Source organism: Streptomyces sp. ADMS, assembly GCF_033441795.1.
Taxonomy (GTDB): domain Bacteria; phylum Actinomycetota; class Actinomycetes; order Streptomycetales; family Streptomycetaceae; genus Streptomyces.
In genome coordinates this window covers 1-114,884 of sequence record NZ_JAVFVX010000006.1, presented here as the reverse complement: position 1 = coordinate 114,884, position 114,884 = coordinate 1, and the positions used below count along the sequence as shown (strand labels likewise).

General features: G+C 70.3%; 99 protein-coding genes, 1 tRNA gene and 2 pseudogenes. 69 read left to right on the top strand and 33 right to left on the bottom strand.

What is annotated here, in order from left to right; genetic code table 11:
* The 4 genes and pseudogenes from RB628_RS04565 to RB628_RS04550 form a co-directional block, all read right to left on the bottom strand.
* A pseudogene (locus tag RB628_RS04565) lies at nt 1–257 on the bottom strand (hypothetical protein); the annotation flags it as partial.
* Between the two features lie 67 nt (nt 258–324).
* A complete protein-coding gene (locus tag RB628_RS04560) occupies nt 325–1,620 on the bottom strand; it encodes a HAMP domain-containing sensor histidine kinase (protein WP_318318951.1) in 1,296 nt (431 codons plus the stop codon).
* Nucleotides 1,617–2,366, bottom strand: a complete 750-nt coding sequence (locus tag RB628_RS04555; protein ID WP_318318950.1) for a hypothetical protein — start codon at nt 2,364–2,366, stop codon at nt 1,617–1,619. The genes RB628_RS04560 and RB628_RS04555 overlap by 4 nt, the downstream gene beginning before the upstream one ends.
* A gap of 129 nt (nt 2,367–2,495) precedes the next feature.
* Entirely contained in the window at nt 2,496–3,002 is a 507-nt protein-coding gene (locus RB628_RS04550) for a dual specificity protein phosphatase family protein (RefSeq protein ID WP_318318994.1), read from the bottom strand.
* Nucleotides 3,003–3,126: 124 nt separating this feature from the next.
* Here RB628_RS04550 and RB628_RS04545 point away from each other — a divergent pair, with 124 nt between their 5' ends.
* Nucleotides 3,127–3,930 (top strand): nuclease-related domain-containing protein, encoded by an 804-nt coding sequence (locus RB628_RS04545; RefSeq protein ID WP_318318949.1) that lies wholly within the window; start codon nt 3,127–3,129, stop codon nt 3,928–3,930.
* A gap of 31 nt (nt 3,931–3,961) precedes the next feature.
* Here the strand turns inward: RB628_RS04545 and ligD are convergent, their stop codons facing one another.
* Nucleotides 3,962–4,825 carry a non-homologous end-joining DNA ligase gene (gene ligD / locus RB628_RS04540; protein WP_318318948.1) on the bottom strand — a complete coding sequence of 288 codons (864 nt, stop codon included), beginning with the start codon at nt 4,823–4,825 and terminating at the stop codon, nt 3,962–3,964.
* Nucleotides 4,826–4,880: 55 nt separating this feature from the next.
* Here ligD and RB628_RS04535 point away from each other — a divergent pair, with 55 nt between their 5' ends.
* Nucleotides 4,881–5,963, top strand: coding sequence for a Ku protein (locus RB628_RS04535; protein WP_318318947.1), 1,083 nt, complete (start codon nt 4,881–4,883; stop codon nt 5,961–5,963).
* Between the two features lie 146 nt (nt 5,964–6,109).
* On the opposite strand, the gene RB628_RS04530 is transcribed toward RB628_RS04535, so the two are convergent.
* Entirely contained in the window at nt 6,110–7,408 is a 1,299-nt protein-coding gene (locus tag RB628_RS04530; protein WP_318318946.1) for a beta-ketoacyl-[acyl-carrier-protein] synthase family protein, read from the bottom strand.
* Nucleotides 7,409–7,547: 139 nt separating this feature from the next.
* Nucleotides 7,548–7,859, bottom strand: a complete 312-nt coding sequence (locus RB628_RS04525; protein ID WP_318318945.1) for a hypothetical protein — start codon at nt 7,857–7,859, stop codon at nt 7,548–7,550.
* Nucleotides 7,860–8,206: 347 nt separating this feature from the next.
* On the opposite strand from RB628_RS04525, the gene RB628_RS04520 reads away from it, so the two are divergent.
* From RB628_RS04520 to RB628_RS04495, 6 genes are all read left to right on the top strand, one after another.
* The gene (locus RB628_RS04520; protein ID WP_318318944.1) at nt 8,207–15,196 is read left to right on the top strand and encodes an SDR family NAD(P)-dependent oxidoreductase; all 6,990 of its coding nucleotides are present in this window, start codon (nt 8,207–8,209) and stop codon (nt 15,194–15,196) included.
* A 65-nt stretch (nt 15,197–15,261) separates the two neighbouring features.
* Nucleotides 15,262–20,847, top strand: coding sequence for a polyketide synthase (locus tag RB628_RS04515; RefSeq protein ID WP_318318993.1), 5,586 nt, complete (start codon nt 15,262–15,264; stop codon nt 20,845–20,847).
* Nucleotides 20,844–21,167: an acyl carrier protein gene (locus RB628_RS04510; RefSeq protein WP_318318943.1), complete on the top strand. Its 324-nt coding sequence runs from the start codon at nt 20,844–20,846 to the stop codon at nt 21,165–21,167. Before RB628_RS04515 ends, RB628_RS04510 begins: the two co-directional genes overlap by 4 nt.
* A 2-nt stretch (nt 21,168–21,169) precedes the next feature.
* Nucleotides 21,170–21,997: an alpha/beta fold hydrolase gene (locus RB628_RS04505; protein WP_318318942.1), complete on the top strand. Its 828-nt coding sequence runs from the start codon at nt 21,170–21,172 to the stop codon at nt 21,995–21,997.
* Complete coding sequence (locus RB628_RS04500; protein WP_318318992.1) at nt 21,994–23,208, top strand: glycosyltransferase; 1,215 nt, start codon at nt 21,994–21,996, stop codon at nt 23,206–23,208. The genes RB628_RS04505 and RB628_RS04500 overlap by 4 nt, the downstream gene beginning before the upstream one ends.
* Nucleotides 23,205–24,308, top strand: a complete 1,104-nt coding sequence (locus RB628_RS04495; protein ID WP_318318941.1) for a class I SAM-dependent methyltransferase — start codon at nt 23,205–23,207, stop codon at nt 24,306–24,308. Before RB628_RS04500 ends, RB628_RS04495 begins: the two co-directional genes overlap by 4 nt.
* Before the next feature lie 161 nt (nt 24,309–24,469).
* On the opposite strand, the gene RB628_RS04490 is transcribed toward RB628_RS04495, so the two are convergent.
* Nucleotides 24,470–25,513: a lysylphosphatidylglycerol synthase transmembrane domain-containing protein gene (locus RB628_RS04490; RefSeq protein WP_318318940.1), complete on the bottom strand. Its 1,044-nt coding sequence runs from the start codon at nt 25,511–25,513 to the stop codon at nt 24,470–24,472.
* A 208-nt stretch (nt 25,514–25,721) separates the two neighbouring features.
* Nucleotides 25,722–26,522, bottom strand: coding sequence for a Mut7-C RNAse domain-containing protein (locus tag RB628_RS04485; protein WP_318318939.1), 801 nt, complete (start codon nt 26,520–26,522; stop codon nt 25,722–25,724).
* Between the two features lie 131 nt (nt 26,523–26,653).
* Here RB628_RS04485 and RB628_RS04480 point away from each other — a divergent pair, with 131 nt between their 5' ends.
* A complete protein-coding gene (locus RB628_RS04480; protein ID WP_318318938.1) occupies nt 26,654–28,204 on the top strand; it encodes a serine/threonine-protein kinase in 1,551 nt (516 codons plus the stop codon).
* A gap of 24 nt (nt 28,205–28,228) precedes the next feature.
* On the opposite strand, the gene RB628_RS04475 is transcribed toward RB628_RS04480, so the two are convergent.
* Genes RB628_RS04475 through RB628_RS04460 form a run of 4 tightly spaced genes read right to left on the bottom strand, consistent with a single transcriptional unit; the run spans nt 28,229 to nt 32,192 of the window.
* Nucleotides 28,229–29,002, bottom strand: coding sequence for a hypothetical protein (locus RB628_RS04475; RefSeq protein ID WP_318318937.1), 774 nt, complete (start codon nt 29,000–29,002; stop codon nt 28,229–28,231).
* Between the two features lie 45 nt (nt 29,003–29,047).
* On the bottom strand, nt 29,048–29,968 hold the full coding sequence (locus tag RB628_RS04470) for a carbohydrate ABC transporter permease (RefSeq protein ID WP_318318936.1): 921 nt from the start codon (nt 29,966–29,968) through the stop codon (nt 29,048–29,050).
* A complete protein-coding gene (locus tag RB628_RS04465; protein WP_318318935.1) occupies nt 29,968–30,852 on the bottom strand; it encodes a sugar ABC transporter permease in 885 nt (294 codons plus the stop codon). Before RB628_RS04465 ends, RB628_RS04470 begins: the two co-directional genes overlap by 1 nt.
* 11 nt (nt 30,853–30,863) lie before the next feature.
* The gene (locus RB628_RS04460; protein WP_318318934.1) at nt 30,864–32,192 is read right to left on the bottom strand and encodes an ABC transporter substrate-binding protein; all 1,329 of its coding nucleotides are present in this window, start codon (nt 32,190–32,192) and stop codon (nt 30,864–30,866) included.
* A gap of 407 nt (nt 32,193–32,599) precedes the next feature.
* Here RB628_RS04460 and RB628_RS04455 point away from each other — a divergent pair, with 407 nt between their 5' ends.
* Nucleotides 32,600–33,622, top strand: coding sequence for a hydroxyacid dehydrogenase (locus tag RB628_RS04455; RefSeq protein WP_318318933.1), 1,023 nt, complete (start codon nt 32,600–32,602; stop codon nt 33,620–33,622).
* Nucleotides 33,623–33,758: 136 nt separating this feature from the next.
* A complete protein-coding gene (locus tag RB628_RS04450) occupies nt 33,759–34,895 on the top strand; it encodes a LacI family DNA-binding transcriptional regulator (protein WP_318318932.1) in 1,137 nt (378 codons plus the stop codon).
* A 597-nt stretch (nt 34,896–35,492) separates the two neighbouring features.
* On the opposite strand, the gene RB628_RS04445 is transcribed toward RB628_RS04450, so the two are convergent.
* The gene (locus RB628_RS04445) at nt 35,493–37,100 is read right to left on the bottom strand and encodes an SDR family oxidoreductase (RefSeq protein WP_412180591.1); all 1,608 of its coding nucleotides are present in this window, start codon (nt 37,098–37,100) and stop codon (nt 35,493–35,495) included.
* A 128-nt stretch (nt 37,101–37,228) separates the two neighbouring features.
* Nucleotides 37,229–39,379 carry an MMPL family transporter gene (locus tag RB628_RS04440; protein WP_318318931.1) on the bottom strand — a complete coding sequence of 717 codons (2,151 nt, stop codon included), beginning with the start codon at nt 39,377–39,379 and terminating at the stop codon, nt 37,229–37,231.
* 74 nt (nt 39,380–39,453) lie between these two features.
* On the opposite strand from RB628_RS04440, the gene RB628_RS04435 reads away from it, so the two are divergent.
* Entirely contained in the window at nt 39,454–39,939 is a 486-nt protein-coding gene (locus RB628_RS04435) for a MarR family winged helix-turn-helix transcriptional regulator (protein WP_318318930.1), read from the top strand.
* Between the two features lie 480 nt (nt 39,940–40,419).
* Here the strand turns inward: RB628_RS04435 and RB628_RS04430 are convergent, their stop codons facing one another.
* The 4 genes from RB628_RS04430 to RB628_RS04415 form a co-directional block, all read right to left on the bottom strand.
* Entirely contained in the window at nt 40,420–40,833 is a 414-nt protein-coding gene (locus RB628_RS04430) for a PIN domain-containing protein (protein WP_318318929.1), read from the bottom strand.
* Nucleotides 40,830–41,093 carry a CopG family transcriptional regulator gene (locus RB628_RS04425; RefSeq protein WP_318318928.1) on the bottom strand — a complete coding sequence of 88 codons (264 nt, stop codon included), beginning with the start codon at nt 41,091–41,093 and terminating at the stop codon, nt 40,830–40,832. The genes RB628_RS04430 and RB628_RS04425 overlap by 4 nt, the downstream gene beginning before the upstream one ends.
* A gap of 208 nt (nt 41,094–41,301) precedes the next feature.
* On the bottom strand, nt 41,302–41,520 hold the full coding sequence (locus RB628_RS04420) for a hypothetical protein (RefSeq protein ID WP_318318927.1): 219 nt from the start codon (nt 41,518–41,520) through the stop codon (nt 41,302–41,304).
* A 1,225-nt stretch (nt 41,521–42,745) separates the two neighbouring features.
* Nucleotides 42,746–43,909 (bottom strand): hypothetical protein, encoded by a 1,164-nt coding sequence (locus RB628_RS04415; RefSeq protein ID WP_318318926.1) that lies wholly within the window; start codon nt 43,907–43,909, stop codon nt 42,746–42,748.
* Between the two features lie 492 nt (nt 43,910–44,401).
* On the opposite strand from RB628_RS04415, the gene RB628_RS04410 reads away from it, so the two are divergent.
* Nucleotides 44,402–44,839: a GntR family transcriptional regulator gene (locus RB628_RS04410; protein ID WP_318318925.1), complete on the top strand. Its 438-nt coding sequence runs from the start codon at nt 44,402–44,404 to the stop codon at nt 44,837–44,839.
* 29 nt (nt 44,840–44,868) lie between these two features.
* Nucleotides 44,869–45,432, top strand: coding sequence for an HD domain-containing protein (locus tag RB628_RS04405; protein ID WP_318318924.1), 564 nt, complete (start codon nt 44,869–44,871; stop codon nt 45,430–45,432).
* On the opposite strand, the gene RB628_RS04400 is transcribed toward RB628_RS04405, so the two are convergent.
* Together RB628_RS04400 and RB628_RS04395 are read right to left on the bottom strand one after the other, a co-directional pair.
* Nucleotides 45,425–45,898, bottom strand: a complete 474-nt coding sequence (locus tag RB628_RS04400; protein WP_318318923.1) for an NUDIX domain-containing protein — start codon at nt 45,896–45,898, stop codon at nt 45,425–45,427. The two genes, RB628_RS04405 and RB628_RS04400, sit on opposite strands and share 8 nt — an antisense overlap.
* Nucleotides 45,895–46,584, bottom strand: a complete 690-nt coding sequence (locus RB628_RS04395) for an XRE family transcriptional regulator (RefSeq protein ID WP_318318922.1) — start codon at nt 46,582–46,584, stop codon at nt 45,895–45,897. The genes RB628_RS04400 and RB628_RS04395 overlap by 4 nt, the downstream gene beginning before the upstream one ends.
* Before the next feature lie 367 nt (nt 46,585–46,951).
* Here RB628_RS04395 and RB628_RS04390 point away from each other — a divergent pair, with 367 nt between their 5' ends.
* The 19 genes from RB628_RS04390 (at nt 46,952) to RB628_RS04300 (ending at nt 60,214) form a co-directional block, all read left to right on the top strand.
* Complete coding sequence (locus RB628_RS04390; RefSeq protein WP_318318921.1) at nt 46,952–47,239, top strand: hypothetical protein; 288 nt, start codon at nt 46,952–46,954, stop codon at nt 47,237–47,239.
* A complete protein-coding gene (locus tag RB628_RS04385) occupies nt 47,236–47,382 on the top strand; it encodes a hypothetical protein (protein WP_318318920.1) in 147 nt (48 codons plus the stop codon). Before RB628_RS04390 ends, RB628_RS04385 begins: the two co-directional genes overlap by 4 nt.
* The gene (locus tag RB628_RS04380) at nt 47,379–47,708 is read left to right on the top strand and encodes a DUF6303 family protein (RefSeq protein ID WP_318318919.1); all 330 of its coding nucleotides are present in this window, start codon (nt 47,379–47,381) and stop codon (nt 47,706–47,708) included. The genes RB628_RS04385 and RB628_RS04380 overlap by 4 nt, the downstream gene beginning before the upstream one ends.
* Nucleotides 47,705–48,697, top strand: a complete 993-nt coding sequence (locus RB628_RS04375) for a DUF2637 domain-containing protein (RefSeq protein WP_318318918.1) — start codon at nt 47,705–47,707, stop codon at nt 48,695–48,697. The genes RB628_RS04380 and RB628_RS04375 overlap by 4 nt, the downstream gene beginning before the upstream one ends.
* Nucleotides 48,694–49,344: a GGDEF domain-containing protein gene (locus tag RB628_RS04370; RefSeq protein WP_318318917.1), complete on the top strand. Its 651-nt coding sequence runs from the start codon at nt 48,694–48,696 to the stop codon at nt 49,342–49,344. The genes RB628_RS04375 and RB628_RS04370 overlap by 4 nt, the downstream gene beginning before the upstream one ends.
* Nucleotides 49,341–50,042 (top strand): DNA methylase, encoded by a 702-nt coding sequence (locus RB628_RS04365; protein ID WP_318318916.1) that lies wholly within the window; start codon nt 49,341–49,343, stop codon nt 50,040–50,042. Before RB628_RS04370 ends, RB628_RS04365 begins: the two co-directional genes overlap by 4 nt.
* The gene (locus tag RB628_RS04360; RefSeq protein ID WP_318318915.1) at nt 50,039–50,467 is read left to right on the top strand and encodes an RRQRL motif-containing zinc-binding protein; all 429 of its coding nucleotides are present in this window, start codon (nt 50,039–50,041) and stop codon (nt 50,465–50,467) included. Before RB628_RS04365 ends, RB628_RS04360 begins: the two co-directional genes overlap by 4 nt.
* Entirely contained in the window at nt 50,439–50,756 is a 318-nt protein-coding gene (locus RB628_RS04355; RefSeq protein WP_318318914.1) for a hypothetical protein, read from the top strand. Before RB628_RS04360 ends, RB628_RS04355 begins: the two co-directional genes overlap by 29 nt.
* A 188-nt stretch (nt 50,757–50,944) precedes the next feature.
* On the top strand, nt 50,945–53,209 hold the full coding sequence (locus RB628_RS04350; RefSeq protein WP_318318913.1) for a cell division protein FtsK: 2,265 nt from the start codon (nt 50,945–50,947) through the stop codon (nt 53,207–53,209).
* A 140-nt stretch (nt 53,210–53,349) separates the two neighbouring features.
* Nucleotides 53,350–53,625, top strand: coding sequence for a hypothetical protein (locus tag RB628_RS04345; RefSeq protein ID WP_318318912.1), 276 nt, complete (start codon nt 53,350–53,352; stop codon nt 53,623–53,625).
* Nucleotides 53,622–53,816: a hypothetical protein gene (locus RB628_RS04340; protein WP_318318911.1), complete on the top strand. Its 195-nt coding sequence runs from the start codon at nt 53,622–53,624 to the stop codon at nt 53,814–53,816. The genes RB628_RS04345 and RB628_RS04340 overlap by 4 nt, the downstream gene beginning before the upstream one ends.
* A gap of 19 nt (nt 53,817–53,835) precedes the next feature.
* The gene (locus RB628_RS04335; protein ID WP_318318910.1) at nt 53,836–54,441 is read left to right on the top strand and encodes a hypothetical protein; all 606 of its coding nucleotides are present in this window, start codon (nt 53,836–53,838) and stop codon (nt 54,439–54,441) included.
* Nucleotides 54,442–54,445: 4 nt separating this feature from the next.
* Nucleotides 54,446–55,522 carry a phosphoadenosine phosphosulfate reductase family protein gene (locus tag RB628_RS04330; protein ID WP_318318909.1) on the top strand — a complete coding sequence of 359 codons (1,077 nt, stop codon included), beginning with the start codon at nt 54,446–54,448 and terminating at the stop codon, nt 55,520–55,522.
* A complete protein-coding gene (locus tag RB628_RS04325) occupies nt 55,519–55,863 on the top strand; it encodes a hypothetical protein (RefSeq protein WP_318318908.1) in 345 nt (114 codons plus the stop codon). The genes RB628_RS04330 and RB628_RS04325 overlap by 4 nt, the downstream gene beginning before the upstream one ends.
* A 19-nt stretch (nt 55,864–55,882) precedes the next feature.
* The gene (locus RB628_RS04320; protein WP_318318907.1) at nt 55,883–56,392 is read left to right on the top strand and encodes a hypothetical protein; all 510 of its coding nucleotides are present in this window, start codon (nt 55,883–55,885) and stop codon (nt 56,390–56,392) included.
* A gap of 90 nt (nt 56,393–56,482) precedes the next feature.
* Nucleotides 56,483–57,382: a bifunctional DNA primase/polymerase gene (locus RB628_RS04315; RefSeq protein ID WP_318318906.1), complete on the top strand. Its 900-nt coding sequence runs from the start codon at nt 56,483–56,485 to the stop codon at nt 57,380–57,382.
* Nucleotides 57,379–58,542, top strand: a complete 1,164-nt coding sequence (locus tag RB628_RS04310) for an AAA family ATPase (protein ID WP_318318905.1) — start codon at nt 57,379–57,381, stop codon at nt 58,540–58,542. The genes RB628_RS04315 and RB628_RS04310 overlap by 4 nt, the downstream gene beginning before the upstream one ends.
* Nucleotides 58,539–58,733 (top strand): helix-turn-helix transcriptional regulator, encoded by a 195-nt coding sequence (locus tag RB628_RS04305; protein WP_318318904.1) that lies wholly within the window; start codon nt 58,539–58,541, stop codon nt 58,731–58,733. Before RB628_RS04310 ends, RB628_RS04305 begins: the two co-directional genes overlap by 4 nt.
* 71 nt (nt 58,734–58,804) lie before the next feature.
* Nucleotides 58,805–60,214, top strand: coding sequence for a site-specific integrase (locus tag RB628_RS04300; protein WP_318318903.1), 1,410 nt, complete (start codon nt 58,805–58,807; stop codon nt 60,212–60,214).
* Nucleotides 60,215–60,356: 142 nt separating this feature from the next.
* On the opposite strand, the gene RB628_RS04295 is transcribed toward RB628_RS04300, so the two are convergent.
* Nucleotides 60,357–60,428, bottom strand: a tRNA-Arg gene (locus RB628_RS04295).
* Nucleotides 60,429–60,591: 163 nt separating this feature from the next.
* Here RB628_RS04295 and RB628_RS04290 point away from each other — a divergent pair.
* The 26 genes from RB628_RS04290 to RB628_RS04165 all read left to right on the top strand — a co-directional run bounded on the left by RB628_RS04290 (nt 60,592) and on the right by RB628_RS04165 (nt 88,702).
* On the top strand, nt 60,592–61,062 hold the full coding sequence (locus tag RB628_RS04290) for a response regulator (RefSeq protein WP_318318902.1): 471 nt from the start codon (nt 60,592–60,594) through the stop codon (nt 61,060–61,062).
* A 108-nt stretch (nt 61,063–61,170) separates the two neighbouring features.
* Complete coding sequence (gene nrtL / locus RB628_RS04285) at nt 61,171–62,190, top strand: ArgS-related anticodon-binding protein NrtL (RefSeq protein WP_318318901.1); 1,020 nt, start codon at nt 61,171–61,173, stop codon at nt 62,188–62,190.
* Between the two features lie 35 nt (nt 62,191–62,225).
* Nucleotides 62,226–63,617: a diaminopimelate decarboxylase gene (lysA, locus tag RB628_RS04280; protein WP_318318900.1), complete on the top strand. Its 1,392-nt coding sequence runs from the start codon at nt 62,226–62,228 to the stop codon at nt 63,615–63,617.
* A gap of 145 nt (nt 63,618–63,762) precedes the next feature.
* Nucleotides 63,763–65,055, top strand: coding sequence for a homoserine dehydrogenase (locus tag RB628_RS04275; protein WP_318318899.1), 1,293 nt, complete (start codon nt 63,763–63,765; stop codon nt 65,053–65,055).
* A gap of 6 nt (nt 65,056–65,061) precedes the next feature.
* The gene (thrC, locus tag RB628_RS04270) at nt 65,062–66,120 is read left to right on the top strand and encodes a threonine synthase (RefSeq protein WP_318318898.1); all 1,059 of its coding nucleotides are present in this window, start codon (nt 65,062–65,064) and stop codon (nt 66,118–66,120) included.
* A gap of 290 nt (nt 66,121–66,410) precedes the next feature.
* Nucleotides 66,411–67,340, top strand: a complete 930-nt coding sequence (thrB, locus tag RB628_RS04265; RefSeq protein ID WP_318318897.1) for a homoserine kinase — start codon at nt 66,411–66,413, stop codon at nt 67,338–67,340.
* A 478-nt stretch (nt 67,341–67,818) separates the two neighbouring features.
* On the top strand, nt 67,819–69,945 hold the full coding sequence (gene rho / locus RB628_RS04260; RefSeq protein WP_318318896.1) for a transcription termination factor Rho: 2,127 nt from the start codon (nt 67,819–67,821) through the stop codon (nt 69,943–69,945).
* 145 nt (nt 69,946–70,090) lie between these two features.
* A complete protein-coding gene (locus RB628_RS04255; RefSeq protein ID WP_318318895.1) occupies nt 70,091–71,890 on the top strand; it encodes a trypsin-like serine protease in 1,800 nt (599 codons plus the stop codon).
* 219 nt (nt 71,891–72,109) lie between these two features.
* Entirely contained in the window at nt 72,110–73,207 is a 1,098-nt protein-coding gene (locus RB628_RS04250) for an LCP family protein (RefSeq protein ID WP_318318894.1), read from the top strand.
* Between the two features lie 246 nt (nt 73,208–73,453).
* Nucleotides 73,454–73,678, top strand: a complete 225-nt coding sequence (gene rpmE / locus RB628_RS04245) for a 50S ribosomal protein L31 (protein ID WP_006381676.1) — start codon at nt 73,454–73,456, stop codon at nt 73,676–73,678.
* Between the two features lie 102 nt (nt 73,679–73,780).
* Nucleotides 73,781–74,857 (top strand): peptide chain release factor 1, encoded by a 1,077-nt coding sequence (gene prfA / locus RB628_RS04240; RefSeq protein WP_318318893.1) that lies wholly within the window; start codon nt 73,781–73,783, stop codon nt 74,855–74,857.
* Between the two features lie 76 nt (nt 74,858–74,933).
* Complete coding sequence (gene prmC, locus RB628_RS04235; protein WP_318318990.1) at nt 74,934–75,773, top strand: peptide chain release factor N(5)-glutamine methyltransferase; 840 nt, start codon at nt 74,934–74,936, stop codon at nt 75,771–75,773.
* A gap of 53 nt (nt 75,774–75,826) precedes the next feature.
* A complete protein-coding gene (locus RB628_RS04230) occupies nt 75,827–76,474 on the top strand; it encodes an L-threonylcarbamoyladenylate synthase (protein WP_318318892.1) in 648 nt (215 codons plus the stop codon).
* Nucleotides 76,471–77,151 carry a protein-tyrosine-phosphatase gene (locus RB628_RS04225; protein WP_318318891.1) on the top strand — a complete coding sequence of 227 codons (681 nt, stop codon included), beginning with the start codon at nt 76,471–76,473 and terminating at the stop codon, nt 77,149–77,151. Before RB628_RS04230 ends, RB628_RS04225 begins: the two co-directional genes overlap by 4 nt.
* A gap of 84 nt (nt 77,152–77,235) precedes the next feature.
* Nucleotides 77,236–78,495, top strand: coding sequence for a serine hydroxymethyltransferase (gene glyA / locus RB628_RS04220; protein WP_318318890.1), 1,260 nt, complete (start codon nt 77,236–77,238; stop codon nt 78,493–78,495).
* Nucleotides 78,496–78,621: 126 nt separating this feature from the next.
* Entirely contained in the window at nt 78,622–79,992 is a 1,371-nt protein-coding gene (locus tag RB628_RS04215) for an MraY family glycosyltransferase (protein ID WP_318318889.1), read from the top strand.
* 296 nt (nt 79,993–80,288) lie between these two features.
* Nucleotides 80,289–80,726 (top strand): hypothetical protein, encoded by a 438-nt coding sequence (locus tag RB628_RS04210; protein ID WP_318318888.1) that lies wholly within the window; start codon nt 80,289–80,291, stop codon nt 80,724–80,726.
* Nucleotides 80,727–80,951: 225 nt separating this feature from the next.
* The gene (atpB, locus tag RB628_RS04205; RefSeq protein WP_318318887.1) at nt 80,952–81,773 is read left to right on the top strand and encodes a F0F1 ATP synthase subunit A; all 822 of its coding nucleotides are present in this window, start codon (nt 80,952–80,954) and stop codon (nt 81,771–81,773) included.
* Nucleotides 81,774–81,845: 72 nt separating this feature from the next.
* Nucleotides 81,846–82,076: an ATP synthase F0 subunit C gene (atpE, locus tag RB628_RS04200; protein WP_230220402.1), complete on the top strand. Its 231-nt coding sequence runs from the start codon at nt 81,846–81,848 to the stop codon at nt 82,074–82,076.
* A gap of 44 nt (nt 82,077–82,120) precedes the next feature.
* Nucleotides 82,121–82,669, top strand: coding sequence for a F0F1 ATP synthase subunit B (locus RB628_RS04195; protein WP_318318886.1), 549 nt, complete (start codon nt 82,121–82,123; stop codon nt 82,667–82,669).
* Between the two features lie 2 nt (nt 82,670–82,671).
* Nucleotides 82,672–83,487, top strand: coding sequence for a F0F1 ATP synthase subunit delta (locus RB628_RS04190; RefSeq protein ID WP_318318989.1), 816 nt, complete (start codon nt 82,672–82,674; stop codon nt 83,485–83,487).
* Between the two features lie 166 nt (nt 83,488–83,653).
* The gene (atpA, locus tag RB628_RS04185) at nt 83,654–85,246 is read left to right on the top strand and encodes a F0F1 ATP synthase subunit alpha (RefSeq protein WP_318318885.1); all 1,593 of its coding nucleotides are present in this window, start codon (nt 83,654–83,656) and stop codon (nt 85,244–85,246) included.
* Between the two features lie 20 nt (nt 85,247–85,266).
* Nucleotides 85,267–86,184, top strand: coding sequence for a F0F1 ATP synthase subunit gamma (locus tag RB628_RS04180; protein WP_318318884.1), 918 nt, complete (start codon nt 85,267–85,269; stop codon nt 86,182–86,184).
* A complete protein-coding gene (gene atpD, locus RB628_RS04175; RefSeq protein ID WP_318318883.1) occupies nt 86,184–87,620 on the top strand; it encodes a F0F1 ATP synthase subunit beta in 1,437 nt (478 codons plus the stop codon). The genes RB628_RS04180 and atpD overlap by 1 nt, the downstream gene beginning before the upstream one ends.
* A gap of 129 nt (nt 87,621–87,749) precedes the next feature.
* Entirely contained in the window at nt 87,750–88,124 is a 375-nt protein-coding gene (locus RB628_RS04170; RefSeq protein ID WP_105970735.1) for a F0F1 ATP synthase subunit epsilon, read from the top strand.
* 131 nt (nt 88,125–88,255) lie between these two features.
* Nucleotides 88,256–88,702 carry a DUF2550 domain-containing protein gene (locus RB628_RS04165; protein WP_318318882.1) on the top strand — a complete coding sequence of 149 codons (447 nt, stop codon included), beginning with the start codon at nt 88,256–88,258 and terminating at the stop codon, nt 88,700–88,702.
* A 73-nt stretch (nt 88,703–88,775) separates the two neighbouring features.
* On the opposite strand, the gene RB628_RS04160 is transcribed toward RB628_RS04165, so the two are convergent.
* Both RB628_RS04160 and RB628_RS04155 read right to left on the bottom strand, forming a co-directional pair.
* Nucleotides 88,776–90,596: a glycoside hydrolase family 18 chitinase gene (locus RB628_RS04160; protein WP_318318881.1), complete on the bottom strand. Its 1,821-nt coding sequence runs from the start codon at nt 90,594–90,596 to the stop codon at nt 88,776–88,778.
* A 127-nt stretch (nt 90,597–90,723) separates the two neighbouring features.
* Entirely contained in the window at nt 90,724–91,461 is a 738-nt protein-coding gene (locus RB628_RS04155; protein WP_318318880.1) for a response regulator transcription factor, read from the bottom strand.
* Nucleotides 91,462–91,653: 192 nt separating this feature from the next.
* Between RB628_RS04155 and RB628_RS04150 the strand changes: the two are divergent.
* Nucleotides 91,654–92,202 (top strand): annotated as a pseudogene (locus tag RB628_RS04150) (hypothetical protein); the annotation flags it as partial.
* Here RB628_RS04150 and RB628_RS04145 read toward each other — a convergent pair.
* Nucleotides 92,200–92,772 (bottom strand): cob(I)yrinic acid a,c-diamide adenosyltransferase, encoded by a 573-nt coding sequence (locus RB628_RS04145; protein WP_318318879.1) that lies wholly within the window; start codon nt 92,770–92,772, stop codon nt 92,200–92,202. The pseudogene RB628_RS04150 and the gene RB628_RS04145 overlap by 3 nt on opposite strands.
* Nucleotides 92,773–93,403: 631 nt before the next feature.
* On the opposite strand from RB628_RS04145, the gene RB628_RS04140 reads away from it, so the two are divergent.
* The 3 genes from RB628_RS04140 to RB628_RS04130 all read left to right on the top strand — a co-directional run bounded on the left by RB628_RS04140 (nt 93,404) and on the right by RB628_RS04130 (nt 97,726).
* Nucleotides 93,404–94,252, top strand: a complete 849-nt coding sequence (locus tag RB628_RS04140; RefSeq protein WP_318318878.1) for a 3-hydroxyacyl-CoA dehydrogenase family protein — start codon at nt 93,404–93,406, stop codon at nt 94,250–94,252.
* A gap of 221 nt (nt 94,253–94,473) precedes the next feature.
* Nucleotides 94,474–94,797, top strand: a complete 324-nt coding sequence (locus tag RB628_RS04135) for an STAS domain-containing protein (RefSeq protein WP_318318877.1) — start codon at nt 94,474–94,476, stop codon at nt 94,795–94,797.
* 286 nt (nt 94,798–95,083) lie between these two features.
* Nucleotides 95,084–97,726: an ATP-binding protein gene (locus RB628_RS04130; RefSeq protein ID WP_318318988.1), complete on the top strand. Its 2,643-nt coding sequence runs from the start codon at nt 95,084–95,086 to the stop codon at nt 97,724–97,726.
* Nucleotides 97,727–97,801: 75 nt separating this feature from the next.
* Here RB628_RS04130 and nucS read toward each other — a convergent pair whose 3' ends face one another.
* Entirely contained in the window at nt 97,802–98,473 is a 672-nt protein-coding gene (gene nucS / locus RB628_RS04125; protein ID WP_318318876.1) for an endonuclease NucS, read from the bottom strand.
* A 298-nt stretch (nt 98,474–98,771) separates the two neighbouring features.
* Here nucS and RB628_RS04120 point away from each other — a divergent pair, with 298 nt between their 5' ends.
* On the top strand, nt 98,772–99,164 hold the full coding sequence (locus tag RB628_RS04120) for an SCO5389 family protein (RefSeq protein WP_105970747.1): 393 nt from the start codon (nt 98,772–98,774) through the stop codon (nt 99,162–99,164).
* Between the two features lie 94 nt (nt 99,165–99,258).
* Here the strand turns inward: RB628_RS04120 and RB628_RS04115 are convergent, their stop codons facing one another.
* Nucleotides 99,259–100,287: an LLM class flavin-dependent oxidoreductase gene (locus RB628_RS04115; RefSeq protein WP_318318875.1), complete on the bottom strand. Its 1,029-nt coding sequence runs from the start codon at nt 100,285–100,287 to the stop codon at nt 99,259–99,261.
* A gap of 311 nt (nt 100,288–100,598) precedes the next feature.
* Here RB628_RS04115 and RB628_RS04110 point away from each other — a divergent pair, with 311 nt between their 5' ends.
* On the top strand, nt 100,599–100,931 hold the full coding sequence (locus RB628_RS04110; RefSeq protein ID WP_318318874.1) for an ATP/GTP-binding protein: 333 nt from the start codon (nt 100,599–100,601) through the stop codon (nt 100,929–100,931).
* Nucleotides 100,932–100,983: 52 nt separating this feature from the next.
* Here RB628_RS04110 and RB628_RS04105 read toward each other — a convergent pair whose 3' ends face one another.
* From RB628_RS04105 to mce, 5 genes are all read right to left on the bottom strand, one after another.
* Nucleotides 100,984–101,841 carry an ABC transporter permease subunit gene (locus RB628_RS04105; RefSeq protein ID WP_318318873.1) on the bottom strand — a complete coding sequence of 286 codons (858 nt, stop codon included), beginning with the start codon at nt 101,839–101,841 and terminating at the stop codon, nt 100,984–100,986.
* Nucleotides 101,838–103,049 carry an ABC transporter ATP-binding protein gene (locus RB628_RS04100; protein WP_318318872.1) on the bottom strand — a complete coding sequence of 404 codons (1,212 nt, stop codon included), beginning with the start codon at nt 103,047–103,049 and terminating at the stop codon, nt 101,838–101,840. Before RB628_RS04100 ends, RB628_RS04105 begins: the two co-directional genes overlap by 4 nt.
* 425 nt (nt 103,050–103,474) lie before the next feature.
* A complete protein-coding gene (locus tag RB628_RS04095) occupies nt 103,475–104,413 on the bottom strand; it encodes a cellulose-binding protein (protein WP_318318871.1) in 939 nt (312 codons plus the stop codon).
* Nucleotides 104,414–104,607: 194 nt separating this feature from the next.
* Nucleotides 104,608–108,456, bottom strand: coding sequence for a polarized growth protein Scy (gene scy / locus RB628_RS04090; protein WP_318318870.1), 3,849 nt, complete (start codon nt 108,454–108,456; stop codon nt 104,608–104,610).
* Nucleotides 108,457–108,699: 243 nt separating this feature from the next.
* A complete protein-coding gene (mce, locus tag RB628_RS04085) occupies nt 108,700–109,140 on the bottom strand; it encodes a methylmalonyl-CoA epimerase (protein ID WP_318318869.1) in 441 nt (146 codons plus the stop codon).
* Nucleotides 109,141–109,288: 148 nt separating this feature from the next.
* Here mce and RB628_RS04080 point away from each other — a divergent pair, with 148 nt between their 5' ends.
* Both RB628_RS04080 and meaB read left to right on the top strand, forming a co-directional pair.
* Nucleotides 109,289–110,491: an acetyl-CoA C-acetyltransferase gene (locus RB628_RS04080; protein ID WP_318318868.1), complete on the top strand. Its 1,203-nt coding sequence runs from the start codon at nt 109,289–109,291 to the stop codon at nt 110,489–110,491.
* 56 nt (nt 110,492–110,547) lie between these two features.
* Complete coding sequence (gene meaB / locus RB628_RS04075; RefSeq protein ID WP_318318867.1) at nt 110,548–111,504, top strand: methylmalonyl Co-A mutase-associated GTPase MeaB; 957 nt, start codon at nt 110,548–110,550, stop codon at nt 111,502–111,504.
* A 402-nt stretch (nt 111,505–111,906) separates the two neighbouring features.
* Here the strand turns inward: meaB and RB628_RS04070 are convergent, their stop codons facing one another.
* On the bottom strand, nt 111,907–112,566 hold the full coding sequence (locus tag RB628_RS04070; protein WP_318318866.1) for a PepSY domain-containing protein: 660 nt from the start codon (nt 112,564–112,566) through the stop codon (nt 111,907–111,909).
* Nucleotides 112,567–112,699: 133 nt separating this feature from the next.
* On the opposite strand from RB628_RS04070, the gene RB628_RS04065 reads away from it, so the two are divergent.
* Both RB628_RS04065 and RB628_RS04060 read left to right on the top strand, forming a co-directional pair.
* The gene (locus RB628_RS04065) at nt 112,700–113,362 is read left to right on the top strand and encodes a response regulator transcription factor (RefSeq protein WP_318318865.1); all 663 of its coding nucleotides are present in this window, start codon (nt 112,700–112,702) and stop codon (nt 113,360–113,362) included.
* Entirely contained in the window at nt 113,359–114,771 is a 1,413-nt protein-coding gene (locus RB628_RS04060; protein WP_318318864.1) for a HAMP domain-containing sensor histidine kinase, read from the top strand. The genes RB628_RS04065 and RB628_RS04060 overlap by 4 nt, the downstream gene beginning before the upstream one ends.
* Nucleotides 114,772–114,884 lie beyond the last annotated feature (113 nt).

The window sequence follows — 114,884 nt, the reverse complement described above, 5'->3', positions numbered from 1 at the left end:
CCGTTCTGATGGCCCCCGTCGTTGTTGTCGTTGTTCCCCTGGTTCCAGTTGCCGCTGCTCTGATGGCCCCCGTCGTTGTTGTCGTTGTCGTTCTGGTTGTTCTGGTTGTTCTGCTGCTGGGTCCAGCTGTGGCCGCTGTTCTGCTGGCCCCCGTCGTCGTCGGCGGGACTCGCGAGTGCCGGGGTGACTGCGCCGACGGAGAGTGCGGTGGCGGCGGCGGTTATGACGAGGCGGGTCAGGGTGGTCCGCGGTGACATGTGGGCTCCTTTGTCCGGACAGAGCTGACTGATCGCCACATTAGGAGCGAATCATGTAAGGCGCCCGTCATGCTGGGCCGTTGGTGGCGAGCCCCCTTGATTCCGCCAGTGCGAGCGTCGCCAGGGCGCCGCCGCCCTCGCTCTCCGGCACGTTGGCGAAGGTCAGCCGGGCGCCCAGTACCTCCGCCTGGCCCAGCGCGATCGTCAGCCCGAGCCCGTGTCCGGTCGCCCCGCCCTCCGTACGGAACCGCTGCGGCCCGTGCTCCACCAGGTACTCCGGATAGCCGTCACCGTGGTCCCGCACGGTCACCACCGGACCGTCGACGGTCAGCGTCACGGGCGTACGGCCGTGCCGGTGGGCGTTGGCGACCAGGTTCCCGAGCACCCGTTCGAGCCGACGCCGGTCGGTGTCCACGCGGGCGTCACGGACGACGACGATCGCCGTGTCGGCCCCGGCGGTTCCCGACGCACGTACGATCCGTACGACCCGCTCGGCGAGGGCGCCGAGTGCCTCGGTGTCGACCTCCAGCCGCTCCTTGCCCGTGTCCAGCCGGGAGATCTCCAGCAGGTCCTCGGTGAGCGTGCGCAGCGCGGCGACCCGGTCTCTGACCAGCTCGGTCGGCCGCCCGGGCGGCAGCAGTTCGGCTGCCGCGTGCAGTCCGGTGAGCGGGGTGCGCAGTTCGTGGGCCACATCGGCGGTGAAGCGCTGCTCGCTGAGCAGTTTCCGCTGCAGCGAGGCGGCCATCGTGTCGAGGGCGGCGGCGACGGCGGCGACCTCGTCCGGCGGGCGGCTCGGGTCCTGCGTACGGGCGTCGCCGACGCGAGCGTCCAGGTCGCCGGCGCTGATCCGGCGGGCCACCTGGGCGGTCGCGTGCAGCCGGCGGGTCACCCGGGTCACCGCGAACGCGCCGACCAGCAGCGTCGCGCCGATGGCGAGGCCCGACGACCACAGGATGGCCCGGTCGAGGCCGTCGATCGTGCGGGCGCTCTGCGAGTAGTCGAGCGCCACGGCGAGGGCGTGCCCGCCGTCCGCCGGTCCGGCCGCCCACATCGTCGGCACCCCGTCGTGGTCGGTGACCATCGTGCCGCGGTCCCCGGCCCGCGCGAGCGCCCGCAGCGACTCGGGGAGACCCTCGGGATCGATACCGGTGTGGGGCCGCAGGGCGTCCCCCGCCTCGTACGCGGCCGTGGCCTCCACGAGCCCGGACAGGGCGCGGTCGCGGGCCTGGTCGACGGTCTGGTGGGTCACAGAGACATGCACGAGGACGCCGAGCAGTGCGGCGAGGGCGCAGCACATCACGGTGATGAACAGCGCGGCCTTGACGGCGAGGGTCCCTGCCCACCCGGGCAGCGCGACCCTCATCGGGCGCTCGCGGAGGAGGAGGCCGCAGGGGAGGAGGCGGCGGGGGAGGAGAGGGCGCGCTCGGGCTTGCCGGTACGGAGGAACTCGTCCCGGGTCAGCAGCATCGCCTTCTGGTCGGCGTCCCAGGTCCACTGGGCGCGGTACTCGTACCCCGGGATCTGCGACGGCGAGCGGATGATCACGGCCCGGCCGGCCAGCTCCACGGCGGTCACGGCGTCGTCGTTCGCCATGATCTGAACCAGCCTGTGCCGCTGGAAGGTGTACACGCGTACGGCCGTCTCGTTGCCCGGCAGCAGCCGGAAACCGAGGGTCATGTCGTCGCGGCCGTCGCCGGTGAGGTCGCGGTAGTAGGCCTTGAGGACGGGACAGGCGCCGGTACCGGCGCCGCCGTTCCGGCCGCAGGCCGCCATCCCGGTGGCCGTCCCGGTGTAGGGGGAGTTGTCAGCGGTGTACATGTCGGCGTGGGCGGCGATCTCCGCCCGTACGACGGCCACCGGGTCGACCTTGTGGATGTCGTCGCCGGGAACGGTGACGCCCTTCACGGTCTCGGTCTCGGCCTCGCCGTAGTCCCAGGCGGGGCTGGAGGCGGCGGGCAGGTCGGGCCAGAGCCGGGCGGGGCTGACTGCGGTGGCGGTCGGCCCGGCGCCGCGCAGCTCACCGGCGTCGCCGCAGGCGGAGGCGGCGGTGAGGAGGGCGAGCACGGTGAGGGCGGCGCGGGAGACGTGTGAGGCGCGGCTGGGGTTCACTGCACTCCTGCGTCCGGGCCGGGGCGGGTGGGGAGGGCGATGGTCGATCAGTCGCCTCGTGGACCACACCTTATTCGGAGAGATGTCGCATTTCCGGCCGGGTTGCTCCGCCCGCACCGGCGGTTCCGCCTACTCCGCCAGCTCCTCCAGCAGCCGGGCCGTGGGCAGACCCGTGCGCAGGTACTCCACGAACAACTGGTTGTGCAGGGCCCAGGGGGAGCGACGGGACCTGATGAGACGGATCGCCTCGTCGGTGCTGTGCCCGTCGTGGACGAGGGCGTGCGCGACGACCAGCCCCGAGCGGTTGTACCCGCTGTAGCAGCGCACGAGCACCTTGCGCCCGTCCTCCAGCGCGCTGCACACGGCCTCGGCGAGCCGGATCACACCGGCGAGCTGTGTCCCGTCGAGAGGGCCGTCCGGGATGGACCACACATGATGCTCGACGCCGGGATCGGGCCCGTACCCGGGCAGCTTGAGCAGGGTCATGACCAGGTCGAACTCATCGTGCACGACGGCGAATCCAAGCTCTCCCGGGCGCCTGGTGAACTCGTGTCCGCCCATCCAGAGCCCGGGCACGATCTCGCTCCACGGCTCGCCCGGAGCCGGTACGTCGGGCTGCTTCCCGCGGGTCCGCAACTGCGCCGCCTCCCCCACTCGGGCACCCGACTCCGGCCCCGACTCCCTACAAAGGTAGCCGGGTTCTTGCCCCCGCAGCACCCCGCCTGTTCCCATGGTCAGGCGGGGATTGGGGTGATGGTGGATGAGCGGACTGCGCGTCGTACCGGCCTGGCGCCAAGGCCACGACCGGCTGTACGTGTGCCTGACGGACGGGCGCAACATCGCCTGGTACGACCGTGAGTCGTCCCGGGTCAACCTGCTCAGCGAGGACTTCAGAGGGGACGTACTGGAGGCCCTGGGCCCGTTCCTGACGGGCCCGGTGACGGTGGGCCCGCCCCCGGTCCCGACCCCCGCGGAAATGGCCCGTCTCTCCCTCCACCCCGACGACGACCTGGCCCCCAACCGCCCCGGCGAGGCCCTCCAGATCGCCCTGGACCGCGATCCGGGCCCACCCCACCGTCTGCGCGCCGACCCCCGGCGGCGGGCGCTGTCGGCGGAACAGACGGTGGGTGAGGCGCTGGAGGAGCTGGAGGGCGCGGGCTGGCACACTCTGCACTCGATTCCGTTACCGGGGGGCGACCGGGTCCATCACCTGGTGATCGGCCCGGGCGGGCTGTTCGCGGTGCACACCCTGTACGCCCGTAAACAGCGGGTTCTGGTGGCCGACCCGATGGTGTCCCTGGGCCGCCGGGACCCCCGGCCACTGCTGCGCCGGGTGCGCGCGAACGCCGACCGGGCCTCGTACGCCCTGACGGCCGAGGTCCACCCGCTCCTGGCCCTGGCAGGTCCGGCCGACCTGAGGGTGACGGTTCCGCTGAGGGAGGTCAGGGTTCTCCAGGACACGGATCTGTCGGGGCTGGCGCGACTGGGGGGCGTACTGAAGCCGGCGGACGTGGAGGCGCTGCATGCGGTGGCCCGGGATCGGGGGACCTGGGGGCGGGTCTGAGGGTGACGCCGAGCTGACCTCTCCGTGCCGGTCAATTCCCCAGCAGGGGTGCCAGCAGATCACCGTACCTCTGGAGCCGGCGACCGATGTCCGGTGCCCTGAACGTGAGTTGGGCCGGGTTCGTGCAGTCGGCCACCTCCTCCCACGTCACCGGTGCCGACACCGTCGGCTCGTCGCGGGCCCTCAGGGTGTACGGCGTCGCCGTGGTCTTCCGGGCCGCGTTCTGGCTGTAGTCGACGAAGACCTTTCCCGGGCGCAGGCTGCGCTTCATGCGGTGGACGACCAGGTGGGGGAGGGCGCGTTCCGCCTCGACCGCCAGTTCCTTCGCGTATGCCGTGATCTCGCCCGAGGGGGTGCGGGCCGCCGGGGTTGCCAGGAGGTGCAGGCCCTTCGAGCCGGACGTCTTCGCGTACGTCTCCACCCCGTCCGCCGCCAGCCGCTCCCGTAGCCACAGTGCCACCTCGCAGCACTCGACGACCGTCGCCGGGGGGCCCGGGTCGAGGTCGAGGACCAGACGGTCCGCCTGGCCCGGGGCGTCGATCAGCCACTGCGGGGTGTGGAACTCCGTCACCAGGTTCGCCGCCCACATCAGCGATGCCAGGTCCTGGATCAGGACCATGCGTGCCGGGCCCTCCGAGCGCGGAACGTGCGCCGTCCTCACCCAGTCGGGCGTACCAGGTGGCACGTTCTTGGCGAAGAAGACCTGGCCGTCGGGGCCGTCCGGGTAGCGGAGGAAGGAGACCGGGCGGTCGTGGAGGTGGGGGAGCAGTGCGTCAGCCGCGGTCGCGTAGTAGTGCAGCAACTCGCCCTTGGTGAAGCCGGTCGCCGGGTGGATCACCTTCTCCAGGTTGGAGAGGGCCACCCTCCGCCCCTCCACCTCCGTGATCGGCGTCATACGATGAGAATCCCATGAAAATGGGGCAAAGCGACTCCGGAGGAAGGTTCCCCTCGTGAGATCCATATGGAACGGCGCCATCTCCTTCGGGCTGGTCAGCATCCCGATCAAGCTCGTGAACGCCACCGAGAGCCACTCGATCTCCTTCCGGCAGATCCACGTCGAGGACGGCGGGCGCATCCGGTATCGCAAGGTGTGCGAACTGGAGGACCGAGAGGTCCGGGGGGACGAGATCGGCAAGGCCTACGAGGGCGCCGACGGGGCGATGATCCCGATCACGGACGAGGATCTGGGGTCGCTGCCCCTGCCCACCGCCAAGACGATCGAGATCGTCGCCTTCGTGCCCGGCGACCGTATCGATCCGCTGCAGATGGACACGGCCTACTACCTTTCCGCGAACGGCGTCCCGGCCGCCAAGCCCTACACCCTGCTGCGCGAGGCGCTGAAGCGCAGCAAGAAGGTCGCCATCGCCAAGTTCGCGCTCCGGGGGCGGGAGCGGCTCGGCATGCTGCGCGTCGTCGATGACGTCATCGCCATGCACGGGCTGCTCTGGCCCGACGAGATCCGGGCAACGGACGGTGTCGCGCCGGATGCGGGCGTCACCGTGCGGGACCAGGAACTCGATCTCGCCGACGCCCTCATGGACACCCTCGGCGAGGTCGACCTCGCCGACCTCCACGACGACTACCGGGAAGCCGTCGAGGAACTCATCGCCGCGAAGGCCTCCGGCGAGGAGGCACCGCACGCCCCGGCTCCGAGCGGTGGCGGCAAGGTGCTCGATCTGATGGCCGCCCTGGAGAAGAGCGTCCGGGAGGCCAAGGAGTCGCGGGGCGAGGAGGTCTCGCAGTCCGGGGGAGCCGGGGGAGTCGCCGGGGAGGGGGAGGTCAAGCCCATGCGGGGGCGTCGTACCGCTTCGGCTTCGAAGGCGGCCCCCAGGGAGACCTCCCGGGCCGCGTCCAAGACGGCGTCCAAGAGCACACCCAAGGGTGAGGTCGGGAAGAAGTCGACCTCCACGGCGAAGAAGACTGCCGCCAAGAAGACCGCCGCCGCCAAGAAGTCGGCCGGCGCCGCCAAGAAGAGCACGGCCAAGACCACCACCGCGGCCAAGAAGACCGCCGCCCGCAAGCGTTCGGCCTGACCTTTCTCCGTGCCGGGCCCCGTCGCGGGATTCCCGTCGTCCGCCCGACGGGCGGGTCTCGCGGCGTCATGAGAGTCCCCCGCGAGAGGTTGTTCGAGCGTACGTGCCGGACGCCGCGAGGCAGGCGGGATTCTGGCCACAGGGTTTCAGGGCCCCTGCCCCGCGCGCCGCAACGCCAGTACCGCGTTGTGCCCGCCGAACCCGAACGAGTTGCTGAGGGCCAGATCGCCATGGCCGGGCAACGGGCGCGGGCCGCCCCTCACCACGTCCAGGCCGATCGCCTCGTCGTGGTCTGTCTGCGCGCAGCCGATCGTCGGCGGGATCGTGCCGTGGTGCAGGGTCAGGGCCGTGGCCACCGCCTCCACCCCGCCCGCGGCACCCTGAAGGTGGCCGAGGTGGCCCTTCAGGGCCGTGACGGGGACCGGGGTGGCGCCCAGTACCGCCCGCAGCGCGTTCGCCTCCGCCAGGTCGCCGTCGACCGTGGCCGTGGCGTGGGCGTTGACGTGGACCACGTCGGCCGGGCGGCCACCGGCGTCCCGCAGCGCGCGGTGGAGGGCCAGCGCCACTCCGGTGCCCGACGGATCCGGCGCCGCGATGTGGTGGGCGTCGGCCGACAGGCCCCAGCCGGCAGCCTCGCAGTAGACGCGGGCGCCCCTCGTCCGTGCGTGCTCCTCGGACTCCAGGAGCAGGAAACCGGCGCCCTCGCCGTTGACGAAACCGTCCCGGTCCCTGGCGAAGGGGCGGGACGGCAACTCCCCGGCGGGATGTGTCGACAGGGCGCGCATCGCGGCGAACGACGCCATGATCGCCGGGGTGACGACAGCCTCGGCGCCTCCAGCCAGGGCGACGTCGACATGGCCGTACCGTATGCGGTCGATCGCCTGGCCGATCGCCTCCGTGCCCGACGCGCAGGCGCTGGTCACCGTGCGGGCCTCGCCCGTGATGCGCAGGGCCAGGGAGATCTGGGACGCCGCCTGGGACGGCACCGTCATGGGGGTGGTGAGCGGCGACACCGCCCGGGCGCCCCTCTCGCGCAGTCTGCGGTCGCCGCCGACGAGGACCGACGCGTCGCCCAGGATCGTGCCCACCGACACCCCCACCCGGTCGGGCGACAGGCCGCTCGCCTCCGTCCCCGAACCGTCGAAGCCCGCGTCCCGCCATGCCTCCAGTGCCGCCAGTACGCCGAACTGCGCGGCCCGGTTCATCCGGCGGGCCTGGGGACGGGGAAGCAGGCCGGCCGGGTCCACGGGGACCGTGGCCGCTGTGCGCACCGGCAGGCCGGTGAACTCCTCGCCGGTCAACTCCCTTATCCCGCACCGGCCTTCGAGGAGGCCTCGCCAGAGTTCGGGGACTCCGACGCCGAGCGGGGTGACGGCGCCGAGGCCGGTGACGACGACCCGGCGGGGGGCGGTGGGGTGCTGGGGGGCGTCCGGCTCGGAGCACATGGTGGGGCTGCCTCCCGGAGTGCGGCGCGGGACGGTCGGCGCACCGCGACTCTGCCCATGTCAGGGGCAGTTCATGCCGGAAGTCGTTCACGCTTCAAGCGTGAACGGGCGTTCACTGCTTGCTTGTGGGCGACGCCGCTCAGTCGCGCGGCCACGGCCGCCCGTCCAGCCGTTCCACGTCACGATTGAGGCGGCTCAGGTGGACGGCGAAGTCCGCGACCTCCTCGGCCGTCCAGTCGACCATCACCTTGGACAGGCCCTCCAGGCTCCCCGCGCGGTCGGCGGCCGGGCCGGCGGAGACCGCCCCGGTCGCCGAAGCGGCCTCGGAGGCCGCCGCTCCCGAGGTGTCCGAGGCCAGGGCCTGACGGGCCCCCAGCCCTCGTAACGGGCCGATCTCCCCGCTTTCGCCGGGAGATTGGCCCGTTCTGTCGTGTCGTGCCTCTTGTTTCAAGAAGGGGACGTGGAATTTACAAGGTTTCCTTCGTCTGCTGGTCGTGTTTCCGAGGCGTGATGCGGAAGTGAATTCCACCGGGTGTCTGACGACTTCCTGACGTCAGGAAGCGTGTCATCGGGTCTGCGGTGACGTCGCAACTGATTGGAATTGGACGGTTTTTCGGGACTTGGGTGCCCGACCGGTACTGGCCGAATGGAATCGGCCGCACGCGGAATGTTCCACGCCATGTTGACTCGTGAGTAATGACGGCGCTAGCTTCCCGGTGGTTTCCCAGTGAGGTGAAGGCCTTCCGCGCCACTCAACCCCCCCCCACCGTGCAATTTCACCGAATATTTCGGAGAATCATGACGTCTGTCGTGCGCGCTGTTGACATGATCATTGGGGTCACTCCTTTCGGAGAGCCCGACGCCCGGCTCGCCGCCGCTGTCAGCCGGGCCGGTGGCCTGGGAGTACTCGACCTGGGCCTCGGCGACCGCAGCGCCAGAGACGCGCTGGCGCGAATACGCCGCCTCGCCGCCCCCGGCTTCCGCTACGGCGTACGGATCGGCCCCCACTGCCGACTCGTTCCGGCCGACCTCGCCGGCGACGGCGGCCCCGACACCGTGGTCCTCGCCCCCGATGTCTCCGACGCGTTCCCGCCGGTCGCCGAGGTGGCCGCCCGGCACCGCGTCCTCGTCGAGGTCACCGACCTGGACGAAGCCCTCGCGGCCGTCGGCGCCGGTGCGCACGGGCTGATCGCCCGGGGCAGCGACGGCGGCGGCCGGATCGGCGGGCTCAGCACCTTCGTCCTGCTGCAACGGCTCCTCGCCGACCCCGGCATCGACCTCCCTGTCTGGGCCCGCGGCGGCATCGGCCCCCGTACGGCGGCTGCCGCCGTCGCCGGGGGAGCGGCGGGCGTCGTGCTCGACAGCCAACTCGCGCTGCTCGCCGAGTCCTCGCTGCCCGAGGCGACGGCAGCGGCGCTCCGCTCGATGGACGGCTCGGAGACCGTCGTCGTGGCCGGTCACCGCGTACTGCACCGGCGCGGCCCCGATGCCCCGCCCGTCCCGGCGGGCGACCCGGCGGCACTCGCGGCGCTGCTCGGCGCCCAGGACCCGCGCACCCAACTCCTGCCCGTCGGTCAGGACGGCTTCCTCGCCGCCCGCTTCGCCGACCGCTGGGGCGACACCGGACGCACGGTCCGTGCCCTCACCGAAGCGGTGCGGGATGCCGTACGGGGCGACGAGCCCGTACGCGCGTTGCGCTCCGGTTCCCCGATGAGCCGATCCCTCGGCACCCAACTCCCCGTCGCCCAGGGGCCGATGACCCGCGTCAGTGACCAGGCGCGGTTCGCCGCGGCCGTCGCCGGGGGCGGCGCGCTGCCGTTCGTCGCGCTGGCCCTCGCCAGTGGCGAGCAGACCCGGACCATGCTGGCCCAGACCCGGGAAGCCGTTGGAGGCGACCGGCCCTGGGGTGTCGGCGTGCTCGGGTTCGCGCCCGAGGAGCTGCGAAACGCCCAGCTCGAAGCCGTACGGGAGCTGCGGCCCACGCACGCTGTCATCGCGGGCGGCCGGCCCGCTCAGGCCGAGGCGCTGGAACGGGCCGGGATCAGCACCTTTCTGCACGTGCCCTCGCCGGGGCTGCTGAAGCAGTTCCTGGAAGCCGGGGCACGCCGGTTCGTGTTCGAGGGGTCCGAGTGTGGCGGGCACGTCGGGCCGCGCGGCAGTTTTCCGCTCTGGGAGGCTCAACTCGCAGTCCTCGACGACTACTTGGACGGCGCCGGGGAGGGGGATGCCGAGCGGATCGAGGTGTTCTTCGCAGGCGGTGTCCACGACGAACGGTCGGCCGCGATGGTCGCCGCCCTCGCCGCTCCGCTGACCTCGCGCGGTGCGTCCGTCGGCGTGCTCATGGGCACCGCCTATCTGTTCACCGAGGAGGCCGTGGCCTGCGGAGCGGTCCAGCCGCTCTTCCAGCGGCAGGTCGTCGACGCGACCAGTACCGCGCTGCTGGAGACGGCACCCGGTCATGCCACCCGGTGCGTGCCCAGCCCGTTCAGCGACAACTACCGCGCGTTCGAGGCGGAGTTGCGGGCGAGCGGGGTACCCGAGCGGCAGATCTGGGAGCGGCTGGAACGGCTCAACGTCGGGCGGCTGCGTATCGCCAGCAAGGGCATCGAGAGGGACGCCGACGGTGAGCTGGCTGCCGTGGACGAGCAACGGCAGCTCTCCGAGGGCATGTTCATGGCCGGGGAAGTGGCCGTGCTGCGCTCGGCCACCACGACCATCGACGCGCTGCACCACTCCGTGGCCGACGGCGCCGCCGACTTCCTCACCGGCCGGGCGGCGGAACTGCGCGAACGGCTCGGGGTGCGGGCGGCGGAGGAGGACACCGGGGCTCCCGCGCCTCTCGATGTCGCCGTCGTGGGCATGGCCTGCATGTTCCCGGACGCACCCGACCTCGCCGCCTTCTGGGCGAACGTCCTCGGCGGTCACGACGCGGTGGGGGAGGTGCCGGCCGACCGCTGGGACCCGGCCGTGCACTATTCGGCAGAGGACGGGGACGGTGGCGTCACCCCGTCCAAGTGGGGCGGCTTCCTGCCCCGCATCCCCTTCGACCCGCTGTCGTACGGCATTCCGCCCACCTCGCTCGGCAGCATCGAGCCCGTCCAGCTGCTGGCGCTGGAAGCCGCCCGGCGGGCCCTGACGCACGCCGGATACGGAGAGCGGGGGCGGGAGTTCGACCGCTCGCGCACCTCGGTGGTGTTCGGCGCGGAGGCGGGCAGCGACCTGTCCAACGCGGGCACGCTCAGGGCCGTACTGCCCTCGTACTACGGCAGGGTGCCGGACGGACTCGCGGACCAGCTGCCCAGGCTCACCGAGGACTCCTTCCCCGGCATGCTCGCCAACGTCATCTCCGGCCGCATCGCCAACCGGCTCGACCTCGGCGGCACCAACTTCACGGTCGACGCCGCCTGTGCCTCGTCCCTGGCCGCCGTCGACGTGGCCTGCAAGGAGCTGGTGGGCGGGACCAGTGACGTCGTGCTGTGCGGCGGCGCCGATCTGCACAACGGCATCAACGACTACGTGCTCTTCTCCTCCGTGCACGCGCTGTCCCCGACCGGGCGCTCGCGCGCCTTCGACGGTTCGGCGGACGGGATCGCGCTGGGGGAGGGCGTCGCGTGTGTCGTGCTGAAGCGGCTGGCGGACGCGGAGCGCGACGGCGACCGGATCTACGGGGTCATCAAGGGAGTCGGCAGTTCCAGCGACGGGCGCTCGCTCGGACTGACGGCTCCCCGGCCCGAGGGGCAGCGGGCCGCGCTGCAACGGGCGTACCGCAACGCCGGGGTGTCGCCCGCCGAGGTCGGGCTCGTGGAGGCGCACGGCACCGGGACCGTGGTCGGCGACCGTACCGAACTCACCATCCTCAGCGAAGTGTTCAGTAAGGCCGGAGCCAAGTCGGGCGCCGTCGCCCTCGGTTCGGTCAAGTCGCAGATCGGGCACACCAAGTGCGCGGCCGGACTGGCCGGCCTCATCAAGACCGTGCTCGCCCTGCACACCGGCGTCAAACCGCCCACCCTGCACATCGACAGGCCCAACTCCGCCTGGGAGGAGGGCAGCAGCCCGTTCGTGTTCCACCGCCGGGCGCGGCCCTGGGCGGCTCCGGCGCGCGAACGCGTCGCTGGGGTCAGCGCGTTCGGCTTCGGCGGCACCAACTTCCATGTGGTCCTGGAGGCCCACGCCGACTCCGCCCCGCCCGTGCACGCGCTGGACGCCTGGCCGGCCGAGCTGTTCACCTTCCGGGCGGCCGATCCGGCGGGAGCCCGGCGGGCCGTCGAGGACGTGCTGAAAGCGGCGGAGGACGGGCAGTCCTCCTGGCGGCTGCGCGATCTCGCACTCGCCGCCTCGCGCCGCTCCGACGCCCGGCACGAGCCCGTGCAGGTGGCGGTCGTGGCGACGGACAGCGCCGGGCTGGTCGGCCAGTTGCGACGGGCGCTCGCGGGGGAGCACGACCCGCGCGCCGGCGTCCACCTCGCACAGGACCCGCAGGAGGCCCCGGGCCGGGTCGCCTTCCTCTTCCCCGGACAAGGCAGCCAGCGGACCGGGATGCTCGCCGAGGTGTTCGTCGCCCTGCCCGAACTCCAGTACTACCTGGAACTCGGCCGTGACCACGCCGACCTCCTCTACCCGCCCACCGCCTTCGACGACACCACCCGCGACCACCAGCACACAGCCCTCACCGACACCCGCGTCGCCCAGCCTGCCCTCGGTATCGCCGGCCTCGCCGCGCACGCCCTCCTCACCACGGCGGGCGTGCGCCCGGATATGGCCGCGGGGCACAGCTACGGCGAACTCGTCGCCCTCAGCGCGGCCGGCGTCCTCGACCCGGAGACCCTCCTCACGCTCAGCGCGGAGCGCGCGACCGCGATCCTCTCGGCCGCAGCCGAGGCAAGCGGTGACGACCCGGGCACCATGGCGGCGGTGTCGGCGGGCGCCGACGACGTCCTCGCCGCCCTGCGGACCGCCGACGCACCCGCCTCGGTCGTCGTCGCCAACCACAACTCTCCCCGGCAGACGGTGATTTCGGGACCGACGGAAGCGGTCGAGGAGGCCGTACGGCTGCTGCGCGCCGCCGGGCTCGGCGCGAAGCGCATCCCCGTCGCCTGCGCCTTCCACAGCCCGCTGGTCGCCGGGGCCGGGCAAAGGTTCGCGGCGGCGCTGGCCCAACAGCCGGTGCACGAACCCGAGTTCACGGTGTGGTCGAACCGTACGGCCGCCCCGTACGGCACCGGCGCCGACGCTGTGCGTGCCGAACTCGCCGCCCAGATCGGCGCCCCGGTCGGGTTCGTCGCCCAGATCGAGGCCATGTACGAGGCGGGCGCCCGGCTCTTCGTCGAGGCCGGGCCCGGTTCCGTACTGACCCGGCTGGTCGGCCAGATCCTCGGCGACCGCCCGCACCGCACCGTCGCCTGCGAGCCGCGTCCCGACAGCGGACTGCGCGGCTGGCTGGACGCGCTGGCCCAGCTGGCCGTCGCGGGGCTGCCGGTGCGCACCGGATGGCTGTTCCACGGGCGCGACGCCGTCGACGCGACCCGGACCAAGGCGCCCAAGCGGCCCGGCTGGACGGTGGACGGCCACCTGGTCCGGACCGCAGCGGGCGAACTCCTCCCCGGCGCCCTCGCACCGGCCAGACGCGTAGTGGAGACGACAGTGACCGCGAATCACCAGGACGGTGTCCAGGGGGCCGGTGGCGGGGACGCGCTGATCTCCGAGTTCCTGCGCACCAGCCGGGAGATGGTCGCCGCCCAACGGGACGTACTCCTCACGTACTTCGGAGCGGCGCCGGGGCAGTGGACACCCGGGCCGACGGCGGCGGAGCCCGTGCCGATGGCCCAGGTACAGCGGGCGATGCCGGCACCCGCGCCCTCGTATCCGCCCGCGCTCTACGCCGTGCCCGCCCCCCCTGCCGCCGTGGGGTTCACGGAGGCGGATGTGCTGGCGGTGGTGCTGGAGATCATCAGTGAGCGCACGGGGTATCCCGTGGACATGATCGAGCCGGATCTCGATCTGGAGGCCGATCTCAGTATCGACTCCATCAAGCGGGCCGAGATCGCCGGTGAGCTGGCGCAGCGGCTGGGGGTCGGGGGCGGTGGCGCGGACATCAGCTCGCTGGACGACGCCGAGCTGGAGGAGCTGGCCAAGGCCCGTACGGCGGCCTCGGTCACCGGATGGCTGGCGGCGCGGCTCGCCGGGCCGGCCGAAGCCGAGGAGCCGTTGGCCCCACCGCAGCCTCTCCGACCGGAGGCGGCCGACGTGTCCCGGGAGGTCACCGGTGAGGCGCCGAAGCGGTTCCGGTTGCGGCCGGTGCTGCTGGAGCAGCAGGACGGGTCCGGGAGCGAGACCGACGCAGGGGCTGTCGACCCCGCCGCCGTACTGGCCGGAAAGCGGTTCGCGCTCCTCGGCGACGACGACGGAGGTGCCGTGGCCCGTGAGGTCGTGGCGCGGCTCGCCGGACATGGGGCCGACGCGCTGGTCCTCGGCCCCGATCACCTGCTGACCGGGGCGGACGGACCGGTCGACGGGGTGCTGTTCCTCGATCCGCTGGCCTCGTCCAGGCCGCCGGTGCTGCCCGACGCGTTCCCCGTGCTCAAGACGGCCCTGGGGCTCGCCCCGCGCTGGCTGTTCGCCGTACGGGCGGCCGCGGAAGGCATTTTGGACGGGACCGGGCTGAGGTCGGCCGGGCTGCACGGGCTCTTCCGCACGGTCGCCCGGGAGTACCCGGAGACGGACGCGCGGATCATCGACCTCGACGGCGGTGACACGGCGGCCCCGGCCGCTGTCGCCGACGCCCTGCTGGCCGAGTTGCTCGCCTCCGACCGGACCCCGGTCGTCCTGCGAACATCCTCCGGACGCCATGGACTTGAGCTGGTCGAGACCCCGCTGGGCACGCTCGGCACCACCGGCGCCGGACCCGCCGGGGACGGTGCCGCCGAGGCCGCCGCCCTCGGACTGGACCGCGACAGCGTGGTGCTGCTGGTCGGCGGAGCGCGGGGCATCACCGCGAAGTTCGCCGCCGCGCTGGCGTCCGCCTCCCGCTGCCGGATCGAACTGCTCGGCCGGACACCCGCACCGGAGGGCCCGGAGGACGCGGTCACGGCGGCGGCCCGCACGTCGGCCGAACTGCGCGCCGCCCTCGCCGCCCGGGGCGGACGGACTCCGGCGCAGATCAACCGCGAGGCCGAACTCCTGCTCGCCCAGCGGGAGATCACCGCCACCCTCGACGAACTCAAGGCCCTCGGCAGCCCGGCCCGCTACCACTCCGTCGACTTCCGGGAGCAGGACGCGGCGCTCCAGGCCGTCAAGGAGATCCACGCCGAACACGGCCGGCTCGACGGTGTCGTCTACGCGGCCGGGGTGATCGAGGACCGGCTCATCGCCGAGAAGACCGCCGAGTCGTTCCAGCGCGTGTACGGGACGAAGACCAGTGGCGCCGAAACCCTGCTCACGGCGCTGGAGCAGCTCCCCAACAGCCCCGCCTTCGCCGTTCTGTTCGGCAGTATCTCCGCCGTCCTCGGCAACCGGGGCCAGGTCGACTACGCCGCCGCCAACGACGCCCTCCAGGCCCTCGGCGCCGCCTGGGCGGCCCGTACCGGGCAGCGGGCCCTGACCGTGCACTGGGGGCCGTGGGCGCCCACCGGTGGCCACACCGGCATGGTGACCCCCGAACTCGGGCGCGAGTACGCCCGGCGCGGGGTCAGGCTCATCGACCCCGAGGAGGGCACGGCCGCGCTGCTCCGTGAACTGGCCTGGGGCGAGGCGTCGGCAGGCGGCGTCGTCTACACCTCGTCGGGCTGGTAACCGACATGACGGATCGTCATATACGGTCGGCGGACAATACATCGACGCCCGTGGCCATCGTGGGCATGTCGGTGCTGCTGCCCGGCGCCGCCGACCTCGACACCTACTGGCGGAACCTGCTCGCCGGCACGGACGCCATCACCGACGTACCGGACGGGCGTTGGGACGCGGACGCCTACTACCGGCCGGACTCCGCCGGTGGCCGTGCCGTCGCCGACCAGGTGTACTGCCGGCGCGGTGGGTTCGTGGACGGGCTGGCGGAGGTGGAGGTCACCCGGTTCGGGATCATGCCGAACTCCGTCTCCGGCACCGAGCCCGACCAGCTCATCGCGCTCAACGTGGCCGCAGCCGCCCTCGCCGACGCGGGCGGCGACGACCACCTTCCGGACCGGCACCGGATCGGTGTGGTCCTGGGCCGAGGGGGCTACCTCACCCCCGGCCTCGTCAGGCTCGACCAGCGGGTCCGTACCGCCGGTCAACTCGTCCGGACCCTGGGGGAGTTGCTGCCGGACCTGGCCCCCGCCCAACTCGACCGCATCCGTACGGCGTTCACGGACCGCCTCGGTCCCGACAGCCCCGAGTCGGCGATCGGGCTCGTGCCCAACCTCGCCGCCTCCCGGGTCGCCAACCGGCTCGACCTGCGCGGCCCCGCGTACACCGTGGACGCGGCCTGCGCCTCCTCACTGGTGGCCGTGGACCAGGCGGTGGGTGAACTGGCCTCCGGACGCTGCGACCTGATGCTGGCCGGCGGGGTCCACCACTGCCACGACATCACCCTGTGGAGTGTCTTCTCGCAGCTCCGAGCCCTCTCGCCCAGCCAGCGCATCCGCCCCTTCCACCGGGGCGCCGACGGCATCCTGATCGGTGAGGGCACCGGCGTGGTGGTCCTCAAGCGGCTCGCGGACGCCGAGCGCGACGGTGACCGGATCTACGCCGTCATCCGGGGCACCGGTGTGGCCAGCGACGGCCGCGCCGCCGGGCTCGTCAACCCCGATCCCGGCGGCCAGGCCCACGCCGTACGCCAGGCCTGGCGGGCCGCCGGGATCGACCCCGCCCAGCCTGGTTCGCTCGGCCTCCTGGAGGCCCATGGCACGGCGACACCCGCCGGTGACGCGGCCGAACTGGCCACCCTGGCCGAGGTGTTCGGGCGCGCGGAGACCGACGGCAGCGGTACGGCGGTGATCGGCTCCGTGAAGTCGATGATCGGCCACACGATGCCGGCCGCCGGAGTGGCGGGCCTGGTCAAGGCCGCCCTCGCCGTCCACCACGGCATGCTCCTGCCCACCCTCCATTGCGACGACCCCAACCCGGCCCTCGCGGCCACCCGTTTCCGCCCGCTGGACAAGGCGGCGCCCTGGGAGACGACGGCCGAGCAGCCGGTGCGCCGGGCGGCGGTCAACGCGTTCGGGTTCGGCGGGATCAACGCGCACGTGGTGCTGGAGGAGGCACCGGGGGTGCGTACGAGGAAGACGGCATCCCCTGTGCCGTCGGCGACCGTCGTCGAGCCCGAGCGCGTTCTGCTGCTCGCCGCCGACACCCCCGGGGGCCTCGCCGCCCTCCTGGACGCGGACGACCCGGCCGTACTCGCCGCCGGTCTCGACGCCACCCGTACGCATCCGCAGGCCGGGCCCACCCGCCTCGGCATCGTCGACCCGACCGCGAAGCGCCTGACGCTGGCCCGCCGGACGGTCGCCAAGGGGCGGGCGTGGCACGGCCGTAGTGATGTGTGGTTCCGTCCGGAGCCGCTACGGGCGCACGTGGAGGGAGAGTTGGGAGGTCTCGCCTTCGTCTTCCCCGGCCTGGAAGGCGACTTCGACCCCCGCGTCGACGACATCGCCGCCCACTTCGGTCTGGCCGGCGTCCTGCCGCTTGGTGAACGGGCCGAGGTCGGGGACGTGGGCAGGCACGGGTTCGGGGTCGTCGGAGTCGGGCTGCTGCTCGACCGGGCGCTGCGCCGCACGGGCGTTGTCCCGGACGCGGTGGCCGGGCACAGTGTCGGCGAGTGGACCGCGATGGCGGCGGCCGGGCTGTACGACCGCGACGAGGTCGGCGCCTTCATGGCGGCCTTCGACCCCGACACGGTGACCGTGCCGGGGCTGGCGTTCGGGGCGCTCGGCGCGCCCGCGGAACGGGTGCTCACGGCACTCGCCGAGGAGGGCTGGGCGGACGCCGGAATCGTGCTCTCGCACGACAACGCGCCCGGCCAGTCGATGGTGTGCGGCCCGGATACGGCGGTCGCGGAGTTCGTACGGGTGTTCCGTGCCCGGGGCGTCCTCAGCCAGGTGCTGCCCTTCCGGTCGGGCTTCCACACACCGATGCTGGCGCCCTATCTGGCCCCCATCGAGGAGGCCGCGAGCCGCTTCCGGCTCCGGCCGCCGACGGTTCCGGTCTGGTCGGGGACGACTGCGGCGCCCTTCCCGGCGGGCGAATCGGCGGTGCGTGAACTGTTCGTACGTCATCTGCTGGAACCGGTGCGCTTCCGGCAGCTGATCGAGGCGATGTACACGGCCGGACACCGGACCTTCGTCCAGGCCGGCACCGGCCAGCTCGGCTCCCTCATCGGCGACACGCTGTCGGGTCGCGATCATCTGGTCGTCGCCGCCAACTCCCCGCACCGTGACGGTCTGGCGCAACTCCGTCGCGTGGCAACGGCGTTGTGGGTGACGGGGCGGCCGACGGCACCGGCGCTGCCGCGCGCCGCGACCGGCGGTGCGACCGGCGGTGCGACGAGTGCCGGCCACCTGGCCACTCGCGCCGCGAGTCGCTCCGCCCTCCGTGTCGCCGGTCCCTCCGACCGCCCCACGGAACCGGCCTGCACCGGAAGCCCCGTGCGGGGGGACCGCCCGCCCGTCCGCCTTGACCTGGGCGGCGCCCTGGTCTCCCTCGACGAACAGACGCTTGAGCGACTGCGGGCGGAACTGGGCGCCGCACGCCTTCCGGCCGCCAATCCGGCTCTGGCCCCCGGTGCGGGGGCGGGCGTTGTGCGGCCTCCGGCCGTCAATCCGGCTCTGGCTCCGGACGCGGGGCCGGGCGCCGCCGAGCCGCGGGCCGACGCCGGGTCTACGGCCGTTGCCCCGCCCGTGGCGATCCCCCCGGTGCCGGTCCTGGAGACGACACAACGAGTGCGTGCCGCCGGAGCGTTGGGTGCCTCGGAGCCGACGGCTGCTGCCGGGCTGCCGGTCGGCGCCGCCAAACTGACGTCGTCGCTGGACGCGCTCGCGGGCCGCTTCCCGGCTGCCGCCGAACTTGGCGCGCTGCTACGGGAGACGGCGGACACCGCAGCCGAGCTGATCGGCGCGGGCCACCGCCGTCCCGGTTCCGCCGCGGCCTACGCCGACGGCTCCACCTGGGGCCAGGACGGGCTTCCTGGGATTGCCGGGCCCACCCGGGTCGCCGGACCCGCCGGGCCTGCCGGTTCCGCCGGGCTTGGCGGGGGTGCCGGGCCTGCCGGTTCCGCCGGACCCGCTGGGCTTGCCGGGGGTGCCGGTTCCGCCGGGCCTGCCGGACTCGCCGGACCCGCTGGGCTTGGCGGGGGTGCCGGGCCTGCCGGGGTCGCCGGACCCTCCGGGCCTGCCGGGCCTGCTGGGGTCGCCGGACTCGCCGGACTCGCCGGGCCCGCTGGGCTTGCCGGAGGTGCCGGGGGTGCCGGGCCTGCCGGACTCGCCGGTTCCGCTGGGCTTGGCGGGGGTGCCGGGCCTGCCGGATTTGCTGGGTCCGCCGGGCCTGCCGGGCCTGCCGGGCCCCCCGGGGTCGCCGGGCCCCCCGGGGTCGCCGGGCCCTCCGGGGTCGCCGGACTCGCCGGGCCCGCCGGCGTTGCAGGTCTGGGAGTCCCCGCAGGTACCGCGCTCACGGGGGCCTTCCGGCCGGTTTCCGCCCTGCCCCCCGGGCTGTCCGCGCCGCCTCCCCCCACCCCGGCCATCGCACCCCACTCCACCCCGGGCCTCTCCACGCCCGCGCCCCTGTCGCCGAACCCGCGCCTCAGGTCCGCCACCCCCGCCGGACGACCGTTCCCGCCCACCGAGGCCGCCCAGCCTCCCTGGCGCACCACGGTCCATGTGTCCCCGGACGCCATGCCCTACCTCCTCGACCACTGCTTCTTCCCGCAGCGCCCCGGCTGGCCCGACGTGGCCGACCGGTGGCCGGTGGTCCCGGCGACGACGATCGTGCAGCACATGATGGAAGCGGCCCGGCGAGCGGCGGAGGAGACGCGACCAGGAACCCGCGCTGTCGCCGCAGCCGTCCACAACGCCCGTTTCGAGCAGTGGCTCACGGCCACCCCACCCCTCGACGTGGACGTATCCGTCACCCCCGTCCCAGCGGCCCCCACCCACCGTGCCGTCTCCTTCGGCCCCCGGGCCCGGGCCACCGTCGAACTCGCCCCCGCTCACCCGCACCCGGCAACCCACCCCGCCCCCTGGCCCGTCGCCTCCAGCACCGAACGTGCCCCCGACCACACCGCCGCCCAGCTCTACGCCGAGCGCTGGATGTTCCACGGCCCGGCGTTCCAGGGGGTCACCGAGCTCACCGCGATGGGCGAGGCGCACGTACGGGGAGTCATCACGACCCCGCCCGCGCCCGGCTCGCTCCTCGACAACGTCGGGCAGATCCTCGGGTACTGGATCATGGCGACGCGCACCGAGCGGACGGTCGTGTTCCCGGTCGGGATGCGGGAGATGCGGTTCTACGGGCCCCACCCCGAACCCGGCACCGACGTCGACTGCTTCGTACGGATCACCTCGCTCACCGACACCCTCCTCGAAGCCGACGTACAACTCACCGTCGACGGCCGGGTCTGGGCCGTGCTCACCGGCTGGCAGGACCGGCGTTTCGACAACGACCCGCAGACCAGGCCCGTCGAACGCTTCCCCGAGCGCAACACGCTCTCCGAGGCCCGCCCGGGCGGCTGGGTGCTCCTCCACGAACGCTGGCCCGACCTCGCCTCCCGCGACCTGATCATGCGTAACTCCCTTGGCGGGGAGGAGCGTTCGCAGTACGAGCGGCACGCGCCCCGCGGTCGCAGGCAGTGGCTGCTCGGCCGGATCGCGGCCAAGGACGCGGTACGGCGGTGGCTCTGGGACCGGGAGGGCGAGGGGGACGTGTTCCCGGCGGAGATCCGGGTGCACAACGAAGAGACCGGGCGGCCGTACGTCACCGGGCTGCACGGCCGGACCCTGCCCCCGCTGGACATCTCGCTCGCCCACCGGGCCGAGGCGGGCGTGGCGATCGTACGGCCGCACCGGCCCGGTTCCGCCCCCGGCACAGGGCCTGGTATCGACATCGAGGAGGTCGTCGAGCGGGACCCCTCGACCCTGGCCACCGCCCTCGGCCCGGGCGAACTCGCCCTCCTGCGTGCCCGGTCCGCCGCCTCCGGCGAGTCCGAGGCGCTCTGGTTCACCCGCTTCTGGGCCGCCAAGGAAGCGGTCGCCAAGGCGGAGGGCACCGGATTCGGCGGCCGGCCGAGGGACTTCGCGGTACGGGAGGTACTGGCCGTCGACAGACTGCTGCTCTCCGGACGGCTCGCCCCCGCCTACACCGTGCACTGCGAGCCCACCGGAAATCCCCCCGGATTGCCGGACAGGGAGTACGTCGTGGCCTGGACGATTGGCCCGGTCGAAGAAGCCGTAGCAGAAGAAGGAGAGTTGGAGCGATGAGTAGCCTCAACGGGCACACGGGCGGAACCGCTGGTGAGGAGGCGGTGCTCGCCGACATCGCGGGCATGCTCGCGACCCTCCTCGACGAGTACGGCCTCGACGACGTCGAGATCCGTATGGACACCACCTTCAACCGCGATCTGGAGCTGGAGAGCATCGACCTGGTGACCCTGGCCGGGCTGTTGGAGGAGAAGTACGGCAGCCGGGTCAACTTCGCCGAGTTCCTGGCCGGGATGGACTTCGACGAGATCATCGAACTCACCGTCGGGCGGCTCGTCGAGCATGTCGTCGCCAGTCTCAAAGCGGCCGAGGCGGGCTGACCATGGCGATCGTCGACCTCGGCGGCGGCCGCAGGCTGCACGCCCAGCGCATCGGCCCGCGCGGCGACCGGCCCGTCACCGCCACCGCCGTACTCGTGCACGGCCTGCTCACAGACAGCCTGGCCAGCTACTACTTCACCGTGGCACCGGCGTTCGCCGCCTCCGGCATCGACGTCGTCATGTACGACCTGCGCGGCCACGGCCGCTCCACCCGCCCCGCCACCGGCTACACCCTCGACGACAACATCGACGACCTGGAGGCCCTCCTCGACCGTCTGGAGGTGACCGGGCCGGTCCATCTCGTCGGCAACTCCTATGGCGGGACGGTCGCGTTCGGATACGCGGCCCGCCACCCCGAACGGGCCGCCAGCGTCTCCCTCATCGAGTCGGAACCGGCAACTGCTGCCTGGGCGGGCAAACTCGACGGCATCCTCGGCCGGGTCATGCACCAACTCGCCCACAACGAGGCCGACGCCATCGCCTGGATCACCGCCAACCGCGGCCAGAACACCGCCCGCCTCGCCAAGGGCGCGGCCCGGCTGGCCCGCGAGACCACCCTCGCCCAGGACATCCCGGCCAGCCGCGTACTGACCGAGGAGCAGATAGGTTCCGTACGCTGCCCGGTACTTGGTGTGTACGGAGGGGACTCCGACCTCGCCGAACTGGCGCCCTGGATGGAGTCCGTGCTGGCCGACTGCCGGACCGTCGTGGTGCCGGGACACGAACACTCCGTGCTCGTCGAGGCGTCGGGGACCGTGGGCGGGCACATCCTGTCGCTCATCCACGGCGCCGTCGTCCCTGCTCAGCCGGCGTGGGCGGCAGCGCGGTGAGCCGGTTCCTGTTCGTCGTGCCGCCGCTCGTCGGGCATATCAACCCGGCTGTCGGAGTCGCCGCCGAACTCGCCTCGCGTGGGCACGAGCCGGCCTGGGCGTGCGCCGATCCGGGACTGGTGCGCCGGCTCGCCGGAGACGGCGCCACCGTCTTCCCGTGCGCCGGGCCGGTCCCCGGCTCCGGTGACGGCGTACGGCCGCCGGACCTGCGGGGGCCCGAGGCGCTGAAGTTCCTCTGGGAGCGGTTCCTCGCCCCGCTCGCGGAGGAGATGGCCCCCGGAGTCGCCGCCGCCGTAGGGGAGTTCGGGCCGGACGTCGTCGTCGCCGACCAACAGGCCCTCGCCGGGGGCCTCGTCGCGGAGCGGTTGGGTCTGCCGTGGGCCACCTCGGCGACCACCTCCGCCGAGTTCACCGACGTACTGTCCGGCATGCCCAAGGTCGCGGAGTGGCTGGACGAGTTGCTCGCGGGCCTCCGGAACCGTGTCGGTGACAGGACGGGCAGCGCCGACCCACGGTTCTCGCCGCACCTCGTACTCGCGTTCAGCACACCGGAGTTCGTCGGCCCCGAAGCCCGGACGGGCGAGCAGATCCGGTATGTCGGCCCGTCCGTCGCCGACCGGCCGGCCCCGCCCGGTTTCCCCTGGGACTGGCTCGACCCCGCCCGCGCCACGGTCCTCGTCACCCTCGGCACCGCCAACTCCGACGTCGGCGCACGCTTTCTGACGGAGTGCCGGGCAGCGGTACGTGAGCGGGCGGACCGGACGCAGACGGTGATCGTCGACCCGGCGGGCGTACTCGACCGTGCCGGGGAGGGCGAGGGCAGGGGCGACGACAAGGGCGTACTGATCGTCCCCTCCGTCCCCCAGCTCCCACTCCTCCAACGGGTCGACGCGGTTGTCTGTCATGCCGGGCACAACACCGTGTGCGAGGCGCTCTGGCACGGGGTGCCGCTCGTCGTCGCGCCCATCCGGGACGACCAGCCCGTGGTCGCCGGGCAGGTCGTGGAGGCCGGGGCGGGCATCCGGGTGCGGTTCGGGCGGGTCACCGCGCCGAAACTGGGCGCCGCCGTCGACGCCGTACTGCACGAGCCCGGCTACCGCTTCGCGGCCGGCCGCATCCGTACCGCGTTCCGCGCCGCCGGGGGTGCCCCCGCGGCGGCCACCCATCTTGAGCAACTCGCCATCGGCACGCCAGCCAAGGAGACGGCATGAGTGACGACGAGCACGGGACCCACGAACCGGAAGTACGGGCCGCTCCGAGCCGTACCGAGCAGGTCACCGCCCTCCGGCCCACCTATCAGGCCGACCTGGCCTTCGGGCTCGACCGGTTCTTCGAGCCCCCGTGTACCAGTTGCCCCTGGTGCGGCTCGGCCCGGCTGGAGACCCGGCTGCGGACCACCGACCTGCTCCAGCACAAGCCCGGACGGTTCGTGCTCGACCGCTGCCAGGACTGCCGGCACACCTTCCAGAACCCCCGGCTCAGCCCCGCCGGGCTGGAGTTCTACTACCGCGACTTCTACGACGGACTCGGCGAGAAGCAACTCGGCAACACCTTCGCGGGCCGCACGAAAATGTACGAGCAGCGGGCCCGCGCCCTGCTCCCCTTCGACGACGCGCCGAAGACCTGGCTCGACGTCGGCACCGGCCACGGCCACTTCTGCGAGACCGCCCGGAGCGTCCACACCGGCACCACCTTCGACGGGCTCGACTTCACCGACGGCGCCGAACTCGCCGAGCGGGCAGGGCGCGTCGAGCACGGCTACCGGGGGAACTTCACCGAACTGGCGCCCGAACTGACCGCCCGCTACGACGTCGTCAGCATGTTCCACTACCTGGAGCACAGCACCGAGCCCCCGCTCGAACTGAAGGCCGCGCGACAGGCCATCCGCCCCGGCGGACACCTGGTGATCGAGGTCCCCGACCCCGACAGCCGTTACGCCCGGCTGCTCGGCCGCTGGTGGCTGCCCTGGCTCCAGCCCCAGCACCTGCACTTCGTCCCCGTCGACAACCTCAGGCAACGGCTCACCGACCTCGGTTTCACCGTCGTCCTGGAGCAGCACGCCGAGCCGCACGACCCCGTCGACCTGCTCGCCGCCGTCTGGCTGGCCCTCGACAACGCCGCTCCGCGCGACAACCTCCCGTGGCTCCCGCACCCTCCGAACGCCCTGCGCCGCACCCTGCGCGGAGCCCTGCTGCTGGCCGGCGTCCCGGCCCTGATCCTGGGTACCCTGCTGGACCGGTTCGCCGTCCGGCCGGTCTCCCACCGCCTGGGCGTCTCCAACGCGTACCGTCTGGTGGCCCGCCGGGACTGACCGTGTTCCTCCGGGGGCGGTAACACCAGTGGCTCCGCCGCGGGCCCCCGGACCTCCAGCGGAGAAGCAGGTCAGCGGGTATGCCCGGCGCGGACATCGCGAGGCAGACCCGAGCGACGCGACGCGCGTCACGACGCCCTGGTGTCACGCACCGGGGCGCGTCACAGCACCTTGGAGCGCACCAGCAGCGACAGCACGAGGGCGCCCGGCAGCAGCGGCAGCCAGACCGTCAGGACGCGGAAGCCGACGACGGTCGCGGTGGCCAGCGACAGCGGGGCGCCCATCGCGGCCAGGGTGAACACCAGGGCCGCGTCCACCGGGCCGATCCCGGCCGGCGCGGGTACGGCGCCGACAGCGGCGCTCGCGGCGAGGTAGGCGAAGAGCACGTCCGGCCAGGCGATCGGCAGCCCGAGCGAGGCTCCGACGCTGGCCAGCACCGCCGCCTGGCACAGCGAGAACCCCGCGGCGCCGCCCCAGAGCGCGACGACCCGGGCAGGCCGGTTGTGCAGCCGGCGGGCGTCGGTCAGGGCGGTGCGCACGCCGTCGAGCAGGGGGCGCCGCAGCGGCCGTACGAAGGCCAGAACCAGCGTCACGACGACCACCGTGCCGGCCACGCCCGCCGCGACGGGCAGCAGCGTTCCCTCGTCGGGGAGGAGGTCGGTGGCGCCCAGGGAGGTCGGGAAGGTGGCCAGTAGCGCAAGGATCAGCAGGAACTTCGCGACCGGTTTGACCAGCGAGTACAGGGCGAGGGAGGCGGTGGCCCGGGCCAGCGGGATGCCACGGCCGGTGAGGAAGCGCAGAGTGACGGCGTGGGCGCCGAGTCCGGCCGGAAGGACGTTGTTGGCGGCGCCGGCGGCGAACTGCGAGGCCAGCAGCAGCCCGGGCGGCAGCCGCTCCGGGATCGCCCCCTGCCGGGCGAAGGCGGCGGACACCCAGCACAGGAACGTGAACGCGGCCCCGATCGCCAGCCAGCCGGGGTCGGCGGTGGTGAGTCGTAGGGCTCCCTCGTGCAGGACCTGCCAGTTGTCGGCCGCCCACACCCCGATGAGCAGGAGCGGCAGCAGACACAGCACCCGGCGAGCGTGCCGGGCGCCGGGAAACCGGCGGGAGCGGGAGGCGGGTGAGGAACAGTCCAGGGTGCCCTGGGGAAGGAGCGGGACTGTCGGAGCGGGCGGGGCTATGGGGACTATCGGCAATGAGGACACAGCGCGCGTCGTCCTTCCGCGTGGCGCCCACGCGGAACGGGGCGAACGGGGGGAAATGAAGAGCGAAGCAAGCGGGACGGCAGAAGCGTTCCCAGTCCGCGTGACGGGGTGGTGTCCAGGAACCGAAGGGGTGAGGGCGGACGGGCGACACAAGTGATGCCTGAATCTTTTTTGACAGAGTCTCCCCCCGACACCACCCGTCGACGCCTCAATCGTGAGCCGGATCACATGGGTGGCCGCCTGGACGGGTGAAGCCAGGGCGCGATCCCGCCGACAGGCCGGCCGCCCCGCCGAACTCGCTCAGCGCCCCCTCGACGATCGCCTCCAGCCGCGCGTGGTGCGCGCCCCGCCAGTACAGGCGCTCGCAGGCCACGCACTGCGCGAAGACATCGTACGTACGCCGGGTCCCGTGCTCCAGCCGGTCGCCGACCGTCCGCTTGTCGGCCTGCTCCAGCCGTCCGTTGCAGGCGGTGCACCGGGTCCAGGGGGCGAGTTCGGGCGCGAACCGGTCCAGTACGTCCCGGAGTTGGTCGTCCGGACGGTCGCTGTAGACGTACGCGCCCGCCCACAGCTCGCGGCGCCGCAGCAGGCCCCGGTCCCGGGACAACAGCACCCGTTGCTCCGCCGCCGACAACGCGGCCAGCGCCGGGTCGCCGATGTCCTCGCTCTCGTACGCGGCGTCGACGCCCAGGAGCCGCAGCCGGCGGGCGAGCGTGCCCAGATGCACGTCGAGGAGAAAGCGCAGAGGTGCCCCGGGGACCGTCTGCGGTCTGACGACGGCGCCGACCTCCACCGTCTCGCCCGCGCCCGGCACATGGGACACCGGCACCTCCCGGCCGTCGACCAGCAGTCGCCCCGTCTCGGTGAGCGGCACGCCCAGCGACTCCACCACGTGCCCGAGCGATGACGACCCGTCGGTGACCACGGTCGTGGGCCCCGCACGCCGTTCGGACGGGACGAAGACCCGCAGCTCAGGGGCGACACTGATGACGATCTCCGGTCTGCTCACCCTGCCAGGATGTCACCGGCCCGGCCGGGAGCGCCCGGCGGTTTTCCCGTGCACTACTGTCGGCGCTCTCAACACCCCGGTCCGGTACCTGGATCGGGGCGGTCGGCCTCGGGGTGGGGGAGTACGGCAGCATGCGGTTCCAACGTACGGGTGTACCCGGTTACGAGGTCGTCGAGGTCCTCGGCCAGGGCGGGTTCGCCACCGTGTACCGGGCACGTCAACTGGCCGTGGGCCGCGAGGTCGCCCTCAAGATGGACAGCCGCGTACTGGCCACCGACCGCGACCGGCAGCGGTTCCTCCGCGAGGTCACGGCGGCCGGTCAGCTGTCGGGTCACCCGCACGTGGTGGCGGTGTACGACGCCGGGGTGCTCGACGACGGCCGCCCGTACATGGTCCTGGAGCTGTGCCCCGGTGGTTCGCTCGGCGACCGGCTCCACCGGCAGGGGCCGATTCCGGCCGCAGAGGCGCGGGACATCGGCGTACGCATCGCCGACGCGCTGGCCGCGGCCCACGCCGGCGGCGTACTGCACCGGGACATCAAGCCGGGCAACATCATGATCGACCGGTACGGAGACGTCGGCCTCGCCGACTTCGGACTGGCCGCGATGTCCCGCCCCGGCCAGGAACTCTCGGTCACCCGGGAGGCGTTGACGCCCGCGTTCGCCCCGCCGGAGGCGTTCCGGCTGGCCGAGCCCACCCCCGCCGGGGACGTGTACTCCCTCGCCGCCACGATCTACGCCCTTGTGCACGGCAGGCCCCCGCACTTCCCGGCGGAGGGCGGCCTCGGCATCGCGGAGGTCATCGTCCGGCACACCTGGCCCCTGCCGGACCTCCCCGGAGTGAATCCACGCTTCACCGAGGTCCTGCGCCGCGCCATGGCCCCGGACCCGGCCGACCGTCCGCCGAGCGCGGAGGCGTTCAGGGATGCGCTGGCCGCCGTGGACCTGGAGGAGGGACCGGGGGAGGGGGGTGGCCGGGGTGCTGCGGCGTCGCCTCCGGCGAGCGGCGGGCCCGTCGCCGTGCCCACCACCACCGTCCCGCCGTCCGCCGCGTCCGCACGCCGGAGGAAGGGGCGCCTGCGGGTGTCCGTCGCGGCCGTGGCCGTGGTCGTCGTCGGTACGGGCGGAACGGTGGCGTACCAGTACCTGCCGCCTTCGACTTCCGGGGCGCCCTCCGCCGGACCCTCCGCCTCCGCCTCCGCCTCCGTCTCTGCCTCCGGTGCGGGCGGTGCGGCCAAGGCCACGAGCGCCGGGTTCGGCGTACCGACGACGACCGAGAACTGCCCGGCGGCCGACGTCGCAGGCATCGACGGCCGCTGCACCACCACCGCCGAATGCTGGGGTGGCATGGTTGTCATCACCGGCATCGTCAGCGTGAACCAGGCCGACTGCGTGGTGGAACACCCATGGGAGACCTTCGCGATAGCCCCGCTGCCGTCCGACGGGATGACCAACAACCAGAAGGAACTGGCGAACCACCCCGACGTACGCGACCTCTGCTCCCCCGAGGTCCTGGCCGAGTCCAGACAGGGCGCCGCGCTCAAGATCGACCCCGCCGCCTGGACCATCGACGTGCTCCCGCCCTCCCAGTCCCAGTACGCCGACGGCCTGCGAGTCCTGCGCTGCGTGGCCACGGTCACCGGGCAACAGTCGACGGGGGTGTATTTCCGGCCACGGACGTGAGAATCGATCTCACTGTGACCCATGTCACAAAGGGGCTGTGGAGGGGTGCGGTGGAATCGCTTGAGGGAAGCGATCCCGTTGTCCGTCGCCTGGGACGCCATCGGTGGGCTGGTAGACGCCCATGAGCGGTTTCTGGCCGGTGCGCGGGTCGACTCGGACGTCCGGGACTCGGTGCTGGATTCCTGGAAGCGGTGCCGGTACGCAGGGGTCGAACCGGATCGGCTGCTGATCCCGTACGCCCCCGACCTGGCGCTCGACCACCGCTTCCGGCACGCTGTCGAGCCAGTGCTGAAGCGCCTCACCGCATCGCTCGCCGAGCTGAACACGACCGTCGCCCTCTGCGACGCGCAGGCCCGTATGGTCGAGCGCCACGGCGGCGACCGGACGCTGCGCGCCCGCCTCGACGGGGTCAACTTCGCCCCCGGATTCGACGTGTCCGAGCGAGCCGCGGGTACGAACGGTGTCGGCACCGCCCTCGCCGGGCGCATGCCCGTCCATGTCGCCGGCCGTGAGCACTTCGCCGACTGTCTGCAACCGTTCGCCTGCGCGGGCGCGCCCATCCGCAACCCCCTCAGCGGCCGTATCGAGGCCGTCCTCGACCTGACCTGTCTGCGCGACGACGGCGATCCCGCGATGATGCGGCTCGTGCGGGAAGCCGTCCGCGACATCGAGACGCGGCTGCTGGAGCAGGCCACGGAGCGGGAGCGGGCGCTCCTCACCGCGTACCGCCGGGCAGACCACGCCGCGCACGGCCCGTACGCGAACGACGGCGCCGTCGGCAGATGGCCGCCCCAGCACCCGCCCGAGCGTCGGGATGTCAGGTCAACGTGCCTTGGGACAAGGTCACTTGAGGGCACCCATGGTGACGCCGGTGCGCCAGTAGCGGCGCATCGCGACCATCATGACCGCCATCGGGATGATGGAGAGCAACGCGCCGGTCAGCACCAGGCTGGTGAGGTCGATGCCGGACTCCGCGCGCTTGCCGGACCAGTTGTACAGGCCCAGGTTGAGGGTCCAGTTCTCCTCGCCACGCAGGACGGTCAGCGGCAGGAAGAAGGCGTTCCAGGTGTTGACGAAGGCCAGCAGGAAGACGGTCGCGCCGCCCGTCGTCATCATCCGCAGCACGATGCTGAAGAAGATCCGCAGTTCGCCGGCGCCGTCGATGCGCGCCGCCTCCAGGAGTTCGAAGGGGATCGTCGCCTCGGTGTACACCTTGGCGAGGTACACGCTGAACGGGTTGATCAGGCAGGGGATCAGCATCGCCCACGGGGTGTCGACCAGCCCGATCTCCGAGAACAGCAGATACAGCGGAAGGGTGAGCAGCGCGATCGGGATGAGGAACGAGCCCACCACGGCCGCGAACACCGCACCGCGCCCGGGGAAGTCGAAGCGGGCGAGGCCGTAGCCGGTGGCGAGGGCGATCAGCGTGCCGCCGAGGGAGCCGACACCCGCGTACAGGAACGAGTTGGCCGTCCAGCGCAGGAAGATGCCGTCGTTGTAGGTGAACACCTGACGCAGGTTGTCCCACAGATGCCAGCCGGAGAACCACAGACCGTTGGACTGGTACAGCCCCGTACGGTCCTTGGTGGCGGCGATGATCAGCCAGTACACCGGGAACAGGCTGTACGCGCTGGCCAGCACCAGGCCGACCAGGACGAACCGCTGGCCGCCGCGCGAACGGGCCCTGGGATCAGGGCGGCCCAGACGGCGGGCGGCGGGCGACTGGGACCGTTTCGGGGACTCGGTGGTCGTCGTGGTGGCCATCAGTCGGTCTCCTTCGAGGTCAGCCGGTAGAAGAGGAAGGAGGCGACGCCCAGGATCAGGGCGAGCAGCACCGACAGGGCGGCGGCGTAGTGGTAGTTGCCTGCGTTGAACGCCTGGTTGTAGATGATCATGATGGGCGTGAAGCTGTCGTCGACCGTCTGCGGGGTGATGTTCCGGAACAGCGCCGGCTCGTTGAAGATCTGCAGCATCTGGATGATCGAGAGCATGCCGGTCAGCACCAACGCGCCCCGCACGAACGGGATCTTGATGCTCGTCGCGATGCGCCACTCGGTCGCGCCGTCCAGGCGCGCGGCCTCGAACAGCTCACGCGGCACACCCTGCAGCGCCGAGTAGATGATCACCATGTTGTAGCCGATGCCGTGCCAGGTCAGCAGGTTGCCGATGGACGGCCACAGCATCGACGGCGAGAAGAAGTTCCAGTCGAGGCCGAACAGGTCGCCGAGCGGGGTGAGCGGGCCGACGTCGGGGCTGTAGAGGTTGATCCAGACGACCGCGGCGACCACACCCGGGATCATGTACGGCACCAGCAGCATGATCCGGAACCGGCTGGCCGACCTGGCCGTGAGCGCGTCCAGGAACAGCGCGAGGACCAGGCTGATCAGCAGCATGACCGGGATCTGCACGAAGGCGAACAGCACCACCCGCAGCACAGAACCCATGAACTTCGGGTCCGTCAGGCCCTGTCGGTAGTTGTCGAGGCCGGAGAACTCGTCGGTGGTGCCGCCCAGGCCCAGTCCGGAGGACTGCGAGTGGTACAGCGACTGGTAGACGGCGTACCCGATCGGCAGCAGATAGAGGAAGACGAAGCCGAGCTGGAAGGGCACCGTGAAGGCGGCACCCTTCCAGCGCAGTGAGCGAATCATCGGGATGTGCCTCAGCCCTTGACGTTGATACCGCGGGACTTCAGGTCCTTGACCGTCCACTCCTGCATGTGGGCCAGGAGTTCGGTGACCGTCTGCTTCTTGCTGACCACCTGACCCCACTGGCTCTGCAGCTCGGAGAACATCGCGGTCCAGTCGGGACCGAAGGTCCAGTCGGTGGTCACGGTCGACAGACTGTCCTTCACGATCTGCTGGGCAGGCTGGTAGTTCGAGCCGAGCAGCTTCTCGGAGATCGCCTCGGGCACGAAGGAGTCGCTGTCGGCCAGCGCCGGCATCACACCGCTGCCGGTCTCCGGGCTCGCCATGGTCTTGACGGCACCGGTGTCGGTGGACATCCACAGCGCGGCCTCGGCGGCCTGCTCCGGGTGTTCGCACTGCTTCGACACCAGCGTCAGATTGCCGCTCTGGTTGGTCCCGGCCGGCGTCTTGGCGGCCTCACCCCTGTACGTCGGCCACGGCGCGAGCGCCCACTTGCCGAAGGACTCGGTGAAGTTCTGCACCATGCCGGACATCTGCCAGGTGGAGATCTGCCGCGTCGCGGTACCGCCCTTGTCGAAGTTGCGCTGCACGGCCGCGTAGTCGGCGAAGGACAGCTTCGAGTTGAGGTCGTTGTCGATGATGTCCTGGATCACCTTCGCGGCCCTGAGGGACCCGGAATCCTGGAAATCCACCTTCCAGGCGTCGCCGTCGATGGAGTACCAGTGGGCGCCCGCCTGCATGGCGAGCACCTCCAGGGTGCTGGGGTCCTCGCCGGCATAGTTGGTGATCTTGATGCCGTGCTTCTTGAGGACCCTGCCCGCCGCGATGAAGTCGTCCCAGGTCGCCGGGGCCTTGAGCCCGTACTTCTGGAAGATGTCGGTGCGGTAGATCGTGAACGCGGGCGCGGACGCCGTCGGCACCCCGTAGATCCTGCCCTGGACCTGGCCGACGGCCCACGAGCCCGGGTTGAACTCGTCCTTGCTCGACTCGACGTACTGCGTGATGTCGGCCAGCGCATCCTGCGCGACCCAGCTCGTCACGTACTCACCGGTGTTCTGCAGCAGACAGGGAGCGTTCTCGGCCTTGACGGCGTTGCTCAACTGTTTCTGCATCGTCAGCTGGTCGGTCACCTTCGTGTACTTCAGCCGTATGTCCTTGTGAGAGGCGTTGAACGCCTTGACGACCGCCTCCTGACCGTTCGCCCACCCCCAGAAGTCGAGGGTGACCGGACCGGAGGACCCCGAAGCGTCGTCGCCGGAGCCGGACCCGCCGCAGGCGGACACGGTGAGCGCGAGAGCGCAGACGACTCCGGCGAGGGCGGGGCGCCTGAATCTGACGGACATGAGCGTGCTCCTTAGGTATCACCAGGTATCGCCATGAGAGGTGTCGCCACGAGGAAGGGGAGAGGGCGATGGGCGGCCGCTTCACGGTGGGCGGGGAGATGTAACCGTTTGCCGTGCTGGACGGTAGGCCGCGTGTGGCCCGAGAAGCAAGAGGTCGTGAGATTCCTGTTTCGCGCATCTTGCTCCCGGGTTACGGTCTGGCGCCGATGACCTGGGATTTCTGCTTCCGTATCAGTTCAGGAAAGTGACGGTCGCGTGATCGCGCTTCCTACAGGGGCATTGACCGACCCCGAGAGCCCGTCCTAGCGTGGAATACGTTTACATACCTCTCTCGCGCGTTCCCGCACCGAAGACCTACCGAAGACCTACCGAAGACCTACCGAAGACCGCACCGAAGCAGGAGTCCCATGCCCTCCGCGCCCACATCCCGTCTGCCCGTCGCCCTGTTCGCGATGGACCCGGTGCACCTGCCCGAACTCTTCCCGCCCGCCCTCATGGAACGGCTGCGGGAACTGGCACGGATCGATCCCGCGCTGGTGGTCCAGGACTTCACCGACCCGGATGCCGCCGCCGCGCTGGCCGAGGCGGAGGTGCTGATCTCCGGCTGGGGCTGCCCGCACATCGACGCCGACGTCCTGGCCGCCGCACCCCGGCTGCACACCGTCCTGCATGCCGCGGGCAGCGTCCGCAGCCTCCTGGGCGACGCCGGCTGGGAGCGCGGGCTCACCGTCTCCAGCGCGGTGCGGGCCAACGCTCTCCCGGTCGCCGAGTACACCCTGGCCGCCGTCCTCCTCGCGGGCAAGGACGCGTTCGGGCTGCGCGAGCGTCTCCGCCGCGAGCGGGTCCATCCGGCCCCCCTCGACTACACCCGGGTCGGCAACCACGGCCGGCGGGTCGGCGTGATCGGGGCGTCGCGGGTGGGCCGCCGGGTACTGGAACTGCTGCGCCCGTTCGACCTGACGGCCACGCTGTACGACCCGTACGTGGACGCCGGCGAGGCGCGGTCGCTGGGGGCGGCCTCCCTCTCCCTGGAGGAACTGCTGCGCACCAGCGACATCGTCACCCTGCACGCCCCGGACATCCCGGAGACGTACCGCATGCTCGACCGTGAACGGCTGGCCCTGATCCCGGACGGCGGCGTACTGATCAACACGTCCCGGGGCGCCCTGGTGGACCACGACGCGCTCACCGCGGAACTCGTCTCCGGCCGTCTCGGCGCCGTCCTGGACGTCACGGAACCGGAACCCCTGCCCGCCGGTTCCCCCCTCTACGACCTGCCCAACGTCTTCCTCACCCCGCACATCGCCGGGTCGCTGGGCAACGAACTCGCGCGTCTGGGGCGGACGGTGGTGGACGAACTGGCACTGCTCAACGGGGGGCTGCCGCTTGCCCAGCGGGTGCGGCGCAGCGATCTGGCGAGGAGTGCGTAGGGGCGGGCGACGGGGCTTCGTCTGAATGTCGACCGAACGTCGAACTGAACGTCGGCGTGTAATCGTTTTCACCGAGAGGGGGGAAGTTGCTGCACAGTCGCCGGTCGGCGTACCGGCGATGCAGTAACGTCGGAACGTGACGGAGAACGGAACCGAAGCCCGGAAAACGGGCCCTCGCGCCACTTCGGGCAAGCGCAGACGGAACGGGTCCGACGGCGACCGCCCCAGCACGATCCGCGATGTCGCGGCCAAGGCGGGCGTCTCGGTGGCAACCGTTTCCAGGGCACTGGCCGGCAGCCACCCCGTCTCCGCCGCGACCCGGGCCCGCGTCATGGCGGCGGTCAAGTCGCTGCACTATGTGGTGAACGTCCACGCCAAGGCTCTGTCCGGCGGGGTCGCAGGCCCCGTGGCCCTCGTGATGGACCAGATCATCGGCCCGTCGTTCGCCGATGTGGCCGCCGGCGTCGAACAGGAGGCCGCGGCGCGGGGCCGACTGAGCCTCGTCTGCACCACCCACGGTGACCAGGACCGGGAGCACGATCTCGTCCAGCTGATGCGCGAACAGCACGCGGCGGCGGTCATCCTGGTCGGCGGCGCGGTACTGGACGACGCGTACCACGAACGCATGGCCGAATACGCCAGAGCGCTGGACGCCGTGGGCTCCCGGCTGGTCCTGTGCGGCCGCCCGCCCCTGCCGGGCGACCCGCCGGTGACGGTGGTGGAGTACGACAACCGGGGCGGCGCCTTCCAGGCCTGCGACCACCTGCTCACGGCGGGCCACCGCCGCATCCTCTTCCTGGGCGGCACCCCGGCGATGAGCACCGCGGAACAACGCCGGGCGGGCTACCTCCAGGCGCTGCGCGCACACGGCGTCCCGTACGCCGAGGAACTCGACGTCCCGGGTACGTACACCCGCGCCTCGGGCTACGACAGGATGCGGGACGCGTTGAAGGCGGGCCTCAACTTCACGGCGGTCTTCGCGGGCACCGACATGGTGGCCACGGGGGTACTGGCGGCACTACGGGAGTCGCGGCTGGACGTCCCCGGCGACATCTCGGTCATGGGGTTCGACGACGTGCCCTTCGCGGCGGATCTGTCGACGTCGCTCACTACGCTCCGGGTGCCTTACGAGGACCTGGGGCGCACCGCGGTTCGGCTGGCGCTGGACGGGGAGCGGCGCGCTGCGGGGGGCGACCACGTGATCCTGGGGACGCAGTTGGTGGTCCGGCAGTCGGTGGGGGCGCCTGGGGTGGGGCGGGGGCGGGGCAAGTGAACATGACGGGGGATCACCGGCACCGCTCTCACGGCGAGGCTCGGTGAAGCCACGGGCCGACGGGTCCTGGCGACCGTCGCCCTCGCCGAGGGCGCCACGGCGCCGGATCGGAACGTGTCCCTTGGCACGGGCCGGCGGCTCGGCCTGGCCGCGGCCCTGCTCGGCGACCCACCGGATCTCGTGCTCGACGAGCCGCTGGGCGGCGTTGACGCCAAGGGAATCCGGTGCTGCGTGAACCGCTGCGCAGATGGCCGTCGAGGCCGGGCCGTACTCGTCTCCAGCCAGCCGATGACCGAGATGTCCAACTGTCGCGGACCGTCTGATCGTCATCAGCCGCGGCCGGCTCCTCGCGGAGACCAGCACGTCGTGGGAGCAGGTCACGTTGTTCGCCCGCCCCGCCCCGCCCCGCCCCGCCCCGCCCCGCCCCGCCCCGCCCCGCGACGGCCGGCCGGCCGGCCACCACCGTGTCGGCCTCGTCCCCGACGCGCTCCGGACGGCCGAGGGACACGGCCGGCTCAGGCCCCCGCCGCCCGCACAGCGCATGCGGACCGCGGCAGCGGCCGCTCCCGACGCGGTGACGCGCCCTTGCGGGGGCGCCTACTGCCCGAATCCTCGTTCGCCTTGATGGCGTCGGACGCGGTCGACGAGCGACGCGGTCGCGCGCCCGCCGCTGTCCTTGGCGGCGGCCTTGGTGATGTTTCGGGCCATGCCGCCGAAGACGACCGCGTGGAAGGGTGAGACGGACCACCAGTACACGTGGCCCAGCAGACCGCGTGGGTGGAACAGGGCGCGCTGACGGTAACGGGTGCGGCCGTCGGCCTCTGTCTCCACGTACATCTCCAGCCAGGCGAGGCCGGGCAGTCGCATCTCGGCCCGCAACCGCAGCAGCCGTCCGGGCTCGATCTCCTCGACCCGCCAGAAGTCGAGCGAGTCGCCGACCCGCAGGCGCTCGGCGTCGCGGCGCCCGCGGCGCAGGCCGACACCCCCGACGAACCGGTCCAGCCGGCCCCGGACCGCCCAGGCCAGAGGGAAGGAGTACCAGCCGTTGTCGCCCCCGATGCCCTCGATCACCTTCCACAGGGCCTGTCGGGACGCGTCGACCGACAGGCACCGCTCGTCCTGGTAGAGGCTGCCGCCCGCCCAGTCCGGGTCGGTCGGCAGGGGGTCACTGGGCGCCCCCGGCAGGGCGGCGGACGACCAGCGGGTCGCGACCTGGGCCTCCCGTACTCTCCGCAGTGCCAGGACCAGCGCCTCGTCGAAAGGCAGTGGCCGGCCCGGAAGGTCGGGAACGAACCGGGCGATATCACGCTCGTGGCAGACGACCTCGTGGCGCAGCGACTCCGTGAGCGGCCGGGCCAGGGAGGCGGGTACGGGTGTGACGAGACCGACCCAGTGACTGGACAGCCGCGGGGTCAGGACCGGAACCGGCACGATGAGCCGCCGGTGCAGTCCCGCGACGTCGGCGTAACGGCGCATCATCTCCCGGTAGGTCAGGACGTCCGGCCCGCCGATGTCGAACGCCCGGTTGACGTCGTCCGGCATGGTCGCCGAGCCGACGAGGTAGCGCAGCACGTCCCGTACCCCGATGGGCTGGGTGCGGGTGTGCACCCAGCTCGGGGTGACCATCACCGGCAGCCGCTCGGTGAGGTACCGCAGCATCTCGAAGGAGGCCGATCCCGAGCCGATGACGACCGCTGCCCGCAGCACGGTGGCGGGTACCGGCGCGTCGAGGAAGATCCGCCCCACCTCGGCCCGGGAACGCAGGTGCGGGGACAGGGATTCCTCGGGTACGCCCCGCGGGGTGAGTCCGCCGAGATAGACGATCCGCCGTACGCCGGCGGCCCGCGCCTGCTCGGCGAAGACGTGCGCGGCGCGGCGGTCGGTGCCCTCGAACCCCGAGCCGGAGCCGAGGGCGTGCACCAGGTAGTACGCGACGTCGATGCCGCGCATGGCGACAGCGACCGACTCGGCGTCCGTGACGTCCCCGCGAACCCTCTCGACGTCGCCCGCCCAGGGGTGGTCACGGAGTTTGTCCGGGGAACGGGCCAGACACCGCACCCGGTGGCCCGCCTCCAGCAGCTCCGGCACCAGACGTCCGCCGATGTAACCGGACGCTCCCGTGACCAGGCAGCGCAGCTTCTCGGGCCCGTGGCCACCGTGTTCCTCCGCGGCGTCCGGCGCGTTCCGCTGTTCGTCCGTGCTCACGATCGTGCCTCCCGCGCTTGCTCCGACGCTGTTGCCTCGTCGTCCGATCATGGCCGCAACGGGACGACCGTGCCCGTCGCGGCGACGCGGCCCGGCGACGGGTCCGTACCGTCCGGTCGGGCCCGCCGTCACGCCGGGGGCTTCGGCCCGGTGCCGTGGCTGGTGGCGTCCCGCGCCAAAGACCCCGGCCACCACGCCCGCGGGCCGATGTCGATCACCAGGGCGGGCACCAGCAACGAGCGGACGACGAGAGTGTCGAGCAGGACTCCGAAGGCCACGATGAACGCGATCTGGACCAGGAAGGCGAGCGGGATCACCATCAGGGCCGCGAATGTCGCGGCGAGCACCACGCCGGCCGAGGTGATCACTCCGCCGGTCGTGGTCAGCCCGCGCAGCACGCCCCGCCGCGTGCCATGGGCGAGCGCCTCCTCCCGTACCCGGGACATCAGGAAGATGTTGTAGTCGACGCCGAGTGCCACCAGGAACACGAATCCGTACAGCGGCACCGACGCGTCCGTGCCGCTGAATCCGAGGAGGTGCTCGAAGACGAGCGCCGAGACCCCGAGCGTCGCCAGGAAGTTGAGCGCGACGGTGGTCACCAGCAGCAGCGGTACCAGCAGCGAGCGCAGCAGCATCATCAGGATCAGGAGGATGATGCCGAGCACGATCGGCACGATGACGGTACGGTCGCGGGCCGCGGTCTCCTGGGTGTCGTACTGCTGCGCCGTGTACCCGCCGACCAGCGCGTCGGCCCCGGACACGGCGCGCAGGTTCGCGCGCAGCCGCGCGACGGTCTCCTTGGCGGCGTCGCTGTCCGCCGTGGCTTCCAGGGTGGCGTCGATCCGGACACGGCCGTCGACGACGATCGGCGGCTCACCGGCATCCGGCCGTCCCGAGGCGGAGACCGTGACGACGGATGCCACCCCCTCGGTGCTCCTCGCCGCGGCTGTCACCTGAGCAGTTCGACCGGCGTCGGCGATGATGACCGCGGGGTTGCCGGATCCGCCGGGGAAGTGCTCACCGAGCGTCTCCTGGGCGGCGACCGAGGACGCGTCGCCCACGAAGATCTCGTCGAGCGGGACGCCCTTGGCGGACAGGGAAGGTGAGAAGGCCGCGAAGACGGCCAGGACGAGTGCGGTCACCACCCAGGTCCGACGCGGTCGCGCGTCCACGACGGCGGCGACGCGCCCCCACACACCGTGCCGGTCAGCCGATACGCCGGACGCGTCCGATGTATCTGACGCATCCGACGCATCCGACGACTGCGGCCGGGAAGGCCAGTAGGCGGTACGGCCCAGCAGGGCCAGCACGGCCGGCAGGAAGGTGAGTGCGGAGAGCACGGCGCACACGATGCCGATGGCGCCGACCGGGCCGAGGGCGCGGTTGTTCGTGAGGTCGCTGGCGAGCAGGGCCAGCAGCCCGAGCGCCACGGTGGCGGCGCTCGCCGTGATCGCCCCGAACGAGCGGCGTACCGCGACCACCGCGGCTGCGGCCCGGTCCCCGCGCACGGTGAGCTCCTCGCGGAACCGGGCGACCAGCAGGAGCGCGTAGTCGGTGGCGGCACCGATCACGAGGATGGACAGAATTCCCTGCACCTGACCGTCCACCCTGACCAAGTCCCGGTCCGCGAGCGCGTAGACGACGGCGCAGGCCAGTCCCAGCGCGAACACGGCCCCGAGGATGATCAGGAACGGCAGCAGGACGCTCCGGTAGACGAGCAGCAGAATCAGCAGCACCGCGCCGAGTGCCACGCCCAGCAACAGCCCGTCGATGCCCGCGAACGCGTCCGACAGATCGGCCTGACTCGCCGCCGGGCCCGCGATCTGCGCCGTGGCGCCCGGTACACCCCGGACCGCCTCACGCACCGCGTCGAGGACATCCGGCAGTTCCTCTCCGAGGGCGGACCTCAGCTGCACGACTGCCTGCAACGCCTGTCCGTCGTCGGAGAGGAGGGCGGGGGAGGGACGGCCGACCACTCCGGGCTCTCCGGCGAGTGCGCCGACGGCGCGGCTGGCGGCGGTCTGCTGGGCCTCGCTGACCCGGTTCCCGTTCGCCGTCCAGACCACGATGGCCGGCAGGGTCCCGGACTGGTCGAACGCCTCACGCGCCTTGAGTACCCGCGTCGACTCGGCGCTCTGCGGCAGAAACGCGGCCTGGTCGTTGGTGGCCACCTCACCCAGTTTCCCGGCGTACGGACCGAGAGTGCCGCCCACGCCCAGCCAGACGAGGAGCAGGACGAGCGGTACGAGCCACCGGGCCCGGCGCGGTGATGTTCCCATGGCCATCCTCAAGCAACAGAAAAGTGAGTCACTGATCAAGTATCTCAACGATTGAGAGAACATATACTGGGTATATGCCCGTCAACAACTCCTCGTCACCTCTTCCCGGAGACGACCCGACGGGGTTGCAGTCCTTCGCTGTGCTTCTGCGCACAATGAACGCGGAGTTCAACCGCATAGCCCACAAGTTCGCCCAGGCGCAGGGCCTGCACCTCACCGACGTACTGGCTCTGATCGCGATCCTGGACGCCGACGCCGACGACGGGCCCATGACACCCGGCCGACTGCGCGAGCGGCTCAGCCTCACGTCCGGCGCGGTGACCGCGTGCATCGACCGGCTGGAGAAGGCGGGCCATATCCAGCGCGTCCGGGCGGTCGATGACAGACGCGTGGTGCACCTTCACTACGCGGCGGCGGCCAGACGCGTCGCCGGCGACTACTTCCGGCCGCTGGCCCGAAGCACCGGAGCCGCGTGCGACCGCTTCACCGCCGACGAACTGGCGGTGGTCGTCCGCTTCCTCGCCGAGATGAACCAGGAACTCGCCCTCCTGAGCCGCTGAGCGCCCGCTCCCGCACCTGTTGCTCCGGAGTTGGCCGCAGCCTTCGGACACCTTCTGCAAGGCGCCCCCGGCAGGATGCGAACCTGCGCACACGGCTCCGGAGGCCGGACACTTCCCAGACGTTTTAGCAGGTCAGCGGCCCATCTGACTGATGGTCAGGCCCGCCGTCCCGCGTATGTCCCGCGAAAATGACATGCCCTGATTGGTCGCCTTGTTCCTAATCTCAGTCTGATGCTCGTCGGTCCCGCCGTGCGGGGAGGCCGCAACCTCCTCGGTAAGCGTAGGAGGTGTGTGGTGCGCCGTTTAATCGAGCAGGGAGATGTTCCGGAGCACGCGGGCAGGTCTCACAGCTTCTCGCCCTGATGGCTGGGGCGCGTGTGCTCATGCCGAGTTTCCGGCTTCCGGGGGCCGATGGCTCGAGGCCGGCCCGGGCTGCACGTAGGTGTGGGCCTCGTGTTTGATCGGGCAGGCGGTGTGCCCTCAGATCTTGATGACGGTTACGCGCCCGCGGCAGAGTGCAGTGAGGTCCTCGGGGTCAGAGGTGAGAACGGTGACGGGGCCGGGGGCGGACAGCGCCGTGGCGCTGAGCATGGCGTCGATGGCGTACTTGTGGCCGTGCAGGCCGGCGTCGGCGAGGAGGGCGGCGGCGTGACGGGCGATGGGCTCGGTGATCGGTTCGATGACGAGGTGGGACAGGGTCCATTCCAGGGCTGGGCGATTGATCCGTGGGTGAATCACTTCCACGAGGGTGGCTGCGGAAGTGATGACCCGTAGGTCGTCGGCGCGGGCGAGGGCGAGCCAGCCGGTGACCGTGCGGTCGCGTAGGACGGCCTTGGCCAGCCCTTCGCTGTCGAGGACCAGGGTGCCGCCGGGGGCGGCGGGGGAGGGGGTCACGCGGCGTTCGCCCCGCCTTCGGTCTGTTGCTCTCGGGCTTGGTGGAGTTGATCGCGCAGAGCCTGAATCTCTTCGTCGGTGATGGGGCCGTGTTCGGCCTCCGCGACCGTGATGAGTTCGTTGAGGTTGTCACGCTCGATCTGGCGGGCGACGGCTGCGGCGACGTAGGCGGACAGTCCGGAGGGGCCGCTGCGGGCCTTGGCGGCTTCGGCGATGTCGCGCGGCATGGTGATCGAGTACTTGCCGGTAGGCTCGCTCATGCTACCTATCCTACCTTGCATCCTCCCCTTGTCGAATGGGGCTGGTAGAGACAGTCGCCGCGGTGCTGGTCCGACGCGAGCTCGAATCTGGGGTTTGGGTGTACAGCGGTACTCCAGGGGCATCCGGAACTCTCGGACCGGCTGTGGGGAATGGTGACCGGGGAAGACCGCTGAGGGGCAGCCGGTCCCGGCCGCCCCTCCCGAGTCACTACGCGGTGCGTTTGAGGTGGGACAGTACGCCCATGCCTCCGCTGAAGGCCGCAGCGAAGGCGCTGCCACTCGCACCGAAAGTCGCGAGGGGGTTGCCATGGAAGGCCATCACCACGATGACCGCGACGAGAGAAACCACAACAGCACACAGACTGACGATCGCAACATCACGCCCGGGATGCGTGCAGGCGAGCTGGTGCGTCGAGTTGGCCGACACTCGGTACCTCCATTGACTTGTTCGCTATCTCCGCTGGATCTGGACGCACTTGACCTGGGTCAAGTGGTCACCAGCGGTACGCGGCGGGGCTTAGGTCGCCCCGGAACAGCCGTCCGGCTGTGTCCACGTATGAAGCGATGAAGTCAAGGAGCCTCCTGTGAGTAGTTGGCAGAACGACTCTAGCGATCCGTCAACTCCACTGCAATGGCCGGTCGTTCAACGCCTTGGGTGAGGGAAGGCGTCCGGCTCTGCCGCCAGGCCGGACAGATCCAACGCCAGCTCTCCGCCCTTCGAACACCAGCTACGCGCCCACGGTGATGACGAGCGGAGCGGCAACGGAGAAGCAGGCGTTCAGGCGGAATCGGAAACGACCCACCAGACCGTGTGCGCTTCAATGCGGCATCGGACACATTTAGGCAGGTCAGGTGAGGTCTTCGCGAGGCGCTGGGGGTGAAATGCCCGCTCCGTAGCGCGATCGCTGTGTTGGCGGTGCCTGGCGGTGAAGCTGGTCAATGAGCGCCCGATGAACGGCCTTTGACCTGCAGAAATGTGTCAGCAGGAGAAGCGGGATCCGGCGCAGGAGACGCTGTGCCGCTCGAAAAGAGGAACGGTCAAAAGACCGTGTGCGTTTTGACGTGAACGCAAAAACTCCCGACCTGTATTTCTGCAGGTCAGGAGCTTTTTCCGGAGTGCCCCCGGCAGGATTCGAACCTGCGCACACGGCTCCGGAGGGCACGCGCATGACGTGCTTGATTGTGGCTCTGACCTGCTATGGAGCCATATCAAGATCGCGTTCAGGCATGACCCACACGCTCCTCACGCGAAGGCTTGGCGCTGGGGCTCAGAAGTAGAGAGGGAGGCACCTCCGGTGCCTGCGAGCTCCCAGGGTCGGCTTCGCCGACGGGCTGTAACACCGGGGGTGTTACAGCTCATCGGTAGCCGGATAGTGTGGACCCGCCATGGTTGCGGTACTTCGTACTACACAGCCACAACTGATCATTGGCGGCCGTGACCTGCGGTCGCCTCTTGATCACCGCTCTGACCTGCTGCTGAGCTGTCGGCAGTTGTCGACGGTTGGTCAACAGTGAGCGCCCTGAGCACTGCACTCAGGAGATCGATCATTACGGATGGCGGTCTGCCCCTAAGGCGCTCGCTGCGCACTTCCGAGCCCTCGGGCTGGACTGACTGTTACAGACCACGGGGCCACAACCGGGGCTTGGCAGGCTTATCCTCCCAGCAACGAAACTAGGGCGCCCGTGATGCCACCTGAAATTGCTCCACCAGCCGTAGCAATAGAGATCAGGCGATTGTCCAAGCGGGATTCAATCTGTGTACTCATGCTTTCCAGGCGTGAAAGGTCGATTGACTCGATGATGGCCACATCGTCCGTGTAGTCCGTTTCGTATACAGGCATGCATGAATGCTCTGTGGCTGCATCTGAGAAGTCATTCTTGAGCTCCTTCCATTTTCGGAGCATTAGTTCAATTCCAGTCATGCAGACCCATGTCTGAGCGGATAGGGAGCGGACTTCGGATCGCCAGCCACGGTTTTTCCAGCGGGCGCCGATGCGATCTTTTATGGGCAAGGCTGACGCCTCTGCATGTGCAGCGTAGTGGGAAAGGAGGTGCGACGCTCTTCCCCAGGCCTCGGTCTCCAAGTCAATGATTCGACGACCCAAGTTCTTTTGGCGTGCAAAATAGAGCGATGGCCGCCCGAAAGCAAAGAATAGATCGATGAGTACATCTTCCGGTTGCTCGTTGGGGGGAGTGGCGATTTCAACCGTGGTTCGGTCGGAATCCAGCACTCGGGCCTCATCCAGCCCTTCTACTTGATTGACGATGAGGTCTGAGTGCATGAATACGTTGCTACAGGCCGGAGAGCATGCCTGGTTGAGCACCCCCAGACTCACTGTCTTGCAGACTTCCTCAAGTAGCTGCATGACGATTTGACCGCCAGATCGGGGCAGGTCCTTCTTTTTATGGCGCCATAGGATCATCACAACGACCCCGTCCCAGGCAACCCAGTACGTGTCTGTAGGAATGTCGTCGGCGTGATGATGCTGCGGTTGATTCTTGATTGGAATGACCATCTTGAAGATGATCGGTTGGTCAAGATGGACTGCGCGCAGGGCGTCGGACCCATGCATGATCTCGTCAGGGTCCGATTCCTTGGCGTCAGGGTATGCCGCCAAGTGTCTACAGAAGTCCATGTTCATTTTGGGACGTTTGACCCATTGAACTCTCGGATCTCCTTGAAGGGCATTGCACATATCCTCTTGGTACTTGCTGAATTCACGCTTATTCGAAGAGAGTAGAAAGATCGTCCCTATCCGGCAAAGAAATGTCGGCTTGCCTTCTGGGGAGTCCTGGGGAGCGTCAGGGTTCGCCATCGAACTTCCTACTCCTGAGTAGTGTTTGCTTGCAGCGTTGGGGAGATCATAGAGCGGACATCTACCCGTTGAGGGCGGGTTGGGGCAGGTTCGGGTGATGAGGTCGGCTCCACGGCTTTAGGCTGGAGCTGCTTTGGCGTGAGTGATCATGGCCCCGTAAGCTAACGGCGCGCCGGGTAGCCTGTGGACCTGTCCGTTAAAGCACGACGTTGGGGTCATGATCTTAGAGGCTCGCCCCAACGTGTCTGGCTAAAGCCGCGGAACCGGCCGCCTCAGCCGCAAAGGTTTTCCCGCCTTCGCTCGCATACGCACGCGGAGCAACGCGTACCCCCTTCTTACGGGCCACCGGACAGCCCGGACAGCTTCCCCTAAGCCTGTCCGGGTCGTTTTCCCAGTTCAATGGGGTAACCGGACAGCCGGACAGGTCGGACACTCCACCTCCACGGGCGTGCGTGGGAAGCTGGGAGGCGACGGTGTCCGAAGGAGGAATGCGTGCAGAGCCCCAGCCCACGCGGGACGTATCAGGTGATCTCTCAGGCGTTGCGCGAGCGGATCGCCGCCGGATCCTACCCGGACGGGTTGCCGTCCGAGGCTGACATCGGGCGCGAGTTCGGGGTAGCGCGTACGACGGTTCGCCGCGCCCTGCGTAGCCTCGAAGAGGCGGGGGACATTAAGACCGTGGCTGGTGTCGGCCGCAAGGTCGCTGGGGACACCGAGGCCGCGCCGTACGAACAGATCATGACGGACTTGTTGAAGCAGATCCGGAAGGGCGAGTTGCCTGCTGGCACGCGTCTTCCGAGCGAAGCGGCCCTCGTTGAGAAGTACGGGGTGTCTCGCGGCACGGTTCGCCGCGCCGTGCGTGAACTGGAGACTGCCGGCCACGTCGAAGCGCGGCACGGCGTTGGTCGGTTCGTCAGCTCCTCTTCCTGAACTCCCGATTGCCACGGAGGCAGTAGAAAATGCAACTGGCCAACTGGGCCCATGACCTTGCTGAGTCGTTGTTGGCTGAGGCCCTGCCGCAAAGGTGGGCCCACTCCCAGCGGGTCTACTCCCAGGCGCTGGCACTGGCGCCGGCGCTGGGTGAAGACGCCGAACTGTTGGCCGCCGCCGCCATCGCGCACGACATCGGGTATGCCCAAGTCGCCGTGGACACTGGACAGCACATGATCGACGGGGCCCGTTACCTGCGTGACGTCGTTGGGGCCGATCCGCGGTTGTGCAGCATCGTGGCCTTCCACACGTCCTCTTCGTGGGAGGCCACCGAACTTGGGTTGGCCGATGCGCTCGGCGAGTTTGAGCTCACTGACCCCGAGTTGGTGGACGCCATCACCTATTGCGACCTGACCAGTAGTCCGGTCGGGGATCTGGTGGACCCTGCTGAACGGCTCTCCGAGGTCTTGGAGCGGTACGGCCCGGAGCACGTCGTCTTCCGGGCGGTATCCGCGGCCCGGCCCGAACTCATGGCAAGGGTGGCCCGAGTGAGGCGGCGCCATGCTGAGTCGATGGTGGCGAAGCTCAGCTGATCACAGGGACCTCGGCGTCACGGAACCCCGCGTCAAGGCGTCGCCGTGTGGTTGGCGAGACATCGAGAGAGTCCAGCTCCTCTCTGGGAACCCACCGTACGGCGAAAGACTCCGAGCTGACCTCGATCTTGCCGCCGACTGGCCGGGCCCGGAAGCAGAGCGAGAATTCCTGACGCACCTCACCGTCTGCGAAGGCGATGATGTGTCCGGGGTCGGTGAAAATCCCGACCAGGCCGACCACTTCGACATGAATCCCCGTCTCCTCCCGAACTTCCCGGACGACCGTACCGGCGATGTTCTCCCCGACTTCCTGAACGCCCCCCGGCATACCCCAGCGGCCGTTGTCTGAACGCTGTTCCAGGAGTACGGCGCCCGCATCGTTCACGACGAACGCGGTCACCGCGGGCACGATGCTGTTGGCCTCCGGTGCGGCGGGGTCGTTGAAGTAGTCGGTGCGGTTGCTCATGAGGACCTTTCGATGGGGACAGCTTCGGACCACACCTTCTCGAAGCTCTGTTGGTATGTCGAAACCAACTCGGCTCCGGCGACACGCCGGAGGTGGAGTACCGGGGCCATGGGAGCGCTCACGCCGTACACCTGCGTGTTGACCAGCCACTCGTCATCGGAGCGGTAGAGGGAGTTGTGGAGAGTCGACCTGTGCATCCGGAACTCGATACCAGGGACCGAGTACAGCGGGCGATAGAGCTTCATGACCTCGCGCACCTTGTACGCGACGCCTTCGCCGATCTCCTCTTCTTCCCCGCGCCGCTGGATCTCTGGACTCGTGGGATCGCCTAGCAGAATCCGGGCCCGCACACCGGACGACGTCTTCTGTCGCAGTAGTTGGGGCCATCGTGGGTTCTCCGCCAGGAATACGCCGGCGTGGACGAGCACACCGATCTCCCGCGTCGCCCGGCCGAAAAGCTGCAACCAAAGTTCCGGTGGAACGTAGGAGCGGTGCGGGTACACCTTCAAGACCTCGGCGTCGGAGGCGTCCTGCCGCTGGCTGTCCGGGAGTCCGTTTGGCCAGAGGTACGTCTCGTCTTCGCGCAGGAACGCGGCGATGGTGAGGCGGTGCCGCCGGTAAGGCGCGCGCTCCTGTGTGATCCATCGCTCGACGGTCTTCGGGTCCACGCCCACGTGGGCCGCCATGGCGTCGACCGTGATGCCGTGCGTCAGCATCGCCGAGCGTAGGCGTTCGTTCGCCATTTCAACTCCGGGGGACGTCCAGGGACGTACTTGACTCCCCGAACGCTATCGAGGACGTCCCAAGTCGTCCAGCAGCGTGGTGACTTCGTCCCGCCTTGGCGCGGCAACCTTATGTCACGTCGCAGGGCACCCCGAAAGCAGCGAAGGACTTGACAGCCGCTACCGGGCGCGCCACTGTGAGGTACATGTTCAAGCGTGTATCGCATACCTGAACGGGACGGCTTCGGCTGTCCAGCCCGGTGGCGGGACTCCCCAGCAAAGGTCGCCCGCCGCCGCGGTTCTCCCTGTTCCTTCAACTCAGGAGAGCACTTTGCGTACCTACATCGGCCGCCAACAGGCCGTCTCCGCTGCGGACTTCATGGAACTGGCCCTGGGTACCCCGGTTGAGCTGTGGCTCGGGGTTGAGGGCGAGAGCGAGATGGAGCGCGCGGCCCGTCTGGACGCTGCGCGCGACATCCTCACCGAGAACCCGGAGCTTCCCGACAACCTGGTCCGCATCGCGGCCGGGGTTGTCGAGTCGAACCCGGAGCTGTTCGACGTCGTCCCTTTGGCCCGGTTCGCCGGCCGCCGCAACTCCCGGAAGGGAGCTGCGGCATGAGCGACGGGCTGAACTTCGACGACCGGATGTTCCTGGAGAGCCAGGCCGTCTACGAGCAGATCACGGCCGGTCAGGTGGCCGACGTGCAGGCGCAACTGATGAACGCGCAGCTGCGTGCATCGCAGGGTGGTGAGGAGAAGTGACCTCTCCCCGTGCTCTGAACGCTCTCATCGGTGTGCGCTGCTGCGGCACCACGGTCCCGGAGCGGATCGCCGGGCCCTGCTGGCAACTTTCCGTCGTGCAGGTGGGCCGCGTCGATGAGTGGCCTGTGTTCACGTGGCCCACGTCGGCGCCGGTCCCGACGACCGGGGAGCGGGCAAAAGCGCTGGCCTCGCTCGGCTTCTCGCTCGCCGAGGACGCCGAGTGGGAGTGGTGCGAGGACACCACTCCGGAGTACCACGCGCACCCGGTGCGCGTGGTGCTCATGGCCGCGGCCAGGATCCGGCCGCTGGACGGAGGTACGCGATGACCACCACCGAGACGGCACAGACCGCCGGACGTCCGGCGGTGCCGCCGCTGTCGAAGCCCGAGAAGATCCTGTTGGGCACGGTCGCGGTGCTTGCGGCCGGGGTCGGCGGGCTGGGGCTTGCGTCGTCGTTCGAGGCGGTGTCGACTGCGGGCGCCCGCTGGGGGTTCGCCTACCCGTGGATGCTGCCGGTCGGTATCGATGCGGCTATTCCGGTGTTCACCGCGGCGTTCTTGCTGCTGATCCGTACGGACATGCCGTTGGGCTGGGTGCGGTTCGTGCCGTGGGTGCTGACGGGGGTGACGTGCTGGCTGAACATCGCGGCCGGCCACTCGCTGTCCGCGAAACTCGCGCACGGCACGATGCCGCTGCTGTGGGTGGTGCTGTCCGAGGTGGCCGCGCACGTCTACGCGTCCCGGATCGGTGCCGTCACCGGACGGCGGATGGAGAAGATCCGGTTCTCACGGTGGCTGCTCGCCCCGCTGTCGACGTTTGGTCTGTGGCGGCGCATGACGCTGTGGGAGGTCACCTCCTACTCGGTGGCGCTGGGTCGTGAGCGGGAACGGCAGTTGGCCCGCGCGCAGCTGCGCGAGGAGCACGGCCGGCGCTGGCGCTCCAAGACACCCCGCCCCGAGCGGGTGCTGTTGAAGCTGGGTGAACTCGCGCCGCAGGGCGCGCCCGTACGGCCTGTACCCCCGGTGGACGCTCCCGAGCACCCGAAGGAGAAGGCGCCCAAGGCGCCGCGCAAGCGCGCTCCCCAGACGGCCAAGGGCAAGCCCGCCAAGGCGCCGCGGACGCCTGCGGAGCTGCTCGCCGAAGCCCGCACGGCTACGGCCGACTGGACGGACGACGCGGTCAACGCTGAAGCCATCCGCACCACACTGCACTGCTCAGCGGCCAACTCCCGTGTCCTGCGAGACCTGTTGCTCGCCGAGCGCGCCGACGGCCCGCACCTGCACCCCGTCAACACCGGCGAGGGGGCCGCGGCATGAACACCCTGACCACGATCCTGCCGTCCGTACTGCCGCTGGCCGCCGGGTGGGCACTGCACGTGCGCTGGCTGCACGCCCGGCTGAACACGGCACGCCGTGACCCGCTCACGGGGCTGCCCACCCGCGACACGTTCACCCGCCGGGCCACGGCCCTGCTCAAGGACCCGCGCGCGGTCGTCATGCTCGCCGACGTCGACCGCTTCAAGCACATCAACGACACGTTTGGGCATGCCGCCGGGGACGCGCTGTTGCAGGCGACCGCGGACCGGCTCGCCTACCACGTCGGCCGCACGGGGGTGGCCGGGCGGCTCGGGGGCGATGAGTTCGCCGCCGTCCTCATCGACGACCACGGCACCGCCGCCGATCTGCTCGCGGTGCTGCACGGGGTGCTCGCCCGGCCGGCCGATGGCCAGAACCCGGATGTGCACACCAGCGTCTCGCTCGGCTGGGTGCGTGCCTGCGACTTCCCCGCGGATGACCTGTCCGGTCTGCTGCGTAGGGCGGATGAGGCGATGTACGCGGCGAAGCAGGGCCGTGCCGGGATGCGTCGGGCGGGGCTGGGGCGGTTGTTCGCCACGGTCGCCGGGCGCCGCTCCGGCCGACGCGGCGCCCGCACCGGTGCGCCGGTTGTGGGGGTGGCGGCATGAGTCGGCCGCGTTTGTTGGATCTGTTCTCGTGCGCGGGCGGTGCGGCGATGGGCTACCACCGTGCAGGGTTCGCCGTGGACGGGGTGGACATCGCCGACCGGCCCCACTACCCCTTCCCCCAGCACCGGGGCGATGCCCTCGAACACCTCGCCGCGCTCATCACGTCCGGCGAGATCGAGCGGTACGGGTTCGCGCACGCCTCGCCGCCGTGGCAACGCGCTTGCGCCCTGACCGTCGGTACCAATGCCTCGCAGGGCTGGGGCGGTACGCACGTCGACCTGGTGGCCCGCACGCGTGCGCTGCTCGATGCCACGGGTCTGCCGTACGTCATCGAGCAGCCCAACGGCCGCGCACAGATCCGCAAGCACCTGACGTTGTGCGGGGAGATGTTCGGGCTCGGGGTCATCCGTCACCGCAACTTCGAGTTGGGCGGCTGGACGACCGAGCAGCCCGCGCACGTTCCGCACCGTGGGCGGGTGCGCGGTTACCGGCACGGCCGCTACTTCGACGGCCCCTACGTCGCCGCCTACGGCGCCGGGGGCGGCAAAGCCACGGTTGCCGAGATGCAGGCGGCGATGGGCATCACGTGGACCGACGTGCGCGAGGAACTGACCGAGGCCGTCCCTCCCGCCTACACCGAATGGATCGGCCGACGCTTCCTCGCCGCCGGCGAGCAGTCCGGGGCGGTGGCGGCATGACGTCCCTGACGTTCGCCAAGTGCTACGACCCGACCGGCACTCAGCACGGCGTGCCCACGTTCCCATGGCGTTTGGCCCCGGACGGCTATGCCACCCGCCGGCAATTGCGTGCCCGCGGACTGCGGCCGGGCGGTCAGCCCGTGGCGGCGCAGGTGCTGCGCCCGCGCTACCGGCGCGGTCCGCTGGTCGCCTACCTCTACCGCGTCGACCGCGCCAAGCCGGTACGGCCCATGACCCCCGGCAGACGAGCCGCGCTCGACAAGGCCAACCGGGCCCGCCGCACGTGCCCGCAGTGCCGCACGGACGCCGGATACGTCATCCCCACCTCGCTCGGCACCTGCGTGCCCTGCGCCTACCCCGACCCTGCCCCTGCGATTCCCCGAGGAGTACCTGACCATGGGCAAGCCCAACACCCGCCGCGTTGACCGCGAAATCCAGTTGGCCACCCGCAAGCTCAAAGCGGTCCGTGAACGCGAGCTGTGGCCGCTGACCGGTCCCGAACGCCGGGCGATCGTCCGTGCTCTGGCCGGCGGCTCGGTCCAGGTGGTGCGTGGACGCAGCACCACCCGCGCCGACCGGAAACTCGAAACGTCCTGGGGCCGCGCCGAGACCCGCATAGGCGCGGAGATCGCCGCGTTCGAGACGGAGCGGCAGCGGATCGTGAACGAGGCCGCCGCCGTCAAGGCGGCCAAGAAGTCGTCCGGTTGGTGGTGACGCCCCGCCCGGCCGGCGGCCCTGTCTGCACCGTCGCCCACGCCGCGTAGCCGCGGCACACCGCCCCGGCATCCATGCCGTGAGGGCGCCGGATCGAATCCGGCCCGGGGCACGCACGATCGGCCCGGCCGCTCACCTCCTACAGCGACGGCCGGGCCCACCTCCCGCAGATCCGGAAGGACCCTTAAGTGAACCAGCCCGACGACAACGAACTCTTCAACCGACTCGAACCCGAGATGAGCCCCGCCCCGTCCGCCGACTCCGGGGGCGACGTCGTCGACCTCGGCAAGGCGCGCACCGCCCGCGGCGAGTCGCCCGACTCGACCCCCGACCCGTCGCCCGACGGGTCGGGCGACTCCGCCCCGTCCAAGTCGGCCGACGGGTTGGCCGACCCGGAGCCGACCGAGTCGGGCGACTCTCCGTCGACTCTGGTGGACCAGAAGGTGCCGACTGTGTCGGGCCCTGGTGTCATCGACCGCATCAAGAACTCCAAGCGGCTGGACGTCTTCCCCGCGTGGTTGAAGTCGCGTGCGGAGTTCGAGGAAGCGCTCGGCTGGCTGGCCGGGCACGCCTGGCACACCGTTGCCTTCCACGCGGTCCGTGTGCCGTTCGTCTACCTGCCCAAGCTCGTCTGGCGCTCCCCGCGCGGCGCGCTCAACACCCTGAGCAGGGTGGGGCGTTGGGCCGTGGATGGCGAGGGCGAGGCGCTTCGCCAGTACACGGCAACGCACGAGCGGGTGGACGAATACCTGAAGCTGTCGCGGCAGCGCGACCGCCGGGTGCGACTGCGCGTCGTCGTCACCCTCCTCGTAGGCGTGTCCGCCCTGGTCGCGGGCCTGTTCCTGGTGTTCGGGGCGCAGCCGCTCACGCAGTTCATCGCCGCTGTGGTGGCGGTGCTCGGCTTCGGGTGGGCGGGGGCGCCAGCGGATGCGCCGCTCGCCACGCGGGCGGTCATCAAGACCGAGGTGCAGAAGCTGACCAGCGACATCGTGGTCAAGGCCATGGCGTCCATCGGCATCGGCCAGATCGCCTCAGCTGTGGCCAAGGGGCAGGACGGTATCCGGTTCGTCTCCCCGATCACCCGTGAGGGTCCGGGCTGGCGCGCGGACATCGACCTTCCCCTCGGGGTGACCGTCGCCGACGTGGCCGACCGGCGCGCCCGTCTCGCGTCCGGTCTGCGCCGCCCGCTGGGGTGCGTGTGGCCGGACGCCGACCCCAACGAGCACGAGGGACGGCTCGTGCTGTGGGTCGGTGACCGAGACCTGTCCAAGACCGGCATCGTGAAGTGGCCGCTGGCCAACGCCCGCCGGCACGACATCTTCAAGCGGATTCCGTTCGGGATCGACCCGCGCGGCCGGGCTCAGTCGGTGCCGATGATTCAGCACAACATTCTCATCGGTTCGCTGCCCGGCCAGGGCAAGACCGCTTCGGTGCGGGTGCTGTCCTGTGGTGCGGCCATGGATCCGTCGGTGGAACTGTGGCTGCACGAGAACAAGGGCACCGGTGACCTGGACGCGCTCGAAACAGTCAGTCACCGGTTCGTCTCCGGGATCGATGACGACTCGATCCGGTACGCGGCCGACTCCCTCAAGCTGCTGCGCGAGGAGGTCATGCGCCGCGCGGGTGTGATCAAGATGCTGCCGCGGGATCTGTGCCCGGACAAGCGCATCACCCGCGCGATTGCCGACAAGCGCTCGCTGAAGCTGTGGCCGTTGCTCGCCGTGTTCGACGAGTGCCAGAATCTGTTCGCGCACCCCAAGTACGGCAAGCAGGCTGGTGACGACGCTGAGTTCATCATCAAGCTCGGTCGCGCGCTGGGTGTGATGCTCGTGCTGGCCACGCAGCGCCCCGACAAGGACTCGCTGCCGACCGGCATCAGCGGCAACGTCTCCATCCGCTTCGCCCTCAAGGTCGCCGGTCAGGTCGAGAACGACATGATCCTGGGCACGTCCGCCTACAAGAACGGCGTACGTGCCACCTCGTTCCGCCCCGAGATCGATGCCGGTAACGGCTACCTCGCCGGCGCTTCGACGCTGCCGGTCGTCGTGCGCACCGCCTACCTGGACGACAACGCCACCCACGCCATCGCGCAGCGCGCGCACGCGCTGCGCAAGGCGGAAGGAACCCTGTCCGGGCACGCCCTCGGGGAAGACGCCGACACCACGGCCGGGCCGTCCTACGACCTGCTCGCCGACGTCGCCGCCGTCGTGCCCGCATCGGAGAACCGGGTGTGGAACGAGCGGATCGCCGCCCGGCTCGCCGAACTGCGCCCGGAGGTCTACGGCGGATGGAAGGGCGAGAACGTCACCAGCGCTCTGAAGCCGCACGGCATCAAGACCACCGGCGTGGCCGGGACCACCGACGACGGTGAGCGCACCACCCGCCGCGGCATCGCCCGCGACGACCTCACCACCGTGATAGCGCAGCGTGACGAGAGCCGGGGTGCCGCCTGACCCCGGACGGACGCTACCGGTAGCGGGGTGACCCGCTACCGGTAGCACCCCCGCTAGCACCCAAAACAGCACCCCATCTGCGATCTAGCGGATAGCACCCCACCTGCGAAAACCCCGGAAACTGCCCCGGAGGCCCCCCGATGACCCCCATAGCCCTTGCTATCGCCTGCCTGCTGACCATCACGCTCGGTTACGGCGGATTGTGTGCGGCCTCGCCGTTCGGTGACTGCCGCAAGTGCCGCGGCATGGGCCACAAGCTCAAGACCGACCGCAAAGGCCGCCTCAAGCGCGGCAAGCCGTGCGGCCGCTGCAAGGGCCACGGCAAGCGCATCCGCGTCGGCCGCTGGCTCTACAACCGCGCCGCCCGCATCTACCGCACAGGCACCGACACCCCCCGCCCGGAAGGCACCCGATGACCGTCATCTTCTCCGCCGTGCTGCTGTTCGGCATCGCCTCCATCGTCGTCGTCAAGACCCGCTCGGCCGGGTTCGGCGCCGCGGTGCTGCTGTTCCTGTTCGGGTTCTTCGCCGCCGGGACCGGCGCGTCCGAGCCCATCCGCGACCTGGTCGCCTCCTTCGCCCACTTCGCCGCCGACCTCGCCAACTGAGCTGAACGGAGTGCTTCCCGTGAACGAACCGATCGTCGCCCGGCACTGGCTCGCCATCGCCGCACCGAAGGCAGCGCCCGCCATCGCCACCACCACCGTGCTCGCGCTCGCCCGGATCTGGAACGCCAACGGTGCTGAACACAGCGTCGGCAATGCCGTGTTGATGACCTCCCTGTCCCTCGGTGCCGCCGCCGCAGGCGTGGCCGCCGGCAACAGCACCGGAGACTCCGTGCTCGTGGGAGCCGCGTTCGCCGCCTCCGGAGCGCTCGCCTTCGCCGGGGTCGCCGGATACACCGACGGACTGCCGCTGCCCATGCTGCTGTGGTCGGTGGCCACCGCGGGCGCCTACGGACTCGCCGCCCGCTACTGGCGCACCGACCGCCGCGAACGCCTCACCCATGAACGCGACATGAGCGAGCGGCGCGAGGAATACGCGCACGTCGAACGCGTCGAAACCCTGCGCGCCACCACACAGATCGAAGTCGCCCGCAGCGGCGCCGCCTACGCCGAAGCCCTCGCCCAAGCCCTCGTCACCCGCGCCACCCTCCCCGGCTTCGACCCGCGGGCCCTCGAATCCGCCGGCCTGCCCCAACTCCCTGCCGTCGACACTGCTCAGGAGCGCTGACGCGATGACGTCCCGTAGTAAGAGGAAGCGGCAGCTGGTGGACATGTTCCCCGGCATGGCCGACCGTATCGACGGCACGCCGCCCAAAGCTGAAGCGGAGCCGGAAGCCCTCACCCTGGATGAGGCGATCGCGAAGTCTCACGCCATGGTGGACAAGGTCCTTGCCGCACACCCGGTCGTCGCCACGATCGGACTGTTCTCGGGCGGCAATGACTCCGTGATTGTCAACCACCTGTTCCGTCAGCGGGTGGACGCCATCGCCCACGTCAACACCGGCACCGGTGTCCCGGAGACCACCCAGCACGTCCGGGACGTGGTCGCCGCGTGGGGGCTGCGGCTGCATGAACTGCACCCCAAGAACAGTTACGCGGACCTGGTGTTGGGGCGGGTGCTGTCCACCCGCGGCAAGAACATCGGCCGCCAGGTCTGGAAAGGCTTCCCCGGACCGGCCGGACACTCCGTGATGTACCGGCGCCTGAAAGATGAGCCGTTGCAGCGGCTGCGCGCACAGATCGTCGGCACCCAGTGGCGCACCCGCAACGTCATCTACCTCGGCGGCATGCGCTGGGCGGAAACCGACCGCCGGTTCCGTAACGCCGAAGAGGTCGACCGGGAAGGCTCGCTGATCTGGGTCTCACCGATCGTGCACTGGACCGATGCTCACATGCGCGAGTACCGGGCCCGCCACCGCTGCGACCTCCCGCACGAACACGCCCCGCACCGCCTGTGCCACCCGGATGTGTTGCCGCTGAACGAGGTGACCGTTCACCTGCACATGTCGGGGGAGTGCCTGTGCGGAGCGTTCGCCAAGCCCGGAGAACTGGACGAGATCGAGTTCTTCTACCCCCACGCAGCAAAGCCCCTGAGGGAGCTGGAGAACGAGGCCGAAGCCGCGGGATTGTCCGCCTGCAAATGGGGCCAGCGCCCGCCCGGTGAGCGCACCCGCAACCGGCCGACCGGGCGGTTGTGCTCCAAGTGCGTCGACCCCGAGGGACAGACCGACCTTCTCGCCGAATGGCGTGAGAGCGGCCTCATCACCACTGACCAGTACGACACCTTCACTCGCCCGGACGCCGCGTGATCGGCCGTCTGCTCGCCCGGCACCGGTTGGCGATCCGGCACCACGCGGGATGGGTCTCCTACCCCGTCGGCGGGCGCCCGCGTGGCCCGCGCCCGATCCTCGCCCTGCACCGCTTGCCGGATCCCGACTGCCTGTACTGCGGGGGCGAGGGCGAGGTGATCGGCGCGGTGTACGGCGAGGACGAGCCGGACTACGACGACTGCGAGTGCGCCCCGTTCCTGCCGCTGCGGTTCGTCTGGCTGCCCCACAGCCCCCGCTGGCTCCGCATCCGGCGAGCCTGCCCGGCCTGCGGCACCCGCTCACGCACCTGCGGCTGCTACAGCAACCAACCGCCCTTCTAACCCACCGAGAGGACCACCTGTGTTCGAGATCCGCATCATCTGCGACCCGGCCGACACCAACCGCATCGTCGCCGCACTGGACAGCACCTTCGCGACCGGCACCGTCACCGTCGACCCTGCCCGCGATGGCAAGCGCGCCCGCCTCTACGCCAGGGCCGACCACCGCGTCGAACAGGGCTCGTGGCCCACCCCGGAAGCGGCATACGTGTTCGCCCCGAACACTGCCCGCGAGATCGCATGGGTCGCCGGTACGGCCGTCGACAGGCGGCACGGGGAGAGCCCGAGCCGTGAGTACTGGCTGCGCAAGGCCGCGTTGCTGGACCGCATCGCACTGAGCGACGAACAGGCGGGCATCACCGGCGACGCCGACACGGCGGCCACGGAAGCGGCCCGCCGGTTCGTCGACCACGACCGCGACAACAGCGGCGGACACCTGAGCGGACCGATTCGGGCCGCGTACCCGAGGGCTGCCGCCGAACCGCGCGGCTACGTCCGCCAGGAATACGCCCACTGGGCCAGCAACCAGTAGCAACGCCGCGGCGGCGGGACTCCCCAGCAAAGGTCGCCCGCCGCCGCGGTTCTCCCTGCCCATCCGAAGACAGAACAGGAGAACCCCAGGATGCCGTACCCCGACGGCCCTGCCCAACTTCACGCAGCACTTGACGCAGCGTCACGCCACTGGCGCGTCTTCCCCCTCATCCCCGGCGACAAGCGGCCCGCCGTCCGCGACTGGGAGCAGCACGCCACCACCGACCGCGAACGCATCACCCGGTGCTGGACACACGCCGCGTACAACGTCGGCATTGCGACCGGCCCGTCCGGCCTGGTCGTCGTCGACCTGGACCGGCCCAAACACCCCGCCGACACCCCGCCGGCCGCATGGGCCGAACACGGCGTCACCGACGGAGCCGACGTGCTCGCCGTGCTGTGCGAGCGTCATGGCCAGCCGCTCCCCACCGACACGTACACGGTCCGTACGTGGAGCGGCGGCACCCACCTGTACTTCGCCGCGCCCGAGGGCGAAGCTCTGCGCAACACCGCTGGGGACAGTGCCCGCGGGCTCGGCTGGAAGGTCGACACCCGCGCCGTCGGCGGCCTGGTCGTCGGTGCGGGCAGCACCTTCGCAGGGCGCCCGTACGAGATCGTCCACAACACGTCTGTGGCTCCGCTGCCGGTCTGGCTCGCCGAACTCCTGCGCCCGGCACCGCTGCCGGCGCAGAAGCCCGTCACGGTCGCCCTCACCGGTCGCGGACGACGCACCGCGTTCCTGAACGCAGCCGTCAACGGGGAAGTCGAACGGGTCACCGGCTCGGGCGACGCTCAGCACAACCACGCCCTCTATATCGCCGCTGTCGCCCTCGGACAGCTCGTTGCCGGGGGAGAGCTGAGCGAGACGGACGTCACCGGCTGGCTGCTGACTGCCGCGCTCCAGGTCGGCCAGGGCGAGGGCGAGGCACGGCGCACCATCGCTTCCGGGCTCAGGGCCGGGGCCCGTCGCCCCCGGACGGTCGCGGCATGAGCGCCGAACCGAACCCGATCCCGCCGCTGCACCTGTACTCGGTCCCCAGCGACCCCCAGCCCACAGCCATCGCGCCGCCGAAGCGGGAGCGCCCGCGCACGGCATGGACGGCCGATCAGCTCATGGCCGCGGATTTCCCCGAGCCCAAGTGGGCCGTGCCTGGCCTCCTTGCCGAGGGTGTGAGCCTGCTCGCCGGACCGCCCAAGGTCGGCAAGTCCTGGCTCTCCCTCGGACTTGCCCTCGCCGTCGCGGCCGGGGGCAAGGCATTCGACTCCGTCCCCGTCGACGGCGGCCCGGTCCTCTACCTCGCGCTGGAGGACACCCCGCGCCGTCTCCAGACCCGCATGGGCAAACTCTTGGGCGGGCAGAAGGCGCCGGCCGGGCTCACCCTCGTGACCGAGTGCCCGCCCTTCCCTCAGGGCGGAACCGAGGCGATTGCACAGTGGCTGGACCGCAACCCGGACGCCCGCATGGTCGTCATCGACGTGTTCGCCAAGATGCGCGGCCAAGCCCCGCAAGGCGTGTCCGCCTACGACGCCGATTACGTCTCCGTCGGCTACGCGAAACGGCTCGCCGACCACTACGGCATCGCCGTTGTCCTGGTCCACCACGTCCGCAAGGCAGGCTCGGACGACTTCCTGACAGAGGTCTCCGGGACCAACGGCATCGCGGGCGCCGCAGACGCCACGCTCGTACTCAAGCGGGCGCGTGGACAGGCAGACGGCATCCTGCACGTCACCGGACGCGACGTCGACGAATCCGAGTACGCCCTCAGCTTCCAACCCGCCTCCGGAGCCTGGCACTTGCTGGACGGCCCCGTCACCGACCACACCGTCGGCGACACCCGAGCCGCGATCCTCCGCTACGTCCGCGCGCATCCCGGAGCCAAGCCCAAGGACATGGCGGGCGAACTGTCCCACGTCGACATCGACACCATCCGCCGCACGTGCTCGCGCATGGCCGAAGCCGGACAGCTCACCAAGGACGGCAGCGGCCGGTACTACCCGGACACCGAGACCCGGACACAGAGCACCCCGGAGGTGTCCGCACTGTCCGACTGTCCGGTTATCCCCTCTGACCAGCACGAACAGCCCGGACAGTCGGAATTGGAGCTGTCCGGGCTGTCCGGGTCGACCGAACCTGAAGGGACGGCCGTATGAGCGCCCGCGCGCTGGACGAGAAGTTGACCGTTGCGGAGATCATCACCGATCTGAAGGTAGCTCCGTCGACGTTCTACCGGTGGCGCCAACTCGGGAAGGGGCCCCGCTCAATCAAGCTGCCCAACGGTGACGTACGAATCCGCCGATCCGAATACGAGCGCTGGCTTTCGGAACGGGAGGACGCTGCGTGACGCACCGCAATACCGGCAGGGGTCCGGGCTCTCGTGAAGGAGATAGTCCGGCCGCAGCCGAGGAACCCACGTTGTCCACCGACGTCCGTGTGTGGAAAGTCGGCAAGATTTCCAGCAAGACGGCTCCCTATCAACTCCGTTGGGTGGTTGCTGGCAAGCTGCGTTACGCGTCGTTCGCAACATCGGCTCTTGCCGAGAGCCGCCGATCGGAACTGTGGCAGGCCATGCGCAAGGGCGAAGCCTTTGACATGGAATCAGGGCTACCTGAATCGGAAGTCCGTGAGGCGGCATCAGCCGAAGCCGCAAAGGCTGCGATCAAATCAGACCCTTCCTGGTGGGAATTCTCGCAGGAGTACATGAAACGGCGTTGGCGTACCGCGGCGGCAAAGACGCGTGAGGGACTGGCAGACAGTCTTGCGTCAGCGGCCCTCGGCATGATGGGGGAGAGTTCGGGGGCGCCGGAACTGCGCGACGTACGCCGTGCCGTGCGATGGGCGGTTGTACCGGCCCACGAGGGCGAGGAACCCCCGTCAGACCTGGAGAAAACCTGTGAGTGGCTCGCCGCCAACTCCCTGCCGCTGTCAGCTCTCAGGGACTCCGACGTTGTTGAGGACGTCCACTACCGGTTGTCCTACAGGCTCGATGGGAAACCGGCGGCCACGGAGACGTACAAGCGTCGCCGTCGCGGCTTCAATACAGCGATGACGTACGCGATTCAGAAGGGGTATGTCGACGGAAACCCGATCATTGGATTGAAACGGTCGACCGCAGGGGGAAGCGGCCGAGTCGACCCAAGGGCGCTCATGAACGAGACACAGGGACGGGAGTTCCTGGCAGCGGTCTCGTACGTCGGTTCGGTTCACCGTAATCGGGGAAGGCGTTTGGTCGCATTCTTCGGCTGCATTCTCTATGCGGCGATGCGCCCGGCGGAGGTGGTGGGACTTCGGTTGGACGACTGCCATTTGCCGAAGACTGGATGGGGAGTTCTCACGCTTCGCTCGACACGTCCTGTGTCGGGTAAGAAGTGGACCGACTCCGGCATGCGTCACGACAGCCGCGGCTTGAAAGCGCGCGAGCCCGGTACAGAGCGGCCGGTGCCGATCCCGCCCGTGCTGGTCGCGATGCTCAGGGCGCACCTGAAGGAGTTCGGCACGGCCGCGGACGGTCGGCTCTTTCAGAACGAGCGGGGTGGCCTGGTGGGCACGTCCAGCTACTGGAGGGTCTGGCACGAGGCGAGACCGTACGCGTTCCCGCCTAACAAGCTGCACACCCCGCTGGGCCGCAAGCCGTACGACGCGCGCGCTACCTGCATCACGGACTGGCTCCGCTCCGGCCTTCCGGTCGCCGAGGTGGCCCGGCGCGCCGGCACCTCACCGGAGGTCATCCATCGGCATTACGCGGGTGTCGTCGACAACAGCGAGGAAGAGAACAACAGGAAGATCGAAAAGACCATGGGATGGGAGCCGCCGGACGTCGCGTGAACCCGCGTGTAGCCCACGCGCTCCTCACGCGTGAACCGTGAGAGACAGTGAGAAAGGGTGGGAGTCAGTTGGACTGACTCCCACCCTTTGACATCGGCATCCGCCCTGGTCAGGACTTGGTTTCAGGTCTGTGACCGGCGAGTGCCCCCGGCAGGATTCGAACCTGCGCACACGGCTCCGGAGGCCGTTGCTCTATCCCCTGAGCTACGGGGGCGTGTCTGGCGCTTTGCGCGGCGACGAGTAGAACCCTACCAGCTCGTTCGGGGTGATCAGGAACGGGTTTTGGGGGTGGCGCCGGAGGTTGCAGGCGTTCGATCGCGCCCGTGGAAGTGGCGAAAAGCCGGACGCGGTGGCCGGTCTCGACCTACCCTCGAGTTGTGCCGGGCGTGTCCGGCCGGGTGCTTGTTGTCGACGACAACAAGGTCATCCGGCAGCTGATCAGGGTCAACCTCGAACTGGAGGGTTTCGAGGTCGTGACCGCGGCTGACGGTGCCGAGTGTCTGGAAGTCATTCATCAGGTGCTGCCCGACGTCGTCACCCTCGACGTCGCGATGCCCCGCCTCGACGGTCTGAGCACCGCTGCCCGGCTGCGCGCCGACCCCCGTACCCGCGCCCTGCCCCTCGCCGTCATCAGCGCCTGTACGCAGTACGAGGTCGAGGCCGGGCTCGATGTCGGCGTCGACGCGTTTCTCGCCAAGCCCTTCGATCCCGCCGAACTCATCAGACTGGTAAGGGAGTTGGCCGAACGGGGTCGGGACGGCGCCTCGTTCGGGAGCGCCCTCGGTCCGCTTGGCGCCCTCGGCGCCCCCGGTGAGGCCGAGCGTGCCGGCCGGCACGCCGGCGGCTGACACTCGCCGTCCCCTCTGTTCTCCTCCCTTCTTCTCTCTCCGTCCACATGGCGGACCCACCCCAAACCCAGTCGCCTACCCACCCCCCTCCTCCCATACGCTTGTCCCGTGACCCCCGTCGAGCTCTCCCGTACCGTGCTGTGCGCGGTACGTCGCGCTGTCGACGCGGGAGAGCTGAGCGTCGCCGTCCCCGCACGCGCCGTCGTCGCCGCGCCCGGACCTGGTGGCTCCGGGGACTACGCCACGAACATCGCGCTGCAGCTGGCCCGCCCCGCCGGGTGCCCGCCCCTGTACGTCGCCGAGGTGCTCCGCGAGCGGATCAGCGCCGCCCCCGGCGTCCGCGGCGTCGAGATCACCGGCCCTGGGTTCCTCAACATCAGCCTCGACAGCGCGGCCCCCGCAGCTTTCGTACGCGAGATCCTCGCCCAGGGCCTGCGCTACGGACACAGTGACGCCCTCGCCGGCCAGGTGCTGTCGCTGCGGCTGCCGGCCGAGTACGAGGCCCGGGCCGACGCCGTCGCCGACGCGGTTGTACGTATCGTCGCCACCCAGGCCGGGCGGGTCCATGTCCACCGGGGCACCGGCGAGCAGGGCGAACGGGAGCAGCAAAAGGTCTTCCTCGACCTCCGAACCCTTCCCCCCGCTCCCCGCGACCCCACCCCCCTGGGCCCCGACGCCGCCCGCTGGGCCCTCCTCCATCCCGCCCCCCACGACCGGCCCCGTATCGGCGCCGAGCATCTGGTCCAGCGGGAGAGCAACCCCCTCTTCCGGGTGCGTTACGCCTACGCCCGTACGCGCGCCCTGTGCCGCAACGCCGCCGACCTCGGTTTCACCGCCCACCCCGGCGACCCCACCGACGTACCCGCGGCCCGGACTGTCCTCAGCCTCCTCGCCGACCACCCCCGCCTCCTCCTCGGCGCCGCCACCCACCGCGCCCCGGACCGGCTCGCCCGGCATCTCGTCACCCTTGCCGATGCCACGCTCGCCTTTCTCCCCACCGTGCTGCCGCTCGGCGACGAGAAACCCTCGGCCGCCCACCGGGCCCGGCTCGCGCTCGTCGAAGCCGCCGGGACGGTGCTGGCCGGCGGCCTGTCCCTGCTCGGTATCGACGCACCCGAACACCTTTGAAATACCTCTGACATCACCGAGGAAGCCACACAGCCATGAGCCGTTCCGCACACCCCGCCGGGCCCCGTCACGCCGATGTGCTGCCCGAGGGGCACCCCTCCGCGCCGCCCGCCGACCTCAACCACCTGGACCGGAAGGTCTGGGCGTCGACCGTCACCCGTACGCCCGACGGTGTCGTCAGCGTCGGAGGGATCGAGGTCACCCGGCTCGCCGAGGAGTTCGGCACCCCCGCCTATCTCGTCGACGAAACCGACTTCCGTGAGCGGGCTCGTGCGTGGCGTACCGCCTTCGGGCCCGACGCCGACGTCTTCTACGCAGGCAAGGCGTTCCTGTCCCGGGCCGTTGTGCGGTGGCTGCACGACGAAGGGCTCAACCTCGACGTCTGCTCCGGTGGCGAACTCACCACCGCCCTCTCCGCCGGTATGCCCGCCGACCGCATCGCCTTCCACGGCAACAACAAGTCCGTCGACGAGATCGAGACCGCCATCCGCGCCGGAGTCGGGCGGATCGTGCTCGACTCCTTCCAGGAGATCGTCCGCGTCGCCCACATCGCGCAGTCCCTCGGCAGGCGGCAGCGCGTGCAGATCCGTATCACCGTCGGAGTGGAAGCACACACCCACGAATTCATCGCCACCGCCCATGAGGACCAGAAGTTCGGCATTCCGCTCGCGGGCGGGCAGGCCGCCGAGGCCGTGCGGCGGGCGCTGCAACTGGATGGGCTTGAGCTGATCGGCATTCACTCGCACATCGGGTCGCAGATCTTCGACATGTCGGGGTTCGAGGTCGCCGCGCATCGCGTTGTCGGGCTGCTCAGGGACATTCGTGACGAGCACGGGGTCGAGCTGCCCGAGATCGACCTCGGCGGCGGGCTCGGTATCGCCTACACCAGCGGCGACGACCCCCGCGAGCCGCACGAGATCGCCAAGGCGCTCAACGAGATCGTCAGCCGTGAGTGCGAGGGCGCGAAGCTGCGCACCCCTCGTATCTCCGTCGAGCCCGGGCGGGCCATCGTCGGTCCCACGGCCTTCACCCTCTACGAGGTCGGCACCATCAAGCTCCTCGACGGGCTGCGTACGTACGTCTCCGTCGACGGCGGGATGTCCGACAACATCCGGACCGCGCTCTACGACGCCGAGTACAGCGTCGCTCTGGTCTCGCGGACCTCCGAGGCCGCGCCCATGCTCGTGCGGGTCGTCGGCAAGCACTGCGAGAGCGGGGACATCGTCGTCAAGGACGCCTTCCTGCCGGCCGACCTGGCCCCGGGTGACCTCATCGCGGTGCCGGCCACCGGCGCGTACTGCCGGTCCATGGCCAGCAACTACAACCATGCCCTGCGTCCGCCCGTTGTCGCGGTGCGTGAAGGCGAGGCGCGGGTGATCGTGCGGCGGGAGACCGAGGAGGATCTTCTCCGTCTTGACGTGGGGTGATCCACGCAGACACCGCGGCGGAAGATCTCCTGTCTTCCGCCGCTCGGGAAACGAAATAAACATCTCACGATCCGGACGATGGATAGAAACTTCAGTCCGGTGAGTGAGACTTATGAACCGTAGACGTATGAGGAAACGAGGTCGGATGATGCGTACGCGTCCGCTGAAGGTGGCGCTGCTGGGCTGTGGGGTCGTCGGCTCAGAGGTGGCGCGCATCATGACGACGCACGCCGACGACCTCGCCGCGCGCATCGGTGCTCCTGTCGAACTCGCGGGAGTTGCCGTGCGGCGGCCCTCCAAGGTGCGGGAAGGCATCGACCCCGCCCTCGTCACCACCGACGCGACCGCCCTCGTCAAACGCGGCGACATTGATGTCGTCGTCGAGGTCATCGGCGGTATCGAGCCCGCGCGCTCCCTGATCACCGCCGCCTTCGAGCACGGGGCGTCCGTCGTCTCCGCCAACAAGGCCCTCCTCGCCCAGGAAGGCGCCGCCCTGCACGCAGCCGCCGAGGAGCACGACGCGGACCTGTACTACGAGGCCGCTGTCGCCGGTGCCATCCCCCTCATCCGGCCGCTTCGCGAGTCCCTCGCCGGTGACAAGGTGAATCGCGTGCTGGGCATCGTCAACGGCACCACCAACTTCATCCTCGACAAGATGGACTCCACCGGGGCCGGTTATCAGGAAGCCCTCGACGAGGCCACCGCCCTCGGGTACGCCGAAGCCGACCCCACCGCCGACGTCGAGGGGTTCGACGCCGCCGCCAAGGCCGCCATCCTCGCCGGAATCGCCTTCCACACGCGCGTGCGGCTGGACGACGTCTACCGCGAGGGCATGACCGAGGTCACCGCCTCCGACTTCGCCTCCGCCAGGAACATGGGCTGCACCATCAAACTGCTCGCCATCTGCGAGCGCGCCGGGGACGGCCGGTCCGTCACCGCGCGTGTGCACCCGGCCATGATCCCGCTGACGCACCCGCTCGCCTCCGTGCGCGGCGCCTACAACGCCGTGTTCGTCGAGTCCGACGCCTCCGGGCAGCTGATGTTCTACGGGCCCGGAGCCGGCGGTGCGCCGACGGCCTCCGCTGTGCTCGGTGACCTCGTCGCCGTGTGCCGCAACCGGCTCAGCGGGACGACCGGGCCCGGTGAGTCGGCGTATGCCGCGCTGCCCGTTTCGGGCATGGGCGATGTGGTCACTCGCTACCACATCAGCCTTGACGTCGCCGACAAACCGGGTGTTCTCGCCCAGGTGGCCACCGTGTTCGCCGAGCACGGGGTTTCCATCGATACGGTTCGGCAGACGGGCAAGGACGGCGAGGCCTCCCTTGTTGTCGTCACCCATCGTGCGTCCGACGCCGCCCTGGGCGGAACCGTCGAGGCGTTGCGCAAGCTCGACACCGTGCGGGGTGTCGCCAGCATCATGCGGGTTGAAGGAGAGTAACCAGCAATGACCCACCAGTGGCGCGGAATCATCGAGGAGTACCGGGACCGGCTGCCCGTCTCCGACAGCACGCAGGTCGTGACGCTCCGCGAGGGTGGCACGCCCCTCGTCCCCGCGCAGGTGCTCTCCGAGCGCACGGGCTGCGAGGTCCACCTCAAGGTGGAGGGCGCCAACCCGACCGGGTCCTTCAAGGACCGCGGTATGACCATGGCCATCACCCGGGCGAAGGAGGAGGGCGCGAAGGCGGTCATCTGTGCCTCCACGGGTAACACGTCTGCCTCCGCCGCCGCGTACGCCGTGCGCGCGGGTATGGTTTCGGCCGTTCTCGTGCCGCAGGGCAAGATCGCCCTCGGCAAGATGGGCCAGGCGCTCGTCCACGGCGCGAAGATCCTCCAGGTCGAGGGCAACTTCGACGACTGCCTCACCCTCGCCCGGTCGCTCAGCGACAACTACCCTGTGGCGCTGGTGAATTCGGTCAACCCGGTGCGTATCGAGGGACAGAAGACGGCCGCCTTCGAGATCGTCGACATGCTCGGCGACGCGCCCGACATCCATGTCCTGCCGGTAGGCAACGCGGGCAACATCACCGCGTACTGGAAGGGCTACACCGAGTACGCCGCCGATGGCATCGCCCGGCGCACCCCGCGCATGTGGGGGTTCCAGGCGGCCGGCAGTGCCCCGATCGTGCGCGGCGAGATCGTCAAGGACCCCTCGACGCTCGCCACCGCGATCCGCATCGGCAACCCGGCCTCCTGGCAGCAGGCGCTCGCCGCACGCGACGAGTCCGGCGGCCTCATCGACGAGGTGACGGACCGTGAGATCCTGCGCGCCTACCGGCTGTTGGCCGCTCAGGAGGGCGTTTTCGTCGAGCCGGCGTCCGCCGCGTCCGTCGCGGGCCTGCTGAAGGCGGCCGAGCAGGGCAGGGTCGACCCGGGCCAGACCATCGTCTGCACGGTCACCGGCAACGGCCTGAAGGACCCGGGCTGGGCCACCGAGGGCGCACCGAAGCCGGTCGTCGTCCCCGTGGACGCCGCGACCGCCGCCGAGCGACTCGGACTCGCGTAGACCGGGTACTGACCATCCGAACCGGGGTACTCCCTACCCAGTCCCCATGGCGGGTGCACAGGGGGCTTACGACACGCATCGTGCGCCTCCTGTGCGCCCTATGTCGCCACAGAACCTTCCTTCGATAAGCTGGGGTGAACCCGCCCGCCGCATATGCCTCCGCATCTGGCACGGCGCCGCGTCGTCCCAGCGGCCTGAGGGTCTCCACGTACGTCTTCAGCCGTTCTCAAGTTTCCGTGTCGTATCGAGTGTCTTCGACAAAATCGCAGCTCAAGGAGAGTCATCGAGCGATGGCCGGTCCAGCGTTCCGAGCCGCCGCCGTCCGGGTGCGCGTCCCCGCCACCAGCGCCAATCTCGGTCCGGGCTTCGACGCCCTGGGCCTGTCGCTGGGGTTGTACGACGACGTGGTCGTCCGGGTGGCCGACTCCGGGCTGCACATCGACATCGCGGGTGAGGGCAGCGAAACGCTCCCGCGCGACGAGAACCACCTCCTCGTACGGTCTTTGCGCACCGCCTTCGACCTGCTGGGCGGACAGCCGCGCGGCCTTGAGATCGTGTGCGCCAACCGCATTCCGCACGGGCGGGGCCTCGGGTCCTCCTCGGCCGCCATCTGCGCCGGCATCGTCGCCGCGCGGGCCGTCACCACAGGTGGCGACAGCCGGCTCGACGACGAGGCGCTGCTCGAACTCGCCACCGAGATCGAGGGGCACCCCGACAACGTCGCCGCCTGCCTCCTCGGCGGGTTCACGCTCTCCTGGATGGAGGCCGGCGCCGCCCGGGCGATCAGGATGGAACCCGCCCGTTCCGTCGTTCCGGTGGTTTTCGTCCCCGGGAAGCCGGTGTTGACCGAGACCGCGCGCGGTCTTCTGCCGCGCACCGTCCCGCACGTCGACGCGGCCACCAACGCGGGGCGCGCCGCTCTGCTCGTCGAGGCACTGACCAGGCGCCCCGAACTGCTGCTTCCGGCCACCGAGGACAGGCTGCACCAGGAATACCGCGCCCCTGCCATGCCGGAGAGCGCGGCGCTGGTGGAGCGGCTGCGGGCCGACGGCATCCCCGCGGTGATCTCAGGCGCCGGGCCCACGGTCCTGGCGCTGGCCGACGAGGCCACGGCCGACAAGGTCTCCCGGCTGGCGGGTGAGGGCTGGGCCGCCAACCGGCTGGACCTCGACGCCCGGGGTGCGAGCGTTCTGCCGCTCGCGGCGCCCGGAGAAAGCTAGGCGACGACATCAACGGGGCGACGTCCAACGCGGTCACAGCGAACGCTGCGGCATTCAGCGCAGCGACATTCAACTACATACGGTTGCCGGATTTGGAGAGGGGGAATGTTTGTTGGATCCGGTAGTGTTAACCTCAAGTCTGCACCCGACCCCACCATGGCGAGGTGCTTTGTGTCCCCGTCCGGGACAGACATTCTTCCGGGAGCCTCCCAAGCCACTCTGTGTTTCATGCGGCGTTCCATTCGTCGTGTGCAGGCGCTGAGCGGCATTCAGGGCACGCTCCGGAACCGGTGTGACCAAGCCGCCTGACACGGACACTCAGTGTCATGGCTTTGGGAAACGCCATCACCAGAAACCTCTTCCGCCGTTTGGCGGACCACCGCCCCCGGCACGGTCCACTCATGAAGGACCGAAGCCGGACAGCACAACCGGTCGCCGTGCCAGACAGGCCGACGTCCGCTCCAGGGAAGGACCCTTCGTGAGCGACACCACCGATCTGATGGGCGCACGTGTCGAGGAGACCGCTGCCGCGCCCTCCACGGACGCCTCCGCGCCTGCCACGGGTGCCGGCTCCCGGCGGCGCCGCGGCACCGGCCTCGACGGCATGGTGCTGGCCGAGTTGCAGCAGGTCGCATCCGGCCTCGGTATCAAGGGCACTGCGCGGATGCGCAAGAGCCAGCTGATCGAGGTCATCAAGGAGGCGCAGGCCGGAGGGGGAACCTCCAAGGCCGCGACATCCCCCGCGGGGGACGCCGCCGAGACCAAGCCCAAGCGCCGCGCCACCTCCAAGGCCCGCACCGGCGAGGACGCCGCGCCCGCCGCCGCCGAGAAGAAGGCGGCCGTGCAGGTCGTCGAGGCGCCCGCCGAGAAGGCCGTGGCCCAGCAGCAGATCGAGATTCCCGGCCAGCCCGCTGGGGGCCCCTCCCGCGCGAGCGCAGCCGAGCGCGGGGGAGAAGCCGAGCGCGGGGGAGAGGACGCCCCGGCCGAGCGCCGGCGGCGCCGCGCCACGGCAGAGGCAGCCAGCCCCGAGACGATCGTCGCCGAGGCGAAGAGCGAGCCGAAGGCCGAGACGCCAGTCCCGCAGTCGCAGGTCGACACCGGTGACGGCGACGGCCGCCAGGGCCGCCGCGACCGCCGGGACCGCGGTGACCGCGGTGACCGCGGCCGGGACCGCGACCGCCGTGGCGGCGGCAAGGGCGACGAGCAGCAGGGCGGCCAACAGCGCTCCACCCAGCAGGGCCAGCAGCAGAGCGGCGGCCGTCCGGACCGCCAGGAGCGGCAGGACCGTTCCGAGCGCCAGGACCGTCAGCAGCGGGACAGCGCCCCGCGCGACAACGGACCGCGGGCCGATGAGGACGGGGACGACTTCGACGGCGGACGCCGTGGCCGTCGCGGGCGTTACCGGGACCGCCGCGGCCGTCGCGGGCGCGAGGAGTTCGGCCCGAACGAGCCGCAGGTCGCCGACGACGACGTCCTGATCCCCGTCGCGGGCATCCTGGACATCCTCGACAACTACGCGTTCATCCGGACCTCCGGCTACCTGCCGGGCCCGAACGACGTGTACGTCTCCCTCGCCCAGGTCCGCAAGAACGGTCTGCGCAAGGGTGACCACGTCACCGGCGCGGTCCGCCAGCCCAAGGACGGCGAGCGCCGCGAGAAGTTCAACGCGCTGGTGCGCCTGGACTCGACCAACGGCATGGCCCCCGACTCCGGTCGCGGGCGCCCCGAGTTCAACAAGCTGACCCCGCTCTACCCGCAGGACCGCCTCCGTCTGGAGACGGACCCGGGCATCCTCACCACCCGCATCATCGACCTCGTCGCGCCGATCGGTAAGGGGCAGCGCGGTCTGATCGTGGCCCCGCCGAAGACCGGCAAGACCATGATCATGCAGGCGATCGCCAACGCGATCACGCACAACAACCCCGAGTGCCACCTGATGGTCGTCCTGGTCGACGAGCGTCCGGAAGAGGTCACCGACATGCAGCGGTCGGTCAAGGGCGAGGTCATCTCCTCGACCTTCGACCGTCCGGCCGAGGACCACACCACGGTCGCCGAGCTGGCCATCGAGCGCGCCAAGCGTCTGGTGGAACTGGGCCACGACGTCGTCGTACTGCTCGACTCGATCACGCGTCTGGGCCGGGCGTACAACCTCGCCGCTCCGGCCTCCGGCCGCATCCTGTCCGGTGGTGTCGACTCGACCGCCCTGTACCCGCCGAAGCGCTTCTTCGGTGCGGCCCGCAACATCGAGGACGGCGGCTCGCTGACCATCCTCGCCACCGCGCTGGTGGACACCGGGTCCCGCATGGACGAGGTCATCTTCGAGGAGTTCAAGGGCACCGGCAACGCCGAGCTGAAGCTCGACCGCAAGCTCGCCGACAAGCGCATCTTCCCGGCGGTGGACGTCGACGCGTCCGGTACCCGTAAGGAAGAGATCCTGCTCGGCAGCGACGAACTCGCCGTCACCTGGAAGCTGCGCCGGGTTCTGCACGCTCTCGACCAGCAGCAGGCGATCGAACTGCTCCTCGACAAGATGAAGCAGACGAAGTCGAACGCCGAGTTCCTGCTCCAGATCCAGAAGACGACGCCGGGCAACAACAACGACTGACGGAACGCTCGGCAAACAGTCCGCCAAAGGGTCACCTCCTGTTCCGGGGGTGGCCCTTTGTCGTGTTTGGGACAGGTGTACGATCGCGCTCTTCGGGCTGGTTCTCATGCTGTGCCCGAACTGACGATCCCTAGGGGGGACTTGAGTGGGTATATCCCTGTCCGGTGAGGGCCGCCACAGACGTCGTGCGCGGATCGCCGTTCCCGTTGTCGCCGCCGGCCTCGCCGCCGCGGTCACCGGCGCGCTGATGATGTCGTCCGCGAACGCCGCCACCGCGCTGCCGCAGCCCACCGCCGACCTGAGCCGCAGCGCGCCCAGCGCCGCCGAGCTGAAGGAGCGCGTCGCGGGCGCGGCCGCGGGCGACGGCACCCCGGGCGCCACGACGAACAAGTCGGCGCTCACCGCCGGCGCCGTCGGCGGCACCAAGGACGCGAAGATCATCGGCGGTTCGACGACCGCCATCTCGGCCGCGCCGTTCATGGCCCAGCTCTGGTACTACGACGACAAGGGCACCCCGGACGCGACCGGCGACGACGTCGACTTCTTCTGCGGCGGCGCCGTCATCGCGCCGACGAAGATCCTCACCGCCGCGCACTGTGTCAAGGGTTACAACTGGAAGGCCAACGGCGCCGTCGTCACCGGTACCGCGACGCTTCCGGATGGCGACGGGAACACGAACGGAACCGTTTCCGGTGTCTGGCGCCAGTGGAACAACCCGTCGTACAACTCGACGACGATCGACAACGACATCGCCGTCCTGACGCTCGCGTATCCCGTCAAGGCCGCGCCGATCCGGATGACGACGGCCGGTGACACCGCCTCCTACAAGGCGCTCACCAACGCCAAGGTCTACGGCTGGGGGCGCACCAGCTCCACCACCCAGGACATCTCCCAGACGCTGAAGACTGCCACGCTGCCCATCCAGTCCGACGCCACGTGCACGGGTGCGTACGGCAGCGACTTCGTCAAGGGTCACATGGTCTGCGCGGGGAAGCCCGCCACCGGCAGCGACACCGGCACCACCACCGCCTGCAACGGCGACTCCGGCGGCCCGCTCGTGGTAGCCGGCAAGGTCGTGGGTGTTGTGTCGTGGGGGGTGACGAACTGCGTCGAGAAGGGCGCCTACAGCGTCTTCTCGAAGGTCACCTCGTACGTCGGTGCCGTGTACCCGCGCGTCGAGGACGCGAACCTCAGCGGTGACCACATGGCCGACCTGTGGCTGCGCCGCGCCTCCACCAAGGTCGGCTACTCGAAGACCTCCAAGGGCACCAGCTTCGGCCCGAGCAACCCCTGGGGCAACTGGGACGGCGTCAACGTCGTCCTGCAGACCGACCTGAACCGGGACGACTACCAGGACCTGGTGATCCGCGACAGCGCCTCGGGCGCCGTCTACTGGATGCACTACGTGCCGGACACCGAGGCCTGGGCGACGAAGCAGATCTTCGCCAACTGGAAGACCCGCACCCGGATCATCACCCCGGGCGATGTCACCGGCGACTACAAGCCGGACATCCTCTCGGTCGACTCCGCGGGCGCCCTGTGGATCTACCCGGGCAAGGCCAACGGCACCTTCGGGTCGCCGTCGAAGGTCTCCACCGGCTGGAACCAGTACAACTCGATCGTCGGCCACGGCGACTTCAACGGCGACGGCAAGGCCGACCTGCTGGCCCGCACCAAGACCGGCTCGCACGGCTACCTCATCAAGGGCAACGGCAAGACCGGCTCCCAGGCCTTCGCGGGCCGGGTCAAGGTGCGCACCTGGAGCGCCTTCAACACGCTGGTCACCCCCGGCGACGTGACCGGCGACGGAAAGGCCGACTTCCTGGCCCGTACGCCCGCCGGGACGATGTACCTCTACCCGGGCACCGGCAAGGGTACGAGCCAGATCGCCGGCACGCCGAGGTCCGTCGGAACCGACTACAAAATGTGGGACATCATCAGCTGAACCCGCAGGTGAACGGGGTTCTCTGAGGGTTTCCGATGGCTCCCCGAGGGGCGTTCCGCCCGTTCGGTCACGCACTGTGCCCTTCGCACCACGCGAAGGGCACAGTGCGTTGTGCAACCCTTTTTCCGTAATGACCGTCTGACTGACCGGGTTACGACGGAAACAGGACTGGCCCTGAAAGCAGGGGGTAACCGACCGGAACGAGACCGAGGGAAACAGATGTCCGCCGAGAGCAATCCGCCTGATCCCGCGAAGGGGCGCAGCCGTCGCGAGCCCCGCGGCAAGCACTCCAGGGCGCTTCTCGTCACCGCCTGGACCGCCGCGGCCATCGTCGTGCTCGGCGGCAGCGGCCTGGGATACGTGTACTTCAAGCTCAACGGCAACATCGAGAGCGTCGACATCAACCAGGTCCTCGGCACCGACCGCCCCACCAACGTCGACAACGGCTCCAAGGACATCCTCGTCCTCGGCTCCGACACCCGCTCCGGCGCCAACAAGAAGCTCGGCGGCGGTACGGACGACGGCAGCGCCCGCTCGGACACCGCGATGATCGTCCACGTGTACGAGGGCCACAAGAAGGCCAGTGTCGTCTCCATACCCCGGGACACCCTCGTCGACCGCCCCCGGTGCACCGACAGCAGGGGCGTCACGCACGACGCGGCGTCCGGCGTGATGTTCAACTCCGCGTACGCCACGGGGGGCGCCGTCTGCGCGGTGAAGACCGTCGAGTCGCTCACCGGGATCCGCATGGACCACTACATCGAGGTCGACTTCACCGGCTTCCGGAAACTCGTCGACGAGCTGGGCGGCGTGGAGGTGACCACCACGAAGGACATCAAGGACTCGGACAGCCACCTGAACCTGAAGGCCGGCACGCACCGCCTGAACGGCGAACAGGCACTCGGCCTCGTCCGCACCCGGCACGGTGTCGGAGACGGCTCCGACCTGGGCCGCATCCAGCTCCAGCAGGCGTTCGTCAAGGCTCTCGTCGACCAGATCAGGGACGTGGGCGTTCTGACGAACCCCAAGGAGCTCTTCGACCTGGCGGACGCGGCCACCAAGGCCGTCACGACCGACTCGGACCTCGGCTCGGTCCGCTCCCTGACCTCCTTCGCGACGGGTTTCAAGAGCATCAGCTCCGCCAACATGACCATGATCACCATGCCGGTGGAGTACGACCCGGCGAATCGCAACAGGGTCATAGTCGACAAGGAAAAGGCCCGCTTGGTCTGGAAGGCCCTGAAGAACGACCGGCCGATCCCGGCAGCCGCGACCAAGGGCACGGCAAAGGGCGACGCGGCAGGCGTGGTCGGCTGAGAAAGCGGGGGCGCAGTCACCTGCTTCCTCAGGGGCGCGGGGAACTGCGCGACAAGCCACAGCGCACTCGCACCCGCCCTCGAACGCCCCCACCACAACCCCCTCCCGCGCCCTCCGGGAATACCCGGCCCCCACCCCCGGTTTTGGGGATACGGCCAGTCCTGGCAGACTGGTACGTCGGCCCCGGTTCACGCATCCGCATCCCGCGGCGGCGACCCGGAGCCCTCCCGAACCCAGGAGAATCCCTTGAAGCGCGAAGTCCACCCCGAGTACGTCGAAACGCAGGTCAGCTGCACCTGTGGCGCGTCGTTCACCACCCGCAGCACGATCACGAGCGGCAACATCCGCGCCGAGGTCTGCTCCGAGTGCCACCCGTTCTACACGGGCAAGCAGAAGATCCTCGACACCGGTGGCCGCGTGGCCCGCTTCGAGGCCCGCTTCGGCAAGGCCGCTGCCGGCTCCAAGAAGTAGCGAGGCACCAGCGCCGGTCCATGGTCGCCCTCCGGGGCGTACCTGGACCGGCGTTTTTGGTCGCCCGCCGTCCCCCACGTACAGACGCTTTCAGGAGCCCCCATGTTCGAGGCCGTCGAGGAACTGCTCACCGAGCACGCCGACCTGGAGAAGAAGGTCGCCGACCCGTCGGTCCACGCCGACCAGGCCAACGCGCGCAAGCTCAACAAGCGCTACGCCGAGCTGACCCCGATCGTCGCGACCTACCGCTCCTGGAAGCAGACCGGGGACGACATCGGCACGGCGAAGGAGTTCGCCGTCGACGACCCCGACTTCGCCGCCGAGGTCAAGGAGCTGGAGAAGCAGCGCGAGGAACTCACCGAGAAGCTGCGCCTGCTGCTCGTTCCGCGTGACCCCAACGACGACAAGGACGTCATCCTGGAGGTCAAGGCGGGCGCGGGCGGCGACGAGTCCGCCCTGTTCGCCGGTGACCTGCTGCGCATGTATCTGCGGTACGCCGAGCGCGTCGGCTGGAAGACCGAGATCATCGACGCCACCGAGTCCGAGCTGGGCGGCTACAAGGACGTCCAGGTGGCCGTGAAGACCAAGGGCGGCCAGGGTGCCACCGAGCCCGGCCAGGGCGTCTGGGCCCGTCTGAAGTACGAGGGCGGGGTGCACCGCGTACAGCGTGTGCCCGCGACCGAGTCCCAGGGCCGTATCCACACCTCCGCGGCCGGTGTCCTGGTCACCCCGGAGGCCGAGGAGGTCGACGTGGAGATCAACCCGAACGACCTCCGCATCGACGTGTACCGGTCCTCGGGTCCCGGTGGCCAGTCCGTCAACACGACCGACTCCGCCGTACGCATCACGCACATTCCCACCGGAGTCGTCGCCTCCTGCCAGAACGAGAAGAGCCAGCTGCAGAACAAGGAGCAGGCGATGCGTATCCTGCGCTCCAGGCTCCTCGCGGCAGCCGTGGAGGAAGCGGAGAAGGAGGCCGCCGACGCCCGCCGCAGCCAGGTCCGCACCGTCGACCGCTCCGAGAAGATCCGTACGTACAACTTCCCGGAGAATCGCCTCTCGGACCACCGCGTCGGCTTCAAGGCCTACAACCTCGACCAGGTGCTGGACGGCGACCTCGACGCCGTCATCCAGGCCTGTGTCGACGCGGACTCCGCCGCGAAGCTCGCGGCAGCGTAAGCCCCGTACGAGTCACGAGTACCGGAGGACCAGCGTGCAGCAGAACATTGGGGGACGGCCCCCGAGCCCCCGCAGCTTGCTGCTCGCCGAGGTGGCCCAGGCCACCCAGCGGCTGGCCGACGCGGGTGTGCCCTCGCCGCGCAACGACGCGGAGGAGCTCGCCGCGTTCGTGCACGGCGTGAAGCGCGGCACGCTGCACACCGTCAGGGACGCCGACTTCGACGCCCGCTACTGGGAGGTCATCGCCCGCCGGGAGGCCCGCGAGCCGCTCCAGCACATCACCGGGCGGGCCTTCTTCCGGTACCTGGAACTCCAGGTCGGACCGGGCGTGTTCGTGCCGCGTCCCGAGACCGAGTCGGTCGTCGGCTGGGCCATAGACGCCGTCCGCGCGATGGACGTCGTCGAGCCGCTGATCGTCGACCTGTGCACCGGCTCCGGCGCCATCGCGCTCGCCCTCGCCCAGGAGGTCCCGCGCTCCCGGGTGCATGCCGTGGAGCTGTCCGAGGACGCCCTGGCGTGGACCCGCAAGAACATGGAGGGGTCCAGGGTCGACCTGCGGCAGGGCAACGCCCTGGACGCCTTCCGGGACCTCGACGGCCAGGTCGACCTGGTCATCTCCAACCCGCCGTACATCCCGCTCACGGAGTGGGAGTACGTCGCTCCGGAGGCCCGGGACCACGATCCCGAACTCGCCCTGTTCTCGGGCGAGGACGGCCTCGACCTCATCCGGGGCCTGGAACGCACCGCCCACCGTCTGCTGCGCCCCGGCGGCGTCGTCGTCGTCGAGCACGCGGACACCCAGGGCGGCCAGGTGCCGTGGATCTTCACCGAGGAACGGGGCTGGGCCGACGCGGCCGACCACCCGGACCTCAACAACCGCCCGCGCTTCGCGACAGCCCGCAGGGCCACGCCGTGAGCGTCACCCACACTTTCTACCCCCAGCAGTACGTGTACGAGGAGGCCCGCTAAATGGCTCGGCGATACGACACCAACGACGCGACCGACCGCACGACCGGTCTGCGCGAGGCCGCGTCCGCCGTCCGCCGCGGCGAGCTGGTGGTCCTCCCGACCGACACGGTGTACGGCATCGGCGCGGACGCGTTCTCCTCCGAGGCCGTCAACGACCTGCTGGAGGCCAAGGGCCGCGGCCGTGGCATGCCCACGCCAGTCCTGATCGGTTCCCCGAACACCCTGCACGGCCTCGTCACGGACTTCTCCGAGATGGCCTGGGAACTCGTCGACGCCTTCTGGCCGGGCGCCCTCACGCTCGTCGCCAAGCACCAGCCGTCCCTCCAGTGGGATCTTGGGGACACCCGCGGCACGGTCGCCGTACGCATGCCGCTGCACCCGGTGGCGATCGAACTGCTGACCGAGGTCGGCCCCATGGCGGTCTCCTCCGCCAACCTGACGGGCCACCCGGCACCCGAGAACTGCGACGCCGCTCAGGAGATGCTCGGCGACTCGGTCTCCGTCTACCTGGACGGCGGCCCCACGCCCGGAATCGTCCCGTCGTCGATCGTCGACGTCACGGGCAAGGTGCCGGTCCTGCTGCGCGCGGGCGCGCTGTCGGCCGATGAGCTGCGCAAGGTGGTCCCCGACCTCGAGGTGGCGAATTGACAGCCCCTGACGCGGGGCGTGGCATAGGCACGCGTCAGGGGGTCACGGGGGCTCACTACTGGGACGGGGCCTCGCGGGACGCCTTCCGCATCCTCCATGTCAGCACCGGCAACGTATGCCGCTCACCGATCACCGAGCGGCTGACCCGGCATGCCCTCGCGGACCGGCTCGGCGACCCGCTGTGGGGCGGCCTGATCGTGGAGAGCGCCGGTACGTGGGGCCACGAGGGCGCGCCCATGGAGGCCAACGCGGAGGCGGTCCTCGCGGAGTTCGGCGCGGACCCCTCCGGCTTCACCGGGCGTGAGCTGCTCGACGAGCACGTCATCCGGGCGGACCTGGTGCTGACGGCGACGCGGGACCACCGCGCGCAGGTCATCTCCATGGGGCACTCCGCGGGTCTGCGCACGTTCACGCTGAAGGAGTTCACGCGCCTGGTGAAGGCGATCGACCCGGCGACGCTGCCGCCGCTGGACGACGGGATGATCGAACGTGCGCGCGCACTGGTCCGCGCGGCGGCGGCTCTACGCGGGTGGCTCCTGGCGCCCACGGCGGAGGCGGACGAGGTGTACGACCCGTACGGCGCCCCTCTGACGTTCTTCCGGTCGATCGGGGACGAGATACAGCAGGCGCTGGATCCGGTGGTGACGGCACTGACCGGGGTCGCCGCGCGTACGTAGGTCTCCGTGCCCGGCAGTGCTGGGCGCCGCCGCCTTCCCAGGCCTACATTGGACGTACGTCACCGTCGACGTCCGGAGTCCACCATGTCGGTCACCCGTGCCCTTGAGGCCGATGCCGCTGTCGCTGTCGCTGGTCTGCGCCGGCAGGACCCCGAGCTCGCCGAGGTGCTGCTCGGGGAGACCGAACGGCAGTCGACGACGCTTCAGCTGATCGCCGCCGAGAACTTCACCTCGCCCGCCGTGCTGGCCGCGCTCGGCTCGCCGCTCGCCAACAAGTACGCCGAGGGATATCCCGGCGCCCGGTACCACGGCGGCTGCGAGATCGTCGACGTCGCCGAGCGCGTCGCCGTGGAGCGCGCCAGGGCCCTGTTCGGCGCCGAACACGCCAACGTCCAGTCCCACTCCGGGTCTTCGGCCGTACTCGCCGCCTACGCCGCCCTCCTGCGCCCCGGCGACACCGTCCTCGCCCTCGGGCTGCCCTACGGCGGCCATCTCACCCACGGGTCGCCCTCGAACTTCTCCGGACGCTGGTTCGACTTCGTCGCGTACGGCGTGGACGCGGAGAACGGGCTCATCGACTACGAGCAGGTGCGCGCTCTCGCCCGTGCGCATCGCCCCAAGGCCATCGTCTGCGGGTCCATCGCCTATCCCCGGCACATCGACTACGCCGCCTTCCGCGAGATCGCCGACGAGGCCGGCGCCTACCTCATCGCCGACGCCGCCCACCCCATCGGGCTCGTCGCCGGGGGAGCGGCGCCCAGTCCCGTGCCGTACGCCGATGTCGTCTGCGCCACCACCCACAAGGTGCTGCGCGGGCCGCGCGGCGGCATGCTGCTGTGCGGCGCGGAGCTCGCGGAACGGGTCGACCGGGCGGTTTTCCCGTTCACGCAGGGGGGCGCGCAGATGCACACGATCGCCGCCAAGGCCGTCGCCTTCGGCGAGGCGGCGACCCCGGCCTTCACGGCGTACGCCCATCAGGTGGTCGCCAACGCCCGGGTACTGGCGGCGGGTCTGGCCGCCGAGGGGTTCGTCGTGACCACGGGCGGGACCGACACGCATCTCATCACCGTCGATCCGGCACCCCTGGGGGTGGACGGACGCGGTGCGCGAGGGCTGCTTTCCGCCGCTGGAGTGGTTCTGGACTGCTGTGCCCTGCCCCATGGCGAGGCCCGTGGGCTGCGGCTCGGGACGGCGGCGCTGACCACCCAGGGGATGGGAGAGGCCGAGATGGCACAGGTCGCGGTGCTGCTCGCGAGTGTGCTGCGCGGGGCGGCCGGGAGCGGTGGGGCGCGTGAAGAAGTGCGGGAGCTGACCGGTAGATTTCCGCCGTATCCCGGGCGGTGAGGGGTAACCGTCAACTCGTGCACAGGCCCGCGTGCAACCATCGTCGCTACCCGGAAGTCCCCAACCTCAAGCGTCCCTCGCTAGGGTGTGGGACCTGGATGGCCAGCGAGACCTGTGGGGAAGCCCGTGCGTGAATACCTGCTGACGCTCTGCGTCACGGCCGCGGTGACGTATCTGCTGACCGGGCCGGTACGGAAGTTCGCGATCGTGGCCGGAGCGATGCCGGAGATCAGGGCCCGTGACGTGCACCGGGAACCCACTCCGCGGCTCGGCGGGATCGCGATGTTCTTCGGGCTGTGCGCAGGACTCCTGGTCGCCGACCACCTCACCAACCTCCACGCGGTCTTCGAGAACTCCAACGAGCCGAGGGCACTGCTGTCCGGTGCCGCGCTCATCTGGCTGATCGGTGTCCTGGACGACAAGTTCGAGATCGACGCCCTGATCAAGCTGGGCGGCCAGATGATCGCCGCCGGCGTCATGGTCATGCAGGGTCTGACGATCCTGTGGCTGCCGATCCCGTCCGTGGGCAATGTCGCGCTGACCCAGTGGCAGGGCACCCTGCTGACGGTCGCGCTCGTCGTCATCACCATCAACGCGGTGAACTTCGTCGACGGCCTGGACGGCCTCGCGGCCGGCATGGTGTGCATCGCGTCGGCCGCGTTCTTCCTCTACGCCTACCGGATCTGGGTCTCGTACGGCATCGAGGCCGCCGCCCCGGCCACCCTGTTCGCGGTGATCCTCATGGGCATGTGCCTCGGCTTCCTGCCGCACAACATGCATCCCGCGCGAATCTTCATGGGGGACTCCGGGTCGATGCTCATCGGTCTTGTGCTGGCCGCCGGCGCGATCTCCATCACCGGGCAGATGGACCCGGACGCGATGAACCTGTTCTCCGGGTCCGAGCGCAACACCGTGCACCAGATGGTGCCGGTCTACATCCCGCTGCTGATGCCGCTCACCATCATCGCGATCCCGGCGGCCGACCTGGTGCTGGCCATCGTGCGGCGCACCTGGCGCGGACAGTCGCCGTTCGCGGCCGACCGGGGGCATCTGCACCACCGGCTCCTGGAGGTCGGGCACTCGCACAGCAGGGCCGTCCTGATCATGTACTTCTGGTCGGCGCTCATCGGCTTCGGCGCACTGTCCTACTCGGTCAACAACGCGTCCATGTGGATCGTCCTCGGCGTGGTGGCGCTGAGCGCGATCGGGCTCGTACTCCTGCTGCTGCCGCGCTTCACACCGCGCACCCCGCGCTGGGCCGAGCGGTTCGTGCCGCCGCGCTACCGGCGCGGCCGGACGACGGAGGCCGGGGCGACGGCGCCCGCCGCCTCGGCGGCGGCCATGGCCGACCAGGGGGCTTCCGAACAGGCCGCCGACCCGACAGCCCCGGAACGCCCCGCTCCGGTGCATGCCGGGGTCTCCGGAGTCAACGGGGCGACGGCGATTGGTCCCCGTTCGCGGCTTCTGGACCGTCGTAAAGCAGGGTCGTCGCGCTGACGCAAGGTAAGAATCTGACTAACACTTTGCCTAAGGCCGCGAGATCAAAGCGCACCAATACCAGACAAGTAGGCGCCGACTCTGCACAGACGTGCATGTTCACTCTCATGTGTGACACCGAGCACACTGTTCAGGTAAAGACCTCATCAAATAGTTTGTGATACGGTTCACGAGACCCCAGGGCAGAGCCGAAGGACCGCAGTGCGACGGTCCATTGGCGGAGGTTCTCTCCAGGCCCGGGTCTACGCTCGTCCATGACGACACCCTGCCCCCCTTCAGTAAGCGGAGTTGCCGCCATGCCGTCCAATGACGTCCGGATCCTTCTTGAGTCCGCTGTGCCCACGGTTGCGGTCGGTGCGATCGCAGCTGTTGCCGGCGGCGTCGCCGCCGGCGGCAAGGGTGTGATCGGGGCGGTCGTCGCGACGCTGGTCGTGCTCCTGTTCATGGGGGTCGGTCTGTATGTTCTGCAGCAGATCGCCAAATCGCTTCCGCATCTCTTCCAGGCGATGGGTCTGATGCTGTACCTGGCGCAGATCCTGCTGATGTTCATCTTCATCGCGCTCTTCCAGGACACGACGCTGTTCCACCCGAAGGTCTTCGCGCTCGCACTGGTCGCAGGCACCCTCGCCTGGGTCGCCGCGCAGGCACGAGCCACCATGAAGTCCAAGATCCTTTACGTCGAGCCCGAGTCGACGACGGGCGTGGAGAACGAAAAATCGGGGCACTCGGCGTGAGACGTAGGGCCGGGATAAACGCGTATGGCAGACCCTGCTATCGTCCGGTGCCAACTGCGGCATCGCGGGCCCAGGCCTCTGAACTGACGCCTGCCGTATCGCCAGGCGAGACGCCCCGCAGTCGCCCCCACCTCCGTATCACCAGTCCCGTGCCGATCCGCGGCCCCGTGCCGCGCCGACACCACGAGGTTGCCAAATCCATGCGCCATGCTGAAGGAGCCCGCGGTGAGTGCTGACCACACGCAGGTGCTCGCCTTCGAGACCGACTGCCACATCTTCGACGGCTGTGGCTTCCCGTCTCCCGGGCTGCACTCGTTCCTGTTCGAACCCCTCTGGGGCGGCACGGACAGCAACGTGTACTTCGACAAGTCGATGCTGCTGGCGCTGCTCGGCTCGGTCATCGTGATCGGTTTCTTCTGGGCCGCCTTCCGTAGGCCCCAGGTCGTTCCCGGCAAACTCCAGATGGTCGCCGAGACGGGGTACGACTTCATCCGGCGCGGCATCGTCTACGAGACGATCGGCAAGAAGGAGGGCGAGAAGTACGTTCCGCTCATCGTCTCGCTGTTCTTCCTCGTCTGGATGATGAACCTCTGGTCCATCATTCCCGTCGCCCAGTTCCCGGTGACGTCGATCGTCGCGTACCCGATGGCACTCGCTGCGATCGTCTACGTCCTGTGGGTCTCGCTGACCTTCAAGCGGCACGGCTTCGTCGGCGCCATGAAGAACTTCACCGGCTACGACAAGTCGCTCGGCGCGGCGCTGCCGGTCGTCATGTTGATCGAGGCCTTCTCGAACCTGCTCGTCCGGCCGTTCACCCACGCCGTGCGACTCTTCGCGAACATGTTCGCGGGCCACATCCTCCTGCTGCTGTTCACCATTGCCAGCTGGTACCTGCTGAACGGCATCGGCATCGCCTACGCCGGCGTCTCGTTCCTGATGGTCGTCGTGATGACCGCCTTCGAGCTCTTCATCCAGGCGTTGCAGGCATACGTCTTCGTACTGCTGACCTGCACCTACATCCAAGGTGCGCTCGCCGAGCACCACTGAGCGCCCCGCACCCGCACCCCATTCGCCCGGTGGCCAACCCCCACCGGACCGTGAAGAAAAGGAAGAACTGGCATGTCCCAGACCCTTGCCGCCGTCACCGGCTCGATCGCGTCCATCGGCTACGGCATCGCTGCGTTCGGCCCCGGTATCGGCGTCGGCATCATCTTCGGCAAGGGCACCGAGGCCCTCGCCCGTCAGCCCGAGGCCGCCGGCCTGATCCGCGCCAACCAGATCCTCGGCTTCGCCTTCTGTGAGGCGCTCGCCCTGATCGGCCTGGTCATGCCGTTCGTCTACGGCCTGTGATCATCTGACTCGCGACCAGCCCACCAGACGAAAGGCCCTCTGATATGAGCCCACTGCTCAATATCGCGGCTGAGGAGGAGTTGCAGAACCCCCTCATCCCGCCGATTCCCGAGCTCGTCATCGGCCTGCTCGCCTTCGTCATCGTCTTCGGCTTCCTCGCCAAGAAGCTCCTCCCGAACATCAACAAGGTTCTGGAGGAGCGCCGCGCGGCGATCGAAGGCGGTATCGAAGAGGCCGACGCCATGAAGGTCGAGGCCCAGAGCGTTCTTGAGCAGTACAAGGCTCAGCTCGCCGAGGCCCGGCACGAGGCCGCGCGACTGCGCCAGGAGGCGCAGGAGCAGGGTGCCGTGCTCATCGCCGAGATGCGTGCGGAAGGTCAGCGGCAGCGCGAGGAGATCGTCGCCGCCGGTCACTCCCAGCTGGACGCCGACCGCAAGGCCGCGTCGTCCGTGCTCCGCCAGGACGTCGGCAAGCTCGCCACCGAGCTGGCCGGCAAGCTCGTCGGCGAGTCCCTGGAGGACCACGCCCGGCAGAGCCGCGTGATCGACCGGTTCCTCGACGACCTCGACGAGAAGGCCGAGGCGACTCGATGACCGTGCACGGAGCCAGTCGCGAGGCTGCCGCCGCCGCACGGGAGCGTCTCGACGCGCTGACGGACTCGACGTCCGCCGACGCGAAGAAGCTGTCCGAGGAGCTGTCCGCGGTCACCGCGCTGCTGCACCGCGAGGTGTCGCTGCGCCGGGTCCTCACCGACCCGGCGCAGTCCGGGGAGGCCAAGGCCGAGCTGGCCCAGCGCCTGCTCGGCAGCCAGGTCGGCGGGCCCACCACCGACCTGGTGGCCGGCATGGTGCGCTCCCGCTGGTCGCGTTCGCGCGACCTGGTGGACGCGCTGGAGGAGCTGGCGGACCTCGCCGACCTCACGGCCGCCCAGCAGGCGGGCAAGCTCGACAACGTCGAGGACGAGCTGTTCCGGTTCGGCCGGATCGTCTCTTCCAACACCGAGCTGCGCGCCGCGCTGACCGACCGTGCCGCGACCACCGGCGCCAAGGGCGAGCTGCTGCGCAGCCTGCTCGGGGGCCGGGCCGAGGCCACGACCGAGCGTCTGGTGACGCGCCTGGTGACCGCGCCGCGGGGACGTAGCCTGGAGGCGGGACTCGAGTCCCTGTCCAAGCTCGCCGCCGAGCGCCGGGATCGCATGGTCGCCGTCGTCACCTCCGCGGTTCCGCTGAGCGACCCGCAGAAGCAGCGCCTCGGCGCCGCCCTCGCGAAGCTCTACGGCCGCCAGATGCACCTGAACCTGGATGTGGACCCCGAGGTCCTCGGCGGGATCCGGGTGCTGGTCGGCGACGAGGTCATCAACGGCAGCATCGCGGACCGCATCGAGGACGCCGGCCGCCGCATGGCGAGCTAGCTCGCCCGGCAGCCACGCAGTACACAGCACGCAGCAACTCAATACTCGTAGTACGTACTTGACTGCGGCCCTGGTTGGGCCGTGCAGAGGATTCACCTCTTACTGGGGGGAGTCCCCATCCCCCCAAGTGAAACTTCGGGCCCAACAAGGAGAGCAGGGAACCCAGATGGCGGAGCTCACGATCCGGCCGGAGGAGATCCGGGACGCGCTGGAGAACTTCGTCCAGTCGTACAAGCCGGACGCGGCCTCGCGCGAGGAGGTCGGTACGGTCACCCTTGCCGGCGACGGCATCGCGAAGGTAGAGGGCCTCCCCTCGGCCATGGCCAACGAACTGCTGAAGTTCGAGGACGGCACCCTCGGCCTCGCGCTCAACCTCGAAGAGCGCGAGATCGGTACCGTCATCCTCGGCGAGTTCAGCGGCGTCGAAGAGGGCCAGCCGGTCACCCGTACCGGCGAGGTCCTGTCCGTGGCCGTCGGTGAGGGCTACCTCGGCCGCGTCGTCGACCCGCTCGGCAACCCGATCGACGGCCTCGGCGAGATCGAGACCAGCGGTCGTCGCGCCCTGGAGCTGCAGGCTCCGGGCGTCATGGTCCGCAAGTCGGTGCACGAGCCGATGGAGACGGGCTACAAGGCCGTCGACGCGATGACCCCGATCGGCCGTGGCCAGCGTCAGCTGATCATCGGCGACCGTCAGACCGGCAAGACCGCTCTGGCCGTCGACACGATCATCAACCAGCGCGACAACTGGCGCACCGGTGACGTCAACAAGCAGGTTCGCTGCGTGTACGTCGCCATCGGTCAGAAGGGTTCGACCATTGCCTCCGTGCGTGGCGCCCTCGAAGAGGCCGGCGCGCTGGAGTACACGACCATCGTCGCCGCCCCGGCGTCCGACCCGGCCGGCTTCAAGTACCTCGCCCCGTACACCGGTTCGGCCATCGGCCAGCAGTGGATGTACGAGGGCAAGCACGTCCTGATCATCTTCGACGACCTCTCGAAGCAGGCCGACGCCTACCGCGCCGTGTCCCTGCTGCTGCGCCGCCCGCCGGGCCGTGAGGCCTACCCGGGTGACGTCTTCTACCTGCACTCCCGTCTGCTGGAGCGCTGCGCGAAGCTCTCCGACGAGCTGGGCAAGGGCTCGATGACTGGTCTGCCGATCGTCGAGACCAAGGCCAACGACGTCTCGGCGTTCATCCCGACCAACGTCATCTCCATCACCGACGGCCAGTGCTTCCTGGAGTCGGACCTGTTCAACGCCGGTCAGCGCCCCGCGCTGAACGTCGGTATCTCCGTCTCCCGAGTCGGTGGTTCCGCGCAGCACAAGGCGATGAAGCAGGTTTCCGGCCGACTGCGCCTCGACCTCGCCCAGTACCGTGAGCTGGAGGCGTTCGCCGCCTTCGGTTCCGACCTGGACTCCGCGTCGAAGTCCCAGCTGGAGCGCGGTCAGCGACTGGTCGAGCTGCTCAAGCAGGCTCAGTACCAGCCGATGGCCACCGAGGACCAGGTCGTCTCCGTCTGGGCGGCCACCACCGGCAAGATGGACGAGGTCCCCGTCGCCGACATCCGTCGCTTCGAGAAGGAGCTCCTGGAGTACCTGCACCGCAAGGAGCAGGGCCTCATGACCTCCATCAAGGAGGGCGGCAAGATGTCGGACGACACCCTCACCGCCATCGCGGACGGCATCACGGAGTTCAAGAAGCAGTTCGAGACCTCGGACGGCAAGCTTCTCGGCGAAGACGCTCCGGCCGCCGCGGCCAAGTGACGACGGAAGGGACCTGACTCATGGGAGCCCAGCTCCGGGTCTACAAGCGTCGCATCCGATCAGTCACCGCGACCAAGAAGATCACCAAGGCGATGGAGATGATCGCCGCCTCGCGCGTCGTCAAGGCGCAGCGCAAGGTGGCGGCCTCCGCGCCGTACGCGACCGAGCTCACCCGCGCGGTCACGGCGGTCGGCAGCGGTTCGAACACCAAGCATCCGCTGACGACGGAGGCGGAGACGGCGACCCGTTCCGCGGTACTGCTCCTCACGAGCGACCGCGGTCTGGCCGGTGCCTTCAACTCCAACGCCATCAAGGCGGCGGAGCTGCTGACCGCGCGTCTCGAGGCCGAGGGCAAGGAGGTCGACACGTACATCGTCGGCCGCCGCGGTCTGGCCCACTACAACTTCCGCGAGCGCAAGGTCGTGGAGTCGTGGTCGGGCTTCACCGACCAGCCCACGTACGCGGACGCCAAGAAGGTCGCGGCTCCGCTCATCGAGGTCATCGAGAAGGAGACGGCGGACGGCGGAGTGGACGAACTCCACATCGTCTACACCGAGTTCGTCTCGATGATGACGCAGAACGCGGTCGGCAGCCGCCTGCTGCCGCTCCGCCTCGACGAGGTCGCGGAGGAGTCGTCCGCCAAGGGCGAGATCCTTCCGCTGTACGACTTCGAGCCGTCGGCGGAGGACGTCCTCGACGCCCTTCTGCCCCGGTACGTCGAGAGCCGTATCTACAACGCGCTGCTCCAGTCGGCTGCCTCCAAGCACGCCGCCACCCGCCGCGCGATGAAGTCGGCGACCGACAACGCGGGAGACCTGATCACGACGCTCTCCCGTCTTGCCAACGCGGCCCGACAGGCCGAAATCACCCAGGAAATCAGCGAGATCGTCGGTGGCTCCGCAGCCCTGGCCGACGCGACCGCGGGGAGTGACAGGTAATGACGACGACAGTTGAGACGGCCGCTGCCACGGGGCGCGTCGCCCGGGTCATCGGCCCGGTCGTCGACGTGGAATTCCCCGTCGACGCCATGCCGGAGATCTACAACGCCCTTCACGTCGAGGTGGCCGACCCGGCCCTGGACGGCGCGAAGAAGACGCTGACCCTGGAGGTCGCCCAGCACCTGGGTGACGGCCTGGTCCGCACCATTTCCATGCAGCCCACCGACGGTCTGGTCCGCCAGGCCGTGGTCACCGACACCGGCACGGGCATCACCGTCCCGGTCGGTGACTTCACCAAGGGCAAGGTGTTCAACACCCTCGGTGAGGTGCTGAACTCCGACGAGACGTACACGGGCGAGCGCTGGACCATCCACCGCAAGGCCCCGCGCTTCGACGAGCTCGAGTCGAAGACCGAGATGTTCGAGACCGGCGTCAAGGTCATCGACCTTCTCACCCCGTACGTCAAGGGTGGAAAGATCGGTCTGTTCGGCGGTGCCGGCGTCGGCAAGACGGTGCTCATCCAGGAGATGATCTACCGCGTAGCCAACAACCACGACGGTGTCTCCGTGTTCGCCGGTGTCGGCGAGCGCACCCGTGAGGGCAACGACCTCATCGAGGAGATGTCGGAGTCCGGCGTCATCGACAAGACCGCGCTGGTCTTCGGCCAGATGGACGAGCCCCCGGGCACCCGTCTGCGCGTGGCCCTCGCCGGTCTGACCATGGCGGAGTACTTCCGCGATGTGCAGAAGCAGGACGTGCTGTTCTTCATCGACAACATCTTCCGCTTCACCCAGGCCGGTTCCGAGGTCTCGACCCTGCTCGGCCGTATGCCCTCCGCGGTGGGCTACCAGCCGAACCTGGCCGACGAGATGGGTCTCCTCCAGGAGCGCATCACCTCGACCCGCGGTCACTCGATCACCTCGATGCAGGCGATCTACGTCCCCGCGGACGACCTGACCGACCCGGCTCCGGCCACCACCTTCGCCCACCTCGACGCGACGACGGTTCTCTCCCGTCCGATCTCCGAGAAGGGCATCTACCCGGCCGTGGACCCGCTGGACTCCACGTCCCGCATCCTGGACCCCCGCTACATCGCGGCGGACCACTACAGCACCGCGATGCGCGTCAAGACGGTCCTCCAGAAGTACAAGGACCTTCAGGACATCATCGCGATCCTCGGTATCGACGAGCTGGGCGAAGAGGACAAGCTTGTCGTCCACCGTGCCCGTCGCGTGGAGCGCTTCCTGTCCCAGAACACCCACGTCGCCAAGCAGTTCACCGGCGTCGACGGGTCGGACGTACCGCTGGACGAGTCGATCACCGCGTTCAACGCGATCATCGACGGCGACTACGACCACTTCCCGGAGCAGGCGTTCTTCCTCTGCGGTGGTATTGAGGACCTCAAGGCCAACGCCAAGGAGCTGGGCGTCTCCTGACCCCCGCGCTCTTGGGAGAGGGGCAGGGGAGCACCCTTCGCGGGGTGCGTCCTGCCCCTCTCCGCACACCCACTAGAATTGACCCCGACACCCGGCACAACCGCCGGGTGGTGACCCGAGGAGCCAACCTTGGCTGCTGAGCTGCACGTCGAGCTGGTCGCTGCCGACCGCCAGGTCTGGTCCGGCGAGGCCACCCTGGTCGTCGCGCGCACCACGTCCGGCGACATCGGCGTCATGCCCGGTCACCAGCCGCTGCTCGGTGTGCTGGAGTCGGGCCCGGTGACCATCCGTACGAGTGATGGTGGAACGGTCGTCGCCGCGGCGCACGGCGGTTTCATCTCGTTCGCGGACAACAAGCTGTCGCTGCTGGCAGAGGTCGCCGAGCTGGCGGACGAGATCGACGTCCAGCGCGTGGAGCGAGAGCTCGAGCGCGCGAAGGCGGAGGGCGACGCCTCAGCCGAGCGGCGTGCGGATGTCCGACTGCGGGCCGTGGCGGCGCGCTGACTCCAGCGCACCAATGTGATGCTTTGCCTCAGCCGCGGCTGGGACCGGTTAGCGCCGGCCCTGGCCGCGGCTGAGGCAAATCCGGATGTTTTTTCTTTTCCGTTACCTAGGAGACGAGGAGGTCGGTGTCGATGATCCTCGCTCTGACTGTGTGCGGCTTGGTAGTGGCGTTCGTGGTGGTGGGCCTGTTCGTCTTCGGGCTGCGCCGCCGACTCATCCAGCGCTCCGGCGGTACGTTCGACTGCAGCCTGCGCTGGGACGTACCCGAGAAACCCGACCCCAGCGGCAAGGGCTGGGGCTACGGAGTCGCCCGCTACAACGGCGACCGCATCGAGTGGTACCGCGTCTTCTCGTACTCCCCCCGTCCGCGCCGCGTCCTGGAACGCTCGGCGATCGAGGTGGCCGGCCGCCGCGCCCCCGACGGCGAGGAGGAGCTGGCCCTGCTCTCGGACGCGGTGGTGCTGGCCTGTGTCCACCGGGGGACGAGGCTGGAGCTGGCGATGAGCGACGACGCGCTGACCGGTTTCCTCGCCTGGCTGGAGGCGGCGCCTCCTGGGCAACAGGTGAATGTGGCCTGACCCTGACATAAATGGGGCGGCGGGGCGGATGCGTACGCACGCATCCGCCCCGCCGCTGCTGCCGTGCCGGTGGCTACGCCAGCCCGCCGCTGATCGCGCTCACCAGCTCTCCGTTGCTCGTGTCGCCGCTGAACTCCCAGAAGAACGCGCCGCCCAGGGACTGGTTCTTGGCCCAGGTCATCTTCCCGGCGATCGTCGCGGGAGTGTCGTACGACCACCAGTTGTTGCCGCAGTACGCGTACGCCGTGCCGGCGATCGTGCCGGTGGCCGGGCAGGACGACTTGAGGATCTTGTAGTCCTCGATGCCAGCCTCGTACGTGCCCGGTGCCGCGCCGGTCGCCGTGCCGCCGGGGGTGGACTGGGTGACGCCGGTCCAGCCGCGGCCGTAGAAGCCGATGCCCAGCAGGAGCTTCGCGGCCGGGACGCCCTTCGCCTTCAGCTTGGCGATGGCGTCGGCGGAGTTGAAGCCGGCGGCCGGGATGCCGGCGTACGAGGTGAGCGGCGAGTGCGGGGCGGTCGGACCGTCCGCGTCGAAGGCGCCGAAGTAGTCGTACGTCATCACGTTGTACCAGTCGAGGTGGGCGGATGCGCCGCCGTAGTCGGCCGCGTCGATCTTGCCGCCGGAGGAGCCGTCGGCGGTGATGGCCGCGGTGACGAGGTAGTTCGCCCCGAACGTCGAACGCAGGACCGACATCAGGTTCTTGAAGGCCGCGGGGCCGGACGTGTCACAGGTCAGGCCGCAGGCGTTCGGGTACTCCCAGTCGATGTCGATGCCGTCGAAGACATCCGCCCAGCGCGGGTCCTCCACGACCGCCTTGCAGGAGGCGGCGAAGGCGGCCGGGTTGGCGGCGGCCTGGGCGAAGCCGCCGGAGTAGGTCCAGCCGCCGAAGGAGTACAGCACCTTGATGTGCGGGTACTTGGCCTTCAGCTGGCGCAGCTGGTTGAAGTTGCCGCGCAGCGGCTGGTCCCAGGTGTCTGCCACGCCCGACACCGACTGGTCCGCGGTGTAGGCCTTGTCGTAGGCGGCGTAGGTGTCGTCGACGACGCACTTGCCGTCCTTGACGTTGCCGAACGCGTAGTTGATGTGCGTGATCCTGGGCGCCGAGCCCGAGGTCACCAGGTTCTTGACGTGGTAGTTGCGGCCGTAGACGCCCCACTCGGTGAAGTAGCCGAGCTTGACCTTGTTCCCGGTGGGCGGGTCCGTGGTGCCCCCGGTGGTGCGTACGGCGACCGCGCCGCTCACCGGGCCCGTCTGGTCGGCGGTGTCCCGGGCCCGGACGGTGTACGAGTAGTCCGTACCGGCGGTCAGACCCGTGTCCGTGTACGAGGTGGCCGTCACCGTCGCGACCTTGGTGCCGCCGCGCAGGACGTCGTAGTTCCTGATGCCCTTGTCGTCGGTGGCAGCGCCCCAGCTGAGCTTCACCGAGGTGTTGGTGATGCCGGACGAGGTCGGAGTGCCGGGCGCGGAGGGGGCGTTGTCGCCTGGGACCGAGCCACCGTCACAACTTCCGCCGTTCAGCTTGCAGTTGGCGGGTGAGCCGGAGCCGGCGCCGTTGAAGCCGAAGGAGACGGCGGCGCCGGGGGCGAGGGTGCCGTTCCATGACTTGTTCCTGGCGGTCCAGTGGGCGCCACTGGACGTGACGTCCGCGTCCCAGGCCGAGGTGACGGACGTACCCGAGGGGAAGTCCCACTCGACCGTCCATGAACTGATCGACGTGGTGCCGGTGTTGGTGACCGTCCACTTGCCCTCGAAGCCGGTGCCCCAGTCCTGGGTCTTGGCGTAGGTGGCGGTGGCCGAGGTGGCCGCCTGTGCCGGGCTCGCCAGGCCCACCAGGGCGGCGAGGGGGAGCAGCAGGGTGCTGAAGCCTGCCGTACATCTGTGTGCGAAGCGCATGCCGCGCCTCCTTGGAGGTGTAGGGGGCGCGACTGAGCCTTCGCACCCACAGTGCCGCGAGAATAGGAAGGTCTGGACCACGGGTCAATAGGTCTGGACCACTTCGCGCAAAGGTGCGCCTGATCCGCTAAACCCCCAACTCCTGTGCCAACACCGCCGCTTGGACCCGACTGCGCAGCTCCAGCTTGCCCAGTATCCGGCTGACGTGCGTCTTCACCGTTGCCTCGGCCATGTCGAGGCGGGCCGCGATGCCGGCGTTGGACAGTCCCTCGCCGAGGCACGACAGCACCTCGCGCTCCCGGCGGGTGAGGGTGCCCAGGACGGCGGGGTCGGCCCTCGGCTCCCGTGCCGGCCTGGTGGCGAACTCGGCGATCAGGCGTCGGGTGACCGCCGGGGCGATCAGACCCTCGCCGCGCGCCACCGTCCGCACGGCCTCGATCAGGTCCCTCGCCTCCGTGTTCTTCAGGAGAAAGCCCGAGGCGCCCGCGCGCAGCGCCCCGAAAACGTACTCGTCGAGGTCGAAGGTGGTCAGCACCAGGACGTCGGCAAGCTGTTCGGAGACCACCTGGCGGGTCGCCGACACCCCGTCCAGGCGCGGCATCTGAATGTCCATCAGCACCAGATCCGGCCGCAGTTCACGGGCCAGCGCCACCGCCTGCTCACCGTCGCGGACCCGCCGGAGCAGCTCGCAGCCGGCGGTCACGGCGAGTGGCAGCAGGACCGGCCAGCGCCCCTCCCGGAGGACGATCGGCTCACTGGCCGGCCGGGTGCCGGGACCGGCGCCCCAGAACAGCAGTCCGCCGAGCAGCCCCGCGAGTGCGATGCGCACATCGTCCCGGTGCGGGCGGGGAAGTCGCGGGGCCATGACTCCATCCAACACGGCCCACCCGCCGCCCGCCTGATTCCCGGGGAGGGTCCCGAACTGCATCTTTCGATGTACGGCGACTTCCTCACCGCCGACGACGTATCCGGGGCGTGCCGCCGGGAGCCTGGAAGGAGAACGGATTCCCGTAACGGATTCCCCCGGTTTCCCGGATTCCCCTGTGAGGAGCGAGTCGTGATCGTCGCGTTGATCATCGCCTGCGAGGTCGGCTTCTGGGTGCTGCTGGCGCTCGGCCTGGCTGTCCGCTACCTGCTCAAGTGGCGTCGCACCAGCGTGGTGCTGCTGCTGTGCGAGCCCTTGCTGGAACTGGTGCTGTTCGTCGTGACGGCGATCGACCTGAGGAACGGTGCCGAACCGGGCTGGGAGCACGGCCTGGCCGCGCTCTACATCGGCTTCACGGTGGCGTACGGCCACTACACGATCCGCTGGCTCGACGGCCACGCCGCCCACCGCCTGGCCGGGGGCCCGCCCCCGCCGAAGCCGCCCCGCCTCGGCATGGCGCGCGCCCGCCACGAGGGCAGCCTGTGGCTGCGCACGGTTCTGGCGGCAGCGGTCGCCTGCGCGCTGCTCCAGACGGCGGTCTGGTACGTCGGTGACGGGGACACGTCGTCGCTGCGGTCCTTCCAGTGGGCGGCGCTCCGGGCCGCCGGCATCCACGGGCTGGTCGCGCTGACGTACACGATCTGGCCGAAGAAGGCGCCGGCCGGCTACGAGGAGCGGTCAGCGCTCCCCGCCCGGGACCCAGAGGACGTCCCCGACCTCCTTGTTGGCCGTCCGGGCAAGAATGAACAGCAGGTCCGACAGCCGGTTGAGGTAGGTCGCGGTGAGCGGGTTCATCGCGTCGGCGTGGACCTCCAGCGCGGCCCACGTGGAGCGCTCGGCCCGGCGTACGACCGTGCACGCCTGGTGCAGCAGGGCGGCGCCGGGGGTGCCGCCGGGCAGGATGAACGAGCGCAGTTTCTCCAGGTCTTCGAGGAACCGGTCGCAGTCCGCCTCCAGCTTGTCGATGTAGGACTGCTCGACCCGCAACGGAGGAAACTCCGGGTTCTCGACCACCGGCGTCGCCAGGTCGGCGCCCACATCGAACAGGTCGTTCTGTACCCGGGTCAGGACCTTGACGACGTCCTCCGCCAGCCCACCGAGGGCAACGGCGGTCCCGATCACCGCGTTCGCCTCGTTGGCGTCGGCGTACGCCGCGATCCGCAGGTCGGTCTTGGCGACCCTGCTCATGTCACCGAGGGCGGTGGTGCCCTTGTCGCCGGTCCTGGTGTAGATACGCGTCAGATTGACCATGCGGCCAATCTAGACGCTCCTCCCATGCGGGCCGAGTGGTGACCATGTGCCCTCGGACGGAGGACGGCCACTGCCGAAGTCTTCGGGCTCGCGCATGCGTTCCTGGTTCGTATCCACGTCCTGGAGGCGGGCGGCGTCGATGGCGAGAGGGGTTGCCGGTCGGCAGAAGGTATCGGCTCACTCCCACGCCGGAGCAGGCCGAGGTGGCGGGGAGGCGCGGCCACACCGGTGACGTGCCCCGTCTGCGGACACATCCGGACAGCAGGGTCTGCGGGATCTGGAACACGCCGACACGGTGGCGGCGAAGAGCACACCGGCCCGCGGTCATGCGGGGCGCAGGGCGCGGAGACCTCGGCGTCAGCCGGTCTGTGAGGCTGCCAACCAGCGTGAGACCGCCACGAATTGGCGCTCCGACCGCTGAGGTCGGAATCCCTTCGGCTTCGGCCGTCGGGAGGATCGTCAAGTCCGTCGGACGAGACGTGACCAACGTGATCGGTGTCTCACGCCATGAGACGTGAAACGCGTTACTAAGCGGTCACACAACCGCTCACGACCGCTAAGGTCCGCCGGAGAGGCCTTGTCGGGGCCCCTACCAAGGGATACGTAAACAGCGCGTCAGGGGAGTCGCACAGTGGCACGGAAGCTTGCCGTCATCGGAGCCGGCCTGATGGGTTCCGGAATCGCCCAGGTCTCCGCCCAGGCGGGCTGGGACGTCGTCCTGCGCGATGTCACCGACGAAGCGCTCATCCGTGGCACCGACGGCATCAAATCCTCGTACGACAGGTTCGTCGGCAAGGGCAAACTGGCCGCGGCCGACGCCGAGTCCGCCCTCGGACGCATCACCGCGACCACCGACCTGGACGCGGTCGGCGACGCGGACATCGTCGTCGAGGCGGTCTTCGAGAAGCTGGAGGTCAAGCACGAGATCTTCCGCGCGCTCGACAAGATCGCGCGCGACGACGCCGTGCTCGCCTCCAACACCTCCGCCATCCCCATCACCAAGATCGCCGCCGTGACCGACCGCCCGGACCGGGTCGTCGGTACGCACTTCTTCTCGCCGGTGCCGATGATGCAGCTCTGCGAGCTGGTCCGCGGCTACAAGACGAGCGACGAAACCCTCGCCATCGCACGGGAGTTCGCCGAGTCCGTCGGCAAGACCTGCGTCGTCGTCAACCGGGATGTCGCCGGTTTCGTGACGACCCGGCTGATCTCTGCGCTCGTCGTCGAGGCGGCCAAGCTGTACGAGTCCGGTGTCGCCACCGCCGAGGACATCGACCTCGCCTGCAAGCTCGGCTTCGGGCACGCCATGGGCCCGCTGGCCACCGCCGACCTCACCGGCGTCGACATCCTGCTGCACGCGACCAGCAACATCTACACCGAGTCCCAGGACGAGAAGTTCGCCCCTCCGGAGCTGATGCGCCGGATGGTTGACGCCGGTGACATCGGCCGCAAGAGCGGGCAGGGCTTCTACAAGCACTGAGCAGTACCGAGCAGTACCGAAAAACAACGAGCAGTACCGCTGCACCGCCGAACCGCAAGTAGTCAACAGACACGGAAACCGCACGAACCCCTGGGGTGTCACCCCGTGGGGTGAATTGGGTATCGGTTCGCTCACAGACGGCAACCTGACCGCCCCTCAGGCAGTCAGACGTTGCATCACCTACCGACGCGGAGCACGACACGCACTCCCGGGGAGCGTATATGTACATCAGGGGCGACCACGCCGAGCTGGTCGTCGGGGGCCGCCTCGACGTCCGCAGCGCGGCGGACGCCCGTACGGTCCTGCACACGGCCGTCGACACGGGCGTCGGCGATCTGGTGCTGGACCTGTCCGAGCTGGACTCCTGGGACGCCACCGGGCTCGGGGTGATCATGGGAGCCCACCGGCGGTGCGGGCGGTGCGGCAGACGGCTGGTGCTGCGCGATGTACCACCGCAGATGCAGCGCCTGCTGGTGGCCACCCGGCTCCACCGGATCCTGGCGATCGAAGGCGGTATCGGGGTGCAGTCCCTGCCTCGGGTGTGACCCGAATGTGGTGAGTTGTCCGGATGTGTCACACGGGCCGGGGGAGGTCCGGGCGTCCGCGGCAAAACGCGCGTCACGCACAATCCTCACGAGACTGTGACGTCTCGGACGGCGCGGTACCCCGGCCTGTCGTAGATACTGTGCGAAGGTTTAGGGTTCGGTCGCCCGCTGCCTGACATCCCACGAGCGGGCCCGGACCAGAAGCGACAGCGCAGTGTGCAGCAAGGCCGGGAGGGGCCTGGGTCCCGTTGACCCGCACACGACGCTTTTGGGGGGCTTGAACCTTATGGACCCGAACAACCAGGGCTCCGAGGAGTACGGCCACGACGCCGACGGCAACACGCCGCGTCAGCGCCCGCCTCGCGACGCCCTCACATCCGAATTCGGCCAGCACACGCCCGCGCTCGCTCGCACGGCGCAACTCGTCTCGGGCGACTACCTGCTCACGGTCAACCCGGTCGACGGCAGCGAGATAGAGGTCTGCCCGCCCGGTGAACGGCCCGGCCGGCCCGCCAAGCTCACGGCGGCCGAGCGCGCCGAGATCACCCGCGCGGCCACACCACCCGTACCGCCCGGTCCCGCGCAGCCCGAACTGCCGCTCCTGGAGCGCGACGGCGAACGCGAACGGCTGGTGCGACTGCTGGCCCGCGGCCGTTCCGTACGCCTCACCGGTCCGGCCGGTTCCGGCCGCACCACGCTCCTGGACGCCGTCGCCGCGGACTGCGCGGACCTCGCGCCCGACGGCGTGGTCCGCCTCACCGGCTTGCACCGCACCCAGACCGACCTGCTCTACGACCTCTTCTACGCCGTCTACAGCGCACCTCTGTACCGGCCGGAACCGGACGAACTGCGTGATCTCGTCCGCGAGGCCGGCGCGGTCGTCTTCCTCGACGACGTGGAGTTCGGCGGCGCCGCGCTCGACGAACTCCTCGACGCGACCCCCGAGTGCGCCTTCCTGATCAGCGCCACCCCGGACGTGCCCGCGCCGTCCGCCGACTCACTGATCGAGGAGCTGTTCCTCGACGGCCTCGACCGGGCCGGCGGTCTGGAACTCCTTGAGCGCGCCGTCGGCCGCGTCCTCACCGAGGAAGAGGCCAACTGGGCCGGCGACCTCTGGTTCGAGTCCGAGGGCCTGCCCCTGCGGTTCGTCCAGGCCGGCGCCCTGCTCAGGCAACGCGACAACCTGCGCGCCCGCGCCGACGCCTTCGACGAGTTCGGCGTCTTCGAGGAGACGCCGGTCGACGCGCCGTTCGACACCGGCGACGAACACGACGTACCGCTGCCCTCGCTCGCCGAGGGTGCCGCGCCCGCGCCACTGCTCGCGTCCCGGCTCAGCGAGTCCGCGCGGGACACCCTGCGGTTCGCCGTCGCGCTCGGCGGCGAGGTGCCCCACCAGGCCCATCTGCCCGCGCTGGTCGGCGACACCCACGCGGACGCCGCCCTCGGCGAGCTGCTGGGCTGTGCGCTGGTCTCCCCGGTCGGCTCGCACTACCGGCTCGCGGCCGGGGTGCAGACGCAGCTGGAGGCGGCCGGGTACGGCGACGGCGCCCAGGACCGGGCGGCCATCGCCGCCCAGCACTACGCCTGGTGGGCCGGACACCCGTCCGTGACCCCCGAGCGGGTCTGCGCCGAGTCCGACGCCCTGCTCGCCGCGCTCGGCGTGCTTGTCCCGGCCGCGGTGCCCTCGGGTGAGGACGAGGAGAGCACGGCCGTACGGCTGGCCCGTACGGCGGCGCCCGCCTTCGCGGCCGGCCTGTACTGGAGCGCCTGGGAACGCGTCCTGCACGCCGGCGCGGAGTCCGCCCGGCTCGCCGGAGAGGTCGCGGAACAGGCCTATTTCCACCACGAGTTGGGCATCCTCGCGCTCTGTGGCGAACAGCTCGACCGGGCCCGTGTCGAGCTGGAGGCCGCCATCGGCCTGCGCGGCGCCCTCGCCGACAAACGCGGCACGGTCACGGGCCGCCGCGCGCTCACCCTGGTCGCCGACCGGTCGGGCGACACCCCCGGCCCCGGCTCCGGCCCGGTCTCCACGGCGGGCGAAGAGGTGCCGGACGCACGGTACGAGGAGTCGGCGTCGCCGCCCGGCGGCGTCCCGGCCGTCTTCGGGGCCGGAGGCTACCCGCCGCTCCAGCCGTCCGGCGCCGGTTCCGGCCCGGCCTCCGGTAAGGGCTCCGGCTACGGGTCCGGTGACTTCGCGGCGACCGTCATCACGCCCCGGTCCGTGGGCGGTGGCGGGGCACACAAGGTCTCGGGCATCCAGCGGCTCGTGGGCGGTGCCCGGCGCAACCTCGTGGCGGCCGGCGCGGGCGCCCTGCTCGCGGCGGTGCTCGGTACGGTGGTGACGCTGGGGGCGACCTCGAACCCCAACGACGCCCCGTCCGACCAGGTCGGCGTCAACCCGTCCGCCAGTCCGGGCAGCGACGACGACAGCCTGGGCGCGGACAAGGCCGACAACGGAGACGGCGACAGCGACGGCGACAGCGACACCGGTACGGCCACCAGTCGCCCGACCGACCCGGGCCCCGACGGGACAATGGGCACCTCGGACGACCCGACGCCGCCTGCGACGGGCGAGGAGGAGCCGTCGGACGATCCGACGGGGACGAGGACGCCGGGGGGTGGGACCGGGGGTGGGGGCGGTACCTCGTCTCCGTCGGACGACCCGACGACGACCGAACCGACGGACGACCCGACCACGTCTGATCCGACCACTCCGGCCCCGACAACGTCCGTTCCGACCACTCCGGCCCCGACAACCCCGGACCAGACGACCGGGCCGACAACATCGCCGGAGCCCTCCGCCCCGGCGACCACGACCTCGGCCAGCGGCCCGTCCAGCCAGACCGAGACCGCCAGCGAGCCCGCGGGCGCCCCGGCCGACACCACCGCACCGGTGACGGCGACGTCGAGCGAGGCGCCGGTGATCTGACAGCGCCGCGCGGCAGTAGGGCGTACACGCGAGAAGGGCCGGTCCATGGGACCGGCCCTTCTCGGTGAACGGACGTCAGAACAACCGGAGTTTGTCGTCCTCGATGCCGCGCAGCGCGTTGTAGTCCAGGACCGCGCAGCCGATGCCCCGGTCCGTGGCGAGGACACGGGCCTGGGGCTTGATCTCCTGGGCGGCGAAGATGCCGCGGACCGGAGCGAGGTGCGGGTCGCGGTTCAACAGCTCCAGATAGCGCGTGAGTTGCTCCACGCCGTCGATCTCGCCGCGCCGCTTGATCTCCACCGCGACCGTCGCGCCCTCGGCGTCCCGGCACAGGATGTCGACCGGGCCGATGGCCGTCATGTACTCGCGGCGGATGAGGGAATAGCCGTCGCCGAGGGTCTCGATGCGGTCGGCCAGCAGTTCCTGGAGGTGTGCTTCCACGCCGTCCTTGATCAGGCCCGGGTCCACGCCCAGTTCGTGGGACGAATCGTGGAGGATCTCCTCCATCGTGATGATGAGTTTCTCGCCCGCCTTGTTGATGACGGTCCAGATTCCCTCGTCGTCTCCGGCCCCCTCCTTCAACGTGCAGGGCGGAGACATCCAGTTGAGAGGCTTGTAGGCGCGGTCGTCCGCGTGGATCGAGACGCTGCCGTCAGCCTTGACCAGGATGAGACGGGGGGCCGACGGGAGATGAGCGGTGAGCCGGCCCGCGTAGTCCACGGAACAGCGCGCAATGACGAGACGCATGGTCGGCAACGCTACTCGACGGGCGGTGCTCCACGCGATTCGCCCACCTCAGAGCGGAGGTGGAGCCCTGATGGGCCCAAGGAACATGCCAGAGGCAACTGTTCGTTGTTGGCTGATTGTGTTCCCAGAGGGAGGGTTCTGACCGGTCCTGTATCCGCGTTTTCCTGGTGCGGTCACGGCCCGTTGCTTACGGTGGTAACCGGGAGGTCGCGATGCATGTACGCAGCGTGCTCGGTGTCGCGGGCTCCCTTTCCGTGTCCGGCAACCCCTGTGATCCGGGGGTGCGAGAGGAGAACTCATGTCGCTCGACGTCTCACCGGCCCTACTCGAACAGGCCGAGCGAGGCGAGGTCGACGAAGCAGAATTCGTCGACTGCGTCCGGACCTCCCTGCCCTACGCGTGGGAGATGATCAGCTCCCTGGTGGCACAGTTGAAGGTGGACGGCGGAGACTTCGCCGACAACCAGACGCCGCCGCCGGACGAGCAGGCACGTGGCCAGCTGCTGCGGGCGCTCGCGAGTGACGCGATACGCGGCGCGCTGCAGCGACACTTCGGTGTGCGGCTGGCCTTCCAGAACTGCCACCGGGTGGCGGTGTTCCCGCTGGACGCCTCGGTTGACGTCAAGCTGGCCCGCTTCACCTCGGTGCGCAGTCAGCTGCTGAACCAGTCTCCGGAGTTCAGGGACTGCTGACGCGGCCCTGAGGGCACTGGCTTGCCGCTCCGTACGCGGGAGGTGTTTCTGTACGGGGCGGCAAGCTTCCCGGGGCAGCGCAGCTGAACACGGGTCAGCGCAGCTGGGTGAGCACCTCGGTCCCCAGCCGCCGTACGTTCTCCTCGGTGGCCGCCAGGTCGCCGGAACCCTCGATGAGCAGGGCGAAGCGCGAGATGCCCGTCCGTTCGGACGTCGCCGCGAGCCGGTCGGCGCACAGCCTGGGTGTGCCCACCGGGTGCAGCCCGCAGAGGAGTTCGGTGTACGCCACCGGGTCCCGCATCGAACGCTCCCGGCCGTCCACCGTGACATGTGCTTCCAGCCCCTGTCGCAGCCATCCCGGCATCGCCTTCATCAGCGTCTCGACCGCGTCCGTGCGCCGGTCCGCGATCTGGCAGACGCCGGCCGACACATGGGCGGCGCCCCGGATCTCGTCCGCCGAACGACCCGCCGCCCGTGCGTACTGCCCCCACAGGGCGACCATCTCGGCCTTCTCCTCGTCCCCGACATGCATGCCGAGGAGCATGGGCAGCCCGCGCTCGGCGGCGAGCCGCACGCTCGACGGCGAGGTGCAGGCGACGACGACCTCCGGGCCCGCGGTGTCCGTCAGCGACTCCGACGGGCGGGGTACGACGGGCACTTCGCGGAACCTGAACCGGTCGCCGTCGGCCGACACGGACGGTTCGCGCAGCCAGCGGACCAGCAGATCGAGCGATTCCGGGAACGCCTTCTCGTACGCTTCCAGACCCGTCCCGAACACCTCCAGGTCGACCCACGGCCCGCCGCGCCCCACGCCCAGAGTGAACCGCCCGCCGGACGTCAGATGCAGCAGCGCCGCCTGTTCGCCGAGCGCGACGGGGTGGGTGGTGGGCAGTACGCTCACCGCCGTGCCGACCCGGATGCGCCGGGTGCGGCCCAACAGCAGCGCGGCCAGGGTCGTCGCGGACGGGCAGGTGCCGTACGGCACGAAGTGGTGCTCCGCCAGCCAGACCGTGTCGAGACCCGCCTCCTCGGCGACCTCGGCGGACCGGACCGCTCGGTGCAGCGCCTCCCCCTGGCCCTGGCCCGGGAACTGGGCCGCCAGCACAAAACTTCCTACGCGCATTGCTCTTTCCTGCTTCCTAGGCCCCGACACGGAGCTCCCCCGCACGGCATAACCGTGCGACACGTGCCGAAGTCACGGCTTGGCGGAGAGATTGGCGGATTGTCTGCAGAATCAGGCGGCCAGGCAGGGAGCGTCCTGGGGTCTGCCTGGGAGGGGCCCGGGAACCGACGCGGGATTCGGGCGAGGATTCGGGCGGAAGTTCGAGAGGGTTCGAAGGAAATCGGGCGGAGCTGGTGACTGATTCTTACCCCGGATCGCGCCGCGTAGGCTGGACAGGACCTGTGCCCCTGAACCGCTCCGTGAGGTGTCCTGTGTCCCCGCGCCGCAACCGCCCCCGAGGCCCCGGCTCGTCCGGCCGGAGCGCCGACGAGGACGACTCCGGTCGCTACGGCGGATTCCAGTCGTCGGAGAGCTGGCGGGGCGAGAGCTGGAACGTCCGGCACGTGGTGGGGGCCGGCGCCCAGGGCAAGACGTACCGCTGCCCCGGCTGCGACCAGATGATCCCGTCCGGTGTCCCGCACGTCGTCGCGTGGGCCGAGCACGCGGGCGTGGACGACCGGCGGCACTGGCACAAGGCGTGCTGGAACGCGAAGGACCGCCGCACCACGCGGGTGCAGCGGTCCCGTAACGCACCGAGGTTCTGACCGGGTTTCTGAACTTGCCCAGAAGCCGCGGGAGTTCACACCTCCGGGTGAATCACACGTCCCGGCGGTCCAGCAGCACGAAGGCACCGGCGATCGCCGCGGCGGTCACCCCGGCGAGCAGACCGAGCTGTGAGCCGCCGCCGTTCTCGCCGTCCAACCCGAAGATCTTGGCGAGGGCGTTGGGGGCGTTGTAGTCCAGCATCTTCTCGCCGATCCCCCGCATGCTGTCGGAGATCAGCAGGAACGCGGGCAGGATCGCCGGCACCAGGACGAGGCCCAGCATCGCGGTGATCGCGCCGGCCGAGTGCCGCAGCATCGAGCCGACCGCGAGAGCGAGCACACCGAGCAGCGAGACGTACAGCGCGCCCATGACGACCGTGCCGCCCCATGCCCTGCCCTCGCCGCCACTGTGCATCGCCTCTGTCACCAGGCCGACGAAACCGATCGCGAACGCGGACACGACGAACGCGACCGCGAAGAAGATGATCAGCTTGGCGGCGAGGACCCGGTGGCGCTGTGGCGAGGCCGTGAAGGTCGTACGGATCATGCCCGTGCCGTACTCCGACGAGATGACCAGCACGCCCAGCGTGATCAGGCAGATCTGCCCGAGGACCAGCCCGAAGAACGCGGGGATGGTGTAGGGCACGTCCCCGAAGTCGGAGTCGTTCGTCTGTACGGCGACCAGCAGGCCGATGCCGATGACGAGGAGCAGGAAGACCCCGAGCGTCCACATCGTGGAGCGCACCGACTTGATCTTCGTCCACTCGGAGGCGAGGGCATGACCGAGGTGCGTGCGCGTGACCGGGATCGGCGAGGTGTAGACGGGGTACGAAGTGCCGGGCGACGCCTGCCAGTCGGGCGCGGCCTGCGGTGGCAGCTGCTGCGTCGGGGGCTGCTGGGGCGTGCTCATCGGGCGTCCTCGGGCTTGGTCAGGTCGGGGGCGGCGGCAGCGGCGGGCGCCTGCTGGGGTGCGGCGGCGGGCTGCGCGTACGGGTTCGGGTGGCCGCCGGCGGGAGCACCGGGGCCGCCAGGGGCGCCGTACGGCCCCGTCGGCCGTCCGGGCGCCGCGAACGGGGGCTGACCGCCCTGCTGGGGCGGCGGCGGGGCGTACCAGCCAGGCTGGCCCTGCCCCGGCACCGCCATCTGCACCGGCGGCTGCGCGCCCGGCGGCAGCTGCTGCTGGAGCCCGGCCCGCTGGTCGACGGTCGAGCGGTAGTCGACGGCGCCCTGCGTCATCCGCATGTACGCCTCCTCCAGCGACGCCTGGTGCGGAGACAGCTCCCACAGGCGTACGTCGGCGGAGTGCGCGAGGTCGCTGATGCGGGGCAGCGGCAGCCCCATGACGCGCAGCGCGCCGTCCTGCTCGGGCAGCACCTGGCCGCCCGCCTCGGTCAGCGCGGCCGTCAGCTTCTCGCGCTGCTCCGGCTCGGTCTCGGGGGTGCGTACGCGCGCGAAGTCGGCAGAGTTGGTGGAGATGAAGTCCTTCACGCTCATGTCGGAGAGCAGCTGTCCGCGCCCGATCACGATGAGGTGGTCGGCGGTCACCGCCATCTCGCTCATCAGGTGCGAGGAGACGAACACGGTCCGCCCCTCCGCCGCGAGCGCCTTCATGAGGTTGCGCACCCAGAGGATGCCCTCGGGGTCGAGACCGTTGACCGGCTCGTCGAAGAGCAGTACCTGGGGGTCGCCGAGGAGCGCGGCGGCGATGCCGAGCCGCTGTCCCATGCCGAGCGAGAACCCCTTGGAGCGCTTGCGGGCCACGTCCTGCAGCCCCACGACCCCCAGCACCTCGTCCACGCGTCGCGCCGGGATGCCCGACAGCTGGGCCAGGCACAGGAGGTGGTTACGGGCGTGCCGGCCGCCGTGGACGGCCTTGGCGTCGAGCAGGGCGCCGACCTGACGGGGAGCGTTGGGCAGCTTGCGGTAGGGGAAGCCGCCGATCGTCACCTGCCCCGAGGTGGGCTGGTCCAGGCCGAGGATCATCCTCATCGTCGTCGACTTGCCCGAGCCGTTGGGGCCCAGGAAGCCGGTGACGGACCCTGGCCGCACCTGGAAGGAAAGGTTGTACACGGCCGTCTTGTCGCCGTAGTGCTTCGTCAGGCCGACTGCCTCGATCATGCTCCGCACCCATCGAAATCTTCAGGACAGCGGGGCACACGCCCCCGTAAGGGTTAGGAGCTTATCCGGGCGCTGACGGTTCCCCCAAGAAGCGGCAAAAATGTCGGGTCCATGACCGCCCGGTCGGCCGCCGCCGAGCGGCCTCGGGGGATGGGGAAGCCGGGCGCGGAACCGCGCCCCCCAAGCGGCGCGGGGAACCGCGCGACCAGCCCCCACCGGGACGCGGCCGAACAACTGCGCATTGTGCTGCGCTGTCGTGTCCTGTCGCGCCCACGTGGCGGAGCCGCGAATGTCACAGCCACGCGCCCCTGGGCAGGTGACCTTGCCCCTTGCTCGCGAGTGACCGCCAGACAGCCGACGCCCGCACCCCTCGTACGAGGGGTGCGGGCGCCTACAGCCGTAACGCGGCCGTCCGTTCCTACTGCTTACCGGGTCTGCTGGGCCGGGACCCCGCGCGTGATCGGCTCGTCGTCCGCCACGGGGGCGCCGGCGGCGGCGACCGCGGCTCCCGTCAGGGTGGCGAGCATCTCGCGGACGTTCGTCAGCTGGGCGTTGATCGAGTCGCGGCGGTTGGTGAGAGCCGCCAGCTCGCGCTCCGATTCCGAACGGATCCGGTCGGCCTTGGCGTTCGCGTCGGCCACGATGTCCTCGGCCTGGCGCTGGGCCGTCTCGACGGTCTGACGGGCGCGGCGCTCGGCGTCCGTGCGCAGCTTCTCGGCCTCCAGGCGGAGCTGCTCCGCGCGGTGCTCGATCTCCGCGAGGCGCTTCTCGGCCTTGGCCTGACGGGACGCGAGGTCCCGCTCCGACTGCTCGCGGCGCTTGGCGAGGTTCGTCTCGAAGTCCGCGGCGGCCTGGGCGGCCTTGGCGCGGGTCTCCTCGAAGAGGGCGTCCGCCTCCTCGCGCTTGGACTGCGCGTCCTTCGTCGCTTCCTGGCGCAGCTGGGAGGCGTCGCTCTTGGCCTTCTCGACGATCCGGACGCCTTCGTCCTCCGCCTTGGACTTGCGGTCCGCAGCGAACGATTCTGCGTCGTTGCGCACCTGCTGGGCCGCCGACTCGGCGAGCTCACGGTGCTGCTCGGCCGCGCGACGGGCCTCCTCGCGCAGGTCCTTCGCCTCCTCCTCGGCGAGACGGAGGATCTTCTCGACGCGCGCGCCGAGACCGGCGTACGACGGCTCTGCGTCGCTGACCTGGGCCTGGGCGTTCTGCGTTTCGAGGTGGAGCTCCTCGATGCGCTTTTCCAGAGCAGTGATTCGGGCCAGAGCGCTGTCACGGTCGGAGACGAGCTTCGAAATGCGTTCGTCCACCTGAGCGCGGTCGTACCCACGCCGCACAAGCTCGAAGCCGTAGGGGGAAGTGTCGCTCATGGGGTTCCTGTCGAATGAGACCGGTGAGGTGATAGGTGGAATCCTAGGGGTCCAAGCGGCGTGTCATCGAGCAGTCACCCGATTGATATGGAGAATGAGACCCCTTTTGAGTGGCTAACCGGCGGACTGCTTGGCGAAGAATTGGTCAAAGACCCCAGAAAACCCCACACAATGCACGCAACACGCCCTCCGCGCTAGCCCTCTGACGACTTGCCACCCGTACGTGTGACGCCCGCGGCAGCGCCCGCCTTGACGCCGCTGTCCTTGTTCGCCGTCGGGGCCTCAAAGGACTCCAACGCCTCCAGCACGTCCTGGACACGGGAAATCTCCGCCTGGATGTCCTCGCGGCGCCGGACGAGGACCTCGAGCTCGCGCTTGCCCTCCTCGACCGTGCGCTTCGCCTCGCGGATCGCCTCGGCCCGCAGTTCCTCGGCCTCCCGGATCAGCGTGGACTTCTTCTGCTCGGCCTCCTTCAGGAGCCCCTCGGCCTTCTTGACGGCGGCGATACGGACCTTGCCCGCCTCGGAGTTGGCCTCCGAGACCAGGTCCTTGGCCTTCGCCTCCGCCTTGACGAGCTGCTCCTCGGCGGCCGTGATCAGCGCGTCGCAGCGGTCGCCGGTCGACTTCATGGTCTCGGCGGCCTCACGGCGGGCCCGCTCGTGCAGGCTCTCGATCTCGGCCGTGATCCGGTCGCGCAGCTCCTCCGCGCGCTCCCTTATGGCGGTGGCGTCCCGGCGCGCGCCGACGAGCAGTTCGTCCGCGTCCGTACGGGCCTTCTCCACCGTCGAGTTGCCCCGGGCAGTCGCCTGGGCCACCAGCCGGTCGGCCTCGTTGCGGGCCGCGCCCACCATCGAGTCGGCCTGCGCCTCCGCGTCCGCGGTGGTCTTCTGCGCGGCCTGCTGCGACTCCGAGAGGAGCTTGTCGGCCTCGGCGGCCGTCTCCGTGATGAGCGTGTCGACCTGCTCGGCCGCCTCGGAGCGCCGCTTGTTGGCCTCCTTGCGGGCCTCGTCCAGCGTGCTGTCGGCCTCGTCGCGCGCGGTCGACATGAGCCGGTCGGCCTCCGCCGCCGCCTCCGCCGTGACCCGCTCCGCCTCGGCACGGATCCGCTCCGCGTGCTGCTGCGCCGAACCGACCGTGTCGGCGGCCTCGGCCCGCAGCCGCTCCGCTTCCCCGGTCGCCTCCGAGATCAGCTGCTCGGCCTTGGCCGTGGACTCGGCCCTGACCCGCTCGGCCTCGGCGTTGGTCTCCTCGGTGAGCCGCTCCGCCTCCGCCGTCACCTCGGTGATCAGCGTGTCGGCCTGCGTCGCCGCGTCCGAACGGATCCGGTTCGCGTCCTCGCGGGCCTCCGCACGGCTGCGCGCCGCGTCCTGCTCCGCGCCCGCGATGGCGTCCGACGCCTCCGTACGCACCCGCTGGGCGTGCGCGGCGGCGTCCTGTCGCAGCCGTTCCGCCTCGGCGATCGCGTCGCCCACCGTGCGCTCGGCGAGCGCCTTGGCGTGTTCCGAAGCCTCCGACGCCTCGCGCCGCACCCGGCTCGCGTCCTCCGAGGCCCGCTCCCGCTCGGCGTAGGCGTCGGCACGGACCCGGTCCGACTCCTCGGCCGCCTCGCGCCGCATACGGTCGGCGACGTGCTCGGCGGCGGAGCGCAGCCCCTGGATCTCCTCCTGGGCCTGCTCGTGCAGCCCCGACACCGACTCCCGCACCTGCTGGGCGTGCTGTTCGGCCGCCGACACCATCTCGTTGGCCCGCCGGTCCGCCTCCTCGACCAGCCGTACGGCCTCGGCCTGCGCGTCCTCCACGCGCCTCCGCGCGGACGCCAGCAGCTCCTCGCTCTGCTCGCGGGCCCGCTCACGCTCCTGGTCGGCCTCCTGGCGGGCGGAACCGAGGGTCTCCTCGGCCTCGCGCCGACGCCGGGCGGCCTCCTCCTGAGCGGCGGCCAGCGTCTCCGACGCCTCCGCCGCCAGCCGCTCGGCAGCGGCCTGCGCCTCCGCCCGTACCCGGTCGGCGGTGTCCTGGGCCTCCGACTTCAGCCGCTCGGCCTCGGCCGCGGCCTCGGACCGGAGGCGTACGGCGATGGCCTCGCCCTCCGCACGGGACGCGGACGCGTCCGCCGCCGCCTCGTCACGCAGCCGCTGGATCTCCGCGTCGGCCTGCGCCTGGATGCTGCGGATGCGCTCGGCGGCCTCGGAACGCAGCCGCTCCGACTCCTCGGACCCCTCGCGGCGGATCCGGTCGGCCTCCGCGCGGGCGTCCGTGAGCGCCTGCTCGGCGGCGGTGAGCCGGTCCTCGGCCTCCGTCTGCAGCCGGGTCAGCTCGGCGGCGGCCTCGTCCCGGCGCGTCTCTATGGCCCGCTCGGTCTCCTCGCGCAACTCGCGCGCGGCCTGCTCGGCGTCCGCCGTGATGCCCTCTGCCTGCTCGGCGGCCTCCGCGCGGTGCCGCTCGGCCTCCTTGCGGGTGCGCTCCAGCGTCTCCTCGGCCTGCCGGCGCAGCGCCGTGGCGCGCTCGATGGCTTCCGTACGGACCTTCTCGCTGTCCGTCTGGGCGGTCTGGCGCAGCTCGTCCGCGTCCGCCTTCGCCTTGGCGAGCAGCTCCTCGGCGGTCCTGGCCGCCTCCTCGATCTGCTGGACGGCCTCGCGGCGTGCCTCGGACCGGATGCGCTCGCCCTCGGAGACCGCGTCGGCGCGCAGCTGCTCGGCCTCGCCGCGCAGCCGCCGGGCCTCTTCCTGAAGCTCGACGGTCTTGGCGCGGTACTCCTTGGTGTCGTCCTTCGCCGTGCCCTTGAGCTGCTCGGCGATGTCGTGCGCCTCGGCGCGCAGCCGGTCCGCCTCCGCCTCGGCCTCCGCGCGGATGCGCTCGGCCTCCTCGGTGGCCGCCCGGGTCGTCGACTTCGCTTCCTCGGACGCCTTGTCGAGGACGTCCTCGGCGGTACGGGCCGCCTTGGCGAGCTGGGAGGCGGTCTCCTCGGCGGTGAGACTGCGAGCGGTCTCCTCGGCCTCCGCGACGATCTTCTCGGCCTTCGCCCTGGCGTCGGCGACGACCTCTTCGGCGGTCGCCTTGGTGGCCTCGGCCTCCTTGGTGGCCTCGGTGACCAGCCGGGCGACCTGCTCCTTCGCCGTACGCGTGCGCTGCTCGTTGGCCGACTCGGCGCTGGAGATCGCCTTGGTCGCGGTCTCCTTCGCCTCGGTGAGGACCTTCTCCGCCTCGGCGCGCGCCTCGCGCAGGGCGGCCTCGGCCTCCTGCATCCGCTGCTCGGCGGCCCGGCTCAGCTCGGTGGCCTGGCGGCGGGCGCTGTCCGACTCGGTCGCCGTGGAGCTGCGCAGCTGCTCGGCGTGGTCGGCGGCCTCGCGGGCCTCCGAGGTCGCGCTGTTCAGGAGACGCTCGGCCTCGGCGCGCGCCCGGCGCAGCAGCTGGTCGGCCTCCGCGCGGGCGGACTCGCCCTCGCTCTGCAGCCGCTGCCTGGCCTCATTGGCGACCCGCTCGGCCTCGGCGCGTGCGGCGGCCAGCGCTTGCTCGGCCTCGGTCCGGGACTCCTCGACGAGGCGCCGCGCCTGGGACTCGCTGCGGGCCCGCAGCTGCTCGGCCCACGCCACGTTCTCGTTGACGTGCGACTCCACGGTCTGGCGCCGCTCGGCCAGTTCCTGATCGAGCTGCTGGCGACGGGTGACCGCCTCCTGGTGCAGCTCGGCCTGCAGACGGGCCGCCTGTTCGGCGTGCTCCTGCAGGATGCGCTGGGTCTGGGCGCGAGCCTGGGACATCTCGCGCTCGGCCTCCTGGCGGAGCTGGTCCGCCTGGATCTGCGCGTTCCGCAGCAACTGCTCGGCCTGGTAGCCGATGTCACCGCCGTCATAGGCGGGCCGGGACATGAGGGTGCGGCGCGCCTCGTGAAGCTTGGCGCGCAGCACCTCGACCTGGTAGCCGAGGTCCTCGGCGTGCTGAATCGCCTTTTCCCGCTCGGTCTTCAGCCGCTCCATCTCGGCCTCGAACCGAGAGAGGTGGTCGACGTCAGCCGCCGGCTCTCGCTCCTGGCGTTCGTAGCCCCGCACTGCGCGGTCCCATCCGTCCCTGGTCGCAACCTTCTCCGAACGAGCCACGTCCATCCGCGGAACGGGGCCCCCGGGGAATGGTGTCAGATCAACGGCGAGGCACGGACTCCCGCCCTCACCCTCGGCCCCCGAAACCTGTACCCCGGCCCTCGGATCCCGCACCGCAACACACCAGGACCCGGGCCGCTCCCCGACAACACGGCAGCGGCCGTCCCCAACCCTACCGGCCCATATGTACGAGGGTCAGTGCTCAGGTGACTCAACAGGCGCCGAAGTGACCAGTTCTGTCAGTACTCCGTGACAATCCTTCGGGTGCAGGAAGGTGATCCGCGACCCCATGGAGCCGCGCCGTGGCTCCTCGTACAGAACGCGTACGCCCTTGCCGCGGACGTCCGCGGCGTCTCCGTCCACATCTGCCGTACCGAAAGCGATGTGGTGCACTCCCTCCCCGTTTTTGGCGAGCCACTTGCCCACGGCGGAGTCCTCGCGGGTCGGCTCCAGGAGCTGGAGGTAGGAGGCGCCGCCGTCGTCCGTGTTGTTGATCTTCAACATGGCCTCGCGCACGCCCTGCTCCTCGTTGACCTCGGAGTGGAACACCTCGAAGCCGTACGTGGCCCGGTAGAACTCGACAGTCGTGTCGAGGTCGAAACAGGCGATCCCGATGTGGTCGATTCGCGTCAGCATGGTGTCAGTGCAGCGCTCCGGCGACGGTTACGCAACGTGCGCGCGATCACACTGACCGCCCGATGACGGAGGGACTACCGCTCAGTACATTGCAAGTAAACCCTCGTTCACACTCCTCAGCTCCCCAGCTGAAAGGGGATCGCACCTCATGTCAGGAACGAACAGCAGTACCTCGGTGATCGTCGCGGGCGCGCGTACGCCCATGGGACGGTTGCTGGGCTCGCTGAAGACCTTCTCCGGAGCCGACCTCGGCGGCTTCGCGATCAAGGCCGCCCTCGACCGTGCGGGGATCGGTGGCGACCAGGTGCAGTACGTGATCATGGGCCAGGTCCTCCAGGCCGGCGCGGGCCAGATCCCGGCCCGCCAGGCGGCGGTCAAGGCCGGCATCCCGATGAACGTCCCGGCGCTGACCGTCAACAAGGTGTGTCTGTCGGGCCTGGACGCGATCGCGCTCGCGGACCAGCTGATCCGCGCCGGCGAGTTCGACATCGTGGTGGCCGGTGGCCAGGAATCGATGACGAACGCCCCCCATCTGCTTCCCAAGTCCCGAGAGGGCTTCAAGTACGGCGCGATCGAGATGCTCGACGCGATGGCGTACGACGGTCTGACCGACGCCTTCGAGAACATCGCCATGGGCGAGTCGACGGAGAAGCACAACACGCGTCTGGGCCTGCTGCGCCCCGAGCAGGACGAGATCGCGGCCGCGTCCCACCAGCGCGCGGCGGCGGCGCAGAAGAACGGCGTGTTCGAGGCGGAGATCACGCCGGTAGAGATCCCGCAGCGCAAGGGCGACCCGATCGTTTTCAGCCAGGACGAGGGCATCCGGGCGGAGACGACGGCGGAGTCGCTGGGCAAGCTGCGCCCGGCGTTCACGAAGGACGGCACGATCACGGCCGGCACGTCGTCGCAGATCTCCGACGGCGCGGCGGCCGTGGTGGTCATGAGCAGGGCGAAGGCCGAGGAGCTGGGTCTGGAGTGGATCGCGGAGATCGGTGCCCACGGCAATGTGGCGGGCCCGGACAACTCCCTCCAGTCCCAGCCCTCCAACGCCATCCTGCACGCCCTCGGGAAGGAGGGCCTGGGCGTCGAGGATCTTGACCTGATCGAGATCAACGAGGCCTTCGCGGCGGTCGCGGTCCAGTCAATCAAGGACCTCGGCGTGTCCACGGAACGGGTGAACGTCAACGGCGGTGCCATTGCCCTGGGTCACCCGATCGGCATGTCCGGCGCACGGCTCGTACTGCACCTGGCCCTGGAGCTGAAGCGGCGTGGCGGCGGCGTGGGCGCGGCGGCCCTGTGCGGGGGCGGCGGCCAGGGTGACGCGCTGATCGTTCGGGTACCCAAGGCGTAAGCGGTCTTCGGACTGGCCATGGGTGGTCGTACGGCTGTGATCTGAACGGAGTTGTGATGCAGGACGTCCCCACGCTGGTGGCGCAGGCCCGGGAAGGCCGGCCACGGGCCGTGGCCCGGCTGATCTCCCTGGTGGAGGGGGCGTCCGAACAACTCCGCGAGGTCATGGCCGCGCTGGCCCCGCTGGCGGGCAGGGCGTACGTGGTCGGCCTGACGGGATCACCGGGCGTGGGCAAGTCGACGTCCACCTCGGCGCTGGTGACGGCATACCGGCGGCAGGGCAGGCGGGTCGGCGTACTCGCCGTCGACCCGTCGTCGCCGTTCTCCGGGGGCGCGCTGCTCGGCGACCGGGTGCGGATGTCGGACCACGCGTCGGACCCGGGCGTCTACATCCGCTCGATGGCGACCCGCGGCCACCTCGGCGGCCTGGCCTGGGCGGCCCCCCAGGCGATCCGTGTGCTGGACGCGGCGGGCTGCGACGTGATCCTGGTCGAGACGGTCGGCGTGGGCCAGTCCGAGGTGGAGATCGCCGCGCAGGCCGACACCAGCGTGGTGCTCCTCGCGCCCGGGATGGGCGACGGCATCCAGGCGGCCAAGGCGGGCATCCTGGAGATCGGCGACGTGTACGTTGTCAACAAGGCGGACCGGGACGGCGCGGACTCCACCGCCCGCGAGCTGAACCACATGCTGGGGCTGGGCGCGGCCAGGTCCCCCGGGGACTGGCGCCCCCCGATCGTGAAGACGGTCGCGTCCCGGGAAGAGGGCATCGACGAACTGGTCGAAGCCCTGGAGAAGCACCGGGCGTGGATGGAGGAGCGGGGCGTGCTCACCGAGCGGCGCGTGGCTCGGGCGTCCCACGAGGTCGAGACGATCGCGGTCACGGCCCTGCGGGAGCGCATCGGAGACCTCCACGGCGACCGGCGCCTGGGCGCGCTGGCGGAGCGGATCGTGGCGGGCGAACTGGACCCGTACCGGGCGGCGGACGAGCTGGTGGCGGGCCTGACGGAGGGGTGAGGAGCCGTAACGTGGCGGGTTTTCACGGTGGTTGACCCGTGGGACGCGCTGATTCGTTGACCGGCATGTTCCTCCTCCTGGCATAGGTGCCGCCCACACCACCACGAACGGCTCGCAGAGCGGTCGTCGCGGTGATCCGGCGTCTTCACCTGTCACGGCGTGTTCTCAACGCGCCGCTTCCCAGAGGAACTTCGCATGTCCGCGACCTCGACGCGGCCTGCCTGTGCCGCCGTTCTGCGTATTCCCCATGCCCGCCCGGCGCTGGGGGTGACGAGGGGGGTTCAGCGCAGGTCGGGGTACCTCAGCTGGTCCGGCGTTTGAGGACGAGGCCCGTTCAGGGCCGTAGGGGGTCTGGGGGCGTAGCCCCCACGGATGGGACGGGTAAGGGCGGCGGGGGTGTTCTCAGTCGTCGTCGGAGTGGTCCTGCGTGACCTTGCCCGTGTCGAGCGCCACCTTCCACTCGCTCGTCGCGCTGTCCTTCACGGTCTCCATGCTCCAGGCCACCGCCCCGTTGTCGTCGTCGGCCCCGACCTCGGTGACCGTGCCGTTCGCGGCGGCGGCAACGGCGGCCTCGCGGGCGTCGAACTTCGCGCCCTTCAAGGCCGCCAGCTCCGCCCGGTCCTCACTGTCGCCGTCCTCGTCCTCGTCCTCGTCCTTGTCGCGCTGCGCGCCCAGCACCTTGCCGCTGTCGGAGACCTCGACGCCGTACTCCGCGCGGTCGCCCCGTACGACGTCCACGCTCCACGTGCCGGCGTCGGCGCCGTCGTCCTCCAGTTCGGCGGAGACGGCGGTGCCCGGGGTGTGGCGCAGCGCGGCCGCGATGGCCTCGGCGGCGGTGACGCCGCTGCTCCGGACAGCCGTGCGATCCTCGGCGTCGTCGTCGCTCCGGTCGTCCGTCGTGTCGTCGTCCCGGTCGGAGACGACCTGTACGTTCGTCCCCGTCCCCGTCCCCGTCCCCGGCCGCGCCGACGACGTCTCCTCGTCGCCCGCCGCGAAGGCCGCGACGGTGCCGCCGGCCAGGGCGGCGGCGGTGAGGGTGGCGATGACGATGTTCCGCTTCATGAGGTTCCTGCCCATTCGCTCGGCTTCACGGCGATTCGCTCGCCCTGACGAGAACCAAGCTGCCCGACGCCTGCTGAAGCGGACCTGAAGTCACCTGAAGGCGTCTTCAGGTTCGTTTTGCGAGGCTGTACGCATGCGTCTGTTGATCGTCGAGGATGAGAAGCGGCTGGCCCTGTCCCTCGCCAGGGGCCTGACGGCCGAGGGATACGCCGTGGACGTCGTGCACGACGGCCGCGAGGGACTGCACCGGGCCACCGAGACGCCGTACGACCTGGTGATCCTCGACATCATGCTGCCCGGCCTCAACGGCTACCGCGTCTGCGCGGCCCTGCGCGCCGCCGGCCACGACGTGCCGATCCTCATGCTCACCGCGAAGGACGGTGAGTACGACGAGGCGGAGGGTCTCGACACCGGCGCCGACGACTATCTGACCAAGCCCTTCTCCTATGTCGTCCTGGTCGCCCGCGTGAAGGCGCTGCTGCGCCGACGCGGGTCGGCGGGGGCCTCGCCCGTCCATGTGCTCGGCGAGCTGAAGGTCGACACCGCGGCCCACCGCGTTCACGTCGGCGACGACGAAGTCACTCTCACCGCGAAGGAGTTCGCCGTCCTTGAGCAACTCGTCGTGCGGGCCGGCGAGGTGGTGTCCAAGGCACAGATCCTGGAGCACGTCTGGGACTTCGCGTACGACGGCGACCCGAACATCGTCGAGGTGTACGTCAGCACCCTGCGCCGGAAGCTCGGCGCCCCGCTGATCCGGACCGTGCGCGGTGCCGGGTACCGGCTGGAGGCGAGATGAGGCGCGCCCTGGGGTCCGTACGGGCCCGGGCGACCCTCGGCGCCACCCTCGTCGTCGCGGTCGCGCTGGTCGCCGCCGGGACCGCCGTACTGCTCTCCCTGTGGTCCAACCTGAGCGGCCAGGCCGGTACGCAGGCGGAGCGGACCGCGCGGGCGGTCGCCGCCGATCTGGCGGCCGGGACGGAGTACGACAAGCTGTCGCTCGACGACGACGACCGGCCCGTCCAGGTCGTCGACGCGTCCGGGCGGCTGGTCGCGGCCAGTGAGGATCTGGAGCGGATCAGCGGCACGGGCGTCGAGGCGGTGCGCCCGCAGGCCCCGGTGGACAACGGCGCTGACGACAGTGGGGCCGAGGACGACGATGACGACGGCTCACTCTCGCCCGGCGAGATCGACGAGGACGTCTCCTTCACCGACGGGTCCGCGACCGTCGAGGGCGACGAGGCCGACTACCGGTTCGCCGCGGTACGGGTCGAGGTCGACGGCAGGGGCACGCTCACCGTGTACGCGGGGGCGCCGCTGTCCACCGAACAGAGCGCGGTCAGAACCGCGTTGACCGTCATGCTGATCGGGTTCCCGCTGCTGCTCGGCGTCGTCGCGGGCGTCACCTGGCTGGTCACCCGGCGCGCGCTGCGCCCCGTCGAGGGCATCCGGGCCGAGATGGCGGCGATCACCGCCTCCGAGGACCTCGCCCGGCGCGTCCCGGTGCCGGACACGCACGACGAGGTGGCCGGGCTCGCCCGGACCACGAACGAGACGCTGGCCGCCCTGGAGACCTCCGTGGAACGCCAGCGCCGGTTCGTCGCCGACGCCTCCCACGAGCTGCGCAGCCCCATCGCCTCCCTGCGCACCCAGCTCGAAGTCGGCGCCGCCCACCCGGAGTTGCTGGACGTCGACGGCGCGGTCGAGGACACCGTACGGCTGCAGCGCCTCGCCGCCGACCTGCTGCTGCTCGCCCGGCTGGACGCGGGGGAGCGGCCCGCCGGCACGCGCGTCGACCTCGCGGAGCTGGTCCGGGAGCAGGCCGGGGGCAGGGCGGACGTGACCCTGGAAGCGGGGGTGACCGTGGAAGTCGCGGGATCCCGGGGCCAGTTGGGGCGGCTGGTCGCCAACCTGCTGGACAACGCGCAGCGGCACGCCCGGTCGGCGGTCACCGTGTCCGTGCGGCAGGAGGGGCAGCGGGCCGTGGTCGAGGTAGCCGACGACGGGGAAGGGGTGCCCGAGGGCGACCGGGAGCGGGTCTTCGAACGGTTCGTACGGCTCGACGCCGCACGCAGCCGCGACGAGGGCGGCGCCGGGCTCGGGCTCGCCATCGCCCGGGACGTCGCCGTACGGCACGGCGGCACGCTCACGGTCCGCCGGGCGCGGACACGCGGAGCCCTGTTCGAGCTCCGCCTGCCTGTCGCCTGATGCCTTTGGCGCCTCGGTTGACTCTGCTGCGCAATTCGCTGGACCCGCGGGAACAGCAGCCCGGAGCACCGAGCACGGCCGCGTCGCCGCAGGTCGCGGAGTGCAGTCCAGCG

Excerpts from the sequence above, each read along its gene's own strand:
- RB628_RS04230 (WP_318318892.1), top strand. The coding sequence starts at position 75,827 with ATGGCTCGGCGATACGACACCAACGACGCGACCGACCGCACGACCGGT.
- RB628_RS04135 (WP_318318877.1), top strand. The coding sequence starts at position 94,474 with ATGTACATCAGGGGCGACCACGCCGAGCTGGTCGTCGGGGGCCGCCTC.
- RB628_RS04355 (WP_318318914.1), top strand. The coding sequence starts at position 50,439 with ATGGGCAAGCCCAACACCCGCCGCGTTGACCGCGAAATCCAGTTGGCC.
- RB628_RS04080 (WP_318318868.1), top strand. The coding sequence starts at position 109,289 with ATGTCAGGAACGAACAGCAGTACCTCGGTGATCGTCGCGGGCGCGCGT.
- RB628_RS04180 (WP_318318884.1), top strand. The coding sequence starts at position 85,267 with ATGGGAGCCCAGCTCCGGGTCTACAAGCGTCGCATCCGATCAGTCACC.
- prfA (WP_318318893.1), top strand. The coding sequence starts at position 73,781 with ATGTTCGAGGCCGTCGAGGAACTGCTCACCGAGCACGCCGACCTGGAG.
- RB628_RS04095 (WP_318318871.1), bottom strand. The coding sequence starts at position 104,413 with ATGAGCGACACTTCCCCCTACGGCTTCGAGCTTGTGCGGCGTGGGTAC.
- RB628_RS04385 (WP_318318920.1), top strand. The coding sequence starts at position 47,236 with ATGAGCGACGGGCTGAACTTCGACGACCGGATGTTCCTGGAGAGCCAG.
- lysA (WP_318318900.1), top strand. The coding sequence starts at position 62,226 with ATGAGCCGTTCCGCACACCCCGCCGGGCCCCGTCACGCCGATGTGCTG.
- RB628_RS04455 (WP_318318933.1), top strand. The coding sequence starts at position 32,600 with ATGCCCTCCGCGCCCACATCCCGTCTGCCCGTCGCCCTGTTCGCGATG.
- RB628_RS04115 (WP_318318875.1), bottom strand. The coding sequence starts at position 100,287 with ATGCGCGTAGGAAGTTTTGTGCTGGCGGCCCAGTTCCCGGGCCAGGGC.
- RB628_RS04065 (WP_318318865.1), top strand. The coding sequence starts at position 112,700 with ATGCGTCTGTTGATCGTCGAGGATGAGAAGCGGCTGGCCCTGTCCCTC.
- meaB (WP_318318867.1), top strand. The coding sequence starts at position 110,548 with ATGCAGGACGTCCCCACGCTGGTGGCGCAGGCCCGGGAAGGCCGGCCA.
- RB628_RS04425 (WP_318318928.1), bottom strand. The coding sequence starts at position 41,093 with ATGAGCGAGCCTACCGGCAAGTACTCGATCACCATGCCGCGCGACATC.
- RB628_RS04130 (WP_318318988.1), top strand. The coding sequence starts at position 95,084 with ATGGACCCGAACAACCAGGGCTCCGAGGAGTACGGCCACGACGCCGAC.
- RB628_RS04360 (WP_318318915.1), top strand. The coding sequence starts at position 50,039 with ATGACGTCCCTGACGTTCGCCAAGTGCTACGACCCGACCGGCACTCAG.
- RB628_RS04060 (WP_318318864.1), top strand. The coding sequence starts at position 113,359 with ATGAGGCGCGCCCTGGGGTCCGTACGGGCCCGGGCGACCCTCGGCGCC.
- RB628_RS04275 (WP_318318899.1), top strand. The coding sequence starts at position 63,763 with ATGATGCGTACGCGTCCGCTGAAGGTGGCGCTGCTGGGCTGTGGGGTC.
- RB628_RS04495 (WP_318318941.1), top strand. The coding sequence starts at position 23,205 with ATGAGTGACGACGAGCACGGGACCCACGAACCGGAAGTACGGGCCGCT.
- atpA (WP_318318885.1), top strand. The coding sequence starts at position 83,654 with ATGGCGGAGCTCACGATCCGGCCGGAGGAGATCCGGGACGCGCTGGAG.
- RB628_RS04510 (WP_318318943.1), top strand. The coding sequence starts at position 20,844 with ATGAGTAGCCTCAACGGGCACACGGGCGGAACCGCTGGTGAGGAGGCG.
- RB628_RS04530 (WP_318318946.1), bottom strand. The coding sequence starts at position 7,408 with ATGTGCTCCGAGCCGGACGCCCCCCAGCACCCCACCGCCCCCCGCCGG.
- RB628_RS04365 (WP_318318916.1), top strand. The coding sequence starts at position 49,341 with ATGAGTCGGCCGCGTTTGTTGGATCTGTTCTCGTGCGCGGGCGGTGCG.
- RB628_RS04100 (WP_318318872.1), bottom strand. The coding sequence starts at position 103,049 with ATGATCGAGGCAGTCGGCCTGACGAAGCACTACGGCGACAAGACGGCC.
- RB628_RS04165 (WP_318318882.1), top strand. The coding sequence starts at position 88,256 with ATGATCCTCGCTCTGACTGTGTGCGGCTTGGTAGTGGCGTTCGTGGTG.
- thrB (WP_318318897.1), top strand. The coding sequence starts at position 66,411 with ATGGCCGGTCCAGCGTTCCGAGCCGCCGCCGTCCGGGTGCGCGTCCCC.
- RB628_RS04330 (WP_318318909.1), top strand. The coding sequence starts at position 54,446 with ATGACGTCCCGTAGTAAGAGGAAGCGGCAGCTGGTGGACATGTTCCCC.
- RB628_RS04120 (WP_105970747.1), top strand. The coding sequence starts at position 98,772 with ATGTCGCTCGACGTCTCACCGGCCCTACTCGAACAGGCCGAGCGAGGC.
- RB628_RS04505 (WP_318318942.1), top strand. The coding sequence starts at position 21,170 with ATGGCGATCGTCGACCTCGGCGGCGGCCGCAGGCTGCACGCCCAGCGC.
- RB628_RS04310 (WP_318318905.1), top strand. The coding sequence starts at position 57,379 with ATGAGCGCCGAACCGAACCCGATCCCGCCGCTGCACCTGTACTCGGTC.
- RB628_RS04415 (WP_318318926.1), bottom strand. The coding sequence starts at position 43,909 with ATGGCGAACCCTGACGCTCCCCAGGACTCCCCAGAAGGCAAGCCGACA.
- RB628_RS04470 (WP_318318936.1), bottom strand. The coding sequence starts at position 29,968 with ATGGCCACCACGACGACCACCGAGTCCCCGAAACGGTCCCAGTCGCCC.
- RB628_RS04520 (WP_318318944.1), top strand. The coding sequence starts at position 8,207 with ATGACGTCTGTCGTGCGCGCTGTTGACATGATCATTGGGGTCACTCCT.
- RB628_RS04435 (WP_318318930.1), top strand. The coding sequence starts at position 39,454 with ATGCCCGTCAACAACTCCTCGTCACCTCTTCCCGGAGACGACCCGACG.
- RB628_RS04340 (WP_318318911.1), top strand. The coding sequence starts at position 53,622 with ATGACCGTCATCTTCTCCGCCGTGCTGCTGTTCGGCATCGCCTCCATC.
- RB628_RS04370 (WP_318318917.1), top strand. The coding sequence starts at position 48,694 with ATGAACACCCTGACCACGATCCTGCCGTCCGTACTGCCGCTGGCCGCC.
- RB628_RS04440 (WP_318318931.1), bottom strand. The coding sequence starts at position 39,379 with ATGGGAACATCACCGCGCCGGGCCCGGTGGCTCGTACCGCTCGTCCTG.
- RB628_RS04400 (WP_318318923.1), bottom strand. The coding sequence starts at position 45,898 with ATGAGCAACCGCACCGACTACTTCAACGACCCCGCCGCACCGGAGGCC.
- RB628_RS04105 (WP_318318873.1), bottom strand. The coding sequence starts at position 101,841 with ATGAGCACGCCCCAGCAGCCCCCGACGCAGCAGCTGCCACCGCAGGCC.
- RB628_RS04345 (WP_318318912.1), top strand. The coding sequence starts at position 53,350 with ATGACCCCCATAGCCCTTGCTATCGCCTGCCTGCTGACCATCACGCTC.
- nucS (WP_318318876.1), bottom strand. The coding sequence starts at position 98,473 with ATGCGTCTCGTCATTGCGCGCTGTTCCGTGGACTACGCGGGCCGGCTC.
- atpD (WP_318318883.1), top strand. The coding sequence starts at position 86,184 with ATGACGACGACAGTTGAGACGGCCGCTGCCACGGGGCGCGTCGCCCGG.
- RB628_RS04465 (WP_318318935.1), bottom strand. The coding sequence starts at position 30,852 with ATGATTCGCTCACTGCGCTGGAAGGGTGCCGCCTTCACGGTGCCCTTC.
- RB628_RS04395 (WP_318318922.1), bottom strand. The coding sequence starts at position 46,584 with ATGGCGGCCCACGTGGGCGTGGACCCGAAGACCGTCGAGCGATGGATC.
- atpE (WP_230220402.1), top strand. The coding sequence starts at position 81,846 with ATGTCCCAGACCCTTGCCGCCGTCACCGGCTCGATCGCGTCCATCGGC.
- RB628_RS04480 (WP_318318938.1), top strand. The coding sequence starts at position 26,654 with ATGCGGTTCCAACGTACGGGTGTACCCGGTTACGAGGTCGTCGAGGTC.
- RB628_RS04250 (WP_318318894.1), top strand. The coding sequence starts at position 72,110 with ATGTCCGCCGAGAGCAATCCGCCTGATCCCGCGAAGGGGCGCAGCCGT.
- RB628_RS04195 (WP_318318886.1), top strand. The coding sequence starts at position 82,121 with ATGAGCCCACTGCTCAATATCGCGGCTGAGGAGGAGTTGCAGAACCCC.
- RB628_RS04070 (WP_318318866.1), bottom strand. The coding sequence starts at position 112,566 with ATGAAGCGGAACATCGTCATCGCCACCCTCACCGCCGCCGCCCTGGCC.
- RB628_RS04405 (WP_318318924.1), top strand. The coding sequence starts at position 44,869 with ATGCAACTGGCCAACTGGGCCCATGACCTTGCTGAGTCGTTGTTGGCT.
- glyA (WP_318318890.1), top strand. The coding sequence starts at position 77,236 with ATGTCGGTCACCCGTGCCCTTGAGGCCGATGCCGCTGTCGCTGTCGCT.
- RB628_RS04160 (WP_318318881.1), bottom strand. The coding sequence starts at position 90,596 with ATGCGCTTCGCACACAGATGTACGGCAGGCTTCAGCACCCTGCTGCTC.
- RB628_RS04305 (WP_318318904.1), top strand. The coding sequence starts at position 58,539 with ATGAGCGCCCGCGCGCTGGACGAGAAGTTGACCGTTGCGGAGATCATC.
- RB628_RS04375 (WP_318318918.1), top strand. The coding sequence starts at position 47,705 with ATGACCACCACCGAGACGGCACAGACCGCCGGACGTCCGGCGGTGCCG.
- RB628_RS04460 (WP_318318934.1), bottom strand. The coding sequence starts at position 32,192 with ATGTCCGTCAGATTCAGGCGCCCCGCCCTCGCCGGAGTCGTCTGCGCT.
- RB628_RS04315 (WP_318318906.1), top strand. The coding sequence starts at position 56,483 with ATGCCGTACCCCGACGGCCCTGCCCAACTTCACGCAGCACTTGACGCA.
- RB628_RS04515 (WP_318318993.1), top strand. The coding sequence starts at position 15,262 with ATGTCGGTGCTGCTGCCCGGCGCCGCCGACCTCGACACCTACTGGCGG.
- RB628_RS04545 (WP_318318949.1), top strand. The coding sequence starts at position 3,127 with ATGAGCGGACTGCGCGTCGTACCGGCCTGGCGCCAAGGCCACGACCGG.
- ligD (WP_318318948.1), bottom strand. The coding sequence starts at position 4,825 with ATGACGCCGATCACGGAGGTGGAGGGGCGGAGGGTGGCCCTCTCCAAC.
- thrC (WP_318318898.1), top strand. The coding sequence starts at position 65,062 with ATGACCCACCAGTGGCGCGGAATCATCGAGGAGTACCGGGACCGGCTG.
- RB628_RS04145 (WP_318318879.1), bottom strand. The coding sequence starts at position 92,772 with ATGGTCAATCTGACGCGTATCTACACCAGGACCGGCGACAAGGGCACC.
- mce (WP_318318869.1), bottom strand. The coding sequence starts at position 109,140 with ATGCTGACGCGAATCGACCACATCGGGATCGCCTGTTTCGACCTCGAC.
- RB628_RS04210 (WP_318318888.1), top strand. The coding sequence starts at position 80,289 with ATGCCGTCCAATGACGTCCGGATCCTTCTTGAGTCCGCTGTGCCCACG.
- RB628_RS04560 (WP_318318951.1), bottom strand. The coding sequence starts at position 1,620 with ATGAGGGTCGCGCTGCCCGGGTGGGCAGGGACCCTCGCCGTCAAGGCC.
- RB628_RS04155 (WP_318318880.1), bottom strand. The coding sequence starts at position 91,461 with ATGGCCCCGCGACTTCCCCGCCCGCACCGGGACGATGTGCGCATCGCA.